We start from the raw sequence: 113,068 nt of genomic DNA on the forward strand, positions 1-113,068 counted from the left end.
CTGGGTTGATAGGCCAGATATGGAAGCCTGGTAACGGGTGGAGTTGACTGGTACTAATAGGCCGAGGGCTTGTCCTCAGTTGCTCGCGTCCACTGTGTTGGTTCTGAAACCACGAACAGCCGTGTAGTGCCGGTTGTGTGTTTCATAGTGTTTCGGTGGTCATAGCGTAGGGGAAACGCCCGGTTACATTCCGAACCCGGAAGCTAAGCCTTACAGCGCCGATGGTACTGCAGGGGGGACCCTGTGGGAGAGTAGGACGCCGCCGAACAATTATTAGAGTAAAGGGGAACCCCCGCATCGTGAGATGCGGGGGTTTTCTGCGTTTAGGGTCGGTGTATGCGCTACGACCTGGTTATTTTCGACAACGACGGTGTGCTCGTCGACAGTGAGCCGATCTCCAACCGGCTGCTGGCCGGCTACCTGACGGAACTCGGGCATCCGACCTCGTACGAGGACTCGCTCCGGGACTACATGGGGGCCGCGATGCATCGGGTCCACGATCTGATCCGGGAACGGACCGGGCGGGAGCTGCCCGAGGACTTCGACGATGTCTTCCACGGGCGGGTGTTCGCGGCCTTCGAGAGGGAACTGACGGCGGTGCCCGGGGTCGCCGGGGTGCTGGAGCAGTTGTCCGCGGACGGGGTGGCGTACTGCGTGGCGTCCTCCGGGAGTCATGAGCGGATTCGGGTGGGGCACCGGACGACGGGGCTGGACCGGTGGTTCGACGACGGGCGGATCTTCAGCTCGCAGGACGTGGGGCGGGGGAAGCCGGCGCCGGACCTGTTCCTGTACGCGGCCGAGCGGATGGGCGTGGCACCACAGCGGTGTGTGGTGGTCGAGGACAGTCCGCTCGGGGTGGCGGCGGCTGTGGCGGCCGGGATGGACGTCGTGGGGTTCACCGCCATGACGCCCGCGGAGAAGCTGGGCGGGGCCGGGAAGGTGTTCACGGACATGCGGGAACTGCCCGGTCTGCTGTCCTGAGGGGTGGTTGTCCCCCTGGCGGTCGGCACCCCGGCGCGCAAGGTGACGTCGATTCAGCTTCGGCTGGATCTATCCAGGCGTGGTAGGGGGCCTTACGCTCGCCGCCATGACGGATGTGCCGCGGCGGGGCAGGGTCTCTCTGGCGTTCGGCTTCTTCGCCCAGGGCGTGGCGTTCGCGCTGCTGGTGACGCGCATTCCGGCCGTACAGGACCAGTACGGGGTCTCCGACGGGCTGCTTCCGGTGTTCCTGGCCGCCGTACCGGTGCTGGCCGGGGCGGGGAGCGTGGTGACCGGGCGGCTGGTGCGGCGGGTGCGGCCGAGCCGGGTGCTGCGGTGGTCGCAGCCGGTGGTGCTGCTGGCGTTGCTCGGGGTCGGGCTGGGGGACGGGACGGCCGCGCTGGCCGTCGCCCTCGGGGTGTTCGGGCTGGCGGTGGGGGCGCTGGACGCCTCGATGAACATGCTCGGGGTCAGTCTGCAGCGGGCGTACGGGCGGAGCATCATGCTGGGGTTTCACGCGGCGTACAGCCTGGGCGGGATCCTGGGGGCCTCGCTGGCGTGGGCGGGGGCGCGCTGGGGGGCGGCACTGTGGGTGTCGTACCTGCCGGTCGTCGCGGTGCTGCTGCCGGCGGCGCTGGTGGGGAGCCGGTGGTACGTGGACGGGGACGCGGGCGGGGCGGCGGGGGAGGGGGCTGACGGGGCGGGGGGACGCGGGGGGCTTCGGGGGTTGCTGCCGTTGTGCCTGGTGATGACGTTCGCGTACATCGGGGACTCGACGGTGTCGAACTGGAGCGCCAAGTACCTCCAGGACGTACTGGGGAGTTCGGAGCAGCTGGCGACCGTGCCGTACAACGTGTACATGGTGACCACGCTGGTGGGGCGGGCCCTGGGGGATCTCGGGGTGCGGCGGCTGGGGGCCGTGGTGGTGGTGCGGGGCGGGGCGCTGGTGGCGGCGGCGGGGTTCGCGGTGGTGGCGGCGGCGCCGGGGGTCTGGACGGGGATGGCCGGGTTCACGGTGCTGGGGGTGGGGCTGTGCGTGCTGGTGCCGCAGACGTTCGCGGCGGCGGGGCGGTTGTTCCCCGGAGCTTCGGATGCGGCTGTCGCGCGGCTGAACGTCTTCAATTATGTGGGTTTTCTGGTTGGTTCGCCTTTGGTCGGGGCGCTCGGGGGTGTGTGGAGTTATCGCGGGGCGATGCTGGTGCCGATGGTGTTGGTGCTGGTGACGGTCGTGTACGCCCGGTCGTTCGAGGCCGGCGGGGCGGGCCGGTACGGTGGCGGGCATGAGCGGGCGCGCGCGGCTGATGTGGGACAAGGCGGTAACCGGCTATGACTTCGGGCCGGAGCATCCGATGGACCCGGTGCGGCTCGCCCTCACGCGTGGTCTGGTCAGGGCCTTCGGGCTCGACCGGGAGCTGGACGTCGTAGCGGCGAAGGCGGCCGGGGAGTCGACGTTGCGGCTGGTGCACCGGGAGGACTACATCGCCGCGGTGCGGGCGGCGTCCGCCGATCCGGGGGCGGCGGACACCGCGTACGGGCTGGGGACGGTCGACGATCCGGCGTTCGCGGGGATGCACGAGGTGTCGGCGCTGATCGCGGGGCAGTCGGTGGGGGCGGCCGAGGCGGTGTGGCGGGGGGAGGCGCCGCACGCGGTGAACTTCGCGGGCGGGCTGCACCACGCGATGCCGGGGGCGGCGTCGGGGTTCTGCGTGTACAACGACGCGGCGCTGGCGATCGCGCGGTTGCTGGAGCTGGGCGCCGAGCGGGTCGCGTACGTGGATGTCGACGTGCATCACGGGGACGGGGTGCAGGCGGTGTTCTGGGAGGACCCGCGGGTGCTGACGGTCTCATTGCACGAGCATCCGCGGACGCTGTTCCCGGGCAGCGGGTGGCCGGAGGAGACCGGGGCGGCGGGGGCGGCGGAGGGCTCGGCGGTGAACGTGGCGCTGCCGGCGGGGACCGGGGACGCGGGGTGGCTGCGGGCGTTCTACGCGGTGGTGCCGGAGCTGGTGGCCTCCTTCCGGCCGCAGGTGCTGGTGACGCAGCACGGGGCGGACACGCACTTCGAGGACCCGTTGGCGCACCTGGCGGTGTCGGTGGACGCGCAGCGGGCGGTGCAGGTGGCGTGCCATGAGCTGGCGCACGAGTACGCCGGGGGGCGGTGGGTGGCGCTGGGCGGGGGCGGTTACGCGGTGGTGGACGTGGTGCCGAGGTCGTGGACGCATCTGGTGGGGATCGCGGCGGGGCGGGAGGTGGCGCCGGAGGCGGTGATCCCCGAGTCGTGGCGTGCGGAGGTGTACGCGCGGACGCGGCAGTTGGGGCCGATGCGGATGACGGACGGGCGGTGGCCCGTGCCGTGGGTGGGGTGGGAGGCGGGGTACGACCCCGCGGACCGGGTGGACCAGGCGGTGCTGGCGGCTCGGCGGGCGGTGTTCCCGCTGCGGGGGCTGTTGGCGTGACGGGTGCCGGCCGACGGCCGTGCGGAGTGGGCCGGTTGTCGGGGACTCGGCGGTGTCGTGGCTGATGTGGGGGTGGAGGGCGCGGCCCGGTGTGCATGCGGTGGCGCGGGCGGGCAGGGACGCGCTGCCGTGGCGGGTGCCCGCGGTGACGGGGTGAGCCGAGTGGGTGGAGTCGGGGGAAACGGGGTGGGTGAGGGGGCGGGTCCGGGAGCATCGGGGGATGGTGTCGGCACGGGAGCTTCGTGATCATCTGCTCGGTGCCCGGCTGGCCGGGGCCGTGGCGACCGCGCGGGAGACGAGCCTGCGCAGTTACCGGCTGTTCGCGGCCCGGGATCCGCGGGTGCTGCTGGGGCTCGATCCCGTGGGGGCCTGGGGGCAGCGGGACGTGATCGGGCTGATGGCGGACCGGTGCGGCGTGTCGGCCGATCCCCGGTGCGTCACGGGACAGGACGTGATCGACCCGGACCGGACGCTCAGCGCCCTGGACGCCTTCGCGGACCGGCTGGCGGAGGCCGCCCGGCGCGGGGCCCCGGTCCTGCTCGGCACCGGGCATCCGCACCGGCTGCTCGGTTTCTACGCCGCCTTGGCGGACGCCCTGTCGGCGGCGGGATGTGCCGTCCTCACCCCGGCGCAGGGTCGCTGTGTCGACATAACGACCCGGTTCGGTCTACGCACGTACAACCTCGACTACGTACGAAGCGTCGCGTTGGTGCGGGAACCCGGCCGTGAGGGGCCCGGTTGTGAGACCGGCGCGCACACCCACTCACCCCTCCCGGTTCGGACCGCGCTGGCCGGTGCCGCCGAGGCCGGCGGGGTGCTGCCGGAGCTGGTGATCGGGGACCACGGGTGGGTCTGCGGAGCAGGTCAGCTGGGGTTCGAGGCCATCGGGCTCGCTGATACGGACGACCCCGCGCTCTTCGTGGGGCAGGCAGAGGGGTGCGTGTCCGTCGTCGTTCCACTTGATGACGGCGTGCGGTCCGATTACTACCTGCCGCTTACCCGCTACGTACTCAATCGAGCGTGTCTGTCCCAGTAGGGCGCCGATGCGTGCACCTCTTCCCCACTCGCATCACCCGCACCTACATTGGGGAGTGAGCACGCAGCGACGAAGAGTCACCGGAAGGGGAAGCCGGTGGCCGTCGAGTGCGGAAGGTTCAGGTGTGTCATGGCTGGAGACCAGAGGCCTCTGAGCGAGGTTCAGTTCCTTACCGTGGCGGAGGTCGCCTCGGTGATGCGAGTGTCGAAGATGACCGTGTACCGGTTGGTGCACAGCGGTCATCTGCCCGCGATCCGGGTGGGACGGTCGTTCCGCGTCCCGGAGAATGCGGTTCACGAGTACCTCCGCGAGAGCTTCGTGGGGGTGGACACGGCCTGATCGGGGCCGGTCAGGGCTCGGGGGAGGTCCCCGGCAGTCCCTTCGGACCTCCCCCGTCCCCTCGATTACGACCTCAGCGCTCGGACGGGTAGGCTAGCCCCTCGTAGGTCGTGTGGGCCCATGGCGCCCAAACAACCGAGTGATGAGAAGTGAGCGAGGGTAGTCGTGGGCTCTGTTATCAAGAAGCGGCGCAAGCGGATGGCCAAGAAGAAGCACCGCAAGCTGCTCAAGCGCACGCGCGTTCAGCGTCGCAACAAGAAGTAAGCGACGTCGCGGAAGCGTCATCTGTGGCCCCCCACCGGATCCGGTGGGGGGCCACAGACGTGTGCGGCGGGCGGACGGGTGGGCCGTACGGCCGTTTTCCGTACGGGACGCGTCCGGTGGTCGTCACAGCGCGACACCGAGCCGATAGGTTGGCCCGCGGGCGGGGAACCCGGCGAGGGGGACCGAGAGAAAGGCGCGGATCTTGGGCAAGGTCGTGCTCGTGACCGGAGTGGCCCGGCAGTTGGGGGGCCGCTTCGTGCGGCGGATCCAGCGGGACCCGGCGGTGGACCGGGTCATCGGCGTGGACGCGGTCGCGCCCGAGCACCACCTGGGCGGCGCGGACTTCGTCCAGGCCGACATCCGGCAGCCCACCATCGCGCGGGTGCTGGCGGAGACGGGTGCCGACACGGTCGTCCACATGGACGTCACCGGTACCCCGCTGGGCAGCGGCAGCCGGACGTCGGTCAAGGAGACCAACGTCATCGGGACCATGCAGTTGCTCGGCGCCTGCCAGAAGTCGCCTGTCGTGCGGCGGCTGGTGGTGAAGTCCAGCACGAGTGTCTACGGGTCCGCGCCCCGCGATCCGGCCGTCTGCACCGAGACGACGTCGGCCAAGTCCCTGCCCAGCGGTGGTTACGCCAAGGACATCGTGGAGGTCGAGGGGTATGTGCGGGGCTTCGCGCGGCGGCGGCCGGACGTCGCGGTGTGCGTGCTGCGGTTCGCCAACATCCTCGGCCCGGCCACCGACACCCCGTTGGCCTCGTACTTCTCGCTGCCGTTGCTGCCGACGGTGTTCGGCTACGATCCGCGGCTGCAGTTCGTCCACGAGGACGACGCGATCGAGGTGCTGCGGATCGCCTCGCACGAGCCGGAGCGGGGGACGCTGAACAGCGGGACGTTCAACATCGCCGGTGACGGGGTCCTGCTGCTCTCCCAGTGCGCGCGGCGGCTGGGCCGGCCCACCGTGCCGATGCCGCTGCCCGTGGTCACCTGGACGGGGTCCCTGGTGCGTACGCTGGGGGTGACGGACTTCTCCCCCGAGCAGATCCGGCTGCTCACGCACGGCCGGGTCGTGGACACCACCCAGATGCGCGAGACGCTGGGTTTCCGGCCGAAACGCACCACCGCCGAGACGTTCGCGGACTTCGCGCGCGGCCAGGGACCGGGGCTGCTCCCGCCGGCGGCCGTCGCGAATGCCGTGAACCGGATCGCCGTGCTGTCCCGTACGGGCGGCGGTCGCCCCCCGACGCAGAGCGCCAACTGAGGAGCGCATCAACGATGGCTGATGCCAAGGTCATTCCGTTCGACGACGACCGGTCCCGAGGGGGTGCCGGGCAGCGCTCGGCGCGGCGCAGGGGCGGTGCGGGGAGCCGGCGCGCGAGCACGGCGGAGGCCGCCGCGCCGGCCGGCGAGGTCCAGGCGCTGCCCGTGCGGCAGGGCGGGGAGGACGACGGCCCGGTGGCGGGACAGGGCCGGGACCTGCCCCCGGGGGAGGGCGGCGGCGATGACGGGCTGGAGCGGCGGATCGCGGGCGGGCTGGCGTTCCTGCGCCGGCGGCTCACCGGGGAGTACGAGGTCGACGACTTCGGCTATGACGCCGAGCTGACCGACCAGGTGCTGATGTCGGTGCTGCGCCCGGTGTACGAGAAGTACTTCCGGGTCGAGGTGAAGGGCGTCGAGAACATCCCGGCCGAGGGCGGGGCGCTGATCGTCGCCAACCACTCGGGGACGCTGCCGCTGGACGCCCTGATGATGCAGGTCGCCGTCCACGACCACCATCCGGCGGAGCGGCACCTGCGGTTGCTGGCGGCGGACCTGGTGTTCGTGCTGCCGGTGGTCAACGAGCTGGCCCGCAAGCTGGGGCACACCCTGGCCTGCGCGGAGGACGCGGCGCGGCTGCTCGGGCAGGGGGAGCTGGTCGGGGTGATGCCGGAGGGGTTCAAGGGGCTGGGCAAGCCGTTCGGCGACCGGTACAAGCTGCAGCGGTTCGGGCGGGGCGGGTTCGTCTCCACGGCGCTGCGCGCGGGGACGCCGATCGTCCCGTGCTCGATCGTCGGCGCGGAGGAGATCTACCCGATGATCGGCAACGCCAGGACGCTGGCCCGGCTGCTGGGTTTCCCGTACTTCCCGCTGACGCCGACCTTCCCGTGGCTGGGGCCGCTGGGGATGGTGCCGTTGCCGACGAAGTGGACGATCCAGTTCGGTGAGCCGATCCCCACGGACCACTATCCGGCGGAGGCGGCGGAGGACCCGATGCTGATGTTCAACCTGACCGACCAGGTCAGGGAGCAGATCCAGCACACCTTGTACAAGCTGCTGGTGCAGCGCCGGTCGGTGTTCTTCTAGGCGACGCCCTGTTCGACCTCCGACATGACCGTACGGCGGTGGGGGATCCCCACCGCCGTACGGTGTCGAAGAGTCGAAGGCCGGCTCAGTCGGTGTCCTCGCCCTCGATGCCCAGGTCGGGCAGGAGGCCGGGGAGGAGGGGCGGCAGTGTGACGTCCGGCTCGGGGGCGGGCGTCTTGTCGCCGGTGGACGGTGACGTCGGGGCGGTCTCCTCGGGCGGGTCGAGCAGGCCACCGGTGCCGCCGTCGAGCAGGCCGTCGCTCTCGCCGCCGGAGTCGGCGGACTCGCTGGGGCGCCGGCTGTCGGTGCGGCCGGGTTCGGAGGTGTCGCTCCGGCCGGTGCTGGGCGGTGCCGGGCTGCCGGAGCCGGACGGTGTCGAGCCGGCCGATCCGGAGCCGCCGCCTCGCTCGTCCTCGTCGTCGTCCCGGGGTGACGGCTCGGGGAGCAGGGAGCGCAGCGGGGCCACGTCCTCGTCTATGGCGTCGAACACCGACGTCACCTGCTCGCTGACGTCGCCGAGCTGCACGGGCAGCCGCTCGCGCAGGGTTCCCCAGGTGTCCCGGTGGGAGCGGGAGAAGGCGGAGAGCGCCCGCATCGGGGCGAGCGAGTCGGGGTCGCGGGCGTAGACCGCGCTGAGCAGGCGGTGGCCTTCGGAGGCGTCCTGCTCCACGCCGGACAGGGCGCGGCGGATCTCGCCGAGGGCCTCGTGGTCGAGGGAGCCGCCGCGGTCGCGCTCCAGCAGCAGGCGGGCCTCGCTCAGCCGGGTGGAGGCCCGGTCGAGGTGGCCGCGGCCGCGCTCGGTGTCGTCGTCGGCGAGGCCTAGCTTGAAGTCCTCTATGCCGCGCTTGAGGCCGTAGAGCGAGTCGCCGGGCAGGGCGTCGGAGCTGGCCGCGGCGATCCCGCCGAAGGCTCCCGCGGCCACGCCGACGCTGAGTCCGCCGGCGGTGAGGCCCTTGGCCAGCCGGGAGCGGGGCCGGAACCTCCTGAGCGGTGTCGCCCGGTGGACGCCGCGGGCGCGGCGCTGCTCGGGTACCGACGGGTCCGCCTCGCCGCCCGCGGCGCCCTCCTGGAGCATGGCCTCGAACGCGGCCACCAGCCGGGCCCGCTGGACGACCTTGACCTCCGGGTCCAGCTCGGGCTTGGGCAGCGCGTCGAGACCGGCGGTCAGGGCCACCATGCGGCCCTGCTCGGTCCGGTCCGCGGTGGCCGCGGCCGGTGCCGGTTCTTCGGACTGCTCGGCCGCCGGGCCGCGGTCGGGCTGCTCCTCCAGAGCCTGGGCGAAGGCGTTCGCCCGCCGGTGCGCCGATACGTTCGCGATCACTGGCGGCACCTCCTCTCGTCATGACGGTCGACTCCCCAGGGGGTCCTGAGGGTTGCACAGCCAGGCCGGGGCCACACGAGCGCGTGATCGAAGTCGGCCAGGGAGTGACCACAGGGAGCCTGCATCCCGCACAACGAGTGGCGCGGCACTTGGGTTACGCGGGGCGGGCAAGCGGACCGGGGAGTCAACGAGCCGCGGTCCTGGGCGACTTGGGCGATCAGCGGGCGTCGTCGGGGAGCAGCCGGGCGAGGGTGCGCACGGCCCGGTACTGGAGGGTCTTGATGGCGCCTTCGTTCTTGCCCATCACGCGGGCGGTCTCGGCGACGGAGAGGCCCTGGAGGAAGCGCAGCGTCACGCATTCCTGCTGCTGGGGGTTGAGCCGGCGCACGGCGTCGAGCAGGGCGGCGTTGGAGAGGGACTCCAGGACGGAGTCCTCGGGGGAGCGCTCGACCTCGTTGGCGTCGAGCATCTCGCCGGTGGTGACCTCCAGCCGGAAGCGGCTGGACTTGAAGTGGTCGGCGACCAGGTTGCGGGCGATGGTCACCAGCCAGGCGCCGAAGTCGCGCCCCTGCCAGGTGAAGGTGCCGATGCGGCGCAGGGCGCGCAGAAAGGTCTCGCTGGTCAGGTCCTCGGCGGTGGCCTTGCCTCCCACGCGGTAGTAGATGTACCGGTACACGGTGTCGCTGTACTGGTCGTAGAGCCGTCCGAAGGCGTCGGCTTCGCCCGCCTGGGCGCGCTCCACCAGGTCCATCATCCGGGCGCTGTCGCTGTCCGCGGCCGGGCGGCGGGCGGTCGCCCCGGAGGCGCGTCCGCGTCTGCCGACGGCGGCGGCGCCGCTCTCGGCGAGCGCGTAGGCCGGGCCGGCGGGGGCGGTGGCTGCGGCGAGCGCGGGGACGGCGTACGCGGGGGGGACGTAGTCGCGGAACAGGTCCTGGAGCGTTTTGACCGTTGCGCGCAGCGTAGCCAGGCCCGAGGCGTCAACCCCGACGTGTGGGTACACGGGACTCCCAGAGGCAGAGCTTCCATCACGTGCAGTGCGGGACCTTTCACCCGTCGTAGCGACGGAGGGGTACCGGAATGCGTCTGAGGAGAATAACGCTTCGTACAGGCGCTGCTACACCCAGTTGCTCAAATCATCGATTACGTCGCTTACGTAACCGAATGACGGCCGATCGGGCGCCGGAGATTGACCGGTTGTTGACCGAAAGATTCTGGGTTCGGCTTCGTAACGGAGCGTGTCGTGCCCGGGTGTGCGACGGGGGACCGGCCGGGGGCCGTGCGGGTACGCCGGACGGGTCGGCGGGGCCGTGCGGGTCAGCGGCGGCGTCGGTGCAGGGCGATGGCCGCCGCCGTGCCGCCGGCCACGGCGCCGACGCCGGCCGCCGCCGGGATGCCGACCCTGGCGGCCTTGCGGCCGGTGCGGTAGTCCCGCAGGCGCCAGTCCAGTTCCCGGGCGTGGCGGCGCAGCTTCGAGTCAGGGTTGATCGCGTAGGGGTGGCCCACCAGGGACAGCATCGGGATGTCGTTGTGCGAGTCGCTGTAGGCCGCGCAGCGGGTCAGGTCCAGGTCCTCCGCCACCGCCAGGGCGCGCACCGCTTCGGCCTTGGCCGGGCCGTGCAGGGGCTCGCCGACCAGCTTGCCGGTGTAGACGCCGCCGATCGACTCCGCGACCGTGCCGAGCGCGCCGGTCAGGCCGAGGCGGCGGGCGATCACCTGGGCGATCTCCACCGGGGCGGCCGTGACCAGCCAGACCTTCTGGCCCGCGTCCAGGTGGGCCTGGGCGAGGGCGCGGGTGCCGGGCCAGATGCGCTCGGCCATGTACTCGTCGTAGATCTCCTCGCCGATCGACTTCAGCTCGGAGACGCGGTGGCCCTTGACGATGGAGAGCGCCGAGTCGCGGGCGTCCTGCATGTGCTCGGGGTCCTCGATGCCGGCCAGCCGGAACCACGCCTGCTGCCAGGCGAACCGGGCCAGGTCGCGGGTCTCGAAGAACTTGCGCTTGTACAGGCCGCGCCCGAAGTGGAACAGGGCGGCGCCCTGCATCACCGTGTTGTCCAGGTCGAAGAAGGCGGCGGCCCGGTCGTCGCCGTGCACCGGGAAGTCCGGCTCGCCGGCGACGTCGGGTGCCGGGAGGTCCTGGGTGGATTTGCGGGCTGCCTCCGCCGACGCCTCGCCTGCCAGCACGCTGCGCGCGGTGGCGGAGCGCCTTCGGGGAGTGAGCCATCCGAGAGCGGCCATGCCCGTGAGCATAGCCAGTTTGTTCGGGCGGTCCGGAGTCGCGAGGGTGGGAGGCCGTGAACTCTGCGCGACCGTACCGTTAAAGGAGTTCTCCGCCCGGCGCGTCGCGGTGCCTCGGGAGCGGGACTTCCGTACGGCGCGGGGCGCGCGAGAATGGCCGGTATGAGCCCCGTCTTCCGCAGGGGGACGCCGCCGCGTCCTGAGCACCCGTCCCGTTCCGAGGACCATCTCGTCACCCTCATCCGCAAACCCGGCTGCCATCTGTGCGACGACGCGCAGCTCGTCGTCGAGAAGGTCTGCGCCGACCTCGGCGTCCCGTGGGAGGCGAAGGACATCACCGAGGACCGCCGGCTCCACGACGCGTACTGGGAGCAGATCCCCGTGGTCCTCGTCGACGGCCGCCAGCACACCTTCTGGCGTGTGAACGAGGAACGCCTGCGCAGGGCACTGACCGGACACTGACCGAGTAGTCCGACTGGTCCGAGTAGTCCAAGACATATCGGATGGTCGCTTAAAATCGATGGTGACGTGGTCTCGGGGGCGTGGATCGTGAGGAGCGTGTACGGCTTTGCCCCCAATAGGAGAGGAACGAGTGCGCGAGCGCACCGGTTCCACGATCGCGCGCCGGGGGCGCGTGACCCCGGTCACGTTGGCCGGGCAAATCGGACACCATCTTTGTGCACGCGTTCACAAAGACATAGCCTGCATTCGACGGGGCGGTCATGTAGGGACGTATGACCGCCTACAGCCCCGCTCTACCCGCAGGAGCACCGTGGCAACTGGCCGAACACACCGACCGGCGACCCGCAGCCGAGGGATTCCCGAGGCCACCGTCGCCCGGCTTCCGCTGTACCTCCGCGCGCTGACCGCACTGTCGGAGCGCTCGGTCCCCACGGTCTCCTCCGAGGAGCTGGCGGCGGCGGCGGGAGTCAACTCCGCGAAGCTGCGCAAGGACTTCTCCTACCTCGGTTCCTACGGGACCCGGGGCGTCGGCTACGACGTCGAGTACCTCGTCTACCAGATCTCCCGCGAGCTGGGCCTGACCCAGGACTGGCCGGTCGTGATCGTCGGTATAGGCAACCTCGGCGCCGCGCTCGCCAACTACGGCGGCTTCGCCTCCCGCGGCTTCCGGGTCGCCGCCCTCATCGACGCCGACCCCGCGATGGCCGGGAAGCCGGTCGCCGGGATCCCGGTGCGGCACACCGACGAGCTGGAGCGGATCATCCAGGACAACGGCGTCTCGATCGGCGTGATCGCCACCCCCGCCGGTGCCGCGCAGCAGGTCTGCGACCGGCTGGTGGACGCCGGGGTCACCTCCATCCTGAACTTCGCGCCGACCGTGCTGAACGTCCCGGACGGCGTCGACGTGCGCAAGGTCGACCTCTCCATCGAACTCCAGATCCTCGCCTTCCACGAGCAGCGCAAGGCCGGCGAGGAGGCCGCGGCCGGGGCCGCCGCGCCCGCCGCCGCCCGCAAGCGCGCCGCCGCCGGCGCCTCCGCCGCCTCCTCTTCCGCCGCCTCCGCCGACCAGGGCCCTGACGGGGGCGACGTCCCCGCCGTGATGCCGGCATGAGCCTCCTCGTCGTCGGACTCAGCCACCGCAGTGCCCCCGTCAGCGTCCTCGAGCGGGCCTCGCTGAACGCGGAGGCGCGGAACAAGCTGCTCCAGGACACGGTCGCCGCCGAGCCGGCCGCCGAGGCCGCGGTGCTGGCCACCTGCAACCGGATCGAGCTCTACGCCGACGTGGACAAGTTCCACGCCGGGGTGGCCGAGCTGTCCACGCTGCTCGCCCAGCACAGCGGGGTCGGCCTGGAGGAGCTGACTCCCCACCTGTACGTGCACTACGAGGACCGGGCCGTCCACCACCTGTTCTCGGTGGCCTGCGGACTGGACTCGATGGTCGTCGGCGAGGGCCAGATCCTCGGGCAGATAAAGGACTCCCTGGCCCGCGCCCAGGAGCTGCACACCGCCGGGCGGCTGCTGAACGACCTGTTCCAGCAGGCGCTGCGGGTCGGCAAGCGCGCCCACTCCGAGACCGGCATCGACCGCGCCGGGCAGTCCCTGGTCACCTTCGGCCTGGAGCAGCTCGCCGCGGGCGCGGAGGTCTCCGGCTGGGCCCGGGGCAAGAAGGCGCTGGTCATCGGCGCAGGTTCGATGTCCTCGCTGGCCGCCGCGACGCTGGCGCGGGCCGGGGTGGCCGAGGTGGTGGTCGCCAACCGCACCTTCGAGCGCGCCGAGCGGCTGGCCCGGATCCTGACCGAGGGCGACGACACGGACGTGGTGGCCCGCGCGGTACCGATGGACGCGGTGCCGGCCGAGCTGACACGTGCCGACGTCACCGTCTCCTGCACCGGCGCGACCGGCCTGGTGCTCACCGTCGACGCGGTCGCCGCGGCGGTCGAGGGACGTACGGGCGAGCCCGTGCGGATCGCGCCCGCGCCGCACGCGCCGGTCGCCGGGGCGCCGCTGCCGCCGGCCGGTGCCGGCGCCGAGGACGGCTGCCCGCTCGACCTGTCCGCCGCGCAGGCCGGCTTCTCCGTCCTGGGGGAGGCGGCGGTGGCCGGCCTGGACGCCGCCGCGCTGGAGCAGCACGGGGCGTGGGCCGCGGGCGGGACCGCGGTGGACCAGCCGCGGGAGAGCGCCGACGCCGACCTGATCTCCGCGCTCGCCGCGACCGCGGCCACCGCCGGGCGGGTGCCCGAGATACGCCGGTCCGAACCGGTCGCCGAGGCGCCGCGCCCGGAGCCGGTCCTCTTCCTCCTCGACCTGGCCATGCCGCGCGACATCGACGCCGCCGCGCACCGGCTGGCCGGGGTGCGGCTGGTCGACATCGAGTCGCTGGCGGAGGCGTCCGCGGACGCTCCGATGGCGTCCGACGTGGACCAGGTCCGGCGGATCGTCGCGGACGAGGTCGCCGCGTTCGGTGCCGCCCAGCGGGCCGCGACCATCACCCCCACCGTCGTGGCGCTGCGCAGCATGGCCGCCGAGGTCGTGGCGAGCGAGATCGCCCGGCTGGAGGGGCGGCTGCCCGACCTGGGGGACAAGCACCGCGCCGAGATCACCCAGACCGTCCGCCGTGTGGTGGACAAGCTGCTGCACGCGCCGACCGTGCGCGTCAAGCAGCTCGCGGCCGAGCCGGGCGGCGCCGGGTACGCGGACGCGCTCCGCACCCTGTTCGACCTCGACCCCGAGACGGTGGCCTCCGTCTCCCGGGCCGGGAACAGCACTGGAAAGAACCGAGGACCGGCATGACCGAGAAGGCACTGAGACTGGGGACCAGGCGCAGCAAGCTCGCCATGGCCCAGTCCGGGCAGGTGGCGGACGCCGTGAGCCAGGTGACCGGACGGCCCGTCGAACTGGTCGAGATCACCACGTACGGCGATGTGTCGCGGGAGCAGCTCGCGCGGATCGGCGGCACCGGGGTGTTCGTGGCCGCGCTGCGCGAGGCGCTGCTGCGGGGTGAGGTCGACTTCGCGGTTCATTCGCTGAAGGACCTGCCGACCGCGCAGCCCGACGGCCTGGTGCTGGCCGCCGTACCCGAGCGCGAGGACCCGCGCGACGTGATCGTCGCCCGGGACGCGCTGAAGCTCACGGACCTGCCGCGCGGCGCGCGCATCGGCACCGGCGCCCCCCGGCGCATGGCGCAGCTCAACGCGTACGCCCGCGCGCACGGCCTGGACATCGAGACGGTGCCGATCCGGGGCAACGTCGACACCCGCATCGGGTACGTCCGCAAGGGCGAGCTCGACGCCGTCGTACTGGCCGCCGCCGGGCTGAACCGGATCGGCCGCAGCGACGAGGCGACCGACTTCCTGTCGGTCGACACGGTTCTGCCCGCCCCCGGCCAGGGGGCACTGGCGATCGAGTGCACCGCGTCCGACGCGGAGCTGATCGCAGCGCTCGGCGAACTCGACGACCCGTTCACCCGGGCCGCCGTAACGGCCGAGCGGTCACTGCTCGCCGCCCTGGAGGCCGGTTGCAGCGCACCCGTGGGGGCGCTGGCCGACCTTTCCCCGCTCTCGGCTCCGCTCGAGCGGGGGGACCCCCGGGCCGACGGGCAGAATGTCAAGGAAATGCGTCTGCGCGGCGTCGTCGGCACGACCGACGGCTCGACGCTGGTGCAGTCGTCCACCACCGGTCCCGTGCCCGCAACGCACGAGGCGGCACTGGCTCTCGGCCGCGAACTCGCCGCCGGGATGCTCGCCCAGGGCGCGGCCGGTCTGATGGGGGAGCGAGAACATTGAGCCCCACCACCCTTCCCGCCGGTCCGGAACACGGGCACGTCACCTTCCTCGGTGCCGGACCCGGAGATCCGGGACTGCTGACCCTGCGCGCCGTGGAGGCGCTGGCGCACGCGGACGTCCTCGTCGCCGAGCACGAGGTGCTCGACGTCGTGCGCACGCATGCCCGGCACGGCGTGGCCGAAGTGCACACCGACCCGGACCCGTCCGGTGGTCCGGTCCCGGGCACAGGCACGCCTCAGCTGGCGGTTGTTGACGGCTCGTCGACAGCCACGGGCGTCCCCGCCGTGCGGGATGCCGCACATCTTGTCATGGAGGCCGCGCGGGGCGGCAGGCGGGTGGTGCGTGCGGTGTCCGGGGACCCCGGGCTCGACGCGTACGCCGCCGAGGAGATGCTGGCGTGCGCCGCCGCCGGGGTGCCCTTCGAGGTGGTTCCCGGCATCGCGTCCGCCGTCGGCGTCCCCGCGTACGCCGGTGTCCCGCTGCGGGACGCCGAGGGCGCGGACGTGCGGTTCGTGGACGCCCGCACGGCCTCGGACCGGTGCTGGACGGAGGTCGGCGCCTCCGACGGCACGGTGGTGGTCTCGACGACGCTGGACTCGGTGGCCGCGGCGGCCGGTGAGCTGGTGTCGGCGGGCCGCAAGCCGGACACGCCGTTGACGGTGACGGTCGCCGGTACGACGACCCGTCAGCGCACCTGGACGGCGACGCTCGGCACGATCGCCCAGACGCTGAAGCAGGCCAAGGTGCTGCCGTCCCCGGAGGGCGGCCGACCGGTGATAGCCGTGGTCGGTGAGCGTTCCGCCCCCGCCCGGCGCGACCAGTTGTCGTGGTTCGAGTCCAAGCCGCTGTTCGGCTGGAAGGTGCTCGTGCCGCGTACGAAGGAGCAGGCGGCGTCGCTCTCCGACCAGCTGAGGTCCTACGGGGCGGTGCCGCACGAGGTCCCGACCATCGCCGTCGAGCCGCCGCGCACGCCCCAGCAGATGGAGCGGGCGGTCAAGGGCCTGGTGACCGGCCGCTACGAGTGGATCGCGTTCACGTCGGTCAACGCGGTCAAGGCGGTCCGCGAGAAGTTCGAGGAGTACGGGCTCGACGCGCGCGCCTTCGCCGGGATCAAGGTCGCGGCGGTGGGCGAGCAGACCGCCAAGGCGCTGATCGCCTTCGGCGTGAAGCCGGACCTGGTGCCGAGCGGGGAGCAGTCGGCGGCGGGGCTGCTGGAGGACTGGCCGCCGTACGACCCGGTCTTCGACCCGATCGACCGCGTCTTCCTGCCGCGCGCCGACATCGCCACGGAGACGCTGGTCGCCGGGCTGATCGAGCTGGGCTGGGAGGTCGACGACGTCACCGCCTACCGGACGGTGCGGGCGTCGCCGCCGCCGGCCGCGACGCGGGAGGCGATCAAGGGCGGTGGCTTCGACGCGGTGCTGTTCACCTCGTCGTCGACGGTGCGGAACCTGGTCGGTATCGCGGGCAAGCCGCACAACGTGACGGTCATCGCCTGCATCGGTCCGGCGACGGCCAAGACGGCGGAGGAGCACGGGCTGCGGGTGGACGTCATGGCCCCCGAGCCGTCGGTGCTGAAGCTGGCGGAGGCGCTGGCCGAGTTCGGGGCGCGGCGCCGGGCGGCGGCACTGGAGGCGGGGGATCCGGTGACGCGGCCGAGCGAGCGGCGGCCGGGGTCGAGACGGCGCCGGTCGACGACGACCAGCTGAGGCGGGGCGCCCCTGCGGGGGCGCCCCGTTCCGTCACCGCCCGGGGGCGGGTGGCGGGGCTCCGCGGGGTTCCGGCCGTCGGGTGGTGGGGGCGGGGTCGGTCACGGGCCCGGTCGTTCCTGGGCCGGGGTGTTCGCGCGCCGGGGTGTTCACGGATCGGGGTGTTGACGGGTCCGGCCGTTCATGGGGCGGGCTGTTCGTTCACGGGCCGGGTCGTTCACGGGCCGGGGTTGGTCACGGGCCCGATCGTTCATGGGGCGGGCTGTTCGTTCACGGGCCGGGTCGTTCACGGGCCGGGGTTGGTCACGGGCCCGATCGTTCATGGGGCGGGCCGTTCGTTCACGGGCCGGGGTTGGTCACGGGCCCGGTCGTTCGTGCGCCGGGGTGTGCACGGGTCGAGGTGTCGACGGGTCCGGTCGTTCACGGGCCAAGGCGCTCGTTCGGTGGCGGTGTCCTGGCCGGGGTCTCGCGCCCGGTGCCGGTGCCGGTGTCGGGTCCGGTGGTGTGCTCGCGCGGTCGGCGCGGTGCCGCGCGGGTGTCTTCGAGCGGGCCGGGGAGGGGTGTCCGCCAGCGCGCCGGCCCTCGGGGCCGGCGTGCTGGCGATTCCGGGGCACGGGCTGAGTGCCGTGGCCCTTTCCTCTCGGTGGCGGACCGGTGTCAGGCGGCGGCGGGGACGACGAGGGCCTTGCCGTGCACCGCGCCCTGGGCGGCCCGCGCGTGCAGCGCCGGCAGCTCGGCCAGCGGCACCCGCTCGGCGACGTCGACGCGCAGCTCGCCGCGGTCGACCGAGGCCGCCAGCGCCGCCAGCTGGTCGGCGTCGCTGCGGACGAACAGGTCGACGCCCCGCACGTCGCGCTCCTCGTCGCTGGGGGCGGGCATCCACACCGTGGTGTTCACGAGGGTCCCGCCGGGGCGGACCAGGGTGACCAGCGCGGCCAGTTCGGCCGGGTCGACCGGTGCGAGGTTGAGGGCGAGGTCGACCGGTTCGGTCACCGCCGCGGTCACGCTGGTGGTGGTGTGGTCGACGATCTCGTCGGCGCCGGCGGCCCGGACCGCTTCGGCGCTGCGCGGGCTGGCCGTGGCGATGACGTGGGCGCCGGCGTTCTTGGCCAGCTGCACGGCGTAGCCGCCGACCGCGCCGCCGGCGCCGTTGACCAGGACGCGCTGTCCGGCCGTCAGCCTGCCGTGGTCGAACAGGGCCTGGTAGGCGGTCAGGCCCACCACGGGCAGCGCGGCGGCGTCTGCCAGGGGGACGCTCTCGGGCGCCGGGGCCAGGATCTCGGCCGGCGCGATGACGTACTCCGCGGCGGCTCCGGTGCCGGTCATCGGCAGGAAGCCGATGACGTCGTCGCCGACCGCGACGCCGTCCACGCCCTCGCCCAGCGCGTCGACCGTGCCCGCGACGTCCAGGCCGGGGGTGTGGGGCAGCGTCACCGGGATGGGGCCCTGCATGAATCCGGCGCGGATGTTGCCGTCGACGGAGTTGAACGACGTCGCGGCGACGCGGACGCGTACCTCGCCGGCGCCGGGGACGGGCCGCTCCACGTCCTCGTGACGCAGGACGCCGGGCTCGCCGTACTCGTGGAAACGCACTGCCTTCATGGCTGTTCTCACCTTCACCGTGATCCGAGGTGCTTCGAATTCGAAGTACCTGTCGAGGACAATACATCTGCTTCGAATTCGAAGCAAGGGGGGTCGGTCATCGCCGCCACGAGCGCATCGCGGCGGCGAGTTCGGCGGCGGCCCGGTCGACGTGGGCGTGCAGCCGTCCCGCGTCGTCGTGGGCCGCGGCCCCCCGGTCGGCGGGAGTGGCGACGACGACCGTGGGCACGGGGACCGCGTGCGCGCCGGTCAGCCGCCCGCGCAGGGCCCGCGTGAGGTCGGGCGGCTGTCGGCGGGAGCCGCTGTCGAGCGCCAGGAGCACCGGCATGCCGGAGAGGAGCCCGTCGCCGAGGAGGGCGAGGAACGCGTCGAACACCGGGCTCGGGGACGCGGCGAGCACCGGGGTCGCCACCACCAGCCCGTCGGCCGCCGCGACCGCCGCGACCGCCTCCCGCAGGTCGAGGCCGGCGTGACCGCGGGCGGCGGACCGGGCGAGGTCGGCGGCCAGCCGGTGCAGCTCCACCACCTCCACGTCGGCGCGCGCGCCCCCGGCCGCCAGTGACCGGCACACCGCCTCCGTGACCCGGTCGGCGAGCAGGCGGGTCGGACCCGGGGCGTCGGCGCCGGCGCTCACGACGGTCAGGGACACCGGGCTCCACGCGGCGGTGCTCATACCGGCACCGTGCTCATGGGCGCGTCCCCGCGGCCGGGCCGTCGCTCCCGCCGGTCCGCTCGGTCCGCCGCTGTTCCGCGCGGCGGGCGGTGCGGGGGGATGTCCATGGCCGGTCCTCGGGACGCGCGGACGGCGGCGCCGTCCTCCTTCCGCAACCCTGCGCCGCGCCACCACCCGGCCGCCACGGTCCGCGGTGCTCAGTAGGGCCCAACACTGCCCACGCGGTTCACCCGGGGCGGCGCGGCCCCGTCACGGGAGCGCCGGCGCGTCAGCGCGTCCGGACGCGGGAGCCGGGGCGGACCAGGCCGGCGACGGCGACGGCCACGAGCGCCACGGCGGCGAGGCCGGACAGGAGGGGCAGCACGGTCACGTCATCCTCCAGCCGGTGCGCGGCGTTGACCGCCAGCGCGACGCCGATCAGCAGGTAGAGGACGCTCATGACCCGGCTCGTCGGAACGATCCGCCACGTACGGTTACTCACGTTTGCCTCCAACTCGGTTGACGGGCAACGCGGTTCGCGTGCCCGGGGACCCCGGGGCCATGCGCGTCCCGCACCCTTCGAATTCGAAGCAGTAGACTCGGGGCATGCCTGATTCACCGCCGTCGCTCGACCCCGTGCAGCTCGGCGCCTACTTCGATCTCATCGAGGTGACCAGCCTGCTGCGGCACGCGGTCGAGCGGCAGCTGCGCGAGAGCGGCGATCTCAGTTACGTGCAGTTCCAGCTGCTGGCCCGCCTCGGGGACTCGCCGTCGGGCAGCCACCGCATGACCGACCTGGCCGACGGCGTGGTCTACAGCCGCAGCGGTCTGACGTACCAGGTGGGTCTGCTGGAGAAGGAGGGCCTGGTCGTCCGCGCCCCCTCGCCGGACGACGAGCGGAGCGTCACCGTCACCCTCACCGACGCCGGACGCGCGCTGCTGGCGAAGGTGCTGCCGGGGCACGTCGAGGTGGTCAGCAGCCTCCTGTTCGAGCCGCTCTCGCGCGACGACGTCAAGACCCTCGCCGGCCTGCTGGCGCCGGTGCGCGACCACATGCGCTCGACGCCGCCCCGCTCGGCCGCGTCCCGCCGCCGCAGGGGCGGCGCGTGAGGACGCGGCGGGCGCCGGTGCGCCCGGACGGGGCGGCGGGCCGAGCCGTCAGGTCGTCGGCCGACGCGCGAACTGCGCCGGTGTCGCCTGGTACCGCTTCTTGAAGGCGCGGATGAAGTGGCTGCTGTCGGTGAAGTGCCAGCGCGCGGCGGCCTCGGAGACGGTGAGGCGTGATCCGGGGGCGGTGAGCGCCGCGGCGGCCTCCTCCAGGCGCCGGCGGCGTATGTAGGCGCTGAACGACTCGTCCAGACTCGCGAAGGCCCGTTGCAGGGTGCGCAGGGAGACGTGCAGGTGCGCGGCGACGGCGGCCGGGGACAGGTCGGCGTCGGTGAGGCGGGCGTCGGCCAGGTCCCTGGCCGCCTGGGCCAGCGCCGGGGTGAAGGCGGGCTCGCGGTCGTCGAAGTGGTCGAGGAGCAGCCCCTTGGCCAGTTCGAGCAGGGCGTTGCGGGCCGCGTGCGCGGCCGCGGGGCCCAGGTCGCCCACGGTCCGCTGGACCATGCTGGTGTGTGCCATGAGGATCTGTGCCGCGGGCGAGGTGGCCCGGCCGGCGCGCGGTTTCCCGGCGACCAGGGACCGCAGGGCGTCGCCGGGGAAGATGAAGATGCGGCTGCCGATCTCGGGCGTGGTGTGGAAGTGGTTCTCGGTCACGACGTGGTGCGCGAAGTAGGTGCCGGCCGAGACGCGGGCGTCACCGCCCTGGTCGTGCGGCTCCCGCAGGGTCATCGCGCCGCGCAGCACGAAGTACAGCCTGACGTGGTCGTGTTCGTGCGCACCGACCGCCCGGGTGCTCAGGGGTGAGGAGCCCCAGAGTTCGTTCACGGCGGTGTCCCGCAGGGCCACCGAGCGCATGGTCCCCTGGAAGCCGTCGAGGGTGGAAGTGCTGAACTCCGGCAGGGGGTACAGGTCTCCCATGCGGTCGTTCCAGGTGTCGACGAACGGCTCCCACGTCCTGCGGCCGGTGCCCGTGGACCCGGCGTCGACGGTGAACGTGCCCATCCTGTCGCTCGGACCGAGGAAACGCGGTCTGTCGCTCATGTGCCCTCCGCGCCGGCGAACGTGTCGCCGGGATCCCGTCTGATGTCGCAAACGTACATGCCTTCCGCGTACGGCCGTTCCTACGCTTGGCCGTGATTCAACCGTCAACGGTCCGCCGCCCGCGGGTGTCACCGCCGGGTCGCCGTACGCCGGCGCCGCATACCGCACGCCGGCGCCGCACGCCGCACGGTGGCGCCGTACGCCGGCGCCGCCGCGGGCGCACCGTCCGGTGGCGGAGTCCTCGTCCGGTGGCGGAGTCCTCGTCGCGTCCGGTGACCGACTCCCCCCCGACCGACCCCCCCGACCGACCCCCCCAGGAGACCACCGCGATGATTCCCGCTGACGACCCGTCCCGGTCGCTGACCGTGGCGAACCCGGACGACCCCGGCACGACGTACGTCTCGCTCGTGGGCAACACGTACGCCATGCTGATCACCGGCGAGCAGACCGACGGCCGGTACTGCCTGATCGACATGCGCGTGCCCGACGGCGGCGGCCCGCCCCCGCACCGGCACGACTTCGAGGAGATGTTCACGATCCTCGAGGGCGAGATCGAGTTCACCTTCCGCGGCGAGAAGCACACGGTGCGGGCCGGGTCCACGGTCAACATCCCGGCCAACGCGCCGCACAACTTCCGCAACGTCTCGGGTGCGCCGGCCCGCATGCTGTGCATGTGCACCCCGGCCGGCCAGGACGAGTACTTCCTGCGCATCGGCGACGTCGTCGAGGGCAAGGACGCGCCGCCGCCGCGGCTGTCGGAGGACGAGGTCATGGAGCGCCGCCGCCGTGCGGCCGAGCTGGCCTCGGCCTACCGGAGCGAGTTCCTGTAGTTCCTGCAGCCCGCGGGACCGGCACGCCCGGCCGCCGGGCGGTGCGCGTCGGGCCGGGCGGCGTGCACCGGGCCGGGCGGTGCGCGTCGGACCGGGGGCGTGCGTCGGGCCGGACAGCGTGCACCGGGTTGGGTGGCGCGCATCGGGCCGGGCGGCGTGCACCGGGTTGGGTGGCGCGCACCGGTCCGGGCGGCCTTCGAAAGTCCCTGGGGCAGGCGGGGCCGGGCCAGGCCCCGGGGCCCGTCCCGCCGCGGTCACGGACGTGGCCGTGCCCAGGGGGTGACCGTGACGAGCGGCCCGGTGTCCCGGCCGCGGACAGGCCGCCGGCCTGGGCGGTGGGTGACCGCACTCCTCACTCCTCGCGCTGCTCGAACTGCTACTGCTACGAACCGGGGAGCGCGGGTTGGGCGCGGTGGGACTGGCGGACCGGCTGGCCGCGGCGCGAGCCGGGGCACTGGTGGGCAGGGAGCCGGAGCGGGCGGTGCTCGACCGGATGCTGTCGGGCGCGGCGGACGCCCCGCTCGTGGCCTACCTGCACGGTCCCGGTGGCATCGGCAAGTCCTCGCTGCTGCGCCACGCCGCGTGGCGGGCCGGGCTCGGCGGACGCCGCGTGGTGCAGGTGGACGGCCGGTTCCTCGGCGGTGATCCGCGCCGGCTGGCCAAGGAGGCGGCCCCGGCGTGTGCCGAGCCCGGCGCGGTGCTGCTCATCGACAGCTTCGAGCGGTGTCAGTCCCTGGAGGCGTGGCTGCGCGACACTTTCCTGCTGCGGCTCGCCGACCGCGCGACCGTGATCCTGGCCGGCCGGGTCGCCCCCGACGCGGAATGGTGTCTGGACCCGGGCTGGGCGCGGCTGTTCACCGCGCTGGCCGTGCGTCCGCTGGACACCGCCCGGTCCCACGCCCTGCTCGCCGCCCGGGGGGTTCCCGCCGAGCGGCGCGGCGCCCTGGTCGCCTTCGCCGGAGGCAATCCGCTCGCCCTCTCCCTGGCCGCCTCGATGCCTGCCGGGGCGCCCGGCGTGCCGTGGGAGCCGGCCGGCGACGTCCTGACGACCCTGGTCGAGCGGCTCGTGGGCGGCCTGCCCGGCGCCGCCCACCGGCGGGCCCTGGAGGTCGTCGCGCAGGCCCGCGTCACCCGGGAGCCGCTGCTGCGCGCGGTGCTGGGCGACGAGGACACCGACGCGGTGTTCCGCTGGCTGCGTCAGCTGCCCTACATCGAGGCCACGCCCGAGGGGCTGTACCCGCACGACGCGGTGCGGGCGACCCTGGCGGCCGACCTGCGCTGGCGGAACCCCGAGCGCTACGACGACGTCCGCGTCCGCGTCTCACTCGCCGGCCTGCGCGCCGTACGCGACGCCTCCGAGGAGGACGTGCCGGCGCGGGTCGCGGAGTGGATGTTCCTCTTCCGCGGCCAGGGGGGCCCGGACGACCCGTACACCCACCGGGCGCACCCGCACATCGAGGAGACCGCGCTGCGGCCCGAGGACGTGCCGGGCGTGTTACGCATGGCCGAGAAGGAGGAGGGCCCGGCGTCGGCGGCGGCGGTCGCGCACTGGGTGCGCCGCCAGCCGGAGGCGTTCCGCGTCCACCGCTACGCGGGCTCCCGCACGCCCGTGTCGTTCATGGCCGTCCTGCGGCTGGACGCGTCCCTGCCCGAGGACCACGCCGAGGACCCGGTGATCGCGGCGGTCTGGGAGTTCGTGGAGGCGGTCGCGCCCCTGGGGCCGGGCGAGCATCTGGGCATCCGCCGCTTCGCGGTGCAGGCCGGCGGGCACCAGCGGCCCTCGCCGCTGATGGAGCTCATCGGCCGGCGTGCCATCGGCGAGGAGATGCGGGCCAGGGGACGCGCGATGACCTTCACCGTCTTCGAGGACGCCGACCGGTGGGGGAGCCACCTCGCCGGGGCCGGGCTGCCGGAGCTGGTGGCCGTGGACGTCGGCGGGCGGCGGCAGCACGTCTTCGGCCGGGACTGGCGGCGGCAGACAGTGGAACAGTGGGCGCGGCACCGGGCGCGCGCCGGGGTCGCGCCGGTGGCGACCTGGCCCGCGGCCGACGCCATGGGCGGTCCGGGCGGCCGGGTGCCGCGCGCGGCGTTCGCGGAGGGCGTGCTGGAGGCACTGCGCACCTGGCACACGCCCCGCGCGTTCGCCACCAGCGTCCTGCTCGACTCCCCCCTGGTGCCGCCGGGTTCGTCCGACCCGGCCGCGGACCTGCGTGCCGCCATCCTCACCGCCGTCGACGCGATGCAGACCGACCCCGCCGGCGTCAAGGCCCACGAGGCCCTCACCGCCACCTACATCACGGCCTCCCGCACCCACAAGGCCGCCGCCCGACGGCTCGGGGTGCCCTACGGCACCTACCGGCGCCACCTCGCCCTGGCCAAGGAGCGGCTCGTCGCACATCTGCTGCGGCAGCCGTCGCCCCCGGCCGCGTCCGGGAGCGGCGACGCGGCGCCACCGGGCTGACGGCCGCGCGCGCCGCGCGGCCGGCGGGCGTGAGGGGCGAGGCGACGGGTCCGCGCGGTGACCGGCGGGCGAGGGGCCGCCCGTCGGTACCGCGCCCGCCGCGCGCCGCTTCGCCGGTGCCGCGTCCGCCGTGTGCCGCTTCGCCGGTGCCGCGTCCGCCGTGTGCTGCCCGGCGCCCGGCCTGCTGCGGCCGTCACCCCTCCCGGCCGTCCGTCCGGCCCCCGCGCACGGGCGGGTGAACCCGCGCGGTCACGCCCCTGGAGGGCGCTGTACCACCCGCTCCCCCGTGCGCGGGAGAGCGGAACCCGTTGCGGCGAAGTGTGAGCATTCAGGCCCCGGGTGTCACCGGGGCGCTCAAAAGAGCACTTGCGCGGTCCTGTCTCCCTTCCTGGAGATCCATGGGCGGACGACCGTCGTCGTCCCCGGCAACGTCCTCTTCGAGCGCAAGCCGGCCCGTCCCAAGCAGCCGTGGACCGAGAAGCCCTGGGTCTACGCCTTTCGTACCGCCCAGCCCTCCACCCTCAAGCAGAACCCGCTCACCCGGGCCCGCCTTGAGGACTTCGTGCAGTGCTGCCGGCCCGACGAGGACCGCTCCAAGTGCGGGGACGGAACGCTTCAAGGCGTTCACCCACGAGGAACCGGCCGCCCGCGACAAGGCCGACCTCGACATCACCTGGCTCCGCGACCCCGGCCTGGACGACGCGGACAGCCTTCCCGCGCCCGAGGTGCTCGCCGCGACCGCGGAGACGCCGCCGCAGTGTTCCGGGACGGCAAGCAACTCGTCCTGCTCGGCCACGACGGTGGCGGGCTCGCTCGGCACGAGTGCGATCTGGACTTCGGCCGCGTTGCCGACGCCTTTACCGAGCACCATTACGTGTGGGCGGACGTCGATCCTCACCAGGACGAGTTCCGCCGCCGGGTCCCGGGTGCTCCCGGTCTCCCGGAGGGTGCGAACGCCATCCTCAAGGCCCGCCAGGAGTCGCTGGAGAAGAAGGGGCGCTTCCACGAGGACGTTTGGGAACTTCGTGGGGAACTGGCTCGTCTCGGCGTCGTGGTGCGGGACGAGAAGCGACGCCAGTACTGGAGGACGTCGCGGAAGTCAGGTCCGGCCGCGGAATGAATGACGGTGAGACTGTCTGGACCGTGTCCCTCGGCCACCTCAGCCCCGTCGAGTTCGAGGAGAAGCACTACGCCGATCAGGCAGCGGCCGAACCGGTGCACCCGAAACCCTGCCGACCCCTTCTGACCAGCTAGTCAGCACCTCCCGCACAACGGGGGAAGCTCAGGGGCTGGACGAGGACGACGAGGGCGGCGGACCAGGCTGAAGCGCCGGTCGGGGCGAGCAGTCGAGCGCCCGTCGCTTCGTCCGCTTGGAGCCGGCAGCGGCCCGCGGGTGAAGGGCCGCACCGTACGATGAAACGGTGACCGTACGCAGCCTTTCAGGCAGCCGCTCCGCCGGGCGGCTGTTCGCGCTGCTGGTCCTGACTGTGCTGGCCGGCGTGCTCGGCATGCACGCCCTGCCCCCCGGCGGTGCGCCGGCGGCGCACGCCGACGCCGGCCATCAGACGGTGACGGCTGCACCCGCCGATGCCGGCCATCAGACGGTGACGGCTGCACCCGCCGACGCCGGCCACCAGATGGTGACGGCTGCACCCGCCGGTGATCACCAGGGAGCCGAGGACCGCTCGCACACCAAGGGCAGCGCCGGTCACCTGGATCACGCGGACGCCATCTGCGCGGCCGCCGGGGTCGGCGTGCCCTACACGCCCCCCGCGCTGACCGCGGCTCTCATGGACGCCCCGGCCGCCCACACCCCGATGGGAGCGGCGCCGGCGTCCGCCGTGAGCGAGCGGGCCCCGCCCGACCTGTCCGAGCTGCAACTCCTGCGGACGTAGAGCGACCCGCACGGCACCCTCCTGTGTGTCCCGGCTCCTGCCGGTGACCGGTGCCGCGCCCTCGCACGCCCTCGTTCTCCACCACATCCGCGCGCCCCAGTGCCTGGGGCGGCGTGAAGGAGTCGCACCACCATGAACAGCACGCGTTCCCTCGTCCGCCGTACCGCCGCTGTCGCTGCCGCCGGCGCGGCCGCGCTCGTCCTGACCGCCTGCGGCACAGACGGCGACAGCACAGCCGGACACGACGGCCACAGCACGAAGTCGCCCTCCGAGTCGGCACCGGCCTCACGAGGTCAGCACAACGCGGCCGACGTCACCTTCGCCAAGGGGATGATCCCCCACCACCGCCAGGCCGTGGAGATGGCCGACCTCGCGCCGTCGCGGGCACGGTCGGCCGAGGTGAAGACGCTTGCCGCGGACATCAAGAAGACCCAGGACCCGGAGATCAGGACGCTGTCCGGCTGGCTGGCCTCGTGGGGCGAGGAGGTCCCCGCCGAGGGCACCATGGACCACTCCATGCACGGCGGGGGCGGGATGATGAGCGCTGAGGAGATGCGGCAGCTCAAGGACGCCTCGGGCAAGGCGTTCGACACCGCCTTCCTGGAGATGATGATCAAGCATCACGAAGGCGCGGTCGCCATGGCCGAGACCGAGCGGGCCGACGGCGCCTACGAACCGGCCCGGAAGATGGCCGGGGACATCATCGCCTCCCAGACCGCCGAGATCACCCGGATGAACAAGCTGCTCGGCAAGAACTGACCCCGCCCGCCGGCCCGCCGGGGGCGGGACGCTTCCCGCGCCCGCCCCCGGCCCGGCGCACCCAGTCGTCGCGTCGCCGCTCTTCCCGCCTTTTCCCGCACGACAGTCTGGACCCCTCGTGACCAGCCCTGTCCGCGTACCCCGCCGCCGCGCTCGCGCCGCCTGCCTCCTGACGGCAGCCGGCCTCCTGCCCGCCGCCTGCTCCGCCCCCGGTACCGCCGGTACCGCTGCCCGGTCCGCGGCGCCGGACCCGGGGGCCGGCCACCCGCACGGCCCGGGTCTCGACCCGGCCGCCGACACCGTTCACGCCGCCGGCCGCCACGGCGTCTTCCGCCTCACCGGCGACAGCGCCCAGCGGGTGGCCGACCGCCACCGGGACACGATGGGCTTCACCTCACCTCACCTCACCTCACCGTCACCGGCCCGTGCACGTTCCTCGCCTCGGGCCACCCCTCGCCCGCCGACCCCGAAGCCCGCTCCCCGCATCTGGGCCTGGTCCGCAGCACCGACGCCGGCCGGACCTGGACGGTCCTCCATCAGCCGCCGACGACACCCGAACACCCCCTAGGGGAATACCCCTGGGGGGTATGGCGTTCGTGGTGTGGAGCCCGGCAGCGGGACACACTGGACGGGGAATGGGGATGAAGGACATGGACCACAGCGCACACCACACACCCACCGTGCACGACCACGCCGCTCACCACGCCGGCCATCACAGTGGCCACGGGCGGTCGGGCGCGTCGTGGCCGACCGCGGCCAAGGCGACCTTGCACTGCCTCACCGGCTGCGCCATCGGCGAGGTCCTCGGCATGGTCATCGGCACGGCCCTGCTGTGGGGCAATGTGCCCACCATGATCCTGGCGATCGCCCTGGCCTTCGTCTTCGGCTACTCGTTCACGCTGTTCGCGGTCCGCCGGGCCGGCCTGGACTTCAAGAGCGCCGTCAAGATCGCGCTCGCCGCGGACACGGTCTCCATCGCGGTCATGGAACTCGTCGACAACGTGATCATCGCGCTGACGCCCGGAGCGATGGACGCCCACCTGTCCGACGGGCTGTTCTGGTCGGCTCTGCTGGGCGGCTTCGCCGTCGCCTTCCTGATCACCACTCCGGTCAACAAGTGGATGATCGGCCGCGGCAAGGGCCACGCCGTCGTCCACGCCTACCACTGACCCTGAACCACGGTGATGCGCTGACCGCTTGAGCTCACCACCGTTTGGTGACAGGCGGCCGACGCGTCCAGTGAATCCGTGCGATCCAGGGGTTCGGGGCGGCGCGAACCCCATCAGATCCGATGACGATTGCTGACAGGGTTTGACGACGGACAGGGTCCGGTTCTCCGAACGGAAGGGCCCCGGTGGCGAACCCGCTCTACAAGCGGGTCTCGACCGACCAGCGGTCGACCGCCCGGCAGGACCTGGTCCTGGAGGAGGATGCCCCGGTCCCGGAGTCGCCGGTCGCACCCGGCATGCCGGGCAAGGTCGCCTACTCCCTCCGCGCGGGCCACGCTCGACCAGGGGGTGACCGTACGGCGCGGCCAGGGCTTCCCCGCGGTCCCGGCCCAGTGCGAAGCCCGCCGGGAGTACGAGAACCGGGGCAACGCGCTCACGCCCTGACCATGATCGTTCTCGGCGCCGACCGCTGCACCGATGTCCCCCGAGGCCGTAAGCGCGTGGCCCGTCACCCGGGGCGCCGGGGGACGGGCCACGCGTCGACGCCGGGCCCTGCCGCCGAGTCGATGACACTTCGGGTCGAAGTGTCATCGGTTTCCGGGAGGGTGGTCCGGAGGGCGGTGAGTACGTCAGTGGCCAGAGGCGTACGGCAAGAAGGCCGCCCAGGTGGTGGGGGTGACGGCGAGATGGCCTCGGTGAGGGTCTTTCGAGTCGCGCACAAGGACGTGGTCCAGCTCCAGATCGGGAGTGGCCACCTCGACGCAGTCGGGGCCGTCAGACGTGCTGTAGCTGCTCTTTATCCACTGCATGTTTCTCCGAGTACCTTTTCGATGAGGGCCGTTGATTCCCGGGGGCTGAGAGCCTGCGCCCGGATGATCCCATAACGCATGTCGAGGAGTTGCACCTCTTTCTGGTCGGTGATCACCCGGCTGATGTGCTGCACCTCCACGTGCCCGACCGTTGTGCCGTCCTTCAAGCGGAGCAACCGGAACGAACCGTCGAGTCCCGAGTTCTCTTCACAGCTCAGCGGGAGCACCTGGAGGTCGACGTTGCAGAAGCCAGCGACCTCCAACAGTCGTTCGAGCTGCCTGCGCATCACCATCTTGCCTCCGATCAGCCGCCGGAGGGTCGACTCGCACTGGACGAAGCTGAAGACAGGGCGGCCTGTAGTGCCGTCGACGATCTCCTGGCGAACCATGCGGGCTGCCAGGTGCTGCTCCAGCTTGTCGTCCGTGAAGGGTGGTCTACGCGCGCCGAGTACCGCCCGCGCGTACTCCTCCGTCTGCAACAGCCCGTGGACGACGGAGTTGTTGTAAGCGCACAGCTCCGTCGCGTCGTCCTCCACCTTCTTCAGATCCCGTACCTTCTTCGGGTACCGGACGTCCGCCAGGTCCTTCTGCAGCGCCGCGATCCTGCCGCCCGCGTTCAGGACCTCGTCCGCCGCCTCCAGGTACTCGGGGCGGGGGATGCGTCTCATGCGCTCGACGGACGAGACCAGCTCCTCGCCGTACCCGATGGCCGCTCCGAACTCCGGCTGGGTGAGGCCGGCGGACTCGCGCCACAGCTTCAACTGCCGGGCCACCGTCCTGATCACGCCCGTGGCCTCGTCGTCCTCCGGAGCCACGTCCCACTCGCCCATGCCTACCGCCCTCCCGTCGCCGTACGTCCCGGACGGAAACCGGCCGCCACCTGGACAGCTCTCGTCCGCACGGGGTGATTCCCTTCACAGGCTACGCATGCGTCGACACGCTCTGTGATGTGAACCGACACATCACCCGTACTCGGCACTTCACCGTGCCGCTCTCCGCGACCCGGCGCGGTGCGCGCCTCGCCCGCTTGCTGGCCGTCGAAAAGCTGAATGAGTGGGGGCTGCCGTTGGACCCCGCCCGGCTCGTCGTCGCCGAACTCGCCGCCAACGCCGTCCTGCACGGGCGGGTACCGGGGCGGAGTTTCCGGCTCGGTCTCTCCGTCGGCGAGGGCGGGGTGCTGCGGATCGAGGTCGTGGACGCGCGGGGGGACCGGTTGCCCGGTCAGGGGGAGGCGGCGGACGGGGAGTCGGGGTACGGGTTGGTGCTGGTCGGGGAGTTGGCGGATCGGTGGGGGGTGGTCGGCGGGCCCGTGCCGTGCAAGACGGTGTGGGCCGAGATCGATCCCGTCTGACCGGAGCCCGGAAACACGGGAGCCGGTGGCGCGGAGGCCGGAGCGGCGGGCGGTGAAAGACCAAAGAACTCGGGGAAAGAACCCTTCCCAACCCAACCAAACCCGGTGTACGTCACTCGGGTGGGTGAAAGGGGCTGGCGGGGCTGGCGCGGGCGCCGCGCGGGCGGGCACTCTCGGGACCAGGCAACTCCGCCGCCGCATATGACACATGCGGCCCCCGCCAGGGACTAGCACTCCCAGGGCGAGGGCCTCACCAAGTAGGAAGCGAAACCCTTCCCTTATGGCTGCGCGACAGCTTATCCCTGCCCAACGCTCGCGTGAGGGCGTTCCCCGTACCGCCGCCCCCTCGGGGGTCACGCACGTACGGACGTACCAACCCGACCGGTACACCATCATCGGCAACCACCTCGCCCAGCACCGCCAGTTGTCGCTGGTCGCCATCGGGCTGGCCGTGTACATCCTGTCGCTGCCGGACGGCGGCGCCTCCGACATCCGTACGCTCGCCGCCCGTTTCCCCGAGGGGCGGGACCGGATCGGGTTCGCGCTGCGGGAGCTGGAGGCCAGCGGGTACATCGAGCGGGTGCGGGAACGGGTCGACGGGGGGCGGTTCGTCACGCGGACGTTCGCTCACGACGTGCCGGGGGAGCGGAGGGCCCCTGTCCCCGTCCCTGCCCCCGCCCCTGAAGTACCCGCGGTCGTGGAGGCCGAGCCCGTCGTGGAGGAGGCCGAGCCGCCCCGCAGCGAGCATGAGGAGAAGGCCGAGTCGCTGCTCGTCGGGCTGCGGCGGTCCGACAGCCGGTTCACGCTGTCGCGCAAGGACGTGCGGCGGCTGGTGCCCGCCGTCGTGGCGTGGTTCGAGAACGGGGCGAACAGGACGGCCGTGCACCACGCCCTGACCCATGACGTGCCCGTTCTCCTGAAACATCCGGCCGGATTCCTCGCGTACCGGCTGAAGGAGACGCTGCCGCCGCCTCTGCCGCCCGTGCCGGAGACGGTCGTCCTGGCGACGCGTCAGGAGCACGAGACGAGACCCTGGTATCCCATGACCAACTGCGCGGGGTACTGCGGTCGCCCCTTCCGCGCCCCCGAGGGTTCCTGGTGCCGGGACTGCCGGGACCGCCGGGCGAGAGGGGACGCCGACCGTGGCTGACGAGACGATGCGGGCGGCCTACTGGCACGCCCACAGCACGCTCCTGCAGATGTCCTCGCTTCTGGAGGTGCTCAGGGACGAAGGGGCAGGCGGTCACGGCGTGGAACCGCACGCCGGTGCCGCGCTGTGGGCGGTCCGGCTCGCCGCCGTGGTCCTGGCCCCGGCCGTGCCGGGGGCGGCGCGACCGCCGTTCACCGACGACACCGACCGGCTCCTGTACCTGGCCGGCCAGTGGCGGGACGCCGCCTTCGACCTCGGCGAGTTCGCGATGCCGCCGCCCGCCCTGCGGGTCGTCAGGGACGGTGACCGTGGTGAAATGGCGCCGTGAGCCGGGCTGTCGAAGAGAGCAACCGCCGCATGCTGCGGGCGCGGGACGCGATGGACCGGGAGTACGCGCGGCCGTTGGACGTACCGGCGCTGGCGCGGATCGCGCACGTGTCGCCGGCGCACTTCGCGCGGACCTTCCGGGCGACGTTCGGGGAGACCCCGCACCGGTACCTGCAGCGGCGGCGCGTGGAGCGGGCGATGTTCCTGCTGCGGGAGACCGGGCGGAGCGTGACCGACATCTGCTTCGAGGTCGGGTTCGGCAGCACGGGGACCTTCAGCCGCACGTTCCGGGACATCGTCGGGCGGTCGCCGCGGGAGTACCGGAAGGCGGCGGTGGCCGCGCGCGTGCCGACCTGCTTCACGATGGCGTGGACGCGGCCGAGCGACTGAGCGGCTGAGCAGTTTCGGATAAGTATCCGGGCGCTCCGCTCAGTAGCGTGGCGGTCATGTTCAACGCCATCACGCATTCGCAGATATACGTCCTCGACCAGGACGAGGCCCTCGACTTCTACGTCGGCAAGCTGGGGCTGGAGGTCACGGCCGACGTCGACATGGGCTTCATGCGCTGGCTCGCCGTCGGCGTTCCCGGCCACCCCGGGCGGGAGATCCTGCTGGAGAAGCCGGGCGCTCCGGCCATGTCGGAGGAGACGGCGCAGCAGGTGCGCGAGCTGGTGACCAAGGGCGCGATGGGCGGATGGCTCATCCTCACCACCGACGACTGCCGCAAGACCTACGAGACGCTGCTGGAGAAGGGGGTGGAGTTCACGGAGGCGCCGACCGAGCGGCCGTACGGGATCGACTGCGGGCTGCGCGACCCCTTCGGCAACCGCATCCGCTTCACCCAGTCGAAGGGCTGAGAGCGGCCCGGCCGGCCGCGCGTCGGTGAGGCACACGGGAGCGGGCGCGGGGGGAATGCCGGGACCGATCGGGACGGGATTCCCCGGGCACGCCGTGCACGGTGCGGCACGCCGTGCGCGGTGCGGTGCGGTGCGGCCGGGGGCGAACCGGCGGTGACGTCCGATCGCGGGCGCGCGTCACCCTCAGGGACGGATTGTGCGCATTCGGTGACGAAAACCGGGGCGGGGTGCTAATTTCGCACACATGGAGATCGGTGAGCGGGTAGCCCAGGCGCGAGCGGAGCGCGGCGTCACTCAGGCTCAGCTGGCGGCGTCGGTCGGCATGGACCGCACGGCACTGGCGAAGATCGAGTCGGGCAGTCGTCGGGTGTCCGCCGTGGAACTCGTCTCGATCGCGCGCGAACTGGGACACCGGGTGGAGTGGTTCGTGGAGGAGGCCCCGCCCGCGCTCGCCTCCTACCGCAGGGCCCGGCCCGGGGCGGCCGTCCAGGACATCGACACGGAACTCGACTCGCTGGTCCGCGACGCCGAGTTCGTCACCTCCCGCTGTCCGGACCTGGTCGCCGGGCAGCCCGGGCCCGTACCGCACCCGGCCACGGGGGAGGAGGCGGAGGAACTGGCGGCCTCGGCCCGTCGGCTGATGGGGCTGGAGCCGTCGCAGCCGGTCTACGAGTTCTCGCGGTGGGCCGCGGTCCTGGGCCTCCTGGTGTTCTCGGTGGATCTCGGAGAGGGGGCGGACGCCGGCACGGTGCTGCTGAGACGCGGTGGCGTCGCGCTGGTCAACGGGCACTGGCGGGTCGGCCGGCGTCGCCTCGCCGCCGCCCACGAACTGGGGCACTACCTCGTCGCCGACCAGTTCTCCCTGGACTGGCGGGTGGCCGCCGCGGAGGCCCACGGCATCGAGGCCAGGCTGGACCGCTTCGCACGGGCACTGCTCCTGCCCGGCGCGGACCTCCGGGAACGCTGGGCGGACTGGCTGGACATCCCGGAGGAGACGTGGCGGGACGCGGCGGTGCGTGCCGCCAGCCACTACGGGGTGGACATGGCGACCCTGGCGCGCAGACTCGTCGAGACGGGACTGGCGGACGGCGACCGCGCCGCCGCGATCCGGCGGATCCAGACCAAGCAGGCCGACATCGTGGAGAAGAACCTCGTGGTCCGCGACGAGCTGGCCCCGGTGGCTCTGCCGCGCCCCTACGAACAGGCCGTTCTGAAGCTTTACCGGCACGAGGTGGTCACCGCCGACCGCGCTCTCGGGCTGCTGCGCGGGAGTTTCCGGCGCGACTCCCTCCCCGACCTGCCCCCGCTGCCGGAGACGGAGATCTGGGACGTGACGTCGTGACCGGTGGGCAGTGCACCTATGTGCTGGACACCGGACCGCTGAGTCATTTCGCCCGGGCGCAGTGGTTACGCGTGCTCGAAGTCGTGCTCAAGGAGCACAGGGTGGTGATCCCCGACGTGGTCGCCGAGGAACTGCGCAACGGCGTCGCGCAGCACCCCCACCTGAGCTCCGTCCTGGACGCCGACTGGATCAAAACGGTCCTCCTCGACACACCCGTCCTGCACAGGGCCTTCGCGCGCTACGAGAGCCAGCTGGTCGGCCCGGACGGGCGCAACGTCGGCGAGTGCGGGGTGCTCGCGCCGGCCGAAACCCTGCCGGACGCCGTGGCGGTCGTCGACGACCGGGTGGCCGTGAAGGCCGCGCGAGCGCGCGACGTCACCGTACGCCGCACCCTGGGCCTGCTCTGCGACGCCATCCACGCCGGCCTCCTCACGGTTCCCCTGGTGTCCGCGGTGGCGGACGACCTGCTCGCGGGGGACTACCGGCTTCCCTTCAAGCCGGGCGGATTCGCCGAGTGGTGCGCCCGCGAGGGCGTCTTCTGAAGGAGCCGCGGCCCCGCCCCCGCTCGCGTGCCCGTCAGCGGCGGGCCGGGTGGTGGGGACCGGGTGGTGGCGGGGCGGGTGGTGGCGGGGCGGGTGGGCGTGGGCCGACTGCGCGTCGGCAAAGGCATCGTGGGGGCGGGCGTAGCGTAGGTGGTATGTCGACGTATGGAAGCTTTCCCGGAAGCCGGCCCCGGCGGCTGAGGTCCACCCCCGTGATGCGTCGGATGGTCGCCGAGACGCGGCTGCATCCCGCCGATCTCATCCTTCCGGCGTTCGTGCGGGAGGGGATCGGCGAGCCCGTGCCGATCGCCGCGATGCCGGGGGTCGTGCAGCACACGCGGGACACGCTGAAGAAGGCCGCCGTCGAGGCGGTGGAGGCCGGGATCTCCGGGATCATGCTCTTCGGCGTGCCGGAGGAGGAGAAGAAGGACGGGCTCGGGACGGCCGGGACCGATCCGGACGGGATCCTCCAGGTCGCGCTGCGGGACGTGCGCGGCGAGGTCGGCGACGAGCTGCTCGTGATGTCCGACCTGTGTCTCGACGAGTTCACGGACCACGGGCACTGCGGGGTGCTGGACGGGGAAGGCCGCGTCGACAACGACGCCACCCTCGAACGGTACGCCGAGATGGCCCAGGTGCAGGCCGACGCCGGGGCGCACGTCGTCGGGCCGAGCGGGATGATGGACGGGCAGATCGGGGTCGTCCGGGACGCCCTGGACCAGATCGGGCGGGAGGACGTCGCCATCCTCGCGTACACGGCCAAGTACGCGTCCGCCTTCTACGGGCCCTTCCGGGAGGCCGTCGGGTCGTCCCTGAAGGGGGACCGGCAGACCTACCAGCAGGACGCCGCCAACGTGCGCGAGTCCCTGCGGGAGCTGGCGCTGGACCTGGAGGAGGGCGCCGACATGGTGATGGTCAAGCCGGCCGGGCCCTACCTCGACATCCTGGCGAAGGTGGCGGAGGCCGTGGACGTGCCGGTCGCCGCCTACCAGATCTCCGGTGAGTACTCGATGATCGAGGCCGCCGCGGAGAAGGGGTGGATCGACCGGGACCGGGCCATCCTGGAGTCGCTGACCGGGATCAAGCGGGCCGGTGCGCGGAACATCCTGACCTACTGGGCGGTGGAGGTCGCGCGCACCCTGCGCTGACCGGACGTACCCGACTTCGCGCGGCACGCGGCGCGGTGTCCCTAGTAGGTCAGGGCCGTGGCGCGGTCGGTCAGCCAGTAGGTGACCGACAGGGAGTCGTCGACGTGGACGCCGGCGGCGGGCAGGCTGACCGTGGCGATGGAACCGTCGTCGAACGGGATCGTCAGCGTGGTCGCCGTGTGGCCGTTCGCGGCGCTGCCGTCGCCGGCCGAGAGCAGGACGCCCGCGTAGCCGGAGCCGCCCGGCTCCAGCGTGGTCAGCGCCTGCGGCTTGCTGTCCTCCATGACCGGCGGCACGGACTGGGCCTCGCCGAACCTGGCCGCCGGGTAGGTGGGCAGGGAGCAGGTCCTGGAGCCGGTGTTGGTGGCGGTCAGGAGCAGGTGGTTGACCGGGCGGGACACCTCGGTGGCGGTGATCTGCACGTCGTCGGCGGAGCAGTCGCCGGGGACCGTGGAGTCGGCGTCGTTCCCGGTGGTCTTCTGGGAGCCGGCGGTGGTGCCGTCCTGCTTGCCGGCGGTGTCCGTGCCGGTCGTGCCCGTGCCGGTCGTGCCGGTCGTGGTGTCCGTGCCGCTCGTGCCGCTCGTGTCGCTCGTGCCGGTGGACGCGGTGTCGTCGGTGCCGGTCCGCGCGGTGGTGTCCGAGGAGGCGGACGCGGTGCGCAGGCCGGTGGCCGAGCCGTCGTCGCAGGCCGTCAGGGAGAGCGCGGCCAGGGCGACGGTGGCGGCGGCGAACAGACGGACCCGAGTGGTGCGTGCGGACATGAGGTGATCCCCTTCACAGGTGGGTGGGAGTGGCGCCGCTCGACCGTCGCCGGGAGCGGCTGCTTGACTGGTCACAGCCTGCGGCAGCGGCCGTCCCGGTCGCCAGCCGCGGCGGCACACGCGGGACGCTGGGACGTCTGGAACCACTCTGACCTGGAGAGACGTCCCTGTCCTGGGACGCGGTGCGGGGACAAGGGGAGCGGGAGAAACGGTGACTGCGGACGATTTCGCGGGACTGCTGCGGGAGCTGAAGGAACGGTCGGGCCTCAGCTACGGGGCACTGGGCAAGCGGCTGCACATGAGCGCGTCGACGCTTCACCGGTACGTCAAGGGCGAGGTCGTACCGACGGAGTTCGCCTCCGTCGAGCGGATGGCCCGGCTGTGCCGGGCGACGCCCGAGGAACTGCTGGAACTGCACCGCCGCTGGATCCGCGCGGACGCGCTGCGCGGGGTGAAGACGGACGGGGCGGCGGAGCAGAGGGAGCGGGGGGAACAGGGGGAGCAGGGGGGCGGTGCCGCCAAGTCCGGTGGTGCGACTGCGAGTACGGGTGCTGCGGGTGCTGGTGCGGGCGCGGGTACGGGCGCTGCGGGTGCCGGTGCCGGTGCAGGTGCCGGTGCGGGCGCGGGCGCTGTGGGTACGGGCGCGGGTGCTGCGGCGCGTGGCGGGGAGCCGTCGGAGGAAGCGGCCGTACCGGACGCGACGGCTGCCGCCTCCGGCGCGGGCGACGGTGAGCCGGAGGGCGACCCCGCCGAAGTCACCGTGGTCGGGGAGGCGACTGCCGGTGACGGCGAAAGGGGCGGGCGCTCCCGCAAGCGTGTGCTGTACGCCGCCGGCACGGGGGTCGGGCTGGCCGCGGCCGTGGCGCTCGTGATCGGGCTGCTCCCGGACGGGGAAGAGGGGCGGGACACCGCGGACGCCGTCGGGGCGACCGTCTCCACACAGCCCTCCGCGCGCTCCTCGGCCCCGTCACCGACCGCCGGCCGGTCGGCTTCCCCCAGCGCGAGCGCCAAGGCCACCGCGAGTGCCGGTACCGGCCCGCGGACCGCCGCGAGCAAGAGCGGGGCCGCGACCGCGTCCGCGTCCGCGTCGGCGGCGGCACCGGCGGCCGACGGCCCCGTCCCGGTCACCGTGCAGACCACCCCGCACTACTGGGACCACCCCTGCGACCAGAGCTTCCTGGTCGACCGCAGCCCCCAGAACGTGCTGGAGCCGCCCGCCCAGCAGGACTCGGCCGGCTGGATCGCCTCCTTCGGCGCCGTCGCCGCCGACCGGCAGCAGGTCGCCCTCACCGTGCAGGGCACGGGCGAGGAGACGGTCGTCCTGAACGCCCTGCACGTACGCGTCCTCAGCAGTGACGCGCCGCTGACCTGGAACGAGTACGCGATGGGCGTCGGCTGCGGGGGAGGGGTCGGCACCAAGTCGTTCGACGTCTCGCTGGACCTGGGCAACCCGCTGGCCACGCCGGTCAACGGGCAGCGGAACTTCCCGTACAAGGTGACCGAGTCCGATCCCGAGGTCTTCTACGTCACCGCCCACACCAGCGGGCACGACGTGCGCTGGCAGCTGGAGCTGGACTGGTCCAGCGGGTCGCGCAAGGGGACGCTGCGGATCGACGACCACGGCAAGCCGTTCCGCACCAGCGCCTCGGGTACCTCCTACTACGGCTGGCCGCTGGGCGGAAGCGAGTGGGTGCGGTTCGAGGAGGGATGACGAGGAGGCGCGGCGGGGAGGCGCGGCGGGGAGGGGGGAGAGGAGAAACGGCGAGGGACCGGTGAAGGTTCAACAGGCGTGCGGCGTAAGGTGATCGGGCCGTCCCGTCCCTCGTGACCTCCCGGAGACTCCCATGCCCGGTGACGCCCTCAGCCAGGACCCCGCCGAACTGCGCAGGAGGATCGACAGCAGCAAGGCGCACCCCGCCCGCGTCTACGACGTCTTCCTCGGCGGCAAGGACCACTACCCCGCCGACCGCGACGCCGCGGCGGCCGGGCTGGCCGCCAACCCGCGCGGCTACCTGGACGTGCGGCACAACCGCGACTTCCTGCGCCGCGCGGTGACCGCGCTGTCCCGGGAGGACGGCATCCGGCAGTACCTGGACATCGGCACCGGCCTGCCCACCGCCGAGAACGTCCACCAGATCGCCCAGCGCATCGCCCCCGACTCCCGGGTGGTGTACGTCGACAACGACCCCGTCGTCCTCGCGCACGCCCGCGCCCTGCTCACCAGCGGGCCCGAGGGACGTACGGACTACATCGACGCCGACCTGAGGAACCCGGCGCGAATCCTCGAACAGGCCGCCAGGACGCTCGACTTCGACCGGCCGGTCGCGCTCTGCCTGGTCGCCGTCCTGCACTTCGTGGCGGACGAGGAGGCGTACCCGGTGGTGCGGAAGTTGATCGACGCGCTGCCGCCGGGCAGCCGGATCGTGCTCAGCCACCTCACCGAGGACCTGAACCCGGAGAGCATCCGCGCGGTGCAACGGACCTACACCGAGCGGGGGTTCACCTTCGTGCTGCGGTCGAAGGGCGAGGTCGAGCGGTTCTTCACGGAGAACGGGCTGGAACTGGCCGAGCCGGGCGTCGTGCCGGTGCACCACTGGCGGGCGGACCACGCGGCACCCGTGCCCGAGCAGCCGGAGCCCGGTTACCTGGCGGGCCTGGAGGAGATCGAGAAGGTCCGGTACCGGGACATCGACGACGTCACGGACGCGGACATCAACGTGTACGCGGGGGTCGGCCGCAAGGGCTGAGCGGTGGCCGGCGCTGCGCCGAGCCCGCCCGCCGCACACGTGCCGCGGCCCGTCCCCCTCCGCCGGGAAGAGGGGGACGGGCCGCGGCACGTGTCACGACCGGGGCGTCAGAGCCGCTCGGGCGTCCTGATGCCCAGCAGGGCCATCCCCCGGTGCAGCGTGCGGGCCGTGATGTCGCACAGGAACAGGCGGTTCTCCACCTGCGCGGGCGTCTCGGCCTTGAGCACCGGGCACTTGTCGTAGAAGGACGTGTAGAGGGAGGCGAGCTGGAACAGGTACGCGGCCAGCTTGTGCGGGGCGTACTCCGCCGCCGCCTCCGCCACCGTCTGGGCGAACGAGTCCAGGTGCAGGCCCAGGGCGCGCTCGGGCGCCGCCAGCGCCAGCTCCGGGTGGGCGGCCGGGCCGGTGCCGTCGGCCTTGCGCAGGATGGAGCGGATGCGGGCGTAGGCGTACTGGAGGTAGACGGAGGTGTCGCCGTTGAGCGAGACCATCTGGTCCAGGTCGAACTTGTAGTCCCGGCCGGCCGACGTCGACAGGTCCGCGTACTTCACCGCGCCGATGCCCACCTGGGTGCCGCGCTCGGTGATCTCCTCCTCGGACAGGTCCCGCGCCTTCTCCCGCACGACCGCCGAGGCGCGGTCGATGGCCTCGTCGAGGAGGTCGACCAGGCGGACGGTCTCGCCCGCCCGGGTCTTGAACGGCTTGCCGTCCTTGCCCAGGACGGTGCCGAAGGCGAGCTGGACGGCCTTGACGTCCTCGCCGAGCCAGCCGGCCCGCCGGGCCGTCTCGAAGACCATCTTGAAGTGCAGGGACTGGCGGGCGTCGACCACGTAGAGCAGCGTGTCCGCCTTCAGGCCGAAGACGCGGTCGCGGATCGCGGAGAGGTCGGTGGCCGCGTAGCCGTAGCCGCCGTCGGACTTCTGCACGATCAGCGGGACCGGCTTGCCGTCCGGGCCCTTGACGTCGTCGAAGAAGACGCACAGGGCGCCCTCCGAGCGGACGGCGACGCCCGACTCCTCCAGCAGGCGGCAGGTCTCGGCCAGCATGTCGTTGTACCCCGACTCGCCGACGATGTCGGGGTCGCGGATCTCCATGTCCAGCTTCTCGAAGACGGAGAAGAAGTAGATCTTCGACTCGTCCACGAACTTCTGCCACATGGCGAGCGTGTGCGCGTCCCCGGCCTGGAGGTCGACCACCCGGCGCCGGGCCCGGGTCTTGAACTCCTCGTCGGAGTCGAACAGCCCCCGCGCGGCCTTGTAGAGGCGGTCGAGGTTGGACATCGCCTCCTCGCCGGAGACCCGGGAGTCCTTGTGGTCCAGCTCGTGCGGGTGCTCGTCCAGGTACTGGATGAGCATGCCGAACTGGGTGCCCCAGTCGCCGATGTGGTGGCGCCGGACCACCGTCTCCCCGGTGAACTCCAGGATCTGCCGGACCGCGTCGCCGATCACCGCCGAGCGCAGGTGGCCGACGTGCATCTCCTTCGCCACGTTCGGCTGGGCGTAGTCGATGACCGTGGTGCCCGGCGCGGCGGCGTGCGGCACGCCGAGGCGGCCGGTGTCGTCCGCGTACCGCGCCGCGAGGTTCTCGGTGATGGCCCGGTCGCTGATCGTGATGTTCAGGAAGCCGGGGCCGGAGACCTCGACGTCCGCGATCAGACCGCCCGCGGTGCCGCCCGAGGTGAGGTGCGCGACGACCTCGGTGGCCAGCTCGCGCGGGTTGGCCTTCGCCTTCTTGGCCAGCGCCAGGATGCCGTTGGCCTGGTAGTCCGCCCGGTCGCTCCGGCGCAGCAGCGGGTCCGCGCCGGCGTCCTGGGGCCGGGTGGCCGACAGGGCGGACGCGAGGTGCTGGTGGACGGAGTCGCTGAGGGACGTGACCGAGGCCATAGGAAGGTGTGCCGTTCTCCTCGTGGGGACCGATAGACCCGTCCAGTCTCTCACGGGGTCTCTCCCGGCCGGCAAAGCCGTTTTCCCGAGCGCGACGCGGTCTGTGAGAATGGACCGTCACCCCAGCTCGAACCAGTGCAGGAAAGTAAGGACGTGCCGATCGTGGCTCAGAGCACAGAGACCACCGACTGGGTCTCCCGCTTCGCGGACGAGGTCATCGCCGAATCGGAGCGCCGTGCCCCGGGCGCCAAAAAGGTCGTCGTCGCGTCCGGCCTGTCCCCGTCGGGCCCCATCCACCTGGGCAACCTCCGCGAGGTCATGACCCCGCACCTGGTCGCCGACGAGATCCGCCGCCGCGGCCACGAGGTCCGGCACCTGATCTCCTGGGACGACTACGACCGCTACCGCAAGGTCCCGGCCGGTGTCCCCGGCGTCGACGACTCCTGGGCCGAGCACATCGGCAAGCCGCTCACCTCCGTCCCCGCCCCGAAGGGCTCGGCACACCCGAACTGGGCCGAGCACTTCAAGGCCGCGATGATCGAGGCGCTCGGCGAGCTGGGCGTGGAGTTCGACGGCATCAGCCAGACCGCGCAGTACACCTCCGGCGCCTACCGCGACCAGATCCTGCACGCCATGCGGCACCGCGCCGACATCGACGCGATCCTCGACCAGTACCGCACCAGGCCGAAGACCAAGAAGCCCCAGCAGAAGGCCGTGGACGCGGCCGAGCTGGAGGCCGAGGAGGGCTCCGGCGCCGCCGCCGAGGACGACGGCAGCTCCGGCTCCGCCGGGTACTTCCCGTACAAGCCGTACTGCGGCAACTGCGAGAAGGACCTGACGACGGTCACCGCCTACGACGACGACTCGACCGAGCTGACCTACGCCTGCACGGCGTGCGGCTTCTCGGAGACGGTCCGCCTCAGCGAGTTCAACCGCGGCAAGCTGGTCTGGAAGGTCGACTGGCCCATGCGCTGGGCGTACGAGGGCGTCGTCTTCGAGCCGAGCGGGGTGGACCACTCCTCGCCGGGGTCCTCGTTCCAGGTCGGCGGGCAGATCGTCGGCATCTTCGGCGGCGAGCAGCCGATCGGCCCGATGTACGCCTTCGTCGGCATCAGCGGCATGGCCAAGATGTCCTCGTCCAAGGGCGGGGTGCCGACCCCCGGCGACGCGCTGAAGATCATGGAGCCGCAGCTGCTGCGCTGGCTGTACGCCCGCCGCAAGCCCAACCAGTCCTTCAAGATCGCCTTCGACCAGGAGATCCAGCGGCTGTACGACGAGTGGGACCGGCTGGACGCCAAGGTGGCCGACGGCACCGCCCTGCCCGCCGACGTCGCCGCGCACTCCCGCGCGGTGCGCACGGCCGCCGGCGACCTGCCGAGGACGCCGAGGCCGCTGCCGTACCGCACGCTCGCCTCGGTCGCGGACATCACCGCCGGGCACGAGGACCAGGCGCTGCGCATCCTCAGCGAGCTGGACCCGGCCGACCCGCTGGGGTCGCTGGACGAGGCCCGCCCGCGCTACGACAAGGCCGAGGCGTGGATCAACACCCACGTCCCCGCCGACCAGCGCACCATCGTGCGCGAGCGGCCCGACACCGAGCTGCTGGCCTCCCTCGACGAGGCGTCCGCGCGGTCGGTGCGGCTGCTGCTCGACGGGCTCGCCGACCACTGGTCGCTGGACGGGCTGACCCACCTGGTCTACGGCGTGCCCAAGGTCCAGGCCGGCTTCCCCGCCGACGCCACGCCCAAGGACCTCCCGCCGGAGATCAAGACCGCCCAGCGCACCTTCTTCGCCCTGCTCTACCGCCTCCTCGTCGGCCGCGACACCGGTCCCCGGCTGCCGACGCTGCTGCTGGCGGTGGGGCAGGAGAGGGTGCGGACCCTGCTCGGGGCGTAGCGCTTCCCGCACGGTGAGGGGGTGCCCGGTGAGTGCCGGGTGCCCCCTTCGTGTTGTCCGGGGCGGGGTGGGGGTGAGGGCGGCCGGGGGTGGTGACGGGGGAGGCAGGGGCGGCGACAGGGGCGGCAGGGGGTGGTGACAGCGGGGTGGTGACGGGGGCGGCCGGGGGATGGTGACGGGGGCGGTACAGCCTGCTGTACCCGGAGTCGGGGCGTGCGCGGCAGTGATCGGGGAGCTTGGCGCTGGTGTGCTGGAGGCATCGCGAGGGCGGTGCCGGAAGGCCGCCCAGCCGCCGCCGGGCCGCCGCCCGGCCTTCTCCGAAGGGACAACCCCGGTGACGCTCACCAGCCTCCCCCAGCAAGCCCCGGCACCACGCCCCTCCGCCATCCGCCGCCGACCGCTCACCTGGTTCTTCGCGCTGGCCCTGGGGCTGAGCTGGCTGGCCTGGACGCCGTACATCCTCTCCGGCAACGGGCTCGGCCTGTGGCACTGGACCTTCCCCGGCGGCGCGCTCGGCAGCCAGCTGCTCGGCGTCCTGCCCGGCGCCTACCTCGGCCCGATCGGCTCGGCGCTGCTGGTCACCGCCCGCACGGAGGGACGCGCCGGACTGCGGGCGTGGCGGGTCCGGATGACCAAGCTCAGGGTGAGCTGGTCCTGGTTCCTGGTCGTGGCGCTCTCGGTGCCGGCCGCGCTGACGGTCACCACCGTCGCGCTGACCGGGCAGAGCCCGGTGCCGCCGTCGGCCGCCGTGCTCGCCGCGTACGTCCCCGGACTGCTCCTGCAGATGGTCACCACGGGGCTGGCCGAGGAGCCGGGGTGGCGGGAGTTCGCGATGCCGCACATGCAGCGCCGCTTCGGCCCGCTGGTCGCCACCCTGGTGGTGGGGGTGGTGTGGGGCGCCTGGCACCTGCCGCTGTTCCTCACCGAGTGGGGCGGCGGCCCGGACGCCGACCCCGCCCAGGTGCTGGCCTTCATGGGGACGACGCTCGCCTTCAGTACCGTGATGACCTGGGCCTTCAACCGCTCCCGCGAGAGCATGCCGCTGGTGATGCTGCTGCACACCAGCGTGAACAACTTCTTCTCCGTGGCGTGGTCGCAGATGTTCCCGTCGGCGGAGGCGGGGACCACGACCTACGCCTTCCTGCTCGCGTCGGCGCTGGCGGCGGCGGTGATCCTGGCGGCGACCCGGGGGCGGCTGGGCCTGCGCCGGACCGGCGGGCCCGTGACCGGGTGACGCGGCCGGGCGGGAAGGGGAGGATCCTGGGCGCGGTCAGGCGATGTGGTCCTCTTCCAGTTCCGCGTTGTAGCGGTTGGTGAAGCGGTTGACCATGCGCTTGGCCTCCTCCGGGAGGAGGGCCTTGCCGAACTCGGCCTCCACGTTCTCGCCGAACTCCCGCGGCGTCGGATAGCCGCCGCCGGGGACCGACTTGCGGAAGACCTGGTAGTAGTCCTCCTCGTCCGGCTCCCGGACCGGGGTGCCGCCGCCCTCGCCCAGCTCACGGGTACGGCCCGGCGACACCGGTATGGGGAAGCTGCCGGTCTCCTCCGGGGAGGGCTCGACCGGCGGCTCCTCCTCGTACTGGTCCCGGTACTCCTCCGCCTGCTGCTGCTCCTCGTACCACTGGGCGTACTGCTCGGCCGGGTCGTACGTCGGGTCGTAGCCGCCCCGGTACTCGGTCTGGCGCGGGGCATTGAACCACGGGCTGCTCTCGTCCACCACCGGCGGCTGCTGCTCCGGGCCGGGCGCCGAGGCCGGCTGGGGACGCTGTTCCGGGGCGGGCGCCACCTGCGGCTGGTCCCGGGCCTGGTCCTGGTCCTGGGCCTGGTCCTGGCCCTGTGTCTGGGTCCGCGTCCGCGCCGGTATCTGGTGCTGGAGCTGGGGCTGGGGGGTCTGCTGCGGGGGCGCCGGGGGCAGCAGGGCCGGTTCGATGCCCGCCGCCGCCAGGCCCGAGGGGGCCGTCTCCGCCAGCGGGACGCCGTAGCGGGCCAGGCGCAGCGGCATCAGCGACTCGACCGGGGCCTTGCGGCGCCAGGCGCGGCCGAAGCGGGAGCGGAGCCGGGCCTGGTAGACCAGGCGCTCCTGCTCCAGCTTGATGACCTGCTCGTAGGAGCGCAGCTCCCACAGCTTCATCCGGCGCCACAGCAGGAAGGTCGGCAGCGGCGAGAGCAGCCAGCGGGTGAGGCGGACGCCCTCCATGTGCTTGTCGGCGGTGATGTCCGCGATCCGGCCGATGGCGTGCCGGGCGGCCTCGACGGCCACCACGAACAGGACCGGGATCACCGCGTGCATGCCGACGCCCAGCGGGTCCGGCCAGGCCGCCGCGCCGTTGAACGCGATCGTCGCCGCCGTCAGCAGCCACGCCGTCTGGCGCAGCAGCGGGAACGGGATGCGGATCCAGGTCAGCAGCAGGTCCAGGGCGAGCAGGACGCAGATGCCGGCGTCGATGCCGATCGGGAAGACGTAGCTGAACTTCCCGAAGCCCTTCTGCATGGCCAGGTCGAGAACGGCCGCGTACGAGCCGGCGAAACCGATCCCCGCGATGATGACGGCACCGAAGACGACGACCCCGATGAGAACGCGGTGCATCCGTGTCAGCTGAAGTGGCGCGGCCACCCGTACTCCCCTCCCAGTGCCTGCTGTTGCGCGCTACAGAGTGGCACATGTGTGCGGGAGGGCGGGTGGCCGGTGGGGGAAAGTGGCTTTTGCCGGACTGTCAGCTCTTCTTCGAGGAAGACTTCGACGACGACTTCGAGGACGACTTCGACTTCGAGGAGTCGTCGTCGGAGTCGTCGTCCGACGCGCCGGCCGAGGTACTGCCCGAGGGCGAGGCGCTCGCCGAGGCGCCGTTGGCGGCCGACACCGCGGCCACCGCCTCCTTGGCCGCCCGCTTCGCGTCCGTCACCAGCCCCTTGGCGTCCGGGGACTCGTCACCGGCCAGGCCGGCGCCGTTGTAGTCGATGGTGACGACGACGTTCTCGACGCGCGCGACGGCGGTCTGCTGCTTGAAGGTGCCTTCCTCCTTCTTCAGCTCGTACCGCACGATCGCGGCCTCGTCGCCCGCCCCGGCGAACAGGTCGCTCTGCACGCTCTTGGCGCCGTCGGTGTTCTGGGCGTCCTCGACCTGCTTCTCGTAGTAGTCGTGCGCCAGGTCGTCGCCCGCGCCGCGCGTGGTGTCGGACTCGAAGCGCAGCAGCGAGACGTTCAGCCAGCGGAACTGCGAGCCCTTGACGCCGTTGTTGTCCAGGCTGTCCCAGGAGCAGCTGCCGCGCATCGCGACGTCGGAGGAGGAGCCCTCCTTGCCGGACTTCGCCTCCGGCACGAGTTCCTTCAGCGTCTTCTTGGTCAGCACGTCGCACGGCTCCGGCAGCTTCCCGTACGCCGCCGCCCGCACCGTCGGGGAGGGGCTCGCGGTCGCCGACGCGGTGGCCGACGCGCTGTTCCCGCTCGCGGACTCGCCCTCGTCGGAGCCGGAGTCGGAGGAGCAGCCGGCGGCGACCAGCATCACGGGGACGGCGGCTGCGCCGACAAGAACGCGGCTCAGACGCCTCACCTGTCGGTCGTGCTGGTCTCGCTGCACTCGTCGCTGCATGGTTCCTTCACTCATGACACTCGTGTTCTTGGCGTTGGGACGTTCAGGCCCTCGGAACGGTTCTGGTGGGCCACCGTACGCGGTGAGGAAACCGCGCGGTCCTTCTTCGCGGGCTTCACGAACGCGCGCGGCCGGCGCCGAACGGGCGTCAGCCGCTGAGGGAGTCGGCCAGCCGGGAGGCCAGTTTCCGGGCCTTGTCCTGCATTTCCTCGCTGTCGGGGACGACACCGACCAGGGCCGGCTGCTCGGTGTACTCGATGGTGACGATGACGTTCGACGTGCGGAACACCACAGTCACCGTGCGCCGCTGGGCCGTCGAACCCGAGTCGCTCAGCTCGTCGTCGAGGAACGCCTCGTCACCCAGTCCCTCCAGCAGCCGCGGCTGCAGATCGGCGGGGGTGACCTCGGCCGACGCGCCGGACGGGGAGCCGGACCCGGAGGAGGCCGGGGCGGAGGAAGCGGCCGAGGACGGGGCGGAAGGTGACGCGGAGGACGCGCCGGAGGGGGACGCCGTCTGCGACTCCGTCGCGGACTCCGGCGCCGACCGCGTCTCGGTCACGGTCGGTTCGGGCAGGTCCGCGTCCTCCTCCTCGGCCGCGAACAGCTCCTCGGCCTGGCTGTCGTCGCTGACCGCGTTGTCGTAGGAGACCACGCGCTCGAAGTCGACGAGCAGGTGGTCCGTGGCGTTTGACGAGTCGACCTTCCAACGGCAGCCGACCTTGCGGTCGTTGTCGTAGGCGGGCGTCGCCTCGCCCTCGTACGCCTTCGCGCGCTGCTCCCCGTCGGTGAGCTGCCGGATGCCGGGCAGCAGCGAGTCGAGGGACTCCTCGCCGACCGCCGAGCACGGCTCCGGGAGGGTGTGGTACCGGCCGGGCTGGGCGGCGGCCGAGGTGGCGCCGGAGCCGCCCGGGTTGGAATCGTCCGTCGTGCCGCCGTCCGAGCCGCCGGTGCAGCCGGCCAGCAACGCCGCGAGGAGGGCGACGGCGCCGGATACGTACGCCTTCCGCTGCACGGTCGGGCTCCTTACGTCGACGGTGGGGCCGGTGGCGGGTCCTTCAGTGTCCCCGCTGGTTAATCGCTTGCCGCACGGGGGTGGGTCCTGGGGACAATGTGTATCGCACGCGCTGCCGCGGACGCCGGTCCGAGATCCCTTTCGTCAGTACTGGTGACGGTTTTTGCGCTTTCTTCTTTACGTTGTGTTTCCGGGGGAACGAGGACCTCATGTCGTACGTGGAAGTGCCGGGCGCGAAGGTGCCGATCCGGATGTGGGCCGACCCGGCGACGGTCGAGGACGGGGCGATGCGACAGCTCCAGAACGTCGCGACGCTGCCCTGGATCAAGGGTCTGGCCGTGATGCCGGACGTGCACTACGGCAAGGGCGCGACCGTCGGGTCGGTGATCGCCATGCGGGGCGCGGTGTGCCCGGCGGCGGTGGGCGTGGACATCGGCTGCGGGATGTCGGCGGTGAGGACGTCCCTGACGGCGGACGACCTGCCGGGGGACCTGTCCCGGCTGCGGTCGCAGGTCGAGCGGGTGATCCCGGTGGGTCGGGGGGCGCACGACGAGCCGGTGGACCCGAGGCGGCTGCACGGGTTCGCGACGGCCGGCTGGGACGACTTCTGGGGGCGGTTCGACGGGGTGGCGGAGGCGGTCAGGTTCCGTCACGAGCGGGCCGGGAGGCAGATGGGGACGCTCGGCGGGGGGAATCACTTCATCGAGATTTGTGTGGATTCGGCCGGTTCCGTCTGGCTGATGCTGCACTCCGGTTCCCGGAACATCGGCAAGGAGCTGGCCGAGCACCACATCGGCGTGGCCCAGAAGCTGCCGCACAACCAGGGCCTGGTCGACCGCGACCTGGCGGTCTTCGTGGCGGACACGCCGCAGATGGCGGCGTACCGCAACGATCTGTTCTGGGCGCAGGAGTACGCGAAGTACAACCGCTCGATCATGATGGCGCTCCTGAAGGACGTGGTCCGCAAGGAGTTCAAGAAGGCGAAGCCGGCCTTCGAACCGGAGATCAGCGCCCACCACAACTACGTGGCCGAGGAGCGCTACGACGGGATGGACCTGCTCGTCACCCGCAAGGGCGCGATCCGGGCCGGTTCCGGCGAGTACGGGATCATCCCCGGCTCCATGGGGACGGGTTCGTACATCGTCAGGGGCCTCGGCAACGACAAGTCCTTCAACTCCGCCTCCCACGGCGCCGGCCGGCGCATGAGCCGGGGCGCGGCCAAGCGCCGGTTCTCGACCAAGGACCTGGAAGAGCAGACGCGGGGCGTGGAGTGCCGCAAGGACTCCGGCGTCGTGGACGAGATCCCGGGTGCCTACAAGCCGATCGAGCAGGTCATCGACCAGCAGCGGGACCTCGTGGAGGTCGTGGCCAAGCTGAAGCAGGTCGTGTGCGTGAAGGGCTGACCCCGGGAGCCGGGAGCCGGGAGCCGGGAGGCGGGTCACACCTCCCGGTGCACCTTCGTGTTCGACGCCTGGGCGCGGGGGCGGACGATCAGGAGGTCGACGTTGACGTGGGAGGGGCGGGTGACCGCCCAGGTGATGGTGTCGGCGACGTCCTCGGCGGTCAGGGGCTCGGCCACGCCCTCGTAGACCTTGGCGGCCTTCTCGGCGTCGCCGGAGAAGCGGGTCAGGGCGAACTCGTCGGTCTTGACCATGCCGGGCGCGATCTCGATGACGCGGACCGGGCGGCCGACGATCTCCAGGCGGAGGGTCTCGGCGAGGACGTGCGCGCCGTGCTTGGCGGCGACGTAGCCCGCGCCGCCCTCGTAGGTGGCGTGGCCGGCGGTGGAGGAGACGACCACGACCGTGCCGTCGCCGCTCGCCTCCAGCTTGGGGAGCAGGGCCTGGGTGAGGTTGAGGGTGCCGATGACGTTCGTCTCGTACATGCGGCGCCAGTCCTCCGGGTCGCCGGTGGCGACCGGGTCGGCGCCCAGCGCGCCGCCCGCGTTGTTCACCAGGACGCCGATGGTCCTGAACGCCGACGCGAACTCGTCGACGGCCGCGCGGTCGGTGACGTCGAGGGGGTAGGCGGTCGCCGAGTGGCCGGCCGCGGTGATCTCCTCGGCCAGGGCCTCGATGCGGTCCTTGCGGCGGGCGGTGAGGACGACGCGGTGGCCGGCCGCCGCGAGCTGCCGCGCCGTGGCGGCGCCGATGCCGGAACTGGCGCCGGTGACGATCGCGATGCGGGACGCTGTCGCGGGCTGGGGGGTGGTCATGCGGGGCTCCTTAGCGGCGACGGGGTGTTGCAAGAATAGGCGGGGTGGTCCGGCAGGTGCCGGTCGCGGGTGCGTCGGGGCCGGTCGCGTAGTTCCCCGCGCCCCTGAGGGGTTGCCCGTACCGGCGTCGGCGGGTGCCCCTCAGTCTCCCCTGGGGGCGTACATGATCAGCGCCATGCCCGCCAGGCAGACCAGGGCGCCCGCGATGTCCCAGCGGTCCGGGCGGTAGCCGTCCGCCACCACGCCCCACAGGAGGGAACCGGCGACGAAGATCCCGCCGTACGCGGCGAGGACGCGGCCGAAGTGGGCGTCGGGCTGGAAGGTGGCGACGAAGCCGTAGGCGCCCAGCGCGAGGACGCCGCCCGTCGCCCACAGCCAGCCGCGGTGTTCCCGTACGCCCTGCCAGACCAGCCAGGCGCCGCCGATCTCGAACAGCGCGGCGAGGACGAAGAGGGCGGTGGAGCGGGCGATCAGCATGCGGGCAGCTTCGCACCCCCGCGGCCCCGTGGCGGAATACCGTCGGCCGGGCCGTCGTTCAGCGGTATAGTTGAATGGTCAACAACCTGGAGGTCGATCGACCATGCAGTTCGGCATCTTCACCGTCGGTGACGTCACGCCCGACCCGACCACGGGCCGTACGCCGACCGAGCGGGAGCGCATCAAGGCCATGGTCGCCATCGCGCTGAAGGCCGAGGAGGTCGGCCTCGACGTCTTCGCGACCGGTGAGCACCACAACCCGCCCTTCGTGCCGTCGTCGCCGACGACCATGCTCGGCTACATCGCGGCCCGCACCGAGCGGCTGATCCTCTCCACGTCCACCACGCTGATCACCACCAACGACCCGGTGAAGATCGCCGAGGACTTCGCGATGCTCCAGCACCTGGCCGACGGGCGCGTGGACCTGATGATGGGCCGCGGCAACACCGGCCCGGTCTACCCCTGGTTCGGCAAGGACATCCGCGAGGGCATCAACCTCGCCATCGAGAACTACGCCCTGCTGCACCGCCTGTGGCGCGAGGACGTGGTGACCTGGAAGGGCAAGTTCCGCACGCCGCTCCAGCAGTTCACGTCCACGCCCCGCCCGCTGGACGGCGTACCGCCGTTCGTCTGGCACGGCTCGATCCGCTCCCCGGAGATCGCCGAGCAGGCCGCGTACTACGGCGACGGCTTCTTCCACAACAACATCTTCTGGCCGGCCGACCACACCAAACGCATGATCGAGCTGTACCGCACCCGCTACGCCCACTACGGGCACGGCACCCCCGAGCAGGCGATCGTCGGGCTCGGCGGGCAGGTGTTCATGCGGAGGAACAGCCAGGACGCGGTACGCGAGTTCCGCCCCTACTTCGACGTCGCCCCGGTGTACGGGCACGGGCCGTCGCTGGAGGAGTTCACCGAGCAGACCCCGCTGACCGTCGGCTCCCCGCAGCAGGTCATCGAGAAGACCCTCGCCTTCCGCGAGTACGCCGGTGACTACCAGCGCCAGCTGTTCCTGATGGACCACGCCGGACTGCCGCTGAAGACCGTCCTGGAGCAGCTCGACCTGCTCGGGGAAGAGGTCGTACCGGTGCTGCGCGAGGAGTTCGCCAAGGACCGGCCGGCCGGTGTGCCCGACGCGCCGACCCACAGCTCGCTGCTCGCCACCACCAGGGAAAGGGTGACCTCGGAATGAAGCTCGTCGTCGTCTCCGCGGGGCTGGGCGTCCCGTCCTCCACCCGGCTGCTGGGCGACCGGCTGGCCGCCGCCGTCGCCGGCCACGCCCCGGCCGACGTGGCGGTGACCGAGCTGCGCGACCTCGCCGTGCCGATCGCGCACACCTTCACCAGCGGGTTCCCGGAAGGGGAGCTGGCGGCGGCCTTCGAGGCGGTGGCGGGGGCAAACGGGCTGGTCGTGGTCACGCCGGTGTTCTCCGCCTCGTACAGCGGGCTGTTCAAGTCCTTCTTCGACGCGCTGAGCGTCAGCGCGCCCGACGCCCTCGCCGGCAAGCCGGTGCTGATCGCCGCGACCGGCGGCACCGCCCGGCACTCCCTCGTCCTCGACCACGCCCTGCGCCCGCTCTTCGCCCACCTCAAGGCGGTCGTCGTCCCGACCGGCGTGTACGCCGCCGCCGAGGACTGGGGCGCCGAGGGCCTGGACGGGCGGATCGCGCGGGCGGGGCGGGAGCTGGCGGCGCTGATGACGGGGCTGTCCGGGGCGGTGCCGGCGCCGCGGCGGGACTCGTTCGAGGAGGTCACGCCCTTCGAGGAGCGGCTGGCCGCGCTGCGGGAGCCGTAGGAGCGGGCGGTGCGACGCCGGTGAGAAGCGCGGCACCGGGGCCCGTGCCCCGGTGCGCCGCCCGCCGGCTTGGCAGACTGGACCCGTGTTCCAGACAGCCCAGCCGGCCCCCGCCGCCCCGACGCCCCCGACGCTCCTGCTCGCCGAGGACGACCGCGCCATCCGCAACGCCCTGGAGCGCGCCCTCACCCTGGAGGGCTACCGGGTCCTCGCGGTCGCCGGCGGCGCCGAGGCGCTGGCCGCGGCCCGCCGCGAGCGGCCCGACGTGCTGGTCCTGGACGTGATGATGCCCGGCGTCGACGGCCTCCAGGTCTGCCGGACGCTGCGCGCCGAGGGCGATCCGACGCCGATCCTGATGCTGACGGCGCTGGTGGAGACCGCCGACCGGATCGCGGGACTGGACGCGGGCGCCGACGACTACGTGGTCAAGCCGTTCGACGTCGAGGAGGTCTTCGCCCGGCTGCGCGCCCTGCTGCGGCGTACCGGCGCAGGGACGACCGGTGCCGGGACCGGGACCGGGACCGGGACTGGCGGGGGCGCGGGCGCCGTGGGCGACGTGGCGAGGTCCGATCCCGGCCGCCTGGAGGCCGTGGGGCTGCGCATGGACCCGCAGGCCCGTCGCGCCTGGCGCGGGGAGCGGGAGCTGGAGCTGACCCGGACCGAGTTCGAGCTGCTGGAACTGCTGGTCCGCAACGCCGGAGTCGTCCTCGACCACGCCACCATCTACGACCGCATCTGGGGCTACGACTTCGGCCCCGGCTCGAAGAACCTCGCCGTCTACGTCGGCTACCTGCGCCGCAAGCTGGACGAGCCGGGCGCGCCGCAGCTGATCCAGACCGTGCGCGGCGTGGGTTACGTGCTGCGGGAGGGCTGATCCGTGGCGCAGGACGACCGACCGTGGCCGGCGACCGGCCGGCGGCCCCGGCTGACGTCGCTGCGGACCACGTTCGCGGTGTCGTTCGCGACGGTCACGGCCGTGGTCACGGTGCTGGTCGGGGTGGTGTCGTACAACGCCGCCGCCCGGCTGGTCCGGGTCGACCAGGAGACCGTCTTCGGCCAGATCGTGCAGGACCTGCGGGACGAGGTCCGGCAGCAGCGGATGACACCGGAGGACTTCTCTTCGGCCGCGCCCGGTCACGACATCGTCCGCCCGGCCCGCACGGACGTGCAGGTGCTGGGGCCGGACGGCGCGGTCACCGACGCGTCCCGGCCCCGGCTGCCGGTGACCGGGACGGACCGGGAGACGGCGGGGGCGCGGGCGGCCGGGCGGATGGTGCAGCACGAGGACATCGACGTCGGCGACGACGTGTACCGGATCGCGACGGTGGCGCTGGGCGGCGGCCGGGGCGCGGTGCAGGTGGCGCAGGAGTTCAGCGACACCGAGGACCTGCTGCGGGTGCTGCAACGGCAGTCGCTGATCCTGATGGCGGCGGTGGTGACCGCGGCCGGGCTGTTCGGCTGGTGGCTGGCCCGGCGCATCACCTGGCGGCTGGTGGCGCTGACCTCCGCCGCCGAGGACGTCGCCCGCACCCGGCGGCTCGGCGCCCAGGTGGTGCCGGTCAGCGGACTGGACGAGGTGGGGCGCCTGGGCCGCGCCTTCGACCGGATGCTGGGGCGGCTCGCCCAGTCGGAGGAGGACCAGCGGCGGCTGGTGCAGGACGCCGGGCACGAGCTGCGGACCCCGCTGACCTCCCTGCGGACCAACATCTCGCTGCTGCGGCGGATCGACGAGCTGCCGCCCGGGGCACGCGAGGACCTGGTCGCGGACCTGGGGCAGGAGGCCCGGGAGCTGACCGACCTGGTCAACGAGCTGGTCGACCTGGCGGCCGGCCAGCTGGACGCCGAGCCGCCGCAACAGGTCGACGTGGCGGAGATCGCGTACGAGGCCGCCGCCCTGGCCCGGCGCCGCTTCGGGCGCGAGATCACCGTGCGGACCTGCGGGGACACCCGTACGGAGGGGCGGCCGGCCATGCTGACGCGGGCGCTGTCCAACCTGGTCGAGAACGCCGCCAAGTTCGACCCGGACGGCGTCGCCCCCATCGAGGTCGCCGTCGCGGGACCCGCGCGGCCCGGCACCCTGCGCGTCGAGGTCCTGGACCGGGGGCCCGGCATCGCCGACGACGACCTGACCCGCGTCTTCGACCGCTTCTACCGCGCCCCCGACGCCCGCTCCCGCCCCGGCTCCGGCCTCGGCCTGTCGATCGTGCGGGAGGTGGCCCTGGCGCACGGCGGGGCGCCGTTCGCGTACCGGCGGGAGGGGGGCGGGACGGTGATCGGGTTCACCGTGGGGAGCTGACCGCGTCCTCCTCGGAGAGGGTGTCCGGGTCGGACAGGTCCAGGACGAAGCGGTGGCGCACGTCGCCCCGGCGCGGGCGGTCGTGGGACTCGTTCACCCGGGCCGGGGGAGGGGCTCGACGCCGCCGGTGACGCCGTGCGTCGCGCGGAACTCCAGCAGCTCCGCGGACCGGCCGGTCCGGTCCGCCGCGATCGCCGGGGACCCTTCGGAGGGACACGAGCGGCGTCGCGCCCTGCCCGGGAGCGCGTGCGGCGCGCGGGGACGGCCGGGTGAAACGGGGAGGCGGGCGGGACGGACGGCCGGGAGCGGGGCGGCACGCTGTTCGCGGGCACCGCTGTTCGGCGAGGTCGCCGGGGTGGACCTGGACTCCGGGACGGCCTAGGAGGCCGGACGCGGGGACGCCCGGCCGGGGGTGAGCGGGGCGGCGCGTGAACGTCCCGAGTCACGCGGACAGTTCGGCCCGCGCCCGCCGGCGCGGTCTTCGCCCGGTCCTTCCCCTGGACGGACCGCGACCGGGTGGCGGCGACCGTACGCCCTTCCGGTCTTCCAAGGACCGGCCGGACCGGGCACGGCTCGGTGAACCGTCCAGGAGCGGGGGCCGTAGGGGGGAGCAGGTACGCCGCCCCTGAAGGAGACCTCCATGCCGGAAAACCGTCCTGGGACGGGCTTGGTCAGGAACCGCAAGGATCTGAGCCTGCACGAGACCGATGACGCGTACGCGACCGTGTTGCGGCGCTACGCGACGGACCGACTGCCCGGCAAGGGCGTCCCCGACCACGTGGACGGGATAGCGGAACCGTTCTACGTCTGGAGCCTGTTCCACACCCTCAAGTACAAGGGGTTGGCGCATGAGCCGAGTGCGGCGCTGTGGGAGGCGCTGGCGGATCACGGGATGGAGCCCTACCAGGACGACGACACGAGGTACAGGATTCCGGGGGGTCCCAACGCACGCCCGAGGCACCCCGATTCCGTGTACGCGGAAGCGCTGAACCGGCGGAACGTGGGTGACCTGCCCGGCCCGCACGCCGCGCCGGACAGAGTGCCCGAGGTGAAGAATCCCGTCTTCCTCGGCATCTTCCTGGACTCCGCCCGACGTGATGGGCGGAGGAACCGGCCGGATCCCGTATTGGAGAGGGCGGTCTGGAGACACAACCTGCATTTCGAGCAGAACCCCGGCACGGGGAAGTGGATGCTACGGGATGGGGGCCCGGAGCCGTCCGATGCCGCATCCGTGCTCCTGTCCCACAACCGGAACCAAGGCGCCCTGGCCGGCGGGAACGTGACGTTTCTTCCGCCCGAGGACATGTCCGCCGGTGTGTGGCGGGAGCGGGATCCGCTGCAGAGGGCCGCCATCGACGTCTACGCCGAATACCGGCGGGCGCTGCCCGACCTGCCGGAGCAGCCCCCGCCGGGACTGAGCATCGCGTTGGATCCGCAGGTGGTGGCACCGGGATCGGGCCGCGAGGTCATCGTGACCGCCATCGAGCACCCGGGCCCGTGGTCGTCCGAACAGCGCCTCTGGGAGGGGCTCAAGCTCCTCGTCGATCCCGGCTTGGTGGTGACCGACGGGGTGAGCGACGCGCTCGTGCGGGAGGGCTTCCACGAAGTGGAGGTGGGCATGGCCGAAGCTGCACAGAAGACGTACTGGGACAACGGGTTCGCCACCCTCGCCGCCGACCCGGCCGTCCCGCCGCTCCCCTACGACATGCCCGGCCTGGCCGCGGCCCCGAGCGACCCCGGCGTCACGCAGGGGCAGCCCGCACCCCACGCCCAGGAACCGAGGAACTCGTTCGTCCACTACGTTCACGCCACCACCCAGGACCCCACCACCCGGAACCTCCCCACCCAGGACCCCACCACCGCCTGGAACCGCCCATCGAACAGAGCCGACCCGTCCCGCCCCTCCCACCCCGTGACGTACCAGAGCGGGAGTTCACAGCAAGGGGGACTCCGCCGCTGAACGAGGCGAGCTGTTCACCGCGCTTCGGCGTGCGGGGGCGGGCCCGGCGCGGTGTTCCCGTCCGTCAGCGGGCCCGGCTGTCAGCGGCCCCGGTCGTCAAGGGGCCCCGGCCGTCACGTGTCGCGGTCGTCGCCGGTCCGTCCGCGGCGGGAACCGGCGTACGCGGCGTCGCGGAGGTTCCGCAGCCGCCCGGTGGGGTGCAGGGCGGTCAGGTGGTGGGCGTACGGGTCGTAGGACACGGTCCGGGCGGCCGGAGCGGGGCGCACGGCCTCCAGGGTCAGGGTGGCGAAGGTGCGCCAGGGCTCGTCCGGGGCGGCCGCCCGCAGCGCGAACCGGACGGGCCGGCGGGCGAGTTCCTGCCACAGCGTCGGCCGCACGTCCTCTCGGCACAGGCCGGGGCCGTGCACCGGGAAGGCCGCCAGCACGCGCTCCCGGTCACCCACCCGGTACGACAGCAGGGTCGAGTACGGCCCCTTCAGGGCGTCGGGCCGCAGGAGGGGCAGGTGGCGGCCGAACCGGCCGGGGCGGCTGGACGTGAACAGCAGGTCGAGGGTGCTGCCCGGCCCGTCGGCGTCCTCGACGCGGACGGCCAGTCCCAGGCCGTCCGGCAGTCCCCGGGGCAGGCCCAGCGCCCGCGACCAGCGCACCGTCACCGGGTAGGAGCCGGGCCGGTCCAGCCACGGCACGCCCCACCCGGCGCCCGCAGGGGCGGTGACGGTCAGCGTCCCCGCGCACAGCACCCCGTGGGGATGCAGGGCGGGCGCCGACCGCCACCGGGCCAGGCGCCGGGCGAGTCCGTGGGCGATCCGACTGACGATCATGTGGTTCTTCATGGCCGGGGGCGGATGACGGCGCGTACGCAGCCGTCGGTCTTTTCCTTGAACATGTCGTACGCCTCGGGTGCCTGGTCGAGCGAGAGGGTGTGGGTCGCCAGGTGCGCCGTCTCGATCTCACCCGCGGCCAGCCGGTCCAGGAGCATCGGGATGTAGCGCTGCCCGTGCATCTGCGCGCCGCGCACGGTGAGCCCCTTGTTGATCACGGCGCCCAGGGGGAACTTGTCGACGGCTCCCGCGAAGACGCCCAGGATGAAGACGGTGCCCCCCTTGCGGCAGGCGTGGATGGCCTGGCGTACGGCGGTGGGCCGGTCGGTCTGGAGACGGAGCTGCTGCTTGGCCTGGTCGTACAGGTGCATCGGGCCGTCGCCGTGCGCCTCCATGCCGACGGCCTCGATGCACACGTCCGGGCCGCGTCCGCCGGTGCGTTCGCGCAGTTCCGCGGCGACGTCCGTGGCGGTGTAGTCGAGGGTCTCGGCGCCGGTGTACCGCTCGGTCATGGCCAGCCGCTCGGGGATGCGGTCGATGGCGATGACCCGCTCGGCGCCCTTGAGGAAGGCGGCCCGGGCGGCCATCTGCCCCACGGCGCCGCAGCCCCAGACGGCGACCACGTCACCGGGCTTCACCCCGGCCAGGTCGGCGCCCATCCACCCGGTGGGCACGGAGTCGGAGACGAACAGGGCGCTGGTGTCGTCGACGCCCTCGGGGACCTTGAAGGCGCCGTAGTCGGCGAAGGGGACGCGGACGTACTCGGCGTGGCTGCCGCGCAGTCCGCCCATGGCGTGCGAGTAGCCGAAGATACCGGCGGTCTCGTAGCCGAAGAGGGCCTGTCCGATACCGGGGTTGGTGTTGGTGTTGTCGCACAGGGACCACAGGTCGTTGGCGCAGTACCAGCAGCGCCCGCAGCCGACGAAGGAGCAGACGACGACCCGGTCGCCGACCTCGTGCCCGCGCACGGCGGAGCCGGTCTCCACGACCTCCCCGACGAACTCGTGGCCGATCACGTCCCCGGCGCGCATCGCCGGGATGTAACCGCCGATGAGGTGCAGGTCGGAGCCGCAGGTGGTGCCCGCGATCAGCCGCACGATGACGTCCTGGTCGTTGCGCAGCTCCGGATCGGGGACCCGCTCGACGGACAGCTTGTTCACGCCTTCCCAGCACAGCGCCCTCACAGCACTCCCTCCCCACCGGAGCGACGGGTGAACACCTCGACCAGCTTGCCGCCCGGCGTGGGGCGGCTCGTCGGCGGCGCGTCGGGCCGCAGCACCTCACCCGCCTCCAACAGGGACTTGGCGTCGCGCAGGGCACGCCGCAGCTCCTGACGCGGGTCCCGCCCGGCCAGCCGCGCGGGCACGGAGGTGGAGGCGGCGGGCACGGGCTCCTTGAACCGCGCGGCCAGTTCCGTACCGCGGTCGCCCGGTGCCGGCCGGATCTGTACGTCGATCCGTTCCGCGAGGTCGTCCAGGGGCGGCGGCGGCTTCCCCTCGGAGCCCACCTCCGCGGGCGCCCGGTTGACCGTCACGGTGAGCCAGCGCTCGCCCGCCCGCTCCCCGTCCCGGCCCGCCGACCGGGACCGCCGCACGGCGACCGCGCCCGCGGCCGCGACGGGAACCGCCCACCACAGTTTCCTCATGGACATGCCCTCCGTTCCCGGTGTCCCGGTGGCCACCGTCATGCGCCGGGTTACCGCGGTCATCCACGTGAAACGGCGACGGCTGGGGGCATTGGGGAGCGGGCGGCGGGGCGCCGCGTCGGTCCGGGCCCGCCCGGCCTCCGGAGCGTGCCGCCGGCGCGCTCCGCGCGTCGGCGCGATGAGCCGGACCCGGACGGACGACGCCCGCCCCCAGGACCTCCGCGGCGAGGCGGTGACGCGATCCGGGGCCGGGGTGCCGGGGCGCCCGAGTGCCGGGTGCTGAGGCGCCGGGGTGTCGGGGTGCCGGGTACTGAGGCGCCGGGGTGCCGGGGTGTCGGGGTGCCGGGTGCTGAGGCGCCGGGGTGCCGGGGTGCCGGTGCGCCGGAGTGCTGAGGTGCCGGTGCGCCGGCGACAGGTGAGTCACACGGCGCTGGGTACCCGCAGCGGCATGATGAAGCGCGCGCTGTGGCAGGGACTGCTGGCCGGCACGGCCGGGGTGCTGGTGATGACGCTCGGCGAGAAGGCGGAGCAGCGGCTGACCGGCCGCCCCGACTCCCACGTACCCGCCCGGACCCTGGAACGCCTGACCGGCATGCGCGAGCATCCCGGCCGTCAGCCCGTCGCGGTGAACCTGGCCATGCACGTGGGGCAGGGCGCCCTCCTCGGCGTCCTCAGGTCGGTGATGTCGCACGCCGGGCTGCGCGGGCCCTGGTCGTCGGCGAAGTTCACCGTCGTACGGATCACCAGTGACCAGATCCTGGAGAACGCCACCGGCGTCGGTGCCCCGCCGCAGACCTGGCCGCGCCGCGAACTGGTCGTCGACCTGCTCCACAAGACGGTGTACGCCTTCGCCACCGGCGCCGTCGCCGACGCCCTGGCCGCCCGCTCGGGCCCCGGCCCCGGCCAACGGCACGCCGCCGCGCGCCCGGGCCGGCACACCGACGTGGGCCCCCTGCCCCGGGAGCGGTGACCGGCCGTACCGCGGCACACGACTGGGTTCCGCCGTTCGCTGCACGGGCCCGCCCAGGGCACATCAGCGCCCCTGACTGAACCAACGCGCTCTGTGTGCGCCCCGGGCACCTGACGGCCCGTCCCCGGCGCGGAAAAGGGCGAGGCCCACAGAAAGACCCCGCCTGGTCGCTGAAAACCCCGGCTCAGGGCCACACCAGGCAGTACGCCTGGTGTCCCGCCTCGTGCAGCCGGTGGCTGAAGTCCTGCCACTCGTGCAGCAGTCGGTACACGTTGAACGCGTCCCGCGGCCCGCCCCGGTCCGGGACCGTCGACCAGATGAAGGCCGCCGCGCCGACCGCCTCCTCACCTATGCCGCGCAGGGGGTCGACGACGGTCATCGGGAGCTTCACGACGGCGTAGTCGGGGTGGAGGACGACGAGTTCGAGCGGGGGGACCCGGTGGAGGGGGACGCCCTCGATGCCGGTGAGGACCATGGCCGCCATGGTCTCCGGCTTGATCTTGGTGAACATGCCGTTCATGCCGAGTTCGTCGCCGCCGAGTTCCTCGGGGCGCATGGAGATCGGGACGCGGGCCGCGGTCGCGCCGTCGGGCGCACCGAAGTATTTGTACGTCACCCCCACCCGACCACCATTCCTGCTCCCGGTCCTGAGCCGGTCGACCCCGCGGTCGAGCCGCTCGGGCTCATTCGGTCCAGCGTGTGCCTGACGTGCCTCGGTCGCTTCCTCCGCCTCGCGTCGGTGCCTGCCCCGCCGGGCGCGTCGAGGACCCAGGTCGTCGGTCCCCTCGCCCAGTCCGCCACCGCGATGCATATCTCCACCCGACTGCTTTTCTAGGACGCGTGGCCTCAGCCGCGCAACCCGATCATCGTGTCAGTGACCTCCCCCACGGCCGCCCGCCGAAACGTGCGGTGAGACATCCTGTCCGCACGCCCCTGTGAACTGGGTGTATCCGCTGTATCCGGCTCACGGCCTGTTCCGGTCCGCTCCCAGTCTTGCAGACGACACGGCTCCGGTAACGGTTGTCCGATCATCGGTCAGGTCACGGGTCGGATTACGTTTCGAATCACGCTTCGGCTCACAGTTCGAATCACGGTTCGGCTCACGGCTCGGATTACGGTTCGGCTCACGGGGCAGATCACGGTTCGGCCCACGGGCCGGACCACGGATCGGACCACAGGGCAGATCACGGATCGGGCCACCGGACAGGTCACGGGCCGGACCACCGGACAGGTCACGGGCCGGGCCACCGGACAGGCCGGCGGTCGTCGTGGGCACCCCCGCGGCCCCCCGCGCCCGCCCCCGGCACCTCTTCCAGCCGCTGGCCTACCCTGAGGAGGTCACCCACGCAACCGGGGTCCGGAAGTCGGAGAAGGTCGAGAAGGTCGGAGAAGTCGCAGGTCATGAGCGAACTGGCATATCCATACGAAGCACCGGCCTCGCAGGCGCTGTTCGACCGTGCCGCGGCCGTCACGCCCGGCGGGGTCAACTCCCCGGTGCGGGCCTTCGGCGCGGTGGGCGGCACCCCGCGGTTCATGGTGTCCGGCACCGGGCCGTACCTGACCGACGCCGACGGCCGGGAGTACGTGGACCTCGTCTGCTCCTGGGGTCCGATGATCCTCGGGCACGCGCACCCCGAGGTGGTCGCCGCCGTGCAGGAGGCGGTCGCGCGCGGGACGTCGTTCGGCACGCCCGCCGAGGGCGAGGTCGCGCTCGCCGAGGCCATGGTCGAGCGGGTCGCGCCGTTGGAGCAGGTGCGGCTGGTGTCCAGCGGGACCGAGGCGACCATGTCGGCGATCCGGCTCGCGCGCGGGTTCACGCGGCGCACCAAGGTCATCAAGTTCGCCGGGTGCTACCACGGCCACGTCGACTCGCTGCTCGCCGCCGCCGGGAGCGGGGTCGCCACCTTCGCGCTGCCCGACACCCCCGGCGTCACCGGCGCCCAGGCGAGCGACACGATCGTGCTGCCGTACAACGACCTCGACGCCGTGCACGCCGCCTTCGCCGCCCACCCCGGTGAGATCGCCTGCGTCATCACCGAGGCGTCGCCGGGCAACATGGGCGTCGTACCGCCGCTGCCCGGCTTCAACCAGGGGCTGAAGGACGCCTGCGCCGCCAACGGCGCGCTGTTCGTCTCCGACGAGGTGATGACCGGCTTCCGGACCAGCCGGGCCGGGTGGTACGGGGTGGAGGGCGTCGTGCCCGACCTGATGACCTTCGGCAAGGTGATGGGCGGGGGCTTCCCCGCCGCCGCCTTCGGGGGGCGCGCGGACGTCATGGCGCACCTCGCCCCGGCCGGCCCCGTCTACCAGGCCGGCACCCTCTCCGGGAACCCGGTCGCCACCGCCGCCGGTCTCGCCCAGCTCCGGCTCCTCGACGAGGCGGTGTACGACAGGATCAACGCCACCTCCGCCCAGATCCAGGGCCTGGTCGGCGAGGCGCTCTCCAAGGAGGGGGTGGCGCACACGATCCAGACCGCCTCCAACATGTTCTCCGTCTTCTTCACCGACGGCCCGGTGCGCGACTACGCGGACGCCAAGGCGCAGGAGTCGTTCCGCTTCACCGCCTTCTTCCACTCCCTCCTCTCGGACGGCGTCTACCTGCCGCCGTCCTCCTTCGAGTCCTGGTTCGTGTCCGCCGCGCACGACGAGCGGGCCGTGCAGAAGATCGCCGACGCCCTGCCGGCGGCGGCCCGGGCGGCGGCGGAGGCGACCGCATGAGCAGCGCCGACCGCGACCACGACATCACCGTCGTCCATCTGATGCGGCACGGCGAGGTGGACAACCCCGACGGGGTGCTGTACGGCCGGCTGCCCGGCTACCACTTGTCCGAACTGGGCCGGCGGATGGCCGACCGGGTCGCCGAGCACCTGGCCCCGCGCGATGTGACGTACGTCGTCGCCTCGCCGCTGGAGCGGGCGCAGGAGACGGCGACGCCGATCGCCAAGGAGCACGGCCTCGACCTGGACACCGACGAGCGGCTCATCGAGGCCGACAACGTCTTCCAGGGCAAGACCTTCGGCATCGGCGACGGCGCGCTGCGCCGCCCCGCCAACTGGCGCCACGTGGTCAACCCGTTCCGGCCGTCCTGGGGCGAGCCGTACGTCGACCAGGTGGTGCGGATGAAGGCGGCGCTGGACGCGGCCAAGGACCGGGCCCGCGGGCACGAGGCCGTCGTCGTCAGCCACCAGCTGCCGATCTGGATCGTGCGGTCCTACATCGAGCGGCGCCGCCTGTGGCACGACCCGCGCAGGCGGCAGTGCACGCTCGCGTCCCTGACGACGTTCACGTACCAGGGCGACCGGATCGTGTCGGTCGGCTACTCCGAGCCCGCCCGCGACCTCGTCCCGGCCCACCTGCTCGCCGGCGCCAAGCCGGTGAAGGGGGAGAGCAAGGCGTACGGGGCCTGAGGCCGGGCCCCCGGATCCCGTGACGCGGCGCACCGCCGCCCGCGTCACGGGAGCCGGCCGGTCCCCTTCCACCACTCCCACCACCCCCACCGGCGCCTGAGGTGCTGGTTCGCGGTCGTGAGGGGGGTGCGCAAGATCCTCGGATCGGACATGCGAAACTTTTCACATGAGTGCCGCCAGCCGTTCCCCCCTGGGTTCCTCGACCTCCCCGGGGCCCCTGGGTTCGAACCGCACCACCGCTCGCGTCCGCCGCCGCGCGGCCCTGGCCGCAGCCGGCGCCGTCGCCGGCGCGCTGCTCGTGTCCGCGTGCGGTTCCGGCGGCACCTCGGGCGGCGGCGGCGACACCAACTACATCACCGGCGCGGACGGCGTCGCCACGGTGGACAAGGGCGAGCGCACCGCCGTCCCCGACCTGTCCGGCGAGACCGTCGACGGCGGGCGGCTCGACGTCGACGACTACAAGGGCAAGGTCGTCGTCCTCAACGTGTGGGGCTCCTGGTGCCCGCCCTGCCGCGCCGAGGCCAAGAACTTCGAGAAGGTCTACCAGGACGTCAAGGACCAGGGCGTCCAGTTCGTCGGCATCAACACCCGCGACACCTCCACCGGCCCCGCCAAGGCCTTCGAGGAGGAGTACGGGATCAGCTACCCGAGCCTGTACGACCCGGCCGGCAAGCTGATGCTCCGCTTCGCGAAGGGCACCCTCAACCCGCAGGCCATCCCCTCCACCCTGGTCATAGACCGGGACGGGAAGATCGCCGCGCGCACCCTCCAGGCGCTCAGCGAGGAGAAGCTGCGCAAGATGCTCAAGCCGGTCCTGGCGGAGAAGTGACGTGACTGTCGCCATGTCGACCCTCGCCGCCGACCCCGGCGAGACCGTGCGCAGCGGCGCGCTGCTGCTCGCCCTGCCGATCGCGCTCCTCGGCGGCCTCGTCTCCTTCTTCTCGCCCTGCGTCCTGCCCCTGGTCCCCGGCTACCTCTCCTACGTGACCGGGGTCACCGGCACCGACCTGGCCGACGCCCGGCGCGGCCGGATGGCGATCGGCGCCTCCCTCTTCGTCCTGGGCTTCACGGCCGTGTTCGTCTCCGGCGGCGCGCTGTTCGGGTTCTTCGGGCAGACCCTCCAGGAGGAGCGCTCCGCCCTGACCAAGGTGCTCGGCGTCCTCATGGTCGTCCTGGGCGTCTTCTTCATGGGTCTGATGCCCTGGTTCACCCAGCGCGAGTTCCGCTTCCACAAGCGGCCCGCGGCCGGACTGGTGGGCGCCCCGCTGCTGGGCGCGCTGTTCGGCATCGGCTGGACACCGTGCATCGGCCCCACCCTCGCCTCGGTCCTCGCGCTCTCCTCCGACCAGGCCAGCGCGGGGCGCGGCGCCATACTGACCGTGGCCTACTGCCTCGGCCTCGGCGTGCCCTTCGTGCTCGCCGCGGTCGCCTTCCGCAAGGCGCTGGGCGCCTTCGGCTGGGTCAAGCGCCACTACGTCTGGGTGATGCGGACCGGCGGCGTCATGATGATCGCCACCGGGCTGCTGCTGCTGACCGGCGCGTGGGACAGCATCGTGCAGCAGATGCAGACCTGGTCCAACGGCTTCACTGTAGGGATCTGACGCGATGAGCAAGACGACCACGGACGGCACCCGCGAGGCCGGTGAGGACCAGGAGCTGGGCGCCGCCGGTTCCCAGCTGTCCACCGCGCCCAAGGAGGAGGCGCCGCACCCGCCCGCCATGGGCGTCATCGGCTGGACGCGCTGGTTCTGGCGGCAGCTCACCTCGATGCGGGTCGCGCTGCTGCTGCTCCTGCTGCTGTCGCTGGGCGCCATCCCCGGCTCGCTGATCCCGCAGACCGGCACCGACGCCACCAAGGTCGACCAGTTCTACCAGGACCACGAGACCCTCGCGCCCCTCTACGAGAAGCTCGGGCTCTTCCACGTCTACAGCTCGGTGTGGTTCTCGGCGATCTACATCCTGCTGTTCGTCTCCCTCATCGGCTGCATCGTCCCGCGCACCTGGCAGTTCGTCGGCCAGCTCCGCGGCCGGCCGCCCCGCGCGCCGAGCCGCCTGACCCGGCTGCCCGCCTACACCACCTGGCGCACCGGCGCCGCGCCCGAGGAGGTCCGCGAGGCCGCGCTGAAGCTGCTGAAGCAGCGCCGCTTCCGCGCCCACCCGGACGGCGACGCCGTCGCCGCCGAGAAGGGCTACCTGCGGGAGGTCGGCAACCTCGCCTTCCACATCGCGCTGATCGTGATGCTGGTCGCCTTCGCCTGGGGCCAGCTCTTCAAGTACGAGGGCAACAAACTGGTCCTGGAGGGCGACGGCTTCTCCAACACCCTCACCCAGTACGACGACTTCAAGTCCGGCAACCTGTGGTCGCAGGACGACCTGGACCCGTTCAGCTTCACCCTGAAGGACTTCACGGGCACCTACGAGGCCTCCGGCCCCAACAAGGGCACCCCGCGCACGTTCGAAGCGAAGATCACGTACAGCGAGGGCGCCTACGGCGCGGAGAAGACCACCACCGTCAAGGTCAACGAGCCGCTGGAGATCGACGGCTCCAAGGTCTACCTGGTCAGCCACGGCTACGCCCCGGTCATCACCGTCAAGGACGCCGACGGCGACGTCGTCGTCGACCACGAGGCGTTCGCCCTGCTGCCGCTGGACTCCAACGTCACCTCCTCCGGCGCCATCAAGGTGATGGACGGCTACCGCAACGCCAAGGGCGTCAAGGAGCAGCTCGGCTTCAACGCGTTCTTCCTGCCGACCTACGGCGGCGAGGGCGCGACGATGCTCTCCACCTTCCCGGCGCTGCTCAACCCGATGCTCGCGCTCTCCGCCTACCACGGCGACCTCGGCGTGGACTCGGGCATCCCGCAGAGCGTGTACCAGCTCGACGACAAGAACCTGAAGGAGTTCAAGGACTCCGACGGCGAGCTGTACAAGAAGCAGCTCAAGGTCGGCCAGACCATGAAGCTGCCGGGCGGCAACGGCTCGGTCACCTTCGAGGGCATCCAGGAGTGGGCCGGCTTCCAGGTCACCGCGCAGCCCGGCAGCGGCTGGGCGCTCGGCGGCGCGCTCGTCGCCATCTTCGGCCTGGCCGGCTCCCTGTTCATCCAGCGCCGCCGGGTGTGGGTGCGGGCCGCCCAGGGCCCCGACGGCGTCACCGTCGTCGAGATGGCCGGCCTCGGCCGCAGCGAGTCCGCGAAGCTCCCCGAGGAACTCGGCGACCTCGCCGCGGCCCTCTACGACCAGGCACCGGGCGCCCCCGACTCCGCCCCCGGCTCCGCTTCCGGCCCCGCCCCCGCCTCCGACCCCTCCGCCGATCCCGATCCCGATCCCGATCCTTCCGTACCTGCCGAGAGGGCTGAGAAGAAGTGACTCTCGCCGACGCGACCCACCTGGCCGCAGCGACCAACGAGAACCTCGCGAACATCAGCAACACGCTGATCTACTCGTCGATGGCGGTCTACACCCTGGCCTTCTTCGCCTACATCGCCGAGTGGATCTTCGGCAGCCGCAGCAAGGTCGGACGCACGGCCGCCGCGCTCACCGCCGGCGGCGAGGCCCGGGCGAAGGCCGGCCCCGCCGTCACCGTGAACAAGGCCGGCGGCACCGCCGTACTGGAACGCCCCAAGGTCGTCGTCCGGTCCGCGGCCGGCGCCCGTGACGTGCCGGACGGACCCGGCGCGGCCGGCGGCACCGAGAAGGGCGACCTGTACGGTCGCATCGCCGTCTCCCTCACCGTGCTCGCCTTCCTGGTCGAGTTCGGCGGCGTGCTCGCCCGGGCGCTGTCCGTGGGGCGGGCGCCGTGGGGCAACATGTACGAGTTCAGCATCACGTTCTCGACGGTCGCCGTCGGCGTGTACGTGGTGCTGCTGCTCCTGAAGAAGAACATCCGCTGGCTCGGCCTGCCGCTGATCACGACGGTCCTGCTGGACCTCGGCCTCGCCGTCACCGTCCTCTACACGGCCAGCGACCAGCTCGTCCCCGCCCTGCACTCGTACTGGCTGTACATCCACGTCTCCACGGCGATCCTGTGCGGCGCGGTCTTCTACGTCGGCGCGGTCTCGACGGTGCTGTACCTGTTCAAGGACTCCTACGAGAACAAGCTCGCCTCCGGCGGCACCCCCGGCCGATTCGCCGACTCCGTCCTGGACCGGCTGCCCTCGGCCGCCTCCCTCGACAAGTTCGGCTACCGCGTCAACGCCGCGGTCTTCCCGCTGTGGACCTTCACGATCATCGCGGGCGCCATCTGGGCGGGCGACGCCTGGGGCCGCTACTGGGGCTGGGACCCCAAGGAGACCTGGGCCTTCATCACCTGGGTCGCCTACGCCGGCTACCTGCACGCCCGCGCCACCGCCGGCTGGAAGGGCCGCAAGGCCGCCTACCTGGCACTGGCCGCCTTCGCCTGCTGGCTGTTCAACTACTACGGCGTCAACATCTTCGTCTCCGGCAAGCACTCCTACGCGGGCGTCTGACCGACGTCCTCGTGCCGCAGGTCCGGGTGGAGCTGGACGAAGTCGCGCAGCATGCTCTCGCCGCCGGCGTCGTCCAGCAGCACGATCTCCACGCCGTGGCCGGCCAGCCAGTCGTGACCGCCGTGGAGGGTGGCGGCCTCGCCGTGGACAAAGAGCAGCTACAGCGACGCCAACGGCGGCGACTGCGTCGAGGTGGCCCCCGGATTCATGGGCGCCGTTCCCGTCCGTGACAGCAAGAACCCGGACGGTCCCGTCCTCCTGCTGAACCGTTCCGCCTGGGCGGCGTTCACCGCGTTCCTGCGCTGAGTTCACCGGAACGCGGGTTCTCGCGCTGCGGTGGCGCGAGCGATCACCCATCAAAGGACTCCTGGGGAAAAGAACCCCACCAAACCCCACCCCTCCCGCCCGTGAGGCGGCGTCACTCGGGTGGGTGAATACCGGCGGTCCGGGTGGTCGCCGGCCCACACAACATGCCAGTGATCACCGACCCGGAGGAGGCCCGCGCCGACCTGTTCCTGGCCAGCCTGGCGGCCATCACACACGCCGCCGACACATCCGTGAATGCGATACTGAAGGCCCTGTCCACAGCGTTGCGTGACGTGCCCGAAGACATCCTGGATCCGATCGTCGAATTCACCGCACAAGGGCTGGGCAACCGCCCGGCCAAGCACCTCTGGAGGAATCTGGTGGCCGTGGACCTCTCCTTCTACAAGTCCTACATCTCGGAAGAAATCCGCGACGAAGGCCGTGCCCAGCAGGGTGCCGCCGACGTTCTGCTCGTCCTGGAGCAGCGCGGGCTCGATGTCTCCGATGACGTCCGGAACCGCGTCACGGAGTGCCCCGATCCCAAGATCCTCCGCCAATGGCTCACCCGCGCCGTCACCGCCCCCACAGCCGAAGCGATCTTCGAAGGCGAGTAGGTCAGTCGGATGTTCGACCGACCTCTATGCTGGGCCTCCCGCTCAGAGGCCGGTCGAACGCCAGGAGGCACGTGTGTCAGCGCTGGAGCCGGACGATCCGCGCTCTGTCGGGGAGTACCGGCTGCTGGGGCGGCTGGGTGCGGGCGGTATGGGCCGGGTGTACCTCGGCCGGTCGCCGGGCGGGCGGCTCGTCGCGGTCAAGGTGGTGCACGAGGGGCTGGTGCGGCGGCCGGAGTTCCGGGACCGGTTCCGGCGTGAGGTGCAGGCGGCCCGGATGGTCAGCGGCGCCTTCACGGCTCCGGTCATCGACGCCGACCCGGACGCGCCCCTGCCGTACCTGGTGACCAGTTACATCGCCGGGCCGTCGCTGGAGCAGGCGGTCGCCGAGCGGGGGCCGTTCGACAGCAGGGCGGTGACCGCGCTCGCCGCCGGGCTGGCCGAGGCGCTGATGTCGATCCACGGCGCCCACCTCGTCCACCGCGACCTCAAGCCCTCCAACGTGCTCCTCGCCGAGGACGGCCCCCGCGTCATCGACTTCGGCATCGTCCGCAGCGTCGAGGCCGAGTCCATCACCACGACCGGGCACCTGGCCGGCTCCCCGGGGTTCATGTCCCCCGAGCAGATCAACGGCGGCGAGGTGACCCCCGCCAGCGACGTCTTCTGCCTCGGCGCGGTGCTGGCCTTCGCGGCGACCGGCCAGAACCCCTTCGGCGGCGGACCGACCCCCGCCCTCCTCTACCGCGTCGTGCACAACGCCCCCGACGTCGATGCCGTCACCGACCCGGCCCTGCGCGCCCTCGTCGCCGACTGTCTCGCCAAGGACCCGGCCGCCCGCCCGACCCCGCGCGTGATCCTCACCCGGATCGGCCCGCAGGGCGGAGAGGGGGCGACGGTCCTGTCCTACGGCGGCCAGTGGGCGCCGGCGGCGGAGGCGGGCGCCTGGGAGACCGGACCCGCGCGGCCGGTCACGGCCGGGCCGATGCCGCAGGTCCGGCACGCCGATCACCAGCCCACCCTCGTCTCCCCGGCGCCCGCCGCGACCCGCGTCCAGGCCGCGCCGCCCCCACCGCCCCCGCCCGCGAGCCGCAGCAGACGGGCCCTGCTGTTCTCCGGCGCCGGAGCGCTCGCCGCGATCGGTGTCGGCACCGGGTTCTGGCTCAACCGGTCGGCCACGCCGGCCCACGGCGGCGCCACCGCGTCACCGACGCCCAGCCCCTCCGCATCCGCATCCGCCGGGAGCGGCGTACGGCCCGTCGGGCACTGGCTCCTCGACGAGACCTCGGGGACCGTCGCCCACGACACCCAGGGCGGCCACGACGGCACCACGACCGGCGTCACCTGGCGGACCGACGGCGGCGGCGCGACGTTCGACGGGAGCACCGGACAGATCGTCACCGACGGTCCGGTGCTGGAGACCGGGACGGGCCGCAGTTTCACGGTCGCGGCCTGGGTCCGCCTCACCGCCGTGCCCGGCACCTTCGCCACCGCCGTCAGCCAGGACGCCGACAGCGCCAGCGGCTTCTACCTCCAGTACTCCGGAACGGACCAGAGATGGGCCTTCTCCCGCCCCGGCCTGCGGGCCGTCGGCCGCACCGCGCCCACCGGGGGCGTGTGGACCCATCTGACCGGCGTCTGCGACGGCACGGACCGCAGGCTGCGGCTGTATGTCGACGGGGTGGAGGAGGCGGTCGTCGAGGACACCGCGCCGACCCCGTCGAACGGCGCGTTCGTGATCGGCCGGGCCTGGTACGACGGGAAGCCCACGGACTTCTTCCCGGGCACCGTGCGGGACGTGCGGGTCTTCGACCAGGTCCTCGCCCCCGCCCGCGTCAAGGCCCTCATGTGACCGGCGCGGTCAGTCCCCCTTGGGGTCCTCGTCCCGGTCCTTGCCCTTGCCCCGGTCCCTGTCCTCGTCGAGGGACTTGAGGAAGTCCGGGTTGTCGTCGGGGGCGACCCACCGGCCCCGGCCCCCGCCGCCGCCCTGGAAGCGTCCCGGTCCGCCGGCCGGCTGCCGCTTCTTCCCCGCGATGATCCACGAGAGCGAGCCGACCAGCGGGAAGAGGAGCACGAGGATCGCCCACAGCGGCTTGGGCATGTGACGGACGTCCTCGTCCTCCGTGCTGATGCAGTCGATGAACGCGTAGACGCTCAACGCCAGTGGCACGAGGAACATCAGCACCCGCAGCATGGGGCCTCTCCAGCGAAAGCGGTGGGCGGTACGGGTTCAGCGTAGCCGCTCGGGGATACTGGACGGCATGGCTTACGACGATCTTCGCTCCCTGCTCAGGGCACTGGAACGCGAGGGCGACCTCAAGCGTGTCAAGGCCGAGGTCGACCCGTATCTGGAGGTCGGGGAGATCGTCGACCGGGTGAACAAGGCCGGTGGTCCCGCGCTGCTGTTCGAGAACGTCAAGGGCTCCGACATGCCGTTGGCGATGAACGTGTTCGGCACCGACCGCCGCCTGCTGAAGGCGCTCGGCCTGAAGTCGTACGGGGAGATCTCCGGCAAGATCGGCGGGCTGCTGAAGCCCGAGCTGCCGCACGGGTTCGTCGGGGTGCGCGAGGCGTTCGGCAAGCTCGGCGCGATGACGCACCTACCGCCGAAGAAGGTCAAGGACGCCCCGGTCCAGGAGACCGTGCTCACCGGCGACGACGTCGACCTCGACCGCCTCCCCGCGCTCTTCACCTGGCCCAAGGACGGCGGCTCCTTCTTCAACCTGGGCCTCACCCACACCAAGGACCCCGAGACCGGCGTCCGCAACCTCGGCCTCTACCGCCTCCAGCGCCACGACAAGCGCACCATCGGCATGCACTGGCAGATCCACAAGGACAGCCGGAACCACTACCAGGTGGCGGCCCGGCGCGGCGAGCGGCTGCCGGTCGCCATCGCCTTCGGCTGTCCGCCCGCCGTGACGTACGCCTCGACCGCCCCGCTCCCCGGGGACATCGACGAGTACCTGTTCGCCGGGTTCCTGCAGGGCAAGCGGATCGAGATGGTCGACTGCAAGACGGTCCCGCTCCAGGTCCCCGCCAACGCCGAAGTGGTACTGGAGGGCTGGCTGGAGCCCGGCGAGATGCTCCCCGAGGGCCCCTTCGGCGACCACACCGGCTTCTACACCCCGCAGGAGCCCTTCCCCGCCCTGACCATCGACTGCGTGACGATGCGCAAGCGTCCGCTGCTCCAGTCGATCGTCGTCGGCCGCCCCCCGACGGAGGACGGGCCGCTGGGCCGGGCCACGGAACGCTTCTTCCTCCCCCTCCTCAAGATCATCGTGCCGGACATCGTGGACTACCACCTCCCGGAGGCGGGCGGCTTCCACAACTGTGCGATCGTGTCCATCGACAAGAAGTACCCCAAACACGCCCAGAAGGTGATGCACGCCATCTGGGGCGCGCACATGATGTCGCTGACCAAGCTGATCGTGGTCGTCGACTCCGACTGCGACGTCCACGACCTGCACGAGGTCGCCTGGCGGGCGCTCGGCAACACGGACTACGCCCGTGACCTGACCGTCGTCGAGGGTCCCGTGGACCATCTCGACCACGCCTCCTACCAGCAGTTCTGGGGCGGCAAGGCGGGCATCGACGCGACGCGCAAGCTGCCCGAGGAGGGGTACACGCGCGACGGGGGCTGGCCGGACATGGTGCTGTCCGACCCGGAGACGGCGGCGAAGGTCGACCGCCGCTGGAAGGAGTACGGACTGTGACGTCGGCTTCCGCCGCGCTGCCCCGGCAGCCCGGGCGCACGAAGGCGTTCTTGCGCCTGGTGATGATCGAGCACTCGGTCTTCGCGCTGCCCTTCGCCTACATCGCCGCCCTGACGGCCATGTACGAGCTGGACGGCAACATCCACTGGGGCCGGCTGCTGCTGGTGACCGTCTGCATGGTGGGCCTGCGCACCTTCGCGATGGCCGTCAACCGGATCATCGACCGCGAGATCGACGCCCGCAACCCGCGCACCGCCCACCGCGAACTGGTCACCGGCGCGATGTCGGTCAAGCACGCCTGGACCGGCGCGATCGTCGCGGTCGTCGTCTTCCTTGGCTCGGCGGCCCTGCTCAACCCGCTCTGCCTCGCCCTCGCGCCCGTCGCGGTGATCCCGATGGTGGTCTACCCGTACGGCAAGCGGTTCACCGACTTCCCGCAGGCCATCCTCGGTCTCGCCCAGGCGATGGGCCCCATCGGCGGCTGGCTCGCCATCACCGGCGAGTGGTCCTGGGACGCGGTGATCCTCGGCCTCGCGGTCGGCGTCTGGATCGGCGGCTTCGACCTGATCTACGCCTGCCAGGACGTGGAGACCGACCGCGAGGTCGGTGTCCGCTCGGTCCCGGCCCGGTTCGGCATACCGGCCGCGATCTGGGGCGCGCGGGGCTGCCACACCGTGACGACGGCCCTGTTCGTCTGGTACGCCCTCGCCACCGGCGCCGGCGCGTTCTTCTGGCTCGGCCTGCTGATCGTCGCGGGCGCGTTCGTCTACGAGCACACCATCGTGCGCCCGAACGACCTCTCCCGCCTCAACCGCGCCTTCTTCAGCGTCAACGGCTTCATCGGCATCGCCCTGTTCGTGTGCGCGCTGCTGGATCTGCTGGTGCGGGGGCTGACTCCGTAGCGGTCGTCCGTCAGGCCGTTTCGCGGTGGGAGCGGGGCGCGGCGCGCGGTTCAGCGCGCCCTGACGGCTCCCACGCCGGGTGGACGCTCCTCGCCGGGGCGCGACGGCTCCGGCAGGACGCCCTCCCCCTCACGTGGAGCGGCGCCGCCACCCCAGACCCCTGTCCCCAGACCCCTGTTCCCAGCGTCGTGCGCACTGGCGCGGGAAGTGTCATTGGCCCGCTCGTCTGAGCGGGCCGAGGGTAACTCGGCCCGCTGGGGCCGCGTGGTGACAGGGTGAGGCGAAAACCGACTACAGCTTCCGCCCGAGTGTCACCAAGCTGCTCACTTGAGCGGACCGGTGACACTCGGCGGGCTTTCGTCCTCCATTCCGCGCGGAGTACCTGGCCCCGGCTGCCCGCCCCGCACGCCTGGGCGTCGTTCAGTCCGACGCTTCGGCGGCCGCGCGCGCCTTGCGCAGGATGTCCGGGGCGTCAGGGGAGACGAAGGAGCCCATGCCGATCTCGGTGTAGACGAGGCCCTCCTTCTTCAGGCCCACGTTCACCTTCGCCGCGGTCGCTGTCGCGACGCCGAACTCCTCCACGAGCTGCCGCACCGAGGGGACGCGCCCGCGCGGTGGGTAGGTGCCGTCTTCGACGCGGTCGCGGATGACGGCGGCGACCTGCCGCCAGCGGGGGATATCGGGCTCGAACTCCATCACCGGCCCATAGTGTCCCTAGTATCCTACGGTCTTCGATCTCTAGTTCTTCTTAGAATTCTGTAGAAGGCATCGCTACGGTGGGCGCAAGAAACTCCGGCGACGGCTGCAACCGCCCCGGGGTGCGGCACTGACCGTCGACTCCCCCCTCGGCACCCTGAAGATCCCCACCGACCGCCTTCCCGTGGACCCCGCCGCACCGCGCCGCTGACCCGTCAGGCCGCCGGTGTCCGTGTCCGGCCCCGGCGCCGGAAGGCGAACGCCGCCGCGACGCCCGCCGCCAGGCCGATCAGGTGGCCCTGCCAGCTGACGCCGGACTGGGTGGGGGAGAGGCCCGCGAGCAGGGAGCCGCCCCAGACCGCGGCCACCAGGACCCCGGCCAGGACGCCCAGCGGGCGGCGCTCGACGAAACCGCTGACCAGCAGGAAGCCGAAGAGGCCGAAGATCAGGCCGGAGGCGCCGGCCGTGTTGGTGTCCGGCGGGGAGACCAGCCAGACGCCCAGCCCGTCCGCCACCACGACGGCCGCGCAGACCGCGAGGAACCGGCGTATCCCGCCCAGTGCGGCGAGGAAGCCGAGGACCAGCAGCGGCACGCTGTTGGCGGCGACGTGGGCGAAGCCGAAGTGGACGAAGGACGCCGGGACGACGTCCGCCAGCTCCGACGGGGTGCGCGGCACGATGCCGAAGCGGTCCAGGGTGTGACCGCTCGCCACGTCGGCCAGCTCCAGGAGCCACAGCAGCGCGACCCAGGCCGCCATCAGCCCGGCCGCGGCCTTCGCCCGGCCGCCCGGTGAACAGTACGCCCTGCGCGTCCCCGATGCCCTGCCCGTCATGCCGGTCCCCGCCCACTCGCACATCTCCTCCGGACAACGCCCGGACCCCCTTGGCCGGTTCCCGTTCCACGGCTGCCGATAGGCTCGGTCCCGTGAACCCAGCCAAGCCAGGAGAGACGGCGCGTACGCCTTGGATCGTAGGGGTGTCAGGCGCCTCCGGCACCCCGTATGCCGCCTCCGTGCTGCGTGCTCTGCTCGCCGCCGGCGAGAGCGTCGACCTGGTGGTCAGCCGGGCCTCGCGGCTCACCCTGCTCGACGAGACCGGGATCTCCTTCCGGGACGCCCACTGGCGTGACGACCTGCGGGAATGGCTGGCGCGCGGTGCCGACGGCAAGCCCGGCGCCTTCGCCGTCGACCTCGACGCGGTGCGGTACTGGAACGCGGGGGACCTGGCCGCCGGGCCGTCCTCCGGCTCGTACCCGGCCAAGGGCATGCTCGTCGTGCCCGCGTCGACGGCGTGCGTCGCCGGGGTCGCGCTCGGGCTGTCGAAGGACCTGTTGCAGCGGGCGGCCAGCGTCACCCTGAAGGAAGGGCGCCCGCTGGTCGTGGCCGTACGCGAGACCCCGCTGAACGGGCAGACCCTCCGCCACCTGGTGGCCCTGGACGACGCGGGCGCCGCCGTGGTGCCCGCCTCGCCCGCCTTCTACGCGGGCGCCACCCACATCCAGGACCTGGTGGACTTCGTCGCCGGCCGGGTCCTGGACGCGGCCGGCGTACCGCACCGGCTCTACCGCCGCTGGGCGGGCGAACTCGGCGGCGGGTCCGGGGCCGGAACCGGTTCCGGGTCCAGCGCCGTCCTCTGAGGCCCCACCCTCACCCCCCACAAGCCAGAACTCCTCGAATCACATATCGGAAGGCTTCGATCCATGGACGCGGTGGACAGGCAGCTCATCCAGGCCCTGCGGGAGAACGGCCGGGCCTCCTACGCCGAGCTGGGGCGCCTCGTCGGTCTGTCGGGACCCAGCGTCACCGACCGCATCAACCGCCTGGAGGCGGCCGGTGTCATCACCGGCTACCGGGCCACGGTGGACGCCGCCTCGCTCGGCCTCGGTGCCGTCGCCCTGATCGGCATCTCGCTCTCCGACGCCGCCGACCACGAGGACGTGGCCCAGCGGCTGAAGGAGCTGCGGGAGATCGAGGACTGCTGGTTCATCGCCGGCGACGACTCCTACATGCTCAAGGTGCGCGCGACCGACGTGGACGGCCTGGAGCGGATCATCCGCCGGCTGTCGGGGACCAAGGGCGTCTCCCGGACCCGTACCACCGTCGTGCTCTCCACCAAGTGGGAGAACAGGGTGGGCGAGCTGCCGGACGAGGTCTAGGCAGGCGTACGGTTGGTCGAGTCGTCGGAGAAAGGTGTGGGTATGGACGTCGGGCTCAAGCGCGAGCTGGAGGAGAAGGTCCGCTCCGGTGAGCGGCTGACCCGCGAGGACGGCATCGCGCTGTACGAGTCGGACGACCTGGCCTGGCTCGGCGGCCTCGCGCACGAGGTGCGGACGCGGAAGAACGGCGACGTCGTCCACTTCAACGTCAACCGCCACCTCAACATGACCAACGTGTGCACGGCGTCCTGCGCCTACTGCTCCTTCCAGCGCAAGCCGGGGGAGAAGGACGCGTACACGATGCGCATCGAGGAGGCGGTGAGGCTCGCCAAGGAGATGGAGAGCGAGAACCTCACCGAGCTGCACATCGTCAACGGGCTGCACCCCAACCTGCCGTGGCGGTACTACCCGCGGTCGCTGCGCGAGCTGAAGGCCGCGCTGCCGGACGTGTCGCTGAAGGCGTTCACCGCCACCGAGATCCACCACTTCGAGACCATCTCCGGCATGTCGGCCTCCGACATCCTCGACGAGCTGATCGACGCGGGGCTGGAGTCCCTGACCGGCGGCGGCGCCGAGATCTTCGACTGGGAGGTGCGGCAGCACATCGTGGACCACCGCACTCACTGGGAGGACTGGTCCCGCATCCACCGGCTGGCGCACGAGAAGGGGCTGAAGACCCCGTGCACCATGCTCTACGGCCACATCGAGGAGCCGCGCCACCGCGTGGACCACGTGCTGCGGCTGCGCGAGCTGCAGGACGAGACGGGCGGCTTCCAGGTCTTCATCCCGCTGCGCTACCAGCACGACTTCGTGGACATGAAGGACGGGAAGGTGCGCAACCGGCTCCAGGCCCGGACGCGGATGGCGACGGGGGCCGAGGCGCTGAAGACCTTCGCCGTCTCCCGGCTGCTGTTCGACAACGTGCCGCACCTGAAGGTCTTCTGGGTGATGCACGGCGTGCAGACCGCGCAGCTCGCCCTGCAGCACGGGGCCGACGACATGGACGGGTCCGTGGTCGAGTACAAGATCACCCACGACGCGGACAACTACGGCACGCCGAGCAAGCTGACCCGCGACGACCTGCTCGACCTGATCCGGGACGCCGGGTTCCGGCCGGTGGAGCGGAACACGCGGTACGAGATCATCCGGGAGTTCGACGGCCCCGACCCGGCCCGCCGGGACACGCCGCAGCCGATGCGGGTCTGACGTCCGTCGCGCTCTCGTCGCCGGGCGCGGGTGGTCCGTGGCCGGTCGCGCGGTTCCCCGCGCCCCTTGAGGTACGTCCCGCGCACGTCCCTCAAGGGGCGCGGAGCTGTGCCCGGGGGCCTCAGGACCGGCAGAGCGAAGACACGCTGGGGTAATAGTTACCATTGCGTCGTGCCTCTTACTTTCACTCTCGACCCGGCCGTCACCGCCGACCTGCGTGACGGCGTCCTCGACCTGTGGACGGACGTGTCCAACGCGGGCGGCTCCGTCGGCTTCGTGCCGCCGGTGACCCGGGAGACGGTCCGCCCCGAGCTGGTCAAGCACCTGGTGGCCATGGCGGAGGGCCGCACCCGGCTGCTGGTCGGGCACGACGAGGAGGGGCGGGTGGCCGCCACCGCGTTCCTCACCCGCAACACCCACCGGCTGATGACCCACTGGCTGTGGCTCTACACCGTGATGGTGCACCCCCGCCACCAGGGCCAGGGGTACGGCCGTGACCTGCTGGCCGCCGCCGCCGACGCGGCCCGCTCCCACGACGGCATCGAGGCGATACGCCTGACCTGCCGGGGCGGCCTCGGCCTGGAGCGGTTCTACGCCTCCTGCGGCTACAAGGAGGTCGGCCGCGTCCCCGGCGCGATCCGCGTGGCCCCCGGCGACGACCGCGACGACGTGACCATGCTGCTGCCGCTGGGGTGACGCCCCACCCCCGCTGCCGCTGGGGTGAGGCCCGTACCCCCGCTGCCGCGCGGGCGCTCCGGCGTGCTTCACTGGGCGGTGCCCCTTTGTGCCGGAAACGGAAGTGTGGATTGAGATGCTCCGCTACACGCTGATGCGCCTCGGGATCTTCGTGGGCTGCCTCGTGGTCGTCTGGGGCCTCGTCTACGCCGGGGTCTTCCCGAGCGGCCTCGGTGACTCCAACGGCATGTGGATCGTGCTGCTCTCCCTGGTGATCTCGGCCCCGATCAGCTTCGTGGTGCTGCGCGGGGAGCGCGACCGGGCCTCCGCCCAGGTGGTGACCAGGGTGGAACGGATGAAGGCCGGCCTGGAGGCCAACCGCAGCCAGGAGGACGGCGTCGACGACGCCCCCCGCGCGCAGGGACAGACCTCGTAGCGGCGGCCGGGCCCGCCCGCCGCGTCAGCGCCCCGGTGATCGCCGGGGCGCTTTGCGTTGTGCGGGGGAAGACAGCCGGGAACCTCTCAAAGTCAGGCTATGGGCGTCTCAAAGCATTGGTGTTAAAGTCGACGCATGAAGTCTGCAGCCGTGTCCCCTCTGCCCGTGAGCGTTCCGCTCGTGGCGCGGCTGCACGTGGACCTCTGCCGGTGCGCGTCCGCAAGCTGTCGCCCCTGACGTCCCCCGCTTCCCCCTTTCCGTGACGTCGGCTCAGCGCGTCCCGTCCCCCCTTCAACGGAGCATGTCCGTGTCCTCACGCACGCAGTCCTTCAAGGTGCCCTTCTGGGCCCAGATAATCGCCGGCCTCGTCCTGGGCGTGCTGCTCGGCTGGCTCGCCCGGAGCCAGGACGTCTCCTGGCTGGTCACGACCCTGGAGAAGGTCGGCTCCATCTTCATCGGCCTGCTGAAGCTGGCCGTCGCCCCGCTGGTCTTCTTCGCGATCCTGGTCTCGATCACCAACCTCAGGAAGGTCAACAACGCGGCCCGCCTGGCGACCCGCACCCTCCTGTGGTTCATGATCACGTCGTTGATCGCGGTGGCCATCGGCCTCGTCATCGGCCTGGTCACCAACCCCGGCGCCGGCACCGGCCTCACCCCCCAGGACGGGGCGAAGCCCGAGCACACCGGTTCCTGGCTGGACTTCCTCACCGGCATCGTGCCGACCGACGTGATCACCCCGTTCACCGAGCTGAACGTGCTCCAGATCGTCTTCATGGCCGCCGTCGCCGGCGTCGCCGCCCTCCAGCTCGGCGACAAGGCCAAGCCGATCCTCACCCTGAGCGAGTCCGTCCTCGAACTCCTCCAGAAGGCCCTGTGGTGGGTCATCCGCCTCGCCCCGCTGGGCACCGTCGGCCTGATCGGCAACGCGATCGCCACCTACGGCTGGGACCTGATCGGCAAGTACGCGACCTTCACCGCCGACATCTACGTCGGCTGCGCGATCGTCCTCTTCGTGGTCTACCCGGCGCTGATCGCGGGCGTCGCCAAGGCCAACCCGCTGCAGTTCTTCAAGGGCGCCTGGCCCGCGATCCAGCTGGCCTTCGTCTCCCGCTCCTCGGTCGGCACCATGCCGCTGACGCAGAAGGTCACCGAGCGGCTCGGCGTGCCGAAGGAGTACGCGTCCTTCGCGGTGCCGTTCGGCGCGACGACGAAGATGGACGGCTGCGCCGCGATCTACCCGGCGATCGCCGCGATCTTCGTCGCGCAGATCTTCGACATCCAGCTCGGCGTCGGTGACTACCTGCTGATCGCCTTCGTCTCGGTGGTCGGCTCCGCCGCCACCGCCGGTCTGACCGGCGCGACGGTCATGCTGACCCTGACCCTCTCCACGCTGGGCCTGCCCATGGAGGGCGTCGGCCTGCTGCTCGCCATCGACCCGATCCTGGACATGATGCGTACGGCCACCAACGTGGCCGGGCAGGCGCTGGTCCCGGTCATCGTCTCGGCCCGCGAGGGCCTGCTCGACCGCGAGGCGTACGACAGGGCGCACAGCTCCCCGATCGACGAGCCGGAGCCCGTACGGGACCGCGAGCCGGAGCAGGTGCCGGCCGCCGCGTAGGCGTACGGCGGACCGGAGCGCATCGGACACACGGCCCGGGCGGGAGCATCCCGCCCGGGCCGTACGCTGATGGGTATGGGTGCGGGTGAGGGCGCGGGCGCGGGCGCCGGGAGAACCAAGCGGATGCCGCGGGCCGTCCGGGAGCGGCAGATGCTGGACGCCGCCGTGCGCACCTTCGGGCGGCGCGGGTACCGGGCCGCGTCGATGGACGAGATCGCCGAGCTGGCGGGCGTCTCCAAGCCGCTGGTGTACCTGTACCTCAACTCCAAGGAAGACCTCTTCACCGCCTGCGTCCGCCGCGAGGCGGGGGCGCTGACCGCGGCGGTGCGGGCCGGGGTGCGCCGCGAGCTGCCCGCCGACGGCCAGCTCTGGTCCGGACTGCGGGCGTTCTTCGACCACACCGCCCGCAACCCGGACGGCTGGGCGGTGCTGCACCTGCAGGCCCGCACGCACGGCGCCCCGTTCGCCGCCGAGGTCGCCGCGGCGCGGGCGGAGATCGTGGCGTTCGTGACGGAGCTGATCGCGGCGGCGGCCCGCGAGGCGCACCGCGACCCCGACCTGCCCGGACACGAGGTCGCGGGACTGGCCGAGGCGCTGGTCGGCGCCGCCGAGTCGCTCGCCGACTGGGCGGGCGCCACCGAGGGCGTCACCGCCAGGCAGGCGGCGGCGACCCTGATGAACTTCGCCTGGGCCGGGCTCGGCGACCTGATGGCGGACCGGCCGTGGACCGCGCCCGACGACGCCGGTGACGCCGACGGCGCCGGTGAGGACGGGAGCGAGCACGAGGGCGAGTACGAGGGGGCGCCGGCCGCTCAGGCCGGGTAGACGCTCCCCGTCAGATGGACCCGCCGGTCACCCGGCCCGCGCAGCTCGAACCGGCCGCCCTCCGCCCCGTACACCACCGTCCCCGGCAGCGGCACCGGTGCCCGGAACCGCGCCCGCACCCTGACCGCGTCCGGCGTGCCGTGCTCCGCCAGGCAGCGGGCGACGGTCCACATGCCGTGCGCGATGGCCCGCGGGAAGCCGAACAGGCGGGCGGCGAGCGGGTGCAGGTGGATCGGGTTGTGGTCGCCGGACGCGGCGGCGTAGCGGCGGCCGGTGTTCCCGGCCGGGTGCCAGGTGGCCCGGACGGGGAGCGGCGCGCGCTCCTCGCGGGGGGCTTCGGGGGCCGCCGCGTCCGTCCGGTGCCGGGCCAGGTACGTACTGGCCGACTCCCACACGACGTCGCCGCGGACCCGCACTTCGGTGACCACCGTCGCCTCGGTGCCCCGCCGGTGCGGTGCCAGCCCGGCGACGCGCACGGCGACCGCGTACTCCGCGTCGGCCGGCAGCGGTGCCCGCCGGGTGATGTCGATCGACGTGTGGACCAGGCCGAGCAGCGGCAGCGGGAAGTCCCGGGCGCTCATCAGCCGCATGGCCAGCGGGAACCCCATGACGTGCGGGTACGTCACCGGCAGGGTGACCTCCCCGGTGGGGAAGCCGCAGATCCGCTCGTACGCCGTCAGCCGGGTCAGGTCGGCGCGCAGCCGGGGCAGCAGCAGCCGGGCGCGCGGGAAGCCGGCGTCCGGGCGGGGGCGTTTGAAGGGGGAGAGCAGGGCGCCCCGGGCCAGCAGCGGGGGCAGGGCGGGGGCGGTCGGCAGGGTACTGGTCACCTCAGGCCCCCAGCAGGCTCTGGCCGCAGACCCGTACGACCTGGCCGTTGACCGCTGCCGAGGCCGGGTGCGCCAGCCAGGCGGTGGTCTCGGCGACGTCGACGGGCAGGCCGCCCTGGGCGAGGGAGTTCATGCGGCGGCCCGCCTCGCGGATGAACAGCGGGACCGCCGCCGTCATCCTCGTCTCGATGAAGCCCGGCGCGACCGCGTTCACCGTCACCCCGTGCTCGGCCCGCGCGCGGGGCGCGAGGGCGCGGACCAGGCCGACGATCCCGGCCTTGCTCGCCGCGTAGTTGGTCTGGCCGGCGTTCCCGGCGAGCCCCGCGATGGACGCCGTCGCCACGATCCGGCCGCCGGTCCGCAGCGCCCCGGCGGACAGCAGCGCGTCCGTGGTGCGCAGCACGCTCGCGAGGTTGACGTCGAGGACGGAACTCCAGCGGTCGGCGGACATGTTGGCCAGTCGCCGGTCCCGGGTGACGCCCGCGTTGTGGACGAGGACGTCCAGCCCGTCGGGGACCGCCGCCGCGATCCGCCCGCCCGCGTCGGCGGCCGTGACGTCGAGGGCGAGGGCGGTGCCGCCGAGCCGTTCGGCGACGCGCCGGGCGTCCGCCTCGGCCGCGGGGACGTCCAGTACGACGACGTGGGCGCCGTCCCGGGCGAGGGTCTCGGCGACCGCCTCGCCGATGCCGCGCGCGCCGCCGGTGACCAGGGCGGTGCGCCCGGCGAGCGGGCGGGCGGGATCGTCCGGCACGGGGACCGGGCCGTCGGCGGGGCCGACGGTGACGACCTGGCCGCTGACGTAGGCCGACTTGGGGGAGAGCAGGAAGCGGAGCGTGGACTCGGCGGCGCGGGCGTCGGTGAGCCGGATCAGGTTGACGGTCCTGCCCCGGCCGATCTCCTTGCCGAGCGAGCGGGTGAAGCCCTCCAGCGCCTGCTGGGCGGCGGCCCGGTGGTGGTCGCCGTCGTCGGGCGGGGAGCCGAGCACGAGGACGCGCCCGCCCGCCGCGACCGACCGCACGACCGGGTGCAGGGCCGCGTGCACCTCGGCGAGCGTCGCCACGTCCCGGACCCCGGTGGCGTCCAGGACGACGGCGGCGGTGGTGTCCGGGGTGGCGGTGGTGGGGTTCGGGGTGGCGGTGGTGGGGTTCGGGGGTGTGGTGGTGTCCGGGGTGGTGGTGGCCGGGTGGTCCGGGGGCGTGGTGGTGGCCGGGGCGGTGGCGGCGGGGTGGTCCGGGGGCGCGGTGCGCAGGAAGGTCAGGTCCAGGTCCGACTTCCCGGCCGTCAGCAGCAGGACCCCGCCCTCCAGCGCCGGGCGCTCCGGCGACCAGCGGCGCAGCGGCGCCGGCTGCGGCAGGCCGAGCCGCCGGGTCAGGAAACGGCCCGGCGCGGTGCCGGTGAAGCTCAGATAGCGGTCGGCCATGCGTGACTCCCAGCGTCCGGTCTGCTTACCCTGGAGTAAGGTTACCGGAGGTAAGCAGGTGTCGTCGCGTGGATGAGGAGCAGGGTCCGGATGAGTCCCCTTGAACCCCCGAAGGCCCGCCGGGTCGCGGTCGTCGGCGGTACGCGCATCCCGTTCGCCCGTTCGGACGGCCCGTACGCCACCGCCTCCAACCAGGAGATGCTGACCGCCGCCCTGGACGGACTGGCCGAGCGGTACGGGCTGCGGGGGCCCGGCGCGGTGGGCGAGTTCGTCGCCGGGGCGGTCCTCAAGCACAGCCGCGACTTCAACCTCGCCCGCGAGACGGTCCTCGGCTCGGTGCTCGACCCCCGTACCCCCGCCTACGACGTCCAGCAGGCGTGCGGCACCGGACTCCAGGCGGTCGTCGCCGCCGCCAACAAGATCGCCCTCGGGCAGACCGAGTCGGCGGTGGCGGGCGGCGCGGACACCGCGAGCGACGCGCCGCTGGGCGTCAACGACCGGCTCCGGCGCATCCTGCTGGAGGCCCGGCGGGCGAAGTCGACGGGCGCCCGGCTGAAGGCCCTCGCCCAGGTGCGCCCCGGACACCTCGTCCCGGACGTCCCGCGCAACGCCGAGCCGCGCACCGGCCTGTCGATGGGGGAGCACGCGGCGGTCACCGCACGGGCCTGGGGCATCACCCGCGAGGCCCAGGACGAACTGGCGGCCACCAGCCACCAGCGGCTGGCGGCGGCGTACGGACGGGGCTTCTTCGAGGACCTGGTGGTCCCGTTCCGGGGGCTGTCCCGCGACCAGAACCTGCGGCCGGACTCGACGCCGGAGAAACTGGCCGCGCTCAGGCCGGTGTTCGGCACGGACGGGCCCGCGCCGACCATGACGGCGGGCAACTCCACGCCCCTGACGGACGGCGCGGCGACCGTGCTGCTGGCGAGCGAGGAGTGGGCGGCCGAGCGCGGGCTGGCACCGCTGGCGTACCTGACCGCGTACGAGACGGCGGCCGTCGACTTCGCCGCCGGGGACGTGAGGGGCGGCGAGGACGGGCTGCTGATGGCCCCGGCGTACGCGGTGCCGCGGATGCTGGAGCGGACCGGGTACGGCATCGAGGACTTCGACCTGATCGAGATCCACGAGGCGTTCGCCTCCCAGGTGCTGGCCACGCTGGCGGCCTGGGAGAAGCGGGGCCTGGCCCCCGTGGACCGGGCCCGCCTCAACGTGGCGGGCTCCTCGCTCGCCACCGGTCACCCCTTCGCGGCGACCGGCGCCCGGATCGTGGCCACCCTGGCGAAACTGCTGGCCGAACGGGAGGGGCCGGGCCGGGGGCTGATCTCGGTGTGCGCGGCGGGCGGGCAGGGCGTGACGGCCGTCCTGGAACGCGCCTGAGCCGCCCCGCTCCGGGCGGCGCCGCTTGCCGGTGACTCCGCAGGCTGCACAACCCCGGCCCCGGACCGCCCCGGAACCCGCACCGACTCCCCACGCGGGCCCCGTAGGATCCCCGAGCCGACCGGCGAGGCCGCCACCTCGCCGGTCCACCGGGTCCCACCGGTCCCCGACCCTGTCGGGTCCCCGACCCTGTCGGGTCTCCGGTCCCTGTCGGGGCTCCGGTCCCTTCGGGTTTCCGGTCCCTGTCGGGTCTCCGACCCCCTCGGGTCCCCGGTCCCGCCGAGGAACGCCGGCACGCGTACGTCATGCAGCCGAGCGGAGCCGTCGCCGCCCGCCCCAGGAGCCGCCCGTGTCCACTCCGCTTCCCCCCTCCGCCGCGTCCGTCTCCCACGGCGCCGCCCCCGGACCCGTCCTCGCGGAGCCCGAGACACGGCGGCTGGACGGGGTCGTGCGGGAGGTGTACGTACCGCCGCTCGCCCCGCCGGTCCGGCACGGGTCGCTCGCCGACCTGCCGTTCGCCAACGCGGCCGCGGACCCCGGCGCGGTGGTGCTCGGCCGCCGGGCGGCAAACGGGCGGTGGGCCGACGTGACGGCCGCCGAGTTCGCCGCGCAGGTGCTGGCGCTGGCCAAGGGCCTGGTGGCCGAGGGCCTGGCGCCGGGCGACCGGATCGCCGTGATGTCGCGGACGACCTACGAGTGGACCCTCCTCGACTTCGCCGCCTGGGCCGCCGGGCTGGTGACCGTGCCGGTCTACCCGACCTCCTCCCTCTTCCAGATCCGCCGGATCCTGCAGGACTCCGGCGCGGTCGCCCTGGCCACCGAGACGACCGCCCAGGCCGCCGCCCTCGGTCCGGAACTCGAACGGCTGCCCGACCTCAAGCACCTGTGGGTCATCGAGAAGGACCATGTGGAGCGGCTCGCGGAGCTGGGCGCCCGGGTGCCCGACGCCGAGATCGGCGTCCGCCGCGGCATGCTCGGCCCCGGCACCGTCGCCACCCTCGTCTACACCTCCGGCACCACCGGCCGCCCCAAGGGCTGCGCGCTCACCCACGGCAACTTCTTCGCCGAGGTGGACAACGCCATCGAGCTGCTCCACCCGGTGTTCAAGGCGGAGGACGAGGAACCCTCGCTGCTCCTCTTCCTCCCCATGTCCCACGTCTTCGGCCGGATGGTCGCCGTCGCCTGCGTCCGGGCCCGGGTCCGCCTCGGCCACGCCCCCAGCCTGAAACCGGACGAGCTGCTGCCGGACCTGGCGGCGTTCCGGCCGACGTGCCTGCTGACCATCCCGTACATGCTGGAGAAGGTCTGCAACACCGCCCGCGCCCGGGCCGAGTCCGGCGGCCGGGCGACGCTCTTCGACCGGGCGGAGTCCGTGGCGGTGCGCTACGGCGAGGCGCTGGAGGCCCGCCGGGCCGGGACGGGCGGCGGCCCGGGACGCGTCCTGAGGACGGCCCGCGCCTTCTACGACCCGCTGGTGTACCGCAGGATCCGGGCGGCCATGGGCGGCCGGGTCCGGCACGCCATCTGCGGCGGCTCCCCGCTGGGCCGCCGCCTGGCCGCCTTCTACGCCGGGGCCGGCATCGAGATCTTCGAGGGGTACGGCCTGACCGAGACGACCGCGGCCGCCACGGTGACCCCGCCGCTCAAGCCGCGCCTGGGCACGGTGGGCCGGCCGCTGCCCGGCACCCGGCTGCGGATCGCCGCCGACGGCGAGATCCTCGTCTCCGGCGAGCAGGTCCTGCACGGCTACTGGGACCCGGCGGCCGGCGGTGTGGCGCCCGCCGCGCCGGACGGCTGGTTCGCCACCGGCGACCTCGGCGCCCTGGACGACGAGGGGTACCTGACCATCACCGGCCGCAAGAAGGAACTGCTGATCACGGCGGGCGGCTCCAGCGTGGCCCCGGCCCCGCTGGAGAACTGGCTGCGCTCCCACCCCCTGATCTCCCAGTGCCTGGTCCTGGGCGACCGCCGCCCCTACGTCAGCGCCCTGCTCACCCTCGACCCCGACGGCGTCACCCACTGGCGCCGCATGAACGGCAAGCACCCGGTGCCGCCGGAGCTGCTCGTCGACGACGAGGACCTGCGCGCCGTCCTCCAGCGGGCGGTCGACGAGGCGAACAAGCTGGTCTCCCGCCCCGAGTCCATCCGCCGCTTCGCCGTCCTGCCGCACGACTTCACGGAGTACGCGGGCCATCTGACCCCGTCGATGAAACTCCGCCGCGACGTGATCATGCGGGACTTCGCGGACGTGGTGGAGGGGCTGTACCGGACCGGCTGACGGAGGGGCCGGCCGACGGAGGGGCCGGTGGGTGGCGGGACCGGCTGACGGCGGGGCCGGTGGGTGGCGGGGAGGTCAGCGGCGGACGATCGGTGGCGGGGAGGTCAGCGACGGCGGTCAGCGGCCGAGCGAGCAGCGCAGGGCGGGCAGGGGCGGGGCGGCAGCGGCGGGCGGTCAGCGACAGGGTGGTCAGGGGGCGGGGGCCGGTTGGCGGGGCGGGCAGCGCGGGGCGGTCAGCGGCGGGCGATCAGGCAGGCCTGCGGGACCTTCGAGGAGGTCTCCTCCTCCTGGATGCGCACCGTTTGCGACAGCACGGTGAACCCGGCCCGTTCCAGCAGCTCCGCCACCGGCCCCGGCCGCCTGCGTTCGAAGTCCAGGGTCACCGGGTGGCCGAAGGGGCGGTCCAGGAGCAGGGGCTCGTCGCCGACCTGGAAGGCGAGCAGCAGGTGCCCGCCCGGGGCCAGCACCCGCCGCACCTCCGCGAAGAGGTCCGGCAGCCGCTCCCAGGGCGTGTGGATCGACGAGTACCAGGAGACGGCCCCCGCGAGGGCGCCGTCGGGCAGGTCCAGCTCCAGCATGGAGCCCTGTTCGAACCGCAGCCCCGGATGCTCGCGACGCGCGATCCGCAGCATGGCGGCGGAGAGGTCGAGGCCGAAGACGCGCAGACCGAGCGAGGCGAGGTGCGCGGTGACCCGCCCGGGTCCGCAGCCCAGGTCGGCCACCTCGCCCTCCGGTCCCACCAGCTCGGCGAAGGCGCCCATCAGCGCCCGGTCGAGGGGGGTGCCGGCGCCCGCGCCGCGGAAGCGGTCGGCGTAGTCCTCGGCGATGGCGTCGTAGAAGGCGCGGGTGGCCTCGGTCGTGGTCATGGCCAAGGAGAGTAGGCACCCCACCGACAGCGCCGGTGGTTTTTGGCCGGGAAAGGCAGGAGCCCCACGCCACAGGGCGCGGGGCTCCTTGGGTACTGCACTCGATCCGGATCGGGAGATCAGATCAACTGATCAGATCAGACCGGGGTGACGTTCTCAGCCTGCGGACCCTTGGGGCCCTGCGTGACGTCGAAGGACACCTGCTGGTTCTCCTCCAGGGACCGGAATCCCTGAGCGTTGATCGCGGAGTAGTGGACGAAGACGTCGGGGCCGCCGCCTTCCTGGGCGATGAAACCAAAGCCCTTTTCGGCGTTGAACCACTTCACGGTTCCGGTAGCCATAAGCCCTCCTTGGGCCCAAAGGGTTGCCCTGCTCCAGAACCAGCAAGTGTGAAGATTTAATTCTGCACAACTGCATACGTCTGAGAACGACGAGAGCCCGCGGTCACATGCTCCGCAGGCTCTGTACTGCAAGGGAAACCAAACTGCAACTTGCGGCGAGCCTAGCATGCGGGCACCCGAAAGCAACAGAGCTCAAGATCACTTCACTCGAAGGTTTGAACCCTCGTGGCGTCCGGCTGACGCCCGGGAGCCTCGGGCCGCCCGGGGGCCGCCGCCCGCCGGTCCTCCGGCGCGGGCTAGCCTCGCGAGGTGGACAATTCTCGCACCCGGCCGCGTGTCGGCCACATCCAGTTCCTGAACTGCCTGCCCCTCTACTGGGGGCTCGCGAGAACGGGCACGCTCCTCGACTTCGAGCTGACGAAGGACACCCCGGAGAAGCTCAGTGAGCAGCTGGTGCGGGGAGACCTCGACGTCGGGCCGGTCACCCTGGTCGAGTTCCTCAAGCACGCCGACCGACTGGTCGCCTTCCCGGACATCGCCGTCGGCTGCGACGGCCCGGTGATGAGCTGCGTGATCGTCTCGCAGAAGCCCCTGGAACGGCTGGACGGGGCGCGGGTCGCCCTCGGGTCGACCTCCCGCACCTCCGTCCGCCTCGCCCAGCTGCTGCTGGCCGAGCGCTTCGGCGTGCGGCCCGACTACTACACCTGCCCGCCCGACCTGAGCCTGATGATGCGGGAGGCCGACGCGGCCGTCCTGATCGGTGACGCCGCGCTGCGCGCCAACATGCTCGACGGTCCCCGCTTCGGCCTGGAGGTGTACGACCTGGGCGCGCTGTGGAAGGAGTGGACGGGCCTGCCGTTCGTCTTCGCGGTCTGGGCGGCCCGCAAGGATTACGCCGAACGCGAGCCGGAGATCACCCGCAAGGTGCACGCGGCGTTCCTCGCCTCCCGCAACCTCTCCCTGGAGGAGGTCGGCAAGGTCGCCGAACAGGCCGCCCGCTGGGAGGACTTCGACGAGGCGACCCTCGCGCAGTACTTCACCACGCTCGACTTCCGCTTCGGACGGCCGCAGCTCGCGGCGGTCGCCGAGTTCGCCCGCCGGGTCGGGCCGACGACCGGGTTCCCGGCGGATGTGCGGGTGGAGCTGCTCCGGCCCTGACCAGGCCACTACCCTGCTCGCAGACCGCGCACCGGGGGAGGAGTGGACGCCATGCGCCCGCTGGGGACCGACGGGCCCACCGCCGTGGGGTCCCGCGGGCTGCCCGCCCGGCCGGGCCCCGGCGCCCCCGACCGGAGGCCGCCGGCGTGGTGCCCGGTGCGGCGGCCGGCACGGCCGGGGAACGGATCCGCGGCATGAGCGTCGAACTGCTGGTCGTCGTCGTGGCCGGGCTGTGGGGCGGGGCGGCGGGCGCGCTGCTGCCCCGCGCGGCCTACCGCTTCTCCGTCCCTCCCGGCGAGGCCTGGCGGCGGACCTGCCCGGCCGGACACCCGGTCGAGGGCTGGCTCGGCCGGGCCCGCTGCCCCCGGGACGGCGGGGCGTACGGTCCCGGCGCCGCCGTCCCCGCCGCCGTCACCGCGCCGGCCTGCGCCCTTCTCGCCGCCGCCACCGGCACCCGGCCCGAGCTGGCCGTCTGGCTGCTGCTCGCACCGGTCGCGGTGCTGCTGACCGTCGTCGACGTCCGGGTACGGCGCCTGCCCGACCCGCTGACCCTGCCGCTGGCGGGCGGCGCCCTCGCCCTGCTGGGCCTGGTCTCCCTGGTGCCGGAGCACGCCGGGTCGTGGACCACCGCCCTGCTCGGCACCCTCGCGCTCGGCGCCGGTTACTACGCGCTGTTCCTGATCAACCCCTCCGGCATGGCCTTCGGCGACGTGAAACTCGCCCTCGGGGCGGGCGCGGTACTCGGCTGGTACGGCTGGGCGACGGTGCTGCTGGGCGCCTTCGCCGGATTCCTGCTCGGCTCGCTGTACGGCATCGGCCTCGTCGTCGCCCGGCGGGCCGCGCGCGACACGCAGATCGCGTTCGGGCCGTTCCTGATCGGCGGGGTGTTCCTCGGTCTGCTGGTGGGGGCCTTCACGGCCTGAACCGCGTGGGGGTGCGGGGGCTTTCACGGCTTGGACCGCGTGGGGGTGCGGGGGTCGTCACGGCTTGGACCGTGCGTGGGTCGTCATGGTCTGGACCGTGCGTGGGTGCGGGGGTCGTGACGGTCTGGACCGCGTGGGGGTACGGGGGTCGTCACGGCCTGACGTCGGCCGGGAAGGACCGCTGGCGTACGCTGGTTCGGTCCGTCCACACGGGACGATCTGTCCACAACCCTTGACGAAAGGGACGCCCGGTGACCGAGAAGGCCGACCTCCAGACCGTCCTCGACCGCGCCGCCGCCGGTGGTCGGATCACCCCGGAAGAAGCCCTCGTCCTCTACCGCGACGCCCCCCTGCACGCGCTGGGCTCCGCCGCCGACGCGATCCGTCGGCGGAAGTACGCCGGGACCGAGCACATCGCGACGTACATCATCGAGCGGAACATCAACTACACCAACGTGTGCGTCACGGCGTGCAAGTTCTGCGCCTTCTACGCGGCCCCCAAGGACACGAAGAAGGGCTGGAGCCGCGACCTCGACGACATCCTGCGCCGCTGCGCGGAGACCGTCGAACTGGGCGGCACCCAGATCATGTTCCAGGGCGGGCACCACCCGGACTACGGCGTCGAGTACTACGAGCACCACTTCTCCGCGATCAAGAAGGAGTTCCCGCAGCTCGTCATCCACAGCCTGGGGGCGAGCGAGGTCGAGCACATGGCGCGGATCTCCAAGGTGAGCGCCGAGGAGGCGATCCGGCGCATCCACGCGGCCGGGCTGGACTCCTTCGCCGGGGCCGGCGCCGAACTGCTTCCGGAACGTCCGCGCAAGGCCATCGCGCCGCTGAAGGAGTCCGGCGAGCGCTGGCTGGAGATCATGGAGATCGCGCACAACCTGGGCGTGGAGTCCACCAGCACGATGCTCATGGGCACCGGCGAGACCAACGCCGAGCGCATCGAGCACCTGCGGATGATCCGCGACGTGCAGGACCGCACCGGCGGCTTCCGCGCCTTCATCCCGTACACCTACCAGCCCGAGAACAACCACCTGAAGGGCCGGACGCAGGCCACCCTCTTCGAGTACCTGCGGATGATCGCCATCGCGCGGATCTTCCTCGACAACGTCGCCCACATCCAGGGCTCCTGGCTGACCACCGGCAAGGAGGTCGGCCAGCTCTCCCTGCACTACGGCGCCGACGACCTCGGCTCGGTGATGCTGGAGGAGAACGTGGTGTCGTCGGCCGGCGCCAAGCACCGTTCCAACCGGCTGGAGCTGATCGACCTGATCAGGAAGGCCGGGCGGGTCCCCGCGCAGCGGGCGACGACGTACGAGCACCTGGTGGTGCACGACGACCCGGCGAACGACCCGGTCGACGACCGCGTCGTCTCGCACATCTCGTCCACCGCGATCGAGGGTGGCACCGCCCACCCCGAGCTGAAGCTGATCGCGGCCGACTGAGCCGGCCGTGCTGACCGTTCACGCCGCCGAAGAGGTCCGTACCGACTGGGACGCGCCGCCGCTGGCCGACGGCGCGGTCGCCGTCGAGGGCGGGCGGATCGTCGCGGTGGGACCCGCCGGTGAGATCGAGGCGAGGTTCCCGGGCGCGCGGGTGCGGCGCTGGCCGGGGATCCTCGGGCCGGGGTTGGTGCACGAGGGGCCGCTGCCCGGCGCACCGAGCCCGCGCGAACGCGTGCACGCCGTGCTGAAGTCGGGGGCGGTGGCCGTGCTGGCGGAGCACGTCGACGCCGGGCTGCGGGCCGCCGCGGGGCGTAACGACGTGGCGGTGCTGCCGGCCGCGCGCCGGACGGTGCTGGCCGCCGGCGGACGGGCCGACCTCGCCGTGTTCGCCGCCGACGGCGCCTGCCTGGCCACCGTGTGCGCGGGGCGGCTGGTGCACCGGCGGCGGTGAGTCCGCGGGGGTCGGGTACGGGCGGTGGTGAGTCCGCGGGGGTCGGGTACGGGCGGTGGTGGGTTCGCGGGGGTCGGGTACGGGCGGTGGTGGGTTCGCGGGGATCGGGGACCGGCGGCGGTGAGTCCGCGGGGTCCGGTGGGGCTCAGCCCGCGAACGCCTCCCCGAAGGCCCCCGCCTCCTGGTCGACCCCGCTGCAGTCCGTCGCCGCGTCGTCGGAGTCCGTGTCGTCGTCGCACTGCTGGTCGCGGAAGGTCGACCACATCGACACCCAGGCGATCTCCTTCTCCTCGGCGAACGTCCGCACCTCGGCCGCGTCGTCCAGCGTGAACGTCTCCCCGTCGACGTCGTTGACGCCGATCATCGAGGTCAGCGCCATGCCCCGCCAGGCGTTCGCGTCGGAGAGGCCGAAGATCTCCTTCAGCTGGGTGTGCGCGGCCTTGGCGGAGGTGAGGGCGTAGTCGCCCATGTCGCCGTCGTAGGACTCGCCGTAGTTCATGGTCATCAGGTTGACCGTGGAGACCTGCACGGCGTAGTCGTTGGCGGACTCCAGCAGCGCGACGCTGTCGTCGTCCAGCCCCGAGGGCATCACGGGCAGGGTGAAGGAGACGTTCAGGTCCGTGCGCTCCTCCTGGAGCAGCGCGATCGCCTCCGAACGCAGGTCGACGGAGTCGGAGTCGGTCAGCTCGTCGCCCTCGATGTCGAAGTCGGCGAGGGTGGCGCCCCCGGCCGCGTCCAGCGCCTCGCCGTACGCCTGGGCCAGTTCCTCCGCGCTGTCGCAGGTCGCCGCCAGTTCGTCGCCGGAGGCGCCGCCGAAGGAGACCCGGACGGAGGAGCCGTCCGCGGTGAGGTCCGAGATGCGGGAGGCGACCGACGAGTCGTCGATGGCGTGGCTGCCGTTCCACTCGGGGGTGCAGCCGCTGCCGGAGGAGATCACGAACGCCAGGTTGTACGTGGCGGGGGAGCCCGCCGAGTCCAGTTCGGAGGCGGTGGTGGCGCTGACGTACGGGGCGTAGCCGGTGGACGACGTGGTGCCGGACGACGCCGACGGCGTGCTGGAGGACGGGGCCTCGGGCGCGGCGTCTGTCGAGTCGTCACTTCCCGTGGAACAACCCGCAGTTGCCAAGGCGAACAGACAGATCAGCCCTGCCGCGGCTTTTCGTGGACTCCTCATCGCGTACGCTCCCGCTCTCAAGATGTATGTCCCAGGACGGAAACAAAACGTGTCTCCGAACCGGAAAGGTGCCACACGCGGCTGTGCTCCTCCTGGCAAAGATCCGCGTTTTCCTGCGGTTTCTCAGCGGAATGACAGGTCTGGCCGGTTCTCACAGACGCCTCACAAGGAAGTCAGAGTTTTGATCACATGAAGTGCTCCTAATATCTGAGGAATGCATTCCGAGCCTGCCATCGAAAGCCGCGCCGCTGCGCGCGGTCGCCGCCGCAAACGCGGTAACGGGTCCGTCGCACCGGTTGACGGCCCTGTGTTCGTTGACAACTCCGGACGTCGGGCCAAGCTGCTGCGCCGGCTCGGCATCCTCGTCGGTGTCGTCTGCTGCGGGTACGCGACCGTACTGGTCCTGGCCTTCCTGGGCATCGGCACGTCGATCAACCCGTCCTCGCTGCTGCCCTTCGGGGGCGGCGGCAACGGTGCCGCCCCCGGCGGCGTGCAACCGCAGGGCGGTGTCGCCCCGGCCGGGCTGCCCAGCGGGGCGCCCAGCGGCGTTCCGTCCGGCGCCCCCAGCGGCGCCCCGCCCACCGGAGCCGTGACCGGCTCCGCTTCCGCCACCGCTTCCGCCCCGGCCGCCTCGGCGACCGCCGACTGACCGGAATCGCAGCCAACCCCATGACCACGACACCCCCTTCCCGCGGCCGCCGCCGCGCACCGAGCCGGATGGAACGCGCCGCCGGCCGGGCCGCCGCGTTGCAGAAGCCGCGGGTCATCCTCGCCCTGCTGCTCCTGCTGGCGCTGACCTGCGTCATGCTGCTGGACGGCTATCTGCGCGCCGAGGTCGGCGGCGACCAGCGCGTCCGTACCGGCGCCAGCTCCAGCGACGTCCCCGACGAGGTGCTCGAGGGCGGGCCGATCCTGTCCTTCCGCGGCGGACAGGCCACCACCGTCTCCGTGCCGGACAAGACGATCGCGCTGACCTTCGACGACGGGCCGAACCCGACGTGGACGCCCCAGGTCCTGGAGATCCTGGAGGAGTACGACGTCCCGGGCACGTTCTTCCTGGTCGGGTCGATGGTCTCGCGCTACCCCGACATCGTCGACGACCTGGTCGACCAGGGCAACGAGGTGGGCATCCACACCTTCACCCACGTCGACCTCTCCTACCAGAGCGACGCCCGCATCACCCGGGAGATAGAGCAGACCCAGCTGGCGCTGGCGGGCGCGGCCGGGATCACCACGACGCTGTTCCGGGCGCCGTACTCCTCGGAGATGGACGCCATCGACAACTACAGCTGGCCGGTCTACGAGAAGCTCGGCGAGGACGGCTACACCAGCGTCTTCATCGACACCGACAGCGACGACTGGAAGAAGCCCGGCGTCTCGAAGATCATCAAGTGGGCCACGCCGGAGGACGGCGAGGGCGCCTCCGTGCTCTTCCACGACGCGGGCGGGGAGCGCTCGCAGACGATCAAGGCGCTGCCGAAGTACATCGAGAAGATGAAGGCGAAGGGCTACACCTTCACCACCATCAGCGGTGTCATGGCGGAGCAGGGCGCGGGCGCGCCGGCCGCGGCGGCGGCCGGAGCCGGGCAGGGCGCGGTGCCGGGCACCGAGGCCGCGCAGGGCGGTGCCGCGGCCCCCGCCGGCACCGACGGCGGAACGCAGCTCCAGGCCGCCCACCGCGAGGCCACCGGCGCGACCCTCTACGAGGGCAAGGCGCTCGTCGTGGCCGTCCGCGTCGCCGAGTGGACGGTCCCGGCGCTCTCGGTCGGGCTCATGGTGGTGGGCGTCGCCGTCATGGGCCGGTTCGGGATGATGCTGATCCTCGCCCGCCGGCACTACAGACAGCGCAACAAACGCCGGTTCAGCTGGGGCCCGACCGTCACCCGCCCGGTGAGCGTGATCGTCCCGGCGTACAACGAGAAGGAGTGCATCGCCAACACCCTGAAGTCGCTGGCGCAGAGCACCCACCCGATCGAGATCATCATCGTGGACGACGGCTCCTCGGACGGCACCTCCGAGATCGCCCGCGAGGCCGCCGACGCGCTCGGCATGACCAACGTCCGCGTCATCCGCCAGGAGAACGCGGGCAAGCCGGCCGCCCTCAACAACGGCGTCCGCAACGCCAGCCACGACATCGTCGTGATGATGGACGGCGACACCGTCTTCGAGGCGGAGACCGTGCGCCACCTCGTCCAGCCGTTCGCCGACCCCGAGGTCGGCGCGGTCGCGGGCAACGCCAAGGTCGGCAACCGCAACACCATCATCGGGGCCTGGCAGCACATCGAGTACGTGATGGGCTTCAACCTCGACCGGCGCATGTACGACCTGCTGCGCTGCATGCCGACCATCCCCGGCGCGATCGGCGCGTTCCGCCGCGAGGCGGTCCTGGAGGTCGGCGGCATGAGCGAGGACACCCTCGCCGAGGACACCGACATCACCATCGCCATGCACCGCGCGGGCTGGCGGGTCGTCTACCAGGAGCACGCCCGCGCCTGGACCGAGGCGCCGGGTTCGCTCAAGCAGCTGTGGTCGCAGCGCTACCGCTGGTCCTACGGCACGATGCAGGCGCTGTGGAAGCACCGCAAGTCCCTGACCGACAAGGGGCCCTCGGGCCGCTTCGGCCGGGTCGGCATGCCGCTGGTGGTGATCTTCCAGATCATCACGCCGGTCTTCGCACCGCTGATCGACGTCTTCACCGCGTACTCGATGATCTTCATCGACTTCAAGGCCGCGCTGCTGGCGTGGCTGGCGGTCCTGGGGGTGCAGCTGTTCTGCGCGGCGTACGCCTTCCGCCTGGACAAGGAGAAGTACCGGTACCTGCTGATGATGCCGCTCCAGCAGCTCGCCTACCGGCAGATGATGTACCTGGTCCTGATCCACTCCTGCATCACCGCCCTCACCGGCGGCCGGCTGCGCTGGCAGAAGCTGAAGCGGACGGGTGAGGTCGGCACGCCGGCGGGGGCCGGCGGATGAGCTGGGACCAGCACGGGCCCGGGCAGCGCCCCGGGCCCGGCCAGGGGCGGGGGCAGGACCAGTACGGGCAGGGTCAGTACGGCCAGGGGCAGTACGGGTACGGGTACGGGTACGGCGACCAAGGGCAGGCGTACGGGGCGCCCCAGCAGTACGGTCCGCCCCAGCAGTACGGGGCTCCGCAGCCGTACGTCCCGCCGCAGCCGCAGCCGCAGCCGCAGCCGCAGCCGCAGCAGTACGGCGATTACGGCCCGTACGGCGAGCACGGCGTGCACGGGCGGGAAGAGGCGCCGTCGGTCACGTCGACGGCGCAGCTGCCCCAGGTGGAGCCGGAACCGGAGCCGGGAACGGACCCGAAAGCTCCACCGGAACCGGCTTCGGAACCGGAACCGGAACCGGCTTCGGCGCCCGCGGCCCGGTCCGGTGGCCGGGACCGGTACTTCGACACCCTGCGCGCGGTCGCCCTCGTCCGCGTCGTGACGTACCACACCTTCGGCTGGGCCTGGGCCGGGCTGGTCTTCCCGTCCATGGGGATCATGTTCGGCCTGGCCGGCACCCTGATGGCGAAGTCGCTGGAGCGCCCGGCCCTGAAGGTGATCCGCAGCCGGGTGCGCCGGCTGCTGCCGCCGTTCTGGTTCTGGGGCGTCTTCGTCGTCGCCGCGATGCTGATCCACGGCTGGATGCCGGGCTGGCAGATCGTCTACTGGATCGTGCCGCTCGGCGACCCGCCGGGCAACGCCTGGGGCGAACAGGCCTGGGAGATCCTCTGGTACCTGCGCACCTACCTGTGGTTCGTCCTCCTCTCCCCCCTGCTGCTGAGGGTGTTCCGGCTGGCGCCGGTCCCCGTGCTGCTGGGGTCCCTCGCCCCGATCGTGGTGTTCCAGTTCGTCTGGCAGCCGCCGGACAACCGGTTCGGCACCGGGCTGCTGGACCTGGCGACGTACCTCTTCTGCTGGGTCCTCGGCTTCGCGCACCGCGACGGGGTGCTGGCCCGGCTGAAACCGGCCGCGGTCGTGGCCCTGTCGCTGGCCGCGCTCGCCTACGGCGGCTGGTACGCCTTCGCCCACCAGGCCGAGTACGGCACTTACGACCTGGACGACATCCCGCTCGCCCAGGCGTTCTGGTCGGCCGGTTTCGTGACGCTGCTGATGTACTCCAAGGCGCGGCTGGACGTCGACTTCGCGGGCCTCGCCCGCTTCCGGCGGCTGGACCGGCTGGTCACCGTCTTCAACGCGCGTGCCGTCACGATCTACCTCTGGCACGAACTGGCGCTGATCCTGGCGGTGCCGCTGATCGACCAGTTCTGGAAGGTGCCCGCGTTCGAGACGTATCTGCCGCTGGAGAGCCAGTGGTTCATGTTCGGCGTGGGGTGGGTGCTGATCGCGTCGTTCGTGCTGGTCTGCGGCTGGGTGGAGGACGTGGCGGGGCGCAAGAGGCCGCGGCTCCTGCCGTGAGCGCGTCCCGCGCGGCCTGTAAGAATGGGCGGGTGACCCGCGCCTCCCTGAACAAGCAGCCGCACGAAGTCGCCTCGATGTTCGACCACGTGGCGGCCCGGTACGACCTCACCAACGACGTGCTGTCGCTCGGCCAGGACCGGGTGTGGCGCAAGGAGGTCGCCCGGGCCGTCGACGCCCGTCCCGCGCAGAAGGTCCTCGACCTGGCCGCGGGGACGGCGACCTCCTCGCTGCCCTTCGCCCGCACCGGCGCGTACGTCGTCCCCTGCGACTTCTCGCTCGGCATGCTCCAGGTCGGCAAGGAGCGCCACGCGTGGCTGCCGTTCACCGCGGGAGACGCGACCCGGCTGCCGTTCGCGGACGGCGTCTTCGACGCGGTCACCATCTCCTTCGGGCTGCGCAACGTCCAGGACACCGACGCGGCGCTGCGCGAGCTGTACCGGGTGACGAAGCCCGGCGGCCGGGTCGTCATCTGCGAGTTCTCGCACCCGACCTGGGCGCCCTTCCGCACCGTCTACACCGAGTACCTGATGCGCGCCCTGCCGCCGGTCGCCCGCGCGGTCTCCTCCAACCCGGACGCGTACGTCTACCTCGCCGAGTCCATCCGCGACTGGCCCGACCAGCCCGCCCTGGCCGAGCGGCTGCGGAAGGCCGGCTGGTCCAGGGTGGCCTGGCGGAACCTGACCGGCGGCATCGTGGCCCTGCACCGGGGCTTCAAGGCGGACTGACCGCACGGCTCCGGCAGCACCGACCGCACGGCTCCGGCAGCACCGACCGCGCGGACGTGGGCCGGAGACCGACGGTGCGGCTCCGGGCCGAAAACCGACGGTGCGGCTCTGGGCCGAAGACCGACGGTGCGGCTCCGGCAGCACCGACCGCGCGGACGTGGGCCGGAGGCCGACCGTGTGGCTCCGGGCCGGAGGCCGACCGTGCGACTCCGGGCCGAAGACCGATGGTGTGGCTCCGGGCGGAGGCCGTCGGGCGGCGCGGGCCGGAGACCGGTCCGGTCGTGCGGGCGCGGGCGAAGGGCCGACCGCTGCCCTCAAGGCGCGTCGAGGACCACGTACGGTACCGCGCCCGCCGCGCCCGCCGTACCCGGTGTGGCCTCCGCGCCCGGCGTGGTCGGCTCGGCCAGGGCACGGCGCAGTCCGCCGCCGGGCGGTGCGGGCGTCCGGGGCTCGCGCACCCCGGCACCCCCGCCGCCCTCACCCGCGCCGAAGTCGAACCACACGGTGACCGCGGCCCCGCGCGGCACCTCGGCCCCAGGCGGCGGGTACTGCCGTACGACGTACTCCACGACCACGCGGTGCAGGTCGGGCCGGTCGGGGGCGACCAGCAGCACCCCGCGCGCCTCGGCCGCGCGGCGCGCGTCCACGGCCATCAGGCCGACCAGACGCGGCACGCGTACCTCGGGCGTTTCGGATGTATCGGGTGTCTCGGGTGCGTTGCGCACGGAACCTCACCCCCAGCGGTACGGGCAGGGTAACCCCCGCCGCACACCTGCCGGAAGCTTTTTGTAGCGATACGTAGTCGGAAGTCGCCCCTACGATTACGGAACGTCACAACTCCAGGCGGTAGCAGTGCCCCTGACGCTGCGACCGAGGCGTGGTGAACACCTCCGCCAGCCGCATCCCCAGCCGCCGCGTCACCGCGATGGAACGCTCGTTGTCCGCGTCGACCATCGCGACCACCCCCGGCAGACCCGCCGCGCGCAGCCGCCGCACCGTCTCCCGGGCCGCCGCCGTCACGTACCCCTTGCCCCAGTGCGGCCGGGCGAGCCGCCAGCCGATCTCGATCTCACCCTTGGGTCCCCAGTCCCACGGCCACGGCTGGGCACCGGTGAAGCCGATGATCTCGTCCCGCTCGTCGAGGACGGTCCACAGGCAGAAGCCGTGTTCCGCGTCGTGCCGGCGCTGGCGGGCGGTGAGTTCCTCGTACACGGACAGCTCCGCCGGCCGGCCGCCGTGGAACTCCATGACCTCCGGGTCGTCGAAGACCCGGTGCCAGGCGACGGCGTCCTCGTCGGTGGGAACGCGCAACCGTACAGCGGGGAGAGCTCGGTTCACGGGGCAGCCCTTCAGCCGGGTGATCGGTGACGCTGAATAGACTGCCCATGTCCGGTGCCCGTCGGCACGCAGAATTCCGAACCCGTGGGAGACCCCGCCGTGACCGAGCCCCTCTCCGACAACACCGCCGATGTGATCGTCGTGGGCGCGGGGCCAGCCGGCTCCACCACCGCGTACCACCTGGCCAAGGCCGGACTCGATGTCCTCCTGCTGGAGAAGACCGCGTTCCCCCGCGAGAAGGTGTGCGGCGACGGGCTCACCCCCCGTGCGGTCAAGCAGCTGGTGGCGATGGGCATCGACATCTCCGAGGAGGCCGGCTGGCTGCGCAACAAGGGCCTGCGGATCATCGGCGGCGGCACCCGCCTCCAGCTCGACTGGCCCGACCTCGCCTCCTTCCCCGACTACGGTCTGGTCCGCAAACGCGACGACTTCGACGAACAGCTCGCCCGGCAGGCCCAGAAGGCCGGCGCCCGGCTGTACGAGCGCTGCAACGTGGGCGCCCCGGTCGTGGACGACCGCACCGGCCGCATCACCGGCGTCCACGCCAAGCTCGGCGAGGAGAAGCGGGAGGTCACCTTCCACGCCCCGCTGGTGGTGGCCGCCGACGGCAACTCCACCCGGCTGTCGCTGGCGATGGGTCTGCACCGCCGCGAGGACCGCCCGATGGGCGTCGCGGTCCGCACCTACTTCACCTCCCCCCGGCACGACGACGACTATCTGGAGTCCTGGCTCGAACTGTGGGACCGCCGCGGCCCCCAGGACCGCCTCCTCCCCGGCTACGGCTGGATCTTCGGCATGGGCGACGGCACCTCCAACGTCGGTCTCGGCGTCCTCAACACCTCCTCCTCCTTCAAGGACCTGGACTGGCGCGAGGTCCTCAAGGCCTGGTGCGCCTCCATGCCCGAGGACTGGGGCTACACCCCGGACAACATGACCGGCCCGATCCGCGGCGCCGCCCTCCCGATGGCCTTCAACCGCCAGCCCCACTACACCCGCGGCCTGCTGCTCGTCGGCGACGCCGGCGGCCTGGTGAACCCCTTCAACGGCGAGGGCATCGCCTACGCCATGGAGTCCGGCCAGATCGCCGCCGACGTCATCGTCCAGGCGCACGCGCGGGCCACGCCGTCCCAGCGCGAGACCGCCCTCCAGCGCTACCCGCGCGTCCTGAAGGACACCTACGGCGGCTACTACAACCTCGGTCGCGCCTTCGTGAAGCTCATCGGCAACCCGAAGGTCATGCAGATCGCCGCCCAGCGCGGTCTGACCCACCCCGTGCTGATGAGGTTCACCCTGAAGATGCTCGCCAACCTGACGGACCCGACCGGCGGGGACGCGATGGACCGCATCATCAACGGACTGACCAAGGTGGCCCCGAAGGCGTGAGCCTCCCGGCCGCGGCGCACCGGGCCACCCGCTGACCCGGCCCGGTCGTCCATTGCCCCCGCCCTGATCGTCCATTGCCCCCGCCCTGGTCGTCCATTGCCCCCGGCCCGGTCACCCGCTGCCCCCGCCCCGGTCACCCGTGAACCGCGCGGCCCTGGCGGCCCGGCGTGCGAACACATCCTCGCGCCGGTCCGCCGACTGCCGCAGCGCCGCCTTCCGTTCCCGCGCGAAGAGCCGGTCCAGGTACACCCGCCCCTCCAGGTGGCCGGTCCCGTGGGCGAGGCACCGGGCGAAGCAACCGCCGCCCTCGACGAGCAGCGGTGCGCCCTCCTCGTCGAACCCCCGCACCACCGCCCGGTCCGGGCACCACCGCCCGGTCCGGGCGCGGCACGTCCATGACGGCGCCCGGCACCGACAGGCATCCCTCGCCCACCTCGGCGACCCGCCGCACGCTGCCGCGCCGGGCCTCGGGCGCGAACGGCGGGTAATCGGCGACGGACCGCCCCGGTACGAACACACTCGGCATGGTCTCTCTCCTTCGGCTGGTGCGACGACTGGCGACAGACCGAGCATGGCAGGAGAGGCCGAAGGGCCGCTGCCCCTGTGGACAACGGCCCTTCGACTGTGCAGAGCTGTGGACAACTCGGATCAGAGCACGCGCACCGCACCGCTCGGCGGGTCGTAGGAGAGCGGCTTCTCGACGACGCCGGTGGACGAGTTCTGGGCGCCGACGAACATGCCGTCGCCGACGTAGATGCCCACGTGGTAGGCGCTGCCGGCGCCGCCCCAGTAGAGGATGTCGCCCGGCTGGAGGCTGTCCAGCGAGACCTGGGTGCCGGCCACGGACTGGTCCTGGGAGACGCGGGGCAGGCTGACGCCCACCTGCTTGTAGGCGGCCTGCACCAGGCCGGAGCAGTCGTAGGCGGACGGTCCGGTGGCGCCTGAGACGTAGGCCGCGCCCACCTGGGCCCGCACGAAGGAGACGACCGCGGCGGCGGAACCGGTGGCCGTGGACGTGCCGGTGCTCGCGGAGGAGCCGCCGGTGTCGCCGGTGCCGGTGCCGGTGCCGGTGTCGGCCGAGACGGTCAGGGTGGCGCGCTCGGCGTCGCGGGCGGCGCGCTCGGCTGCTTCCCTGCGGGCCTCCTGCGCGGCCTTCTTCTTGGCCGCGGCCTTCGCCTTGGCCACCTTGAGGTCGGCCTTGGCCTCCTTGGCGGCCTTGGCCGCCGCGGCGTCACGCTCGGCCTGCAGCTCGTAGTTCGCGGCGGCCTGCTGGGTGGCGTCCGCGGACTGCGCGACCTGAGCGGCCATCTCGGCCGTCAGGGTGGGCAGCTCCAGGGTCTGCGTCACCGGCTCGGCCGCGCTCGCCGAACCCGATGCTCCGGCCACTGCCAGCGTGCTGAGGACGCCACCGGCGACTCCGGCCCGCATCGCGACGGTCGTCGACGCGCTGCGGCGGGGCTTCCGGTGGCTGCGTATGTGAGCGGTGTGGGACATGGGTACAACCGGTATCAGGAGCTCCTCCATACCTACAAGAAACGTGTGCTGCGCCACAGTTGTTCAACCGGTGCCGCGAAAGCCCGGCGGGTCGCCCTTTCCTGACGCCGTAACGGACATAGCGGACGGCCGCGACAAGCCTGTGATCACGGTCTTTGATCGTTACGCCCGAATTGCTCCCCGCCTACCACTGGTTGAGGCGGATGGCCAAGCCCGCTTCTCAGGCGTCTCTCATGAATGTGGCGGAGGTCACGGAACGGTCACCCGGGTGCGCGCGTCCGCTCGTGAACGCGCGCACGCGTTCACTCCGGACCCCGCCTCCGGCTCCGGGGTGTGAACGCGGGTCCACTATCAAGTGATCCGGTCCAGCGCCAATTTGCATGCGCGGGAACCTTCTTGATATTGAGAGGCCCCCGCTGAGCAGTGGCGACGAGGGGAAATGTCACCTCTGGTGACCGGTCGGATGCTTCCTGTGTGAAGATCACCGCTCATCCGACTTCATGATCCTTCGTCAGGTGGTGGAGATCACAAAGCTCGTGCGATACCCCGTGTCGCAGATCACAGAGCCACAGGCATAAGATGCGGAGCAGTTGGGCTTGTGACCTGCTTCACATGTTCGCGATCTTCGCCGGGACCAGCGGGGCTCGTGAGGTTGCTGAGGCGGCTGCGGGCCCAGGCGAAACCGCCAGCAGTCAGTGCCGACTGAGAGGAGCGAGGAGCGGTGAACGCGTATGCGCCCATCCTCGTACTGGGAGCCCTCGGGGCAGGCTTTGCGATCTTTTCCGTGGTCATGGCCACGTTGATCGGTCCGAAGCGGTACAACCGGGCCAAGCTCGAGGCCTACGAGTGCGGAATCGAGCCGACCCCCACGCCGGCCGGCGGCGGGCGCTTCCCCATCAAGTACTACCTGACGGCGATGCTCTTCATCGTCTTCGACATCGAGATCGTCTTCCTCTACCCCTGGGCCGTCACCTTCGACGCCCTGGGGATTTTCGGGCTCGTGGAGATGCTGCTCTTCGTGCTCACCGTCTTCGTCGCGTACGCGTACGTATGGCGGCGCGGCGGCCTGGAATGGGACTGAGGGGCCTTTAGTCATGGGACTCGAAGAAAAGCTGCCGAGCGGCTTCCTGCTGACCACCGTCGAGCAGGCCGCGGGCTGGGTGCGGAAGTCGTCGGTCTTCCCGGCCACGTTCGGCCTCGCCTGCTGCGCCATCGAGATGATGACCACCGGTGCCGGCCGCTACGACCTGGCGCGCTTCGGCATGGAGGTCTTCCGCGGCTCGCCGCGCCAGGCGGACCTGATGATCGTGGCCGGCCGGGTCAGCCAGAAGATGGCGCCGGTGCTGCGGCAGGTCTACGACCAGATGCCGAACCCCAAGTGGGTGATCTCCATGGGGGTCTGCGCCTCCTCGGGCGGCATGTTCAACAACTACGCGATCGTCCAGGGCGTCGACCACATCGTCCCGGTCGACATCTACCTCCCGGGCTGTCCGCCACGGCCCGAGATGCTGATGGACGCCATCCTCAAGCTCCACCACAAGATCCAGAACACCAAGCTCGGCGTCAACGCCGAGGAAGCGGCCCGCGAGGCGGAGGAGGCGGCGCTCAAGGCCCTGCCCACCATCGAGATGAAGGGGCTGCTGCGATGAGCGACGCGAACGGCACCGGGGCCAACCCCGAGAAGGACCTCTCCACCGAGAACCTCCCCGGTCAGCGCGGCCAGGGCGGCGAGGAGATCCGCGTCCAGCGCGGCATGTTCGGCGCCGACAACGGCGGCGACACCTCCGGCTACGGCGGCCTGGTCCGCCCGGTCCGACTCCCGGGGCCGGCGAGCAGGCCGTACGGGGGGTGGTTCGACGAGGTCGCCGACGAACTGGAGGGGGCGCTGGAGGAGCAGGGCCTGCTCCCGGACAACGCCATCGAGAAGACGGTCGTCGACCGCGGCGAGCTGACCTTCCACATCGAACGCGAACACCTGGTCCGCGTCGCCCGCACCCTGCGCGACGACCCGGCCCTGCGCTTCGAACTGTGCACCGGGGTCAGCGGCGTCCACTACCCGAACGACAGGGGCCGCGAGCTGCACGCCGTCTACCACCTGCGCTCGATCACCCACAACCGGCTGATCCGCCTGGAAGTCAGCGCCCCCGACGCCGACCCGCACATCCCGTCGCTGTTCGAGGTCTACCCGACCAACGACTGGCACGAGCGCGAGACGTACGACTTCTTCGGCATCGTCTTCGACGGCCACCCGGCACTGACGCGGATCATGATGCCGGACGACTGGCAGGGCTTCCCGCAGCGCAAGGACTATCCCCTCGGCGGCATCCCCGTCGAGTACAAGGGCGCCCAGATCCCGGCTCCGGACCAGCGGAGGTCGTACTCATGAGCACTTCGCACGCCTCCCCCCGGGAGACCACCGAGGGCACCGTGTACACGGTCACCGGCGGCGACTGGGACGAGGTCGTCCAGTCCGCGGCCCGCGCCGACGACGAACGCCTGATCGTCAACATGGGTCCGCAGCACCCGTCCACCCACGGCGTGCTCCGCCTGATCCTGGAGATCGAGGGCGAGACCGTCACCGAGGCCCGCTGCGGCATCGGCTACCTGCACACCGGCATCGAGAAGAACCTCGAGTACCGGACGTGGACCCAGGGCACCACCTTCGTGACGCGCATGGACTACCTGACGCCGTTCTTCAACGAGACGGCGTACTGCCTCGGCGTCGAGAAACTCCTCGGCATCGAGGACCAGATCCCGGACCGCGCCTCGGTCGTCCGGGTGCTCCTGATGGAGCTGAACCGGATCTCCTCCCACCTGGTGGCCATCGCCACCGGCGGCATGGAGCTGGGCGCCACCACGATCATGATCTACGGCTTCCGCGACCGGGAACTGATCCTCGACATCTACGAGCTGATCACCGGCCTGCGCATGAACCACGCGTACATCCGCCCCGGCGGCCTCGCCCAGGACCTGCCGCCCGGCGCGGTGGACCAGATCCGCGAGTTCGTGAAGAAGATGAAGAAGAACCTCCCGGAGTACGACAAGCTCGCCACCGGGAACCCCATCTTCAAGGCCCGCATGCAGGACGTCGGCTACCTCGACCTGGCCGGCTGCATGGCCCTGGGCGCCACCGGCCCGATCCTGCGCTCCACGGGCCTGCCGCACGACCTGCGCACGTCCCAGCCGTACTGCGGCTACGAGACGTACGACTTCGACGTCCCGACCGCCGACACCTGCGACGCCTACGGCCGCTTCCTGATCCGGCTGGAGGAGATGCGCCAGTCGCTCAGGATCGTCGAGCAGTGCCTGGACCGGCTGAAGCCCGGACCGGTCATGGTGGCGGACAAGAAGATCGCCTGGCCGGCCCAGCTCGCCCTGGGACCGGACGGACTGGGCAACTCCCTCGACCACATCAAGAAGATCATGGGCACCTCCATGGAGGCCCTGATCCACCACTTCAAGCTGGTCACCGAGGGCTTCCGGGTGCCGCCGGGACAGACGTACACCGCGGTGGAGTCCCCCAAGGGCGAACTGGGGGCGCACGTCGTCTCCGACGGAGGCACCCGCCCCTACCGGGTCCACTTCCGCGACCCGTCCTTCACCAACCTGCAGGCCATGGCGGCGATGTGCGAGGGCGGCCAGGTCGCCGACGTCATCGTCGCGGTGGCGTCCATCGACCCCGTGATGGGAGGCGTCGACCGGTGACCACCAGTTCCCCTCAGCGGGGCGTCGGACTCGGCATGCCCGAGCTGCCCGCGCCCGACTACCCGGCCGACGTACGGGCCCGCCTGGAGCCCGACGCGCGCGAGATCATCGCCCGCTACCCCGACTCCCGCTCCGCCCTGCTCCCGCTGCTGCACCTCGTGCAGTCGGAGGAGGGCCACGTCACGCGCACCGGGATGCGGTTCTGCGCCGAGCTGCTCGGCCTGACCACCGCCGAGGTCACCGCGGTGGCGACCTTCTACACCATGTACCGGCGCCGGCCGGGCGGCGACTACCAGGTGGGCGTCTGCACCAACACCCTGTGCGCGGTCATGGGCGGCGACGCCATCTTCGAGGAGCTCCAGGAGCACCTGGGCATCGGCAACGGAGAGACCACCGACGACGGCAAGATCACCCTGGAGCACATCGAGTGCAACGCGGCCTGCGACTACGCCCCGGTCGTGATGGTCAACTGGGAGTTCTTCGACAACCAGACCCCGGCCGGCGCCCGCCGCGTGGTCGACGACCTGCGGGCCGGCCGGCCGGTCACGCCGACGCGCGGCGCGCCCCTGTGCACGTTCAAGGAGACCGCCCGGATCCTGGCGGGCTTCCCCGACGAGCGGGAGGGCGCCGTCGAGGCCGGGGGAAGCGCGGGACCCGCCTCCCTGGCCGGCCTCAGGCTGGCGAAGGGCGAGTCCGCCACCGCGCGCGTGGTGCACCCGCGCGGCGCGGCGCTCCGGGACGAGCCGCCGCACGAGCCCTCGCCGACCGAGCACCTCAGCTCCCACGACGCGCCGCAGGACACATCGGCCTCCGACCCCGCCCACCCGTCGCCCACCACCGCCCGCGAAGGGGAGGCCGCGCCTCGCCCCTCCGACCCGGCGGGGCCCACTGCCGAGGAGGGGGAGTGATGACCTTGGCCGCCGAGATCAAGGACACCGGCCCGGAGAAGCTGCTCGCGCCCGTGCTGTCGGCCTTCTGGGACGAGGACAGGTCCTGGACGCTGGACGTGTACCGCAGGCACGAGGGGTACGAGGGGCTCCGCAAGGCGCTGGCCATGTCGCCGGACGACCTCATCGCGTACGTCAAGGAAGCCGGCCTGCGCGGCCGGGGCGGCGCCGGGTTCCCCACCGGGATGAAGTGGCAGTTCATCCCCCAGGGGGACGGCAAGCCGCACTATCTGGTCGTCAACGCCGACGAGTCGGAGCCCGGGACGTGCAAGGACATCCCGCTCCTCTTCGCGAACCCGCACAGCCTCATCGAGGGCATCGTCATCGCCTGCTACGCCATCCGGTCGTCGCACGCCTTCGTCTATCTGCGGGGTGAGGTCGTCCCCGTGCTGCGGCGGCTGCACTCGGCCGTCGCCGAGGCGTACGCGGCGGGCTTCCTCGGCGAGGACATCCTGGGCAGCGGACTCGACCTGGACCTCACCGTGCACGCGGGCGCGGGCGCGTACATCTGCGGTGAGGAGACCGCACTGCTCGACTCGCTCGAAGGCCGCCGTGGTCAGCCGCGGCTGCGTCCCCCCTTCCCCGCCGTGGCCGGCCTCTACGCCTGCCCCACCGTGGTGAACAACGTCGAGTCCATCGCGTCGGTTCCCGCGATCCTGAACAAGGGCAAGGACTGGTTCAGGTCGATGGGCAGCGAGAAGTCCCCGGGCTTCACGCTGTACTCCCTCTCCGGCCACGTCGCCGGCCCCGGCCAGTACGAGGCACCGCTCGGCATCACCCTGCGCCAGCTCCTCGACATGAGCGGGGGCATGCGCCCCGGCCACCGCCTGAAGTTCTGGACGCCGGGCGGCTCCTCGACGCCGATGTTCACCGAGGAGCACCTCGACGTCCCCCTCGACTACGAAGGGGTGGGTGCCGCCGGTTCCATGCTCGGCACCAAAGCCCTCCAGTGCTTCGACGAGACGACCTGCGTGGTCCGCGCCGTCACCCGCTGGACCGAGTTCTACGCCCACGAGTCCTGCGGCAAGTGCACGCCCTGCCGCGAAGGCACGTACTGGCTGGTGCAGCTGCTGCGCGACATCGAGGCCGGCAAGGGCCGCACGGAAGACCTCGACAAGCTGAACGACATCGCCGACAACATCAACGGCAAGTCCTTCTGCGCCCTCGGCGACGGCGCCGCCTCGCCGATCTTCTCCTCGCTGAAGTACTTCCGCGAGGAGTACGAGCAGCACATCACGGGCCGCGGCTGCCCCTTCGACCCCGCGAAGTCGACGGCCTGGGCCGACCACCGTACGGAGGTGAAGGCATGACGGTGACCACAGGCGCCCCCTCCGGCGGAGGACAGGCCGCGGTCCCGCCCGAGGACCTGGTGTCGCTGACCATCGACGGCGTGGCGATCAGCGTGCCCAAGGGCACCCTGGTCATCCGGGCCGCCGAGCAGCTCGGCATCGAGATCCCCCGGTTCTGCGACCACCCGCTCCTGGACCCGGCCGGCGCCTGCCGGCAGTGCATCGTCGAGGTCGAGGGCCAGCGCAAGCCCATGGCGTCGTGCACCATCACCTGCACCGACGGGATGGTGGTCAGGACCCACCTCACCTCGCCGGTCGCGGAGAAGGCCCAGAAGGGCGTGATGGAGCTGCTGCTCATCAACCACCCGCTGGACTGCCCGGTCTGCGACAAGGGCGGCGAGTGCCCGCTGCAGAACCAGGCGATGTCGCACGGCAACGCCGAGTCCCGCTTCGAGGGCAGGAAGCGGACCTACGAGAAGCCCGTGCCGATCTCCACGCAGGTGCTGCTCGACCGCGAGCGGTGCGTGCTGTGCGCCCGCTGCACCCGGTTCTCCAACCAGGTCGCGGGCGACCCGATGATCGAGCTGATCGAGCGGGGCGCGCTCCAGCAGGTCGGCACCGGCGAGGGCGACCCCTTCGAGTCGTACTTCTCCGGGAACACCATCCAGATCTGCCCGGTCGGCGCGCTCACCTCGGCGGCGTACCGGTTCCGCTCCCGCCCCTTCGACCTGGTCTCCTCGCCGTCGGTGTGCGAGCACTGCGCCGGCGGCTGCGCGACGCGCACCGACCACCGGCGCGGCAAGGTCATGCGCCGCCTGGCGGCCGACGACCCCGAGGTCAACGAGGAGTGGATCTGCGACAAGGGGCGGTTCGGGTTCCGGTACGCGCAGCAGCGGGACCGGCTCACCACACCCCTGGTGCGCAACGCGGAGGGCGACCTGGAGCCCGCCTCCTGGCCGGAGGCGCTGCGGATCGCCGCGCAGGGCCTGCTGGCCTCGCGCGGCCGGACCGGGGTGCTGACCGGCGGACGGCTCACCATGGAGGACGCCTACGCGTACAGCAAGTTCGCGCGCGTGGCGCTCGACACCAACGACATCGACTTCCGCGCGCGCGTGCACAGCGCCGAGGAGGCCGACTTCCTGGCGGCCCGGGTGGCCGGCCGGAGCCGTGGTCTCTGGGGGTCCTCCCGGACGGAGCCCGGGGGAGATACGGGGGTGACGTACGCGACGCTGGAGAAGGCGCCGGTGGTGCTGCTCGTCGGGTTCGAGGCCGAGGAGGAGGCACCCGGCGTCTTCCTGCGGCTGCGCAAGGCGTGGCGCAAGCACGGGCAGGAGGTGTTCGCCCTGGCCACGCACGCCACGCGCGGTCTGCGCAAGGCCGGCGGCACGCTGCTGCCCGCCGCGCCCGGCACCGAGACCGAGTGGCTGGACGCGCTCGCGGGCGGCGTCGGCCTGGAGGGCGACGGGATCCGGGCCGCCGAGGCGCTGCGCGCGAAGGGCGCGGTCATCGTCGTCGGCGAGCGGCTGGCGGCGGTCGCCGGGGGCCTGACCGCCGCCGTACGGACCGCGTCCGCGACCGGCGCGCGCCTGGTGTGGATCCCGCGCCGGGCCGGGGAGCGCGCCGCGATCGAGGCGGGCGCGCTGCCGACGCTGCTGCCGGGCGGGCGCCCGGCCGCCGACCCGCGCGCGCGTGACGAGGTCGCCGCCGTCTGGGGCGTGGCCGCGCTGCCGCACCGATCCGGCCGGGACACCGGCCGGATCATCGAGGCCGCCGCCGCGGGCGAACTCCAGGCGCTGCTGGTCGCGGGCGTGGAGGTCGCCGACCTGCCCGATCCGGCACGCGCGCGTGCCGCGCTGGCCGAGGCCGGGTTCGTGGTGTCGCTGGAGCTGCGGCCCGGCGAGGTCACCGAGCTGGCCGACGTGGTCCTGCCCGTCGCGGCGGTCGCCGAGAAGGCGGGCACCTTCGTCAACTGGGAGGGCAGGGTCCGCTCCTTCGAGGCCGCGCTCAAGCCCGACCAGATGACCCGGCGCCCGGCGCCCACCGACGCGCGGGTGCTGCAGATGCTGGCCGACGCCATGGACGTGCACCTGGGACTGCCGGACCTGCGGACGGTACGCGCCGAGATCGGCCGGCTCGGACCCTGGCAGGGGCCGCCGGCCGCCGACCCCCGGCAACGGGCCGCCGCGCTGCCGCGGCCGGCCGCCGGGGAGGCGGTGCTCGCCGGGCACCGGCTGCTGCTCGACCAGGGCCGCCTCCAGGAGGGCGACGAGGCGCTCGCCGGCACCCGGCACGCGGCACGCGCGCGCGTGTCGGTCGCCACGGCCGCCGAGGCGGGCGTCAAGGACGGTGACGTCCTCGCGGTGACCGGCCCGGCGGGAGCCGTCGAACTGCCTCTCCAGGTCACCGAGATGCCCGACCGGGTGGTGTGGCTGCCGCTGAACTCCGCCGGTGACGGCGTCGCCTCCGACATCGGCGCGCTGCCCGGCTCCCTCGTCCGCATCGGCCCGGCGACGACCGTCGGCGCGGCCCCCGAGGAGGTGGAGGCATGAGCCCGTACCTCGCCGCTGAAGACCTCTCGATGTTCGGCCGGGACCCCTGGTGGCTGGTCGTCGTCAAGGCGGTGTTCTGCTTCGCGTTCCTGATGGTGACCGTACTGATCGCCATCGTCATGGAGCGCAAGGTCGTCGCCTGGATGCAGTTGCGCATCGGCCCCAACCGGCACGGCCCCTGGGGCATGCTCCAGTCGCTCGCCGACGGCGTGAAGCTGATGCTCAAGGAAGACGTCGTCGTCAGACGCGCCGACAAGGCGGTGTACGTCCTCGCGCCGGTCGTCGCGGCGATCCCCGCCTTCATGGCGTTCGCCGTGATCCCCTTCGGCCCGGCCGGCAACGAGGTCTCGGTCTTCGGCCAGCGCACCACCATGCAGCTCACCGACCTGCCGATCGCCATGCTGTACATCCTGGCGGTCGCCTCGGTCGGCATCTACGGCATCGTCCTGGCGGGCTGGAGCTCCGGTTCGACCTACCCGCTCCTCGGCGGGCTGCGCTCCTGCGCGCAGATGATCTCCTACGAGATCGCCATGGGCGCCGCGTTCGCCTCGGTCTTCCTCTACTCGGGCTCCATGTCGACCTCCGCGATCGTCGAGCAGCAGGCCGACCGCTGGTACGTCCTGCTGCTGCCGGTCTCCTTCCTGCTCTACGTCGTCACGATGGTCGGCGAGACCAACCGCGCCCCCTTCGACATGCCCGAGTCCGAGGGCGACCTGGTCGGCGGCTTCAACACCGAGTACTCGTCGATCAAGTTCGCGATGTTCATGCTCGCCGAGTACGTGAACATGGTGACGGTCTCGGCGGTCACCACCACCCTCTTCCTCGGCGGCTGGCGGGCCCCCTGGCCGGTCAGCACCTTCTGGGAGGGCGCCAACCACGGCTGGTGGCCGATGCTGTGGTTCGTCGTCAAGCTCCAGCTGCTGCTGTTCTTCTTCGTCTGGCTGCGCGGCACGCTGCCCCGGGTCCGCTACGACCAGCTGATGAAGCTCGGCTGGAAGGTCCTCATCCCGGTCTCGCTGGTCTGGCTGATGCTCGTCGCGACCGTCCGGGCCCTGAGGAACGAGAACTACGACTTCGCCGACATCGCGCTCTACGTCTGCGGCGCAGTGATCGTCCTGCTGCTGCTCTCCTTCCTCTTCGACCTGTACCGGGACAAGGGGAAGCGGGCCGAGCGGCCCGCCGAGGAGCCGGCCGCGTTCGACCCGATGGCCGGCGGGTTCCCCGTGCCACCGCTGCCGGGACAGGAGCTTCCGCCGGTGCCCAGGCGCGGTCCGCGCCGGGAGCGGGAGCTGATTGTCAGTGGCGGGGCCGATACTCACAGTGACGGACCGCTGGGCGGATCTGCGGAGGGAAAGGAGGCGTCCGATGGCTGAGGAACAGGGACCCGGGGGGACCAGGCCCGGTTTCCAGAATCCCGTGGCCGGCTTCGGCGTGACCTTCAAGGCCATGTTCAAGAAGCGGCTGACCGAGCAGTACCCGGAGCAGGAGAAGACCACCGCTCCGCGGTTCCACGGACGGCACCAGCTCAACCGCCATCCCGACGGCCTGGAGAAGTGCGTCGGCTGCGAGCTGTGCGCCTGGGCCTGCCCCGCCGACGCGATCTACGTCGAGGGCGCGGACAACACGGACGAGGAGCGGTACTCGCCCGGTGAGCGCTACGGCCGCGTCTACCAGATCAACTACGCCCGCTGCATCCTGTGCGGGCTGTGCGTCGAGGCGTGCCCCACCCGCGCGCTGACGATGACCAACGAGTTCGAGCTGGCCGACTCCAGCCGCGCCGACCTCATCTACACCAAGGAGCAGCTGCTCGCCGGACTCGACGACAACATGGTCGACACGCCGCACGCGATCTACCCGGGGACGGACGAGCAGGACTACTACCGGGGTCTGGT

General features: G+C 72.4%; 108 protein-coding genes, 1 rRNA gene and 2 pseudogenes (1 of these 111 cut by a window edge). 79 read left to right on the plus strand and 32 right to left on the minus strand.

Translation table 11 applies throughout. The features are described 5' to 3' along the window. Positions 1-151: 151 nt before the first annotated feature. The 9 genes from rrf (at position 152) to ACY1JF_RS00045 (ending at position 7,419) form a co-directional block, all read left to right on the plus strand. A 5S ribosomal RNA gene (rrf, locus tag ACY1JF_RS00005) occupies positions 152-268 on the plus strand. A 68-nt stretch (positions 269-336) separates the two neighbouring features. Continuing rightward, a complete protein-coding gene (locus ACY1JF_RS00010) occupies positions 337-981 on the plus strand; it encodes an HAD family hydrolase (RefSeq protein WP_462702857.1) in 645 nt (214 codons plus the stop codon). Positions 982-1,087: 106 nt separating this feature from the next. Continuing rightward, positions 1,088-2,308, plus strand: a complete 1,221-nt coding sequence (locus ACY1JF_RS00015) for an MFS transporter (RefSeq protein WP_462702858.1) — start codon at positions 1,088-1,090, stop codon at positions 2,306-2,308. Beyond that, positions 2,259-3,434, plus strand: a complete 1,176-nt coding sequence (locus ACY1JF_RS00020) for an acetoin utilization protein AcuC (protein WP_462702859.1) — start codon at positions 2,259-2,261, stop codon at positions 3,432-3,434. The genes ACY1JF_RS00015 and ACY1JF_RS00020 overlap by 50 nt, the downstream gene beginning before the upstream one ends. Before the next feature lie 220 nt (positions 3,435-3,654). Continuing rightward, positions 3,655-4,470 carry a phosphatase gene (locus ACY1JF_RS00025; RefSeq protein ID WP_462702860.1) on the plus strand — a complete coding sequence of 272 codons (816 nt, stop codon included), beginning with the start codon at positions 3,655-3,657 and terminating at the stop codon, positions 4,468-4,470. Between the two features lie 129 nt (positions 4,471-4,599). Continuing rightward, positions 4,600-4,809 (plus strand): helix-turn-helix domain-containing protein, encoded by a 210-nt coding sequence (locus ACY1JF_RS00030; RefSeq protein WP_189424546.1) that lies wholly within the window; start codon positions 4,600-4,602, stop codon positions 4,807-4,809. A 165-nt stretch (positions 4,810-4,974) separates the two neighbouring features. Next, positions 4,975-5,073, plus strand: coding sequence for a 30S ribosomal protein bS22 (locus tag ACY1JF_RS00035; protein ID WP_003948845.1), 99 nt, complete (start codon positions 4,975-4,977; stop codon positions 5,071-5,073). Positions 5,074-5,275: 202 nt separating this feature from the next. Beyond that, a complete protein-coding gene (locus tag ACY1JF_RS00040; RefSeq protein ID WP_462702861.1) occupies positions 5,276-6,337 on the plus strand; it encodes an NAD-dependent epimerase/dehydratase family protein in 1,062 nt (353 codons plus the stop codon). A gap of 14 nt (positions 6,338-6,351) precedes the next feature. After that, entirely contained in the window at positions 6,352-7,419 is a 1,068-nt protein-coding gene (locus ACY1JF_RS00045) for a lysophospholipid acyltransferase family protein (protein ID WP_462702862.1), read from the plus strand. Between the two features lie 85 nt (positions 7,420-7,504). Here ACY1JF_RS00045 and ACY1JF_RS00050 read toward each other — a convergent pair whose 3' ends face one another. The 3 genes from ACY1JF_RS00050 to ACY1JF_RS00060 form a co-directional block, all read right to left on the minus strand. Beyond that, positions 7,505-8,740 (minus strand): DUF5667 domain-containing protein, encoded by a 1,236-nt coding sequence (locus ACY1JF_RS00050; RefSeq protein WP_462702863.1) that lies wholly within the window; start codon positions 8,738-8,740, stop codon positions 7,505-7,507. A gap of 217 nt (positions 8,741-8,957) precedes the next feature. Then, positions 8,958-9,740 carry an ECF subfamily RNA polymerase sigma factor, BldN family gene (locus ACY1JF_RS00055; protein ID WP_462702864.1) on the minus strand — a complete coding sequence of 261 codons (783 nt, stop codon included), beginning with the start codon at positions 9,738-9,740 and terminating at the stop codon, positions 8,958-8,960. A gap of 314 nt (positions 9,741-10,054) precedes the next feature. Beyond that, positions 10,055-10,978, minus strand: a complete 924-nt coding sequence (locus tag ACY1JF_RS00060) for an HAD family hydrolase (RefSeq protein WP_462702865.1) — start codon at positions 10,976-10,978, stop codon at positions 10,055-10,057. 153 nt (positions 10,979-11,131) lie between these two features. On the opposite strand from ACY1JF_RS00060, the gene ACY1JF_RS00065 reads away from it, so the two are divergent. The 5 genes from ACY1JF_RS00065 (at position 11,132) to ACY1JF_RS00085 (ending at position 16,931) form a co-directional block, all read left to right on the plus strand. Beyond that, on the plus strand, positions 11,132-11,440 hold the full coding sequence (locus tag ACY1JF_RS00065) for a glutaredoxin family protein (protein WP_462702866.1): 309 nt from the start codon (positions 11,132-11,134) through the stop codon (positions 11,438-11,440). Positions 11,441-11,750: 310 nt separating this feature from the next. Then, positions 11,751-12,551: a redox-sensing transcriptional repressor Rex gene (locus ACY1JF_RS00070; protein WP_462702867.1), complete on the plus strand. Its 801-nt coding sequence runs from the start codon at positions 11,751-11,753 to the stop codon at positions 12,549-12,551. Next, positions 12,548-14,230 carry a glutamyl-tRNA reductase gene (locus tag ACY1JF_RS00075; protein WP_462702868.1) on the plus strand — a complete coding sequence of 561 codons (1,683 nt, stop codon included), beginning with the start codon at positions 12,548-12,550 and terminating at the stop codon, positions 14,228-14,230. The genes ACY1JF_RS00070 and ACY1JF_RS00075 overlap by 4 nt, the downstream gene beginning before the upstream one ends. Then, entirely contained in the window at positions 14,227-15,222 is a 996-nt protein-coding gene (hemC, locus tag ACY1JF_RS00080; RefSeq protein WP_462702869.1) for a hydroxymethylbilane synthase, read from the plus strand. The genes ACY1JF_RS00075 and hemC overlap by 4 nt, the downstream gene beginning before the upstream one ends. Then, the gene (locus ACY1JF_RS00085; RefSeq protein WP_462702870.1) at positions 15,219-16,931 is read left to right on the plus strand and encodes a bifunctional uroporphyrinogen-III C-methyltransferase/uroporphyrinogen-III synthase; all 1,713 of its coding nucleotides are present in this window, start codon (positions 15,219-15,221) and stop codon (positions 16,929-16,931) included. The genes hemC and ACY1JF_RS00085 overlap by 4 nt, the downstream gene beginning before the upstream one ends. Positions 16,932-17,588: 657 nt before the next feature. On the opposite strand, the gene ACY1JF_RS00090 is transcribed toward ACY1JF_RS00085, so the two are convergent. The 3 genes from ACY1JF_RS00090 to ACY1JF_RS00100 form a co-directional block, all read right to left on the minus strand. Continuing rightward, on the minus strand, positions 17,589-18,533 hold the full coding sequence (locus ACY1JF_RS00090; RefSeq protein WP_462702871.1) for an NADP-dependent oxidoreductase: 945 nt from the start codon (positions 18,531-18,533) through the stop codon (positions 17,589-17,591). Between the two features lie 97 nt (positions 18,534-18,630). Continuing rightward, on the minus strand, positions 18,631-19,206 hold the full coding sequence (locus tag ACY1JF_RS00095; protein ID WP_462702872.1) for an NAD(P)H-dependent oxidoreductase: 576 nt from the start codon (positions 19,204-19,206) through the stop codon (positions 18,631-18,633). Between the two features lie 268 nt (positions 19,207-19,474). Further along, the gene (locus ACY1JF_RS00100) at positions 19,475-19,687 is read right to left on the minus strand and encodes a hypothetical protein (protein WP_437085884.1); all 213 of its coding nucleotides are present in this window, start codon (positions 19,685-19,687) and stop codon (positions 19,475-19,477) included. A 104-nt stretch (positions 19,688-19,791) separates the two neighbouring features. Between ACY1JF_RS00100 and ACY1JF_RS00105 the strand changes: the two genes are divergently transcribed. Further along, complete coding sequence (locus ACY1JF_RS00105; RefSeq protein ID WP_462702873.1) at positions 19,792-20,295, plus strand: MarR family winged helix-turn-helix transcriptional regulator; 504 nt, start codon at positions 19,792-19,794, stop codon at positions 20,293-20,295. A gap of 48 nt (positions 20,296-20,343) precedes the next feature. Here the strand turns inward: ACY1JF_RS00105 and ACY1JF_RS00110 are convergent, their stop codons facing one another. After that, positions 20,344-21,330 (minus strand): helix-turn-helix domain-containing protein, encoded by a 987-nt coding sequence (locus ACY1JF_RS00110; protein WP_462702874.1) that lies wholly within the window; start codon positions 21,328-21,330, stop codon positions 20,344-20,346. A 329-nt stretch (positions 21,331-21,659) separates the two neighbouring features. On the opposite strand from ACY1JF_RS00110, the gene ACY1JF_RS00115 reads away from it, so the two are divergent. From ACY1JF_RS00115 to ACY1JF_RS00140, 6 genes are all read left to right on the plus strand, one after another. Beyond that, positions 21,660-22,160, plus strand: coding sequence for a cupin domain-containing protein (locus ACY1JF_RS00115; RefSeq protein WP_462702875.1), 501 nt, complete (start codon positions 21,660-21,662; stop codon positions 22,158-22,160). A gap of 412 nt (positions 22,161-22,572) precedes the next feature. Beyond that, entirely contained in the window at positions 22,573-24,621 is a 2,049-nt protein-coding gene (locus ACY1JF_RS00120) for an ATP-binding protein (protein WP_462703172.1), read from the plus strand. Positions 24,622-25,378: 757 nt separating this feature from the next. Next, positions 25,379-25,741, plus strand: coding sequence for a CysS/YqeB C-terminal domain-containing protein (locus ACY1JF_RS00125; protein WP_462702876.1), 363 nt, complete (start codon positions 25,379-25,381; stop codon positions 25,739-25,741). Positions 25,742-26,042: 301 nt separating this feature from the next. Next, the gene (locus tag ACY1JF_RS00130) at positions 26,043-26,516 is read left to right on the plus strand and encodes a DUF6153 family protein (RefSeq protein ID WP_462702877.1); all 474 of its coding nucleotides are present in this window, start codon (positions 26,043-26,045) and stop codon (positions 26,514-26,516) included. A 132-nt stretch (positions 26,517-26,648) separates the two neighbouring features. Then, complete coding sequence (locus ACY1JF_RS00135) at positions 26,649-27,275, plus strand: DUF305 domain-containing protein (protein ID WP_462702878.1); 627 nt, start codon at positions 26,649-26,651, stop codon at positions 27,273-27,275. Positions 27,276-27,925: 650 nt separating this feature from the next. Further along, positions 27,926-28,444, plus strand: a complete 519-nt coding sequence (locus tag ACY1JF_RS00140; RefSeq protein ID WP_462702879.1) for a DUF4396 domain-containing protein — start codon at positions 27,926-27,928, stop codon at positions 28,442-28,444. Positions 28,445-29,073: 629 nt separating this feature from the next. Here the strand turns inward: ACY1JF_RS00140 and ACY1JF_RS00145 are convergent. Next, a complete protein-coding gene (locus tag ACY1JF_RS00145; RefSeq protein WP_462702880.1) occupies positions 29,074-29,253 on the minus strand; it encodes a DUF397 domain-containing protein in 180 nt (59 codons plus the stop codon). Next, positions 29,241-30,083 (minus strand): helix-turn-helix domain-containing protein, encoded by an 843-nt coding sequence (locus tag ACY1JF_RS00150; protein ID WP_462702881.1) that lies wholly within the window; start codon positions 30,081-30,083, stop codon positions 29,241-29,243. The genes ACY1JF_RS00145 and ACY1JF_RS00150 overlap by 13 nt, the downstream gene beginning before the upstream one ends. A gap of 119 nt (positions 30,084-30,202) precedes the next feature. On the opposite strand from ACY1JF_RS00150, the gene ACY1JF_RS00155 reads away from it, so the two are divergent. The 8 genes from ACY1JF_RS00155 (at position 30,203) to hemB (ending at position 35,970) form a co-directional block, all read left to right on the plus strand. Further along, positions 30,203-30,604 carry an ATP-binding protein gene (locus tag ACY1JF_RS00155; protein ID WP_462702882.1) on the plus strand — a complete coding sequence of 134 codons (402 nt, stop codon included), beginning with the start codon at positions 30,203-30,205 and terminating at the stop codon, positions 30,602-30,604. A gap of 280 nt (positions 30,605-30,884) precedes the next feature. Continuing rightward, positions 30,885-31,754, plus strand: coding sequence for a helix-turn-helix domain-containing protein (locus ACY1JF_RS00160; protein ID WP_462702883.1), 870 nt, complete (start codon positions 30,885-30,887; stop codon positions 31,752-31,754). Next, positions 31,747-32,082 carry a hypothetical protein gene (locus ACY1JF_RS00165; RefSeq protein ID WP_462702884.1) on the plus strand — a complete coding sequence of 112 codons (336 nt, stop codon included), beginning with the start codon at positions 31,747-31,749 and terminating at the stop codon, positions 32,080-32,082. The genes ACY1JF_RS00160 and ACY1JF_RS00165 overlap by 8 nt, the downstream gene beginning before the upstream one ends. A 29-nt stretch (positions 32,083-32,111) precedes the next feature. After that, positions 32,112-32,471 carry a helix-turn-helix domain-containing protein gene (locus ACY1JF_RS00170; RefSeq protein WP_462703173.1) on the plus strand — a complete coding sequence of 120 codons (360 nt, stop codon included), beginning with the start codon at positions 32,112-32,114 and terminating at the stop codon, positions 32,469-32,471. A gap of 56 nt (positions 32,472-32,527) precedes the next feature. Beyond that, a complete protein-coding gene (locus ACY1JF_RS00175) occupies positions 32,528-32,938 on the plus strand; it encodes a VOC family protein (RefSeq protein ID WP_462702885.1) in 411 nt (136 codons plus the stop codon). A gap of 244 nt (positions 32,939-33,182) precedes the next feature. Further along, positions 33,183-34,280: a helix-turn-helix domain-containing protein gene (locus ACY1JF_RS00180; RefSeq protein WP_462702886.1), complete on the plus strand. Its 1,098-nt coding sequence runs from the start codon at positions 33,183-33,185 to the stop codon at positions 34,278-34,280. Further along, positions 34,277-34,822 (plus strand): hypothetical protein, encoded by a 546-nt coding sequence (locus ACY1JF_RS00185; RefSeq protein WP_462702887.1) that lies wholly within the window; start codon positions 34,277-34,279, stop codon positions 34,820-34,822. The genes ACY1JF_RS00180 and ACY1JF_RS00185 overlap by 4 nt, the downstream gene beginning before the upstream one ends. A 155-nt stretch (positions 34,823-34,977) precedes the next feature. Further along, positions 34,978-35,970 (plus strand): porphobilinogen synthase, encoded by a 993-nt coding sequence (gene hemB / locus ACY1JF_RS00190; protein ID WP_462702888.1) that lies wholly within the window; start codon positions 34,978-34,980, stop codon positions 35,968-35,970. Positions 35,971-36,011: 41 nt separating this feature from the next. On the opposite strand, the gene ACY1JF_RS00195 is transcribed toward hemB, so the two are convergent. After that, a complete protein-coding gene (locus tag ACY1JF_RS00195) occupies positions 36,012-36,731 on the minus strand; it encodes a DUF4232 domain-containing protein (protein ID WP_462702889.1) in 720 nt (239 codons plus the stop codon). Positions 36,732-36,942: 211 nt separating this feature from the next. On the opposite strand from ACY1JF_RS00195, the gene ACY1JF_RS00200 reads away from it, so the two are divergent. Next, complete coding sequence (locus ACY1JF_RS00200; protein ID WP_462702890.1) at positions 36,943-38,442, plus strand: helix-turn-helix domain-containing protein; 1,500 nt, start codon at positions 36,943-36,945, stop codon at positions 38,440-38,442. 133 nt (positions 38,443-38,575) lie between these two features. Next, positions 38,576-39,478, plus strand: coding sequence for an SAM-dependent methyltransferase (locus tag ACY1JF_RS00205; protein WP_462702891.1), 903 nt, complete (start codon positions 38,576-38,578; stop codon positions 39,476-39,478). Between the two features lie 107 nt (positions 39,479-39,585). Here ACY1JF_RS00205 and argS read toward each other — a convergent pair whose 3' ends face one another. Further along, a complete protein-coding gene (gene argS / locus ACY1JF_RS00210; RefSeq protein WP_462702892.1) occupies positions 39,586-41,361 on the minus strand; it encodes an arginine--tRNA ligase in 1,776 nt (591 codons plus the stop codon). 153 nt (positions 41,362-41,514) lie between these two features. On the opposite strand from argS, the gene lysS reads away from it, so the two are divergent. Beyond that, positions 41,515-43,257: a lysine--tRNA ligase gene (gene lysS, locus ACY1JF_RS00215; RefSeq protein WP_462702893.1), complete on the plus strand. Its 1,743-nt coding sequence runs from the start codon at positions 41,515-41,517 to the stop codon at positions 43,255-43,257. A 334-nt stretch (positions 43,258-43,591) separates the two neighbouring features. Then, positions 43,592-44,491, plus strand: coding sequence for a CPBP family intramembrane glutamic endopeptidase (locus tag ACY1JF_RS00220; protein WP_462702894.1), 900 nt, complete (start codon positions 43,592-43,594; stop codon positions 44,489-44,491). 36 nt (positions 44,492-44,527) lie between these two features. Here ACY1JF_RS00220 and ACY1JF_RS00225 read toward each other — a convergent pair whose 3' ends face one another. The 3 genes from ACY1JF_RS00225 to ACY1JF_RS00235 form a co-directional block, all read right to left on the minus strand. After that, entirely contained in the window at positions 44,528-45,871 is a 1,344-nt protein-coding gene (locus ACY1JF_RS00225; protein WP_462702895.1) for a DUF2637 domain-containing protein, read from the minus strand. Between the two features lie 100 nt (positions 45,872-45,971). Then, a complete protein-coding gene (locus ACY1JF_RS00230; protein WP_462702896.1) occupies positions 45,972-46,862 on the minus strand; it encodes a DUF3558 family protein in 891 nt (296 codons plus the stop codon). Between the two features lie 133 nt (positions 46,863-46,995). Next, positions 46,996-47,859 (minus strand): DUF3558 domain-containing protein, encoded by an 864-nt coding sequence (locus ACY1JF_RS00235; protein ID WP_462702897.1) that lies wholly within the window; start codon positions 47,857-47,859, stop codon positions 46,996-46,998. A 209-nt stretch (positions 47,860-48,068) separates the two neighbouring features. On the opposite strand from ACY1JF_RS00235, the gene ACY1JF_RS00240 reads away from it, so the two are divergent. Then, positions 48,069-49,262: an RtcB family protein gene (locus ACY1JF_RS00240; RefSeq protein WP_462702898.1), complete on the plus strand. Its 1,194-nt coding sequence runs from the start codon at positions 48,069-48,071 to the stop codon at positions 49,260-49,262. A gap of 35 nt (positions 49,263-49,297) precedes the next feature. Here ACY1JF_RS00240 and ACY1JF_RS00245 read toward each other — a convergent pair whose 3' ends face one another. Both ACY1JF_RS00245 and ACY1JF_RS00250 read right to left on the minus strand, forming a co-directional pair. Beyond that, positions 49,298-50,074, minus strand: a complete 777-nt coding sequence (locus ACY1JF_RS00245; protein WP_462702899.1) for an SDR family NAD(P)-dependent oxidoreductase — start codon at positions 50,072-50,074, stop codon at positions 49,298-49,300. A gap of 141 nt (positions 50,075-50,215) precedes the next feature. Beyond that, a complete protein-coding gene (locus tag ACY1JF_RS00250) occupies positions 50,216-50,551 on the minus strand; it encodes a YnfA family protein (RefSeq protein ID WP_462702900.1) in 336 nt (111 codons plus the stop codon). 103 nt (positions 50,552-50,654) lie between these two features. On the opposite strand from ACY1JF_RS00250, the gene ACY1JF_RS00255 reads away from it, so the two are divergent. The 5 genes from ACY1JF_RS00255 to ACY1JF_RS00275 all read left to right on the plus strand — a co-directional run bounded on the left by ACY1JF_RS00255 (position 50,655) and on the right by ACY1JF_RS00275 (position 56,604). Then, on the plus strand, positions 50,655-51,746 hold the full coding sequence (locus ACY1JF_RS00255) for an LLM class flavin-dependent oxidoreductase (protein WP_462702901.1): 1,092 nt from the start codon (positions 50,655-50,657) through the stop codon (positions 51,744-51,746). After that, positions 51,743-52,348, plus strand: coding sequence for a CE1759 family FMN reductase (locus ACY1JF_RS00260; RefSeq protein WP_462702902.1), 606 nt, complete (start codon positions 51,743-51,745; stop codon positions 52,346-52,348). The genes ACY1JF_RS00255 and ACY1JF_RS00260 overlap by 4 nt, the downstream gene beginning before the upstream one ends. 85 nt (positions 52,349-52,433) lie before the next feature. Next, a complete protein-coding gene (locus tag ACY1JF_RS00265; RefSeq protein WP_462702903.1) occupies positions 52,434-53,222 on the plus strand; it encodes a response regulator transcription factor in 789 nt (262 codons plus the stop codon). A 3-nt stretch (positions 53,223-53,225) separates the two neighbouring features. Beyond that, positions 53,226-54,644, plus strand: a complete 1,419-nt coding sequence (locus tag ACY1JF_RS00270; RefSeq protein ID WP_462702904.1) for a sensor histidine kinase — start codon at positions 53,226-53,228, stop codon at positions 54,642-54,644. 640 nt (positions 54,645-55,284) lie between these two features. Then, positions 55,285-56,604 carry a hypothetical protein gene (locus tag ACY1JF_RS00275; RefSeq protein ID WP_462702905.1) on the plus strand — a complete coding sequence of 440 codons (1,320 nt, stop codon included), beginning with the start codon at positions 55,285-55,287 and terminating at the stop codon, positions 56,602-56,604. Positions 56,605-56,717: 113 nt separating this feature from the next. Here the strand turns inward: ACY1JF_RS00275 and ACY1JF_RS00280 are convergent, their stop codons facing one another. The 3 genes from ACY1JF_RS00280 to ACY1JF_RS00290 are packed head-to-tail and all read right to left on the minus strand — an operon-like array spanning position 56,718 to position 59,076. Then, positions 56,718-57,425 carry a catalase family protein gene (locus ACY1JF_RS00280; RefSeq protein WP_462702906.1) on the minus strand — a complete coding sequence of 236 codons (708 nt, stop codon included), beginning with the start codon at positions 57,423-57,425 and terminating at the stop codon, positions 56,718-56,720. A gap of 8 nt (positions 57,426-57,433) precedes the next feature. Beyond that, positions 57,434-58,585 (minus strand): zinc-dependent alcohol dehydrogenase, encoded by a 1,152-nt coding sequence (locus ACY1JF_RS00285; RefSeq protein ID WP_462702907.1) that lies wholly within the window; start codon positions 58,583-58,585, stop codon positions 57,434-57,436. A 20-nt stretch (positions 58,586-58,605) separates the two neighbouring features. Continuing rightward, positions 58,606-59,076, minus strand: coding sequence for a hypothetical protein (locus ACY1JF_RS00290; RefSeq protein ID WP_462702908.1), 471 nt, complete (start codon positions 59,074-59,076; stop codon positions 58,606-58,608). A 442-nt stretch (positions 59,077-59,518) separates the two neighbouring features. On the opposite strand from ACY1JF_RS00290, the gene ACY1JF_RS00295 reads away from it, so the two are divergent. Then, positions 59,519-60,040, plus strand: a complete 522-nt coding sequence (locus ACY1JF_RS00295) for a hypothetical protein (RefSeq protein ID WP_462702909.1) — start codon at positions 59,519-59,521, stop codon at positions 60,038-60,040. A 184-nt stretch (positions 60,041-60,224) separates the two neighbouring features. Here the strand turns inward: ACY1JF_RS00295 and ACY1JF_RS00300 are convergent, their stop codons facing one another. Then, positions 60,225-60,851, minus strand: coding sequence for a hypothetical protein (locus ACY1JF_RS00300; protein ID WP_462702910.1), 627 nt, complete (start codon positions 60,849-60,851; stop codon positions 60,225-60,227). Between the two features lie 590 nt (positions 60,852-61,441). On the opposite strand from ACY1JF_RS00300, the gene hemL reads away from it, so the two are divergent. From hemL to ACY1JF_RS00345, 9 genes and pseudogenes are all read left to right on the plus strand, one after another. Further along, on the plus strand, positions 61,442-62,758 hold the full coding sequence (hemL, locus tag ACY1JF_RS00305; protein WP_462702911.1) for a glutamate-1-semialdehyde 2,1-aminomutase: 1,317 nt from the start codon (positions 61,442-61,444) through the stop codon (positions 62,756-62,758). Beyond that, the gene (locus ACY1JF_RS00310; protein WP_462702912.1) at positions 62,755-63,447 is read left to right on the plus strand and encodes a histidine phosphatase family protein; all 693 of its coding nucleotides are present in this window, start codon (positions 62,755-62,757) and stop codon (positions 63,445-63,447) included. The genes hemL and ACY1JF_RS00310 overlap by 4 nt, the downstream gene beginning before the upstream one ends. 166 nt (positions 63,448-63,613) lie before the next feature. After that, positions 63,614-64,276: a TlpA family protein disulfide reductase gene (locus ACY1JF_RS00315; protein WP_462702913.1), complete on the plus strand. Its 663-nt coding sequence runs from the start codon at positions 63,614-63,616 to the stop codon at positions 64,274-64,276. A 13-nt stretch (positions 64,277-64,289) separates the two neighbouring features. Next, positions 64,290-65,048: a cytochrome c biogenesis CcdA family protein gene (locus ACY1JF_RS00320; protein WP_462703174.1), complete on the plus strand. Its 759-nt coding sequence runs from the start codon at positions 64,290-64,292 to the stop codon at positions 65,046-65,048. Positions 65,049-65,052: 4 nt separating this feature from the next. After that, a complete protein-coding gene (gene resB / locus ACY1JF_RS00325; RefSeq protein ID WP_462702914.1) occupies positions 65,053-66,813 on the plus strand; it encodes a cytochrome c biogenesis protein ResB in 1,761 nt (586 codons plus the stop codon). Next, positions 66,810-67,913 carry a c-type cytochrome biogenesis protein CcsB gene (gene ccsB / locus ACY1JF_RS00330; protein ID WP_462702915.1) on the plus strand — a complete coding sequence of 368 codons (1,104 nt, stop codon included), beginning with the start codon at positions 66,810-66,812 and terminating at the stop codon, positions 67,911-67,913. The genes resB and ccsB overlap by 4 nt, the downstream gene beginning before the upstream one ends. 129 nt (positions 67,914-68,042) lie before the next feature. Continuing rightward, positions 68,043-68,219 carry a DUF397 domain-containing protein gene (locus ACY1JF_RS00335; RefSeq protein WP_462702916.1) on the plus strand — a complete coding sequence of 59 codons (177 nt, stop codon included), beginning with the start codon at positions 68,043-68,045 and terminating at the stop codon, positions 68,217-68,219. 143 nt (positions 68,220-68,362) lie between these two features. Then, a pseudogene (locus ACY1JF_RS00340) lies at positions 68,363-68,833 on the plus strand (hypothetical protein); the annotation flags it as partial. A 73-nt stretch (positions 68,834-68,906) separates the two neighbouring features. Then, positions 68,907-70,679, plus strand: coding sequence for a protein kinase domain-containing protein (locus ACY1JF_RS00345; RefSeq protein ID WP_462702917.1), 1,773 nt, complete (start codon positions 68,907-68,909; stop codon positions 70,677-70,679). A gap of 9 nt (positions 70,680-70,688) precedes the next feature. Here ACY1JF_RS00345 and ACY1JF_RS00350 read toward each other — a convergent pair whose 3' ends face one another. Next, positions 70,689-71,021 carry a PLD nuclease N-terminal domain-containing protein gene (locus ACY1JF_RS00350; protein ID WP_462702918.1) on the minus strand — a complete coding sequence of 111 codons (333 nt, stop codon included), beginning with the start codon at positions 71,019-71,021 and terminating at the stop codon, positions 70,689-70,691. Positions 71,022-71,088: 67 nt separating this feature from the next. Between ACY1JF_RS00350 and ACY1JF_RS00355 the strand changes: the two genes are divergently transcribed. Both ACY1JF_RS00355 and mqnP read left to right on the plus strand, forming a co-directional pair. Then, the gene (locus ACY1JF_RS00355; RefSeq protein ID WP_462702919.1) at positions 71,089-72,540 is read left to right on the plus strand and encodes a menaquinone biosynthesis decarboxylase; all 1,452 of its coding nucleotides are present in this window, start codon (positions 71,089-71,091) and stop codon (positions 72,538-72,540) included. Continuing rightward, the gene (mqnP, locus tag ACY1JF_RS00360; RefSeq protein ID WP_462702920.1) at positions 72,537-73,442 is read left to right on the plus strand and encodes a menaquinone biosynthesis prenyltransferase MqnP; all 906 of its coding nucleotides are present in this window, start codon (positions 72,537-72,539) and stop codon (positions 73,440-73,442) included. The genes ACY1JF_RS00355 and mqnP overlap by 4 nt, the downstream gene beginning before the upstream one ends. A gap of 420 nt (positions 73,443-73,862) precedes the next feature. Here mqnP and ACY1JF_RS00365 read toward each other — a convergent pair whose 3' ends face one another. Both ACY1JF_RS00365 and ACY1JF_RS00370 read right to left on the minus strand, forming a co-directional pair. Then, a complete protein-coding gene (locus tag ACY1JF_RS00365) occupies positions 73,863-74,138 on the minus strand; it encodes a GntR family transcriptional regulator (RefSeq protein ID WP_462703175.1) in 276 nt (91 codons plus the stop codon). A 215-nt stretch (positions 74,139-74,353) separates the two neighbouring features. Then, entirely contained in the window at positions 74,354-74,971 is a 618-nt protein-coding gene (locus ACY1JF_RS00370) for a rhomboid family intramembrane serine protease (RefSeq protein WP_462702921.1), read from the minus strand. Between the two features lie 92 nt (positions 74,972-75,063). On the opposite strand from ACY1JF_RS00370, the gene ACY1JF_RS00375 reads away from it, so the two are divergent. From ACY1JF_RS00375 to ACY1JF_RS00410, 8 genes are all read left to right on the plus strand, one after another. Next, on the plus strand, positions 75,064-75,774 hold the full coding sequence (locus tag ACY1JF_RS00375; RefSeq protein WP_462702922.1) for a UbiX family flavin prenyltransferase: 711 nt from the start codon (positions 75,064-75,066) through the stop codon (positions 75,772-75,774). 63 nt (positions 75,775-75,837) lie between these two features. Then, complete coding sequence (locus ACY1JF_RS00380; protein WP_189423099.1) at positions 75,838-76,293, plus strand: Lrp/AsnC family transcriptional regulator; 456 nt, start codon at positions 75,838-75,840, stop codon at positions 76,291-76,293. Positions 76,294-76,335: 42 nt separating this feature from the next. After that, the gene (gene mqnE / locus ACY1JF_RS00385) at positions 76,336-77,499 is read left to right on the plus strand and encodes an aminofutalosine synthase MqnE (protein ID WP_462702923.1); all 1,164 of its coding nucleotides are present in this window, start codon (positions 76,336-76,338) and stop codon (positions 77,497-77,499) included. A gap of 171 nt (positions 77,500-77,670) precedes the next feature. After that, positions 77,671-78,195, plus strand: coding sequence for an N-acetyltransferase family protein (locus tag ACY1JF_RS00390; protein WP_462702924.1), 525 nt, complete (start codon positions 77,671-77,673; stop codon positions 78,193-78,195). 115 nt (positions 78,196-78,310) lie between these two features. After that, positions 78,311-78,610, plus strand: a complete 300-nt coding sequence (locus ACY1JF_RS00395; protein WP_462702925.1) for a DUF4229 domain-containing protein — start codon at positions 78,311-78,313, stop codon at positions 78,608-78,610. A gap of 135 nt (positions 78,611-78,745) precedes the next feature. Further along, positions 78,746-78,847, plus strand: coding sequence for a putative leader peptide (locus tag ACY1JF_RS00400; protein WP_462702926.1), 102 nt, complete (start codon positions 78,746-78,748; stop codon positions 78,845-78,847). A gap of 64 nt (positions 78,848-78,911) precedes the next feature. Continuing rightward, complete coding sequence (locus ACY1JF_RS00405; protein ID WP_462702927.1) at positions 78,912-80,228, plus strand: dicarboxylate/amino acid:cation symporter; 1,317 nt, start codon at positions 78,912-78,914, stop codon at positions 80,226-80,228. A 75-nt stretch (positions 80,229-80,303) separates the two neighbouring features. Continuing rightward, entirely contained in the window at positions 80,304-81,053 is a 750-nt protein-coding gene (locus tag ACY1JF_RS00410; protein ID WP_462702928.1) for a TetR/AcrR family transcriptional regulator, read from the plus strand. On the opposite strand, the gene ACY1JF_RS00415 is transcribed toward ACY1JF_RS00410, so the two are convergent. Both ACY1JF_RS00415 and ACY1JF_RS00420 read right to left on the minus strand, forming a co-directional pair. Next, the gene (locus tag ACY1JF_RS00415; RefSeq protein WP_462702929.1) at positions 81,041-81,880 is read right to left on the minus strand and encodes a MaoC/PaaZ C-terminal domain-containing protein; all 840 of its coding nucleotides are present in this window, start codon (positions 81,878-81,880) and stop codon (positions 81,041-81,043) included. The two genes, ACY1JF_RS00410 and ACY1JF_RS00415, sit on opposite strands and share 13 nt — an antisense overlap. A 1-nt stretch (position 81,881) precedes the next feature. After that, positions 81,882-83,300: a 3-oxoacyl-ACP reductase gene (locus tag ACY1JF_RS00420; protein ID WP_462702930.1), complete on the minus strand. Its 1,419-nt coding sequence runs from the start codon at positions 83,298-83,300 to the stop codon at positions 81,882-81,884. A 90-nt stretch (positions 83,301-83,390) separates the two neighbouring features. On the opposite strand from ACY1JF_RS00420, the gene ACY1JF_RS00425 reads away from it, so the two are divergent. Together ACY1JF_RS00425 and ACY1JF_RS00430 are read left to right on the plus strand one after the other, a co-directional pair. Further along, complete coding sequence (locus ACY1JF_RS00425) at positions 83,391-84,677, plus strand: acetyl-CoA C-acetyltransferase (protein WP_462702931.1); 1,287 nt, start codon at positions 83,391-83,393, stop codon at positions 84,675-84,677. Between the two features lie 349 nt (positions 84,678-85,026). Further along, a complete protein-coding gene (locus ACY1JF_RS00430) occupies positions 85,027-86,955 on the plus strand; it encodes an AMP-dependent synthetase/ligase (RefSeq protein WP_462702932.1) in 1,929 nt (642 codons plus the stop codon). 233 nt (positions 86,956-87,188) lie between these two features. Here ACY1JF_RS00430 and ACY1JF_RS00435 read toward each other — a convergent pair whose 3' ends face one another. Both ACY1JF_RS00435 and ACY1JF_RS00440 read right to left on the minus strand, forming a co-directional pair. Beyond that, positions 87,189-87,821 (minus strand): class I SAM-dependent DNA methyltransferase, encoded by a 633-nt coding sequence (locus tag ACY1JF_RS00435; RefSeq protein ID WP_462702933.1) that lies wholly within the window; start codon positions 87,819-87,821, stop codon positions 87,189-87,191. A 137-nt stretch (positions 87,822-87,958) separates the two neighbouring features. After that, positions 87,959-88,162: a cold-shock protein gene (locus ACY1JF_RS00440; protein ID WP_003974443.1), complete on the minus strand. Its 204-nt coding sequence runs from the start codon at positions 88,160-88,162 to the stop codon at positions 87,959-87,961. Between the two features lie 309 nt (positions 88,163-88,471). On the opposite strand from ACY1JF_RS00440, the gene ACY1JF_RS00445 reads away from it, so the two are divergent. The 4 genes from ACY1JF_RS00445 (at position 88,472) to ACY1JF_RS00460 (ending at position 92,145) form a co-directional block, all read left to right on the plus strand. Continuing rightward, on the plus strand, positions 88,472-89,320 hold the full coding sequence (locus ACY1JF_RS00445; protein WP_462702934.1) for a menaquinone biosynthetic enzyme MqnA/MqnD family protein: 849 nt from the start codon (positions 88,472-88,474) through the stop codon (positions 89,318-89,320). A gap of 194 nt (positions 89,321-89,514) precedes the next feature. Beyond that, positions 89,515-90,243: a prepilin peptidase gene (locus tag ACY1JF_RS00450; RefSeq protein WP_462702935.1), complete on the plus strand. Its 729-nt coding sequence runs from the start codon at positions 89,515-89,517 to the stop codon at positions 90,241-90,243. A gap of 251 nt (positions 90,244-90,494) precedes the next feature. Then, a complete protein-coding gene (mqnC, locus tag ACY1JF_RS00455) occupies positions 90,495-91,694 on the plus strand; it encodes a cyclic dehypoxanthinyl futalosine synthase (RefSeq protein ID WP_462702936.1) in 1,200 nt (399 codons plus the stop codon). A 7-nt stretch (positions 91,695-91,701) separates the two neighbouring features. After that, on the plus strand, positions 91,702-92,145 hold the full coding sequence (locus ACY1JF_RS00460; protein ID WP_462702937.1) for an imidazolonepropionase-like domain-containing protein: 444 nt from the start codon (positions 91,702-91,704) through the stop codon (positions 92,143-92,145). Positions 92,146-92,290: 145 nt separating this feature from the next. Here ACY1JF_RS00460 and ACY1JF_RS00465 read toward each other — a convergent pair whose 3' ends face one another. Further along, complete coding sequence (locus ACY1JF_RS00465) at positions 92,291-93,319, minus strand: chitinase (protein ID WP_462702938.1); 1,029 nt, start codon at positions 93,317-93,319, stop codon at positions 92,291-92,293. A 307-nt stretch (positions 93,320-93,626) separates the two neighbouring features. Here ACY1JF_RS00465 and ACY1JF_RS00470 point away from each other — a divergent pair, with 307 nt between their 5' ends. Genes ACY1JF_RS00470 through ACY1JF_RS00485 form a run of 4 tightly spaced genes read left to right on the plus strand, consistent with a single transcriptional unit; the run spans position 93,627 to position 98,471 of the window. Continuing rightward, positions 93,627-93,968, plus strand: coding sequence for a hypothetical protein (locus tag ACY1JF_RS00470; protein WP_462702939.1), 342 nt, complete (start codon positions 93,627-93,629; stop codon positions 93,966-93,968). Positions 93,969-93,988: 20 nt separating this feature from the next. Continuing rightward, positions 93,989-96,292, plus strand: a complete 2,304-nt coding sequence (locus ACY1JF_RS00475; RefSeq protein ID WP_462702940.1) for a bifunctional polysaccharide deacetylase/glycosyltransferase family 2 protein — start codon at positions 93,989-93,991, stop codon at positions 96,290-96,292. Continuing rightward, positions 96,289-97,743, plus strand: coding sequence for an acyltransferase family protein (locus ACY1JF_RS00480; RefSeq protein WP_462702941.1), 1,455 nt, complete (start codon positions 96,289-96,291; stop codon positions 97,741-97,743). The genes ACY1JF_RS00475 and ACY1JF_RS00480 overlap by 4 nt, the downstream gene beginning before the upstream one ends. A 32-nt stretch (positions 97,744-97,775) precedes the next feature. Then, positions 97,776-98,471, plus strand: a complete 696-nt coding sequence (locus ACY1JF_RS00485) for a demethylmenaquinone methyltransferase (RefSeq protein ID WP_462702942.1) — start codon at positions 97,776-97,778, stop codon at positions 98,469-98,471. Between the two features lie 314 nt (positions 98,472-98,785). Here the strand turns inward: ACY1JF_RS00485 and ACY1JF_RS00490 are convergent, their stop codons facing one another. Beyond that, positions 98,786-99,124, minus strand: a complete 339-nt coding sequence (locus ACY1JF_RS00490) for a PASTA domain-containing protein (RefSeq protein WP_462703176.1) — start codon at positions 99,122-99,124, stop codon at positions 98,786-98,788. A gap of 178 nt (positions 99,125-99,302) precedes the next feature. After that, a complete protein-coding gene (locus tag ACY1JF_RS00495; RefSeq protein WP_462702943.1) occupies positions 99,303-99,809 on the minus strand; it encodes a GNAT family N-acetyltransferase in 507 nt (168 codons plus the stop codon). Between the two features lie 99 nt (positions 99,810-99,908). On the opposite strand from ACY1JF_RS00495, the gene ACY1JF_RS00500 reads away from it, so the two are divergent. Continuing rightward, positions 99,909-101,192, plus strand: coding sequence for a geranylgeranyl reductase family protein (locus ACY1JF_RS00500; RefSeq protein WP_462702944.1), 1,284 nt, complete (start codon positions 99,909-99,911; stop codon positions 101,190-101,192). A 111-nt stretch (positions 101,193-101,303) separates the two neighbouring features. Here ACY1JF_RS00500 and ACY1JF_RS00505 read toward each other — a convergent pair. Both ACY1JF_RS00505 and ACY1JF_RS00510 read right to left on the minus strand, forming a co-directional pair. Continuing rightward, positions 101,304-101,718: pseudogene (locus tag ACY1JF_RS00505) on the minus strand (peptide deformylase). 122 nt (positions 101,719-101,840) lie between these two features. After that, the gene (locus ACY1JF_RS00510; RefSeq protein ID WP_462702945.1) at positions 101,841-102,686 is read right to left on the minus strand and encodes a C40 family peptidase; all 846 of its coding nucleotides are present in this window, start codon (positions 102,684-102,686) and stop codon (positions 101,841-101,843) included. 721 nt (positions 102,687-103,407) lie between these two features. Between ACY1JF_RS00510 and ACY1JF_RS00515 the strand changes: the two genes are divergently transcribed. The 9 genes in view from ACY1JF_RS00515 to nuoI are tightly spaced (at most 13 nt apart) and all read left to right on the plus strand, a layout consistent with a single transcriptional unit that may run on beyond the window. After that, a complete protein-coding gene (locus tag ACY1JF_RS00515; RefSeq protein WP_003992243.1) occupies positions 103,408-103,767 on the plus strand; it encodes an NADH-quinone oxidoreductase subunit A in 360 nt (119 codons plus the stop codon). A gap of 13 nt (positions 103,768-103,780) precedes the next feature. Then, positions 103,781-104,335, plus strand: coding sequence for a NuoB/complex I 20 kDa subunit family protein (locus tag ACY1JF_RS00520; RefSeq protein ID WP_462702946.1), 555 nt, complete (start codon positions 103,781-103,783; stop codon positions 104,333-104,335). Next, positions 104,332-105,072, plus strand: a complete 741-nt coding sequence (locus tag ACY1JF_RS00525; protein WP_462702947.1) for an NADH-quinone oxidoreductase subunit C — start codon at positions 104,332-104,334, stop codon at positions 105,070-105,072. Before ACY1JF_RS00520 ends, ACY1JF_RS00525 begins: the two co-directional genes overlap by 4 nt. Next, a complete protein-coding gene (locus ACY1JF_RS00530; RefSeq protein WP_462702948.1) occupies positions 105,069-106,391 on the plus strand; it encodes an NADH-quinone oxidoreductase subunit D in 1,323 nt (440 codons plus the stop codon). The genes ACY1JF_RS00525 and ACY1JF_RS00530 overlap by 4 nt, the downstream gene beginning before the upstream one ends. Continuing rightward, a complete protein-coding gene (nuoE, locus tag ACY1JF_RS00535; RefSeq protein WP_462702949.1) occupies positions 106,388-107,299 on the plus strand; it encodes an NADH-quinone oxidoreductase subunit NuoE in 912 nt (303 codons plus the stop codon). Before ACY1JF_RS00530 ends, nuoE begins: the two co-directional genes overlap by 4 nt. After that, positions 107,296-108,648, plus strand: coding sequence for an NADH-quinone oxidoreductase subunit NuoF (nuoF, locus tag ACY1JF_RS00540; RefSeq protein WP_462702950.1), 1,353 nt, complete (start codon positions 107,296-107,298; stop codon positions 108,646-108,648). Before nuoE ends, nuoF begins: the two co-directional genes overlap by 4 nt. After that, positions 108,645-111,176, plus strand: coding sequence for an NADH-quinone oxidoreductase subunit G (locus ACY1JF_RS00545; RefSeq protein ID WP_462702951.1), 2,532 nt, complete (start codon positions 108,645-108,647; stop codon positions 111,174-111,176). Before nuoF ends, ACY1JF_RS00545 begins: the two co-directional genes overlap by 4 nt. After that, positions 111,173-112,549 carry an NADH-quinone oxidoreductase subunit NuoH gene (gene nuoH / locus ACY1JF_RS00550; RefSeq protein WP_462702952.1) on the plus strand — a complete coding sequence of 459 codons (1,377 nt, stop codon included), beginning with the start codon at positions 111,173-111,175 and terminating at the stop codon, positions 112,547-112,549. Before ACY1JF_RS00545 ends, nuoH begins: the two co-directional genes overlap by 4 nt. Beyond that, on the plus strand, positions 112,542-113,068 hold the 5' portion of the coding sequence (gene nuoI / locus ACY1JF_RS00555) for an NADH-quinone oxidoreductase subunit NuoI (protein ID WP_462702953.1). It continues 121 nt past the right edge of the window; only the first 527 of its 648 coding nucleotides appear in the window; its start codon is at positions 112,542-112,544; the stop codon falls past the right edge of the window. The genes nuoH and nuoI overlap by 8 nt, the downstream gene beginning before the upstream one ends.

This window comes from Streptomyces sp. SYSU D01066-1, assembly GCF_054956795.1.

Coding starts and splice junctions, on each gene's coding strand:
- ACY1JF_RS00110 (WP_462702874.1), bottom strand. CDS start 21,330: ATGAGCGACAGACCGCGTTTCCTCGGTCCGAGCGACAGGATGGGCACG.
- ACY1JF_RS00145 (WP_462702880.1), bottom strand. CDS start 29,253: ATGCAGTGGATAAAGAGCAGCTACAGCACGTCTGACGGCCCCGACTGC.
- ACY1JF_RS00290 (WP_462702908.1), bottom strand. CDS start 59,076: ATGTCCATGAGGAAACTGTGGTGGGCGGTTCCCGTCGCGGCCGCGGGC.
- ACY1JF_RS00180 (WP_462702886.1), top strand. CDS start 33,183: ATGGAGATCGGTGAGCGGGTAGCCCAGGCGCGAGCGGAGCGCGGCGTC.
- hemB (WP_462702888.1), top strand. CDS start 34,978: ATGTCGACGTATGGAAGCTTTCCCGGAAGCCGGCCCCGGCGGCTGAGG.
- ACY1JF_RS00520 (WP_462702946.1), top strand. CDS start 103,781: ATGGGACTCGAAGAAAAGCTGCCGAGCGGCTTCCTGCTGACCACCGTC.
- ACY1JF_RS00160 (WP_462702883.1), top strand. CDS start 30,885: ATGGCTGCGCGACAGCTTATCCCTGCCCAACGCTCGCGTGAGGGCGTT.
- ACY1JF_RS00440 (WP_003974443.1), bottom strand. CDS start 88,162: ATGGCTACCGGAACCGTGAAGTGGTTCAACGCCGAAAAGGGCTTTGGT.
- ACY1JF_RS00275 (WP_462702905.1), top strand. CDS start 55,285: ATGCCGGAAAACCGTCCTGGGACGGGCTTGGTCAGGAACCGCAAGGAT.
- ACY1JF_RS00115 (WP_462702875.1), top strand. CDS start 21,660: ATGATTCCCGCTGACGACCCGTCCCGGTCGCTGACCGTGGCGAACCCG.
- ACY1JF_RS00355 (WP_462702919.1), top strand. CDS start 71,089: ATGGCTTACGACGATCTTCGCTCCCTGCTCAGGGCACTGGAACGCGAG.
- ACY1JF_RS00260 (WP_462702902.1), top strand. CDS start 51,743: ATGAAGCTCGTCGTCGTCTCCGCGGGGCTGGGCGTCCCGTCCTCCACC.
- ACY1JF_RS00010 (WP_462702857.1), top strand. CDS start 337: ATGCGCTACGACCTGGTTATTTTCGACAACGACGGTGTGCTCGTCGAC.
- nuoH (WP_462702952.1), top strand. CDS start 111,173: ATGAGCCCGTACCTCGCCGCTGAAGACCTCTCGATGTTCGGCCGGGAC.
- ACY1JF_RS00320 (WP_462703174.1), top strand. CDS start 64,290: ATGTCGACCCTCGCCGCCGACCCCGGCGAGACCGTGCGCAGCGGCGCG.
- argS (WP_462702892.1), bottom strand. CDS start 41,361: ATGGCCTCGGTCACGTCCCTCAGCGACTCCGTCCACCAGCACCTCGCG.
- ACY1JF_RS00075 (WP_462702868.1), top strand. CDS start 12,548: ATGAGCCTCCTCGTCGTCGGACTCAGCCACCGCAGTGCCCCCGTCAGC.
- ACY1JF_RS00030 (WP_189424546.1), top strand. CDS start 4,600: ATGGCTGGAGACCAGAGGCCTCTGAGCGAGGTTCAGTTCCTTACCGTG.
- hemC (WP_462702869.1), top strand. CDS start 14,227: ATGACCGAGAAGGCACTGAGACTGGGGACCAGGCGCAGCAAGCTCGCC.
- ACY1JF_RS00450 (WP_462702935.1), top strand. CDS start 89,515: ATGAGCGTCGAACTGCTGGTCGTCGTCGTGGCCGGGCTGTGGGGCGGG.
- ACY1JF_RS00420 (WP_462702930.1), bottom strand. CDS start 83,300: ATGGCCGACCGCTATCTGAGCTTCACCGGCACCGCGCCGGGCCGTTTC.
- ACY1JF_RS00300 (WP_462702910.1), bottom strand. CDS start 60,851: ATGCATCGCGGTGGCGGACTGGGCGAGGGGACCGACGACCTGGGTCCT.
- ACY1JF_RS00315 (WP_462702913.1), top strand. CDS start 63,614: ATGAGTGCCGCCAGCCGTTCCCCCCTGGGTTCCTCGACCTCCCCGGGG.
- ACY1JF_RS00365 (WP_462703175.1), bottom strand. CDS start 74,138: ATGGAGTTCGAGCCCGATATCCCCCGCTGGCGGCAGGTCGCCGCCGTC.
- ACY1JF_RS00255 (WP_462702901.1), top strand. CDS start 50,655: ATGCAGTTCGGCATCTTCACCGTCGGTGACGTCACGCCCGACCCGACC.
- ACY1JF_RS00425 (WP_462702931.1), top strand. CDS start 83,391: ATGAGTCCCCTTGAACCCCCGAAGGCCCGCCGGGTCGCGGTCGTCGGC.
- ACY1JF_RS00240 (WP_462702898.1), top strand. CDS start 48,069: ATGTCGTACGTGGAAGTGCCGGGCGCGAAGGTGCCGATCCGGATGTGG.
- ACY1JF_RS00400 (WP_462702926.1), top strand. CDS start 78,746: ATGAAGTCTGCAGCCGTGTCCCCTCTGCCCGTGAGCGTTCCGCTCGTG.
- ACY1JF_RS00480 (WP_462702941.1), top strand. CDS start 96,289: ATGAGCTGGGACCAGCACGGGCCCGGGCAGCGCCCCGGGCCCGGCCAG.
- ACY1JF_RS00295 (WP_462702909.1), top strand. CDS start 59,519: ATGATGAAGCGCGCGCTGTGGCAGGGACTGCTGGCCGGCACGGCCGGG.
- ACY1JF_RS00245 (WP_462702899.1), bottom strand. CDS start 50,074: ATGACCACCCCCCAGCCCGCGACAGCGTCCCGCATCGCGATCGTCACC.
- ACY1JF_RS00410 (WP_462702928.1), top strand. CDS start 80,304: ATGGGTGCGGGTGAGGGCGCGGGCGCGGGCGCCGGGAGAACCAAGCGG.
- ACY1JF_RS00395 (WP_462702925.1), top strand. CDS start 78,311: ATGCTCCGCTACACGCTGATGCGCCTCGGGATCTTCGTGGGCTGCCTC.
- ACY1JF_RS00525 (WP_462702947.1), top strand. CDS start 104,332: ATGAGCGACGCGAACGGCACCGGGGCCAACCCCGAGAAGGACCTCTCC.
- ACY1JF_RS00530 (WP_462702948.1), top strand. CDS start 105,069: ATGAGCACTTCGCACGCCTCCCCCCGGGAGACCACCGAGGGCACCGTG.
- ACY1JF_RS00350 (WP_462702918.1), bottom strand. CDS start 71,021: ATGCTGCGGGTGCTGATGTTCCTCGTGCCACTGGCGTTGAGCGTCTAC.
- ACY1JF_RS00140 (WP_462702879.1), top strand. CDS start 27,926: ATGGACCACAGCGCACACCACACACCCACCGTGCACGACCACGCCGCT.
- ACY1JF_RS00510 (WP_462702945.1), bottom strand. CDS start 102,686: ATGTCCCACACCGCTCACATACGCAGCCACCGGAAGCCCCGCCGCAGC.
- ACY1JF_RS00020 (WP_462702859.1), top strand. CDS start 2,259: ATGAGCGGGCGCGCGCGGCTGATGTGGGACAAGGCGGTAACCGGCTAT.
- ACY1JF_RS00380 (WP_189423099.1), top strand. CDS start 75,838: ATGGACGCGGTGGACAGGCAGCTCATCCAGGCCCTGCGGGAGAACGGC.
- ACY1JF_RS00095 (WP_462702872.1), bottom strand. CDS start 19,206: ATGAGCACCGCCGCGTGGAGCCCGGTGTCCCTGACCGTCGTGAGCGCC.
- ACY1JF_RS00135 (WP_462702878.1), top strand. CDS start 26,649: ATGAACAGCACGCGTTCCCTCGTCCGCCGTACCGCCGCTGTCGCTGCC.
- ACY1JF_RS00465 (WP_462702938.1), bottom strand. CDS start 93,319: ATGAGGAGTCCACGAAAAGCCGCGGCAGGGCTGATCTGTCTGTTCGCC.
- ACY1JF_RS00205 (WP_462702891.1), top strand. CDS start 38,576: ATGCCCGGTGACGCCCTCAGCCAGGACCCCGCCGAACTGCGCAGGAGG.
- ACY1JF_RS00195 (WP_462702889.1), bottom strand. CDS start 36,731: ATGTCCGCACGCACCACTCGGGTCCGTCTGTTCGCCGCCGCCACCGTC.
- ACY1JF_RS00435 (WP_462702933.1), bottom strand. CDS start 87,821: ATGACCACGACCGAGGCCACCCGCGCCTTCTACGACGCCATCGCCGAG.
- ACY1JF_RS00015 (WP_462702858.1), top strand. CDS start 1,088: ATGACGGATGTGCCGCGGCGGGGCAGGGTCTCTCTGGCGTTCGGCTTC.
- resB (WP_462702914.1), top strand. CDS start 65,053: ATGAGCAAGACGACCACGGACGGCACCCGCGAGGCCGGTGAGGACCAG.
- ACY1JF_RS00025 (WP_462702860.1), top strand. CDS start 3,655: ATGGTGTCGGCACGGGAGCTTCGTGATCATCTGCTCGGTGCCCGGCTG.
- ACY1JF_RS00230 (WP_462702896.1), bottom strand. CDS start 46,862: ATGAGTGAAGGAACCATGCAGCGACGAGTGCAGCGAGACCAGCACGAC.
- ACY1JF_RS00475 (WP_462702940.1), top strand. CDS start 93,989: ATGACCACGACACCCCCTTCCCGCGGCCGCCGCCGCGCACCGAGCCGG.
- ACY1JF_RS00060 (WP_462702865.1), bottom strand. CDS start 10,978: ATGGCCGCTCTCGGATGGCTCACTCCCCGAAGGCGCTCCGCCACCGCG.
- hemL (WP_462702911.1), top strand. CDS start 61,442: ATGAGCGAACTGGCATATCCATACGAAGCACCGGCCTCGCAGGCGCTG.
- ACY1JF_RS00250 (WP_462702900.1), bottom strand. CDS start 50,551: ATGCTGATCGCCCGCTCCACCGCCCTCTTCGTCCTCGCCGCGCTGTTC.
- ACY1JF_RS00150 (WP_462702881.1), bottom strand. CDS start 30,083: ATGGGCGAGTGGGACGTGGCTCCGGAGGACGACGAGGCCACGGGCGTG.
- ACY1JF_RS00105 (WP_462702873.1), top strand. CDS start 19,792: ATGCCTGATTCACCGCCGTCGCTCGACCCCGTGCAGCTCGGCGCCTAC.
- ACY1JF_RS00175 (WP_462702885.1), top strand. CDS start 32,528: ATGTTCAACGCCATCACGCATTCGCAGATATACGTCCTCGACCAGGAC.
- ACY1JF_RS00090 (WP_462702871.1), bottom strand. CDS start 18,533: ATGAAGGCAGTGCGTTTCCACGAGTACGGCGAGCCCGGCGTCCTGCGT.
- ACY1JF_RS00545 (WP_462702951.1), top strand. CDS start 108,645: ATGACGGTGACCACAGGCGCCCCCTCCGGCGGAGGACAGGCCGCGGTC.
- ACY1JF_RS00370 (WP_462702921.1), bottom strand. CDS start 74,971: ATGACGGGCAGGGCATCGGGGACGCGCAGGGCGTACTGTTCACCGGGC.
- ACY1JF_RS00490 (WP_462703176.1), bottom strand. CDS start 99,124: ATGGCCGTGGACGCGCGCCGCGCGGCCGAGGCGCGCGGGGTGCTGCTG.
- ACY1JF_RS00045 (WP_462702862.1), top strand. CDS start 6,352: ATGGCTGATGCCAAGGTCATTCCGTTCGACGACGACCGGTCCCGAGGG.
- ACY1JF_RS00280 (WP_462702906.1), bottom strand. CDS start 57,425: ATGATCGTCAGTCGGATCGCCCACGGACTCGCCCGGCGCCTGGCCCGG.
- ACY1JF_RS00170 (WP_462703173.1), top strand. CDS start 32,112: ATGCTGCGGGCGCGGGACGCGATGGACCGGGAGTACGCGCGGCCGTTG.
- ACY1JF_RS00405 (WP_462702927.1), top strand. CDS start 78,912: ATGTCCGTGTCCTCACGCACGCAGTCCTTCAAGGTGCCCTTCTGGGCC.
- ACY1JF_RS00310 (WP_462702912.1), top strand. CDS start 62,755: ATGAGCAGCGCCGACCGCGACCACGACATCACCGTCGTCCATCTGATG.
- mqnE (WP_462702923.1), top strand. CDS start 76,336: ATGGACGTCGGGCTCAAGCGCGAGCTGGAGGAGAAGGTCCGCTCCGGT.
- ACY1JF_RS00065 (WP_462702866.1), top strand. CDS start 11,132: ATGGCCGGTATGAGCCCCGTCTTCCGCAGGGGGACGCCGCCGCGTCCT.